The organism is Kitasatospora sp. NPDC101235, from assembly GCF_044767505.1.
Taxonomy (GTDB): domain Bacteria; phylum Actinomycetota; class Actinomycetes; order Streptomycetales; family Streptomycetaceae; genus Kitasatospora.
On record NZ_JBIWNZ010000031.1, the window covers coordinates 1 to 101346 of the forward strand.

Here is a 101346-nt window from a genome sequence, read left to right on the forward strand (position 1 = left end):
CCCGCGGAGCGGGTCCCTACGGGCCTTCGGCCCTCCGTTCGCGCCTGACCTTCGGTCAGGCGGCGGCCCCGCTCCGCGTGTCCGCACCCGGGCTTCGCCCGGGTGGGCCCGGCGCTTCGCGTCCGGGCCGGCATCACTCCGCTTCGCTCCATGATGCCGAGTGGCTGAGCTGGTATCACCTCTATCAGCTGGGAGAATGGCTGATCTCAAGACGGGCTGACTGGGAGAAGGGTGGCGCTGAGAGGGCGCGTGCGGGTCGGCTTCACTCCCGCCAGATTGGTCTAGTCCATAGTCTAGACCACCGTTTCGGCCTCTTGGCGGGTCGGTGTGCGCTACCCTGACAGGGTGAGCAGCGGCCCGCAGTGTATCAGTTTCAAAGTGTCAGGTGATCCTGCCTGGATCAGGATCCGGACCCGCGCTTTTCGGGTGTTTGCCGGAATCCTTGACCGGGGGCTGATGTTCTGCCGGATAGTCGCTTCAATCGGGCTTGCATTCCGGTCGCCTCGATTCTTGGTCCGGTCCGTCGAATGTATCAGTAGGGCACTGTCAGCATTTCCCGCGCGGTCCCTGGTGCGGGCCCGGGAATGGGTGAGGGGAGACGCGTCTTCGTGAACGTCGTAAAGCCGGGCCTGATGGCCTCTCGGGCAGCCACCGGCATCTCGCTGCGCGGGCACCAAGAGGAGGCCCTGGAGGCCATCGTGCGGGGCCTGACGCCCCGTCCGGGACACCCGGCCCCGGGCGGGCTGCGGGTGACGGTGCAGATGGCCACCGGCTCCGGCAAGAGCTACGTCGGGGCCGCTGCCGGGCAGAAGCTGGTGCCTCGCGGCGTGGTGCTGGTCGTGGTGCCGACGCTGAACCTGCTGGTGCAGATGGTCGGCTCGTGGCGGGCCGCCGGCCGGGCCGGGGACATGCATGCCGTCTGCTCCCTGGTCAACTCGGAGCTGCCGTACGGGGTGATGGCGACCACCAGCCCGCTGATGATCGGCATGTGGCTGTCCCACGCGGCCAAGCACCGCCGGCCCACCACCATCTTCGCCACCTACACCTCGGTCGGGGCCGTGGCGGACGCCTACGGGTACTGGGCCGCGCGCGAAGGCGAGCTGCTGCCCCCGCTGGGCCTGATGGTCTGTGATGAGGCGCACCGCTCCTCCGGCAGTGTCGAGAAGACCTGGACCGTGGTCCACGACCAGGGCGCCATCCCCGCGGACCGCCGGCTCTACATGACGGCGACCCCGCGGATCTGGGCGCCGCCCAGGCGTCCCGTCAAGGGCCGCGAGGGCGCCCACCAGCCGCTGCCGGAGGAGTTGGCGGTGTCCATGGACGACCAGCGGGTTTTCGGCCCGCACGTGTACTCCCTGGGCCTGGCGGAGGCGATCGACCGCAAGCTGCTCGCCCCGTTCGAGATCGTCGTCCTGGAGCTGCGCGACCCGCTCGGCGACCGGGCCGCGGCGGAGGCGCAGGGTGTGCCGTGGGGGCCGGGTGTCGGAGAGGCGCAGGACGGGAGCGAGGACGAGGTGCCGGCCGCTCGCATCGCGGCCATCCAGGCCGGGCTGGCCAAGACCGTGGTCGAGCGCGACCTCCGACGCTGCATCACGTTCCACAACCGCACGATCGAGGCCCGCTATTTCTCCGAGACGCTGAATCAGACGGTCGAGAAGCTGCACTTCGAGAACCCACAGAAATACCCGCCGGAGTTCTGGGCGCAGTGGCTCTCCGGTGAGCACGAGATCGACTATCGCAAGGAGCTGATCGAGGACTTCGGGCGGAGCGAGGAAGACGACGGACTCAGGCACCGGGTTTTCAGTAACTGCAAAGTCCTGGGTGAGGGTGTCGATATGCCAAATGCAGATTCGGTCATGCTCCAGGGCCGGGGCAGCATGGTGGATATCGTCCAGGCCATCGGCCGGGCCCTGCGCATGCAGCCCGGAGAGGGGAAAACCGCCAGCCTGATCGTACCGGTTTTCCTCAAGCCCGGAGAGGAGCCCGGGGACATCCTGGAGTCCGATTCCTACGGCCCTCTGGTCAAGATCCTTACCGCGCTGCGCAGCCACGACGCCAAGGTCGTGGAGGCACTCGCGGTGCCTCAGAAGTCCGGCAAGCGGACCAAGGGGCGCAGCGCTGAGGCGGCTGTCGGTCCTGGTGAGAGCGGTGTTGGTGCGGGTGGGGCGGGGGCGTTCACGCTGCCGGTGCGGTTCCAGACGCCGGTGGATGAGAACGTGCTGGCGCTGTTCATCTCTTCGCGGGTGCTGGTCGGTGAGACGCAGCTCTGGCGTGAGGGGATTGGTCACGCGCGGCGGTGGTTCGAGGAGACCGGCGGCCTTGACGTTCCTTATTCGGCGCTTGTCGGGGAGAACGGGAATTACCCGCTCGGAAAGTGGCTGTCGGACCGGCGCGGCGAGAATGCAGACGGTGAACTGGCGTCATACCGGGTGGAGATGCTGGACGCGCTCGGGATGATCTGGTCCGTGTCGGATGCGCGGTTCGAGGCCGGGTTGGACTGGGCTCGGGTGTGGGCGAAGGGCCACGGCGGTTCGCTGGCGGCGCCGGCGCGGGCGTCGGTCGGCGGGTACGCGATCGGCACCTGGTTGTCGGAGCTGCGGGCGTCGGCGCAGGTGCCGGCGGGCGAGCAGGGGGCGCTGTCGCCGGAGCGGCGGCGGGCGCTGGAGGAGATCGACCCGTGGTGGTGCCCGGTATGGCCGATCACCTGGCAGCGCGCCTACGCCACCGCCCGACAGTGGTGGCTGGAGTCCGACGGACGGGTCGACTGGACCGTACTGCCGCTGGACACGGTGTACGAAGGCGAGCAGCTCGGCCGCTGGGCGCAGGCTCAGCGGGCCGGCTGGCCGGGCCTGGAGGAGGACCAGCGGGACCTGCTGTCGGCGATCGGCATCGAGGAGGACCAGGAGCTGGTGGCCGCCAAGGCCGCGGCCGAGGCGAAGCCGAAGGTCTCTCGGACCGACCGGTTCCAGCAGGGTCTGGCCGCCCTCGCCCAGTTCGTGGAGCGGGAGCGACATCCCCGGGTGCCCCGCCCGCACAAGGAGCCGGTGGAAGCCGTGGAGGCCGGCCCCGGGGGGAAGGAGCAGGTGGTGGTGTCGCACTTCGCGCTGGGCACGTGGCTCAACAACCAGAAGGCCCGCCGGGCAAAGCTGACGCCGGGTCAGCTCGCGCAGCTCGCCGAGCACGGCGTGGAGTGGGCGTAACGGGCCGACCGGTCCGAGGTCGGTGTCGGTGGTCGGCGCTACGCTGCAGGCGCCCCGAGAAGGCGAGGAAGGCCGTCACCTTGCGGGTGGCGGCCTTCCGCCGCTGTGGGGGCCCGGTCAGCTCGGTCGACGGGGCGAGGGTTCTGTGCGACGGGCTGGGGGGTGCTGTCCGTCTGCTTGCGGGCCTGCGCGGCGGGGGCGCTCGGCCCCCGCTGGGGTGGTCCCAGTCGCTGTGCCCACTTGCGTCCGGCTCATCCGGGCATGGGGAAGACCACGCCTTGTCATGTTCGGTTTCAACTTCTGTGGGGTGGGGGACACCAGCGCACGCAAGAGTCCGTTCCTGACGTTCCATCACCCGACAGCCAGGGAGACCCCGCGTGACGCGCTTCCGCGCTCTGCTCGTGCTGCCCGCAGCCGCTCTCACCGTCGCCACCCTCGCCACCACCGCGGTCGCCGCCCCGCCGCCGCCCCCGCCGCTGGCGACCGTCCGGCAGGAACTCGCCGCCCTCACCGTCGCCGCCCCGCACGACATGACCGGCTACTCCAGGGCCGCCTTCTCGATCTGGGCCACGCAGCCCGACCACTGCACCACCCGCCAGGACGTCCTCGCCCGCGACGGCCAGAACGTCGTGGAACAGGCCAACGGCTGCCAGCCCGCCTCCGGCTCCTGGTACTCCGCCTACGACGACACCACCGTCACCGTCGTCGCCCAGGCCACCATCGACCACATGGTCCCGCTCGCCAACGCCTGGCGCTCCGGCGCCGACCAGTGGACCGACGCCCAACGCAAAGCCTTCGGCAACGACCTGAACAACCCCCAGCTGCTGATCGCCTCCTCATCCTCCAACAGCAGCAAGGGCGACAGCGGCCCCGACCAGTGGAAGCCCAAGAACACCGCCTTCTGGTGCACCTACGCCAAGGACTACACCCACGTCAAGTACGCGTGGGCGCTCACCACCACGACCGCGGAGAAGAACGCCCTCAGCACCATGCTCGACACCTGCGCATAGCAACAACCAGCCGGCCTGCCCCGCGCGCGGGGCGGCGGCCTTCGGGTTCTCGCCTGGGCGGCCGATGTGTACGTTCGGCCGCCCAGGCGGGCGGTGCCGTGCGTACCCGGTGCCGGGTACCGGCAGGGCCCTTGCAGACGAATCCGGGAGGTGACGGGGTCACCGCCGGGCCGACGCGCCTCCAAGGGAGAGGCCGAGCATGAGGGCCCCCTCGACGGCGACCAGGATGCGCCACAGCTGCTCGCGCTCCTCCTCCGAGCCGGAGTCGGCGTGCTTGATCTTCTGCAGGTTGTTCCGTGCGATGACGATGACACGCGCGACCATCTCGTGAACCACGCTGCCGGTCTGCTGAACGCTGCCTACCACGGTCGGCTCCGGGCGCGGGCCGCCTCCGTAAACGAAGCAGAGGGCTTCGGCAAGCTTGGTCGGCTTCAGAACCCCGTCTTCGGTGTGGGTGAGGCCGGAGAGGTCGTCGAAGTTCGCTTGGGCCCATTCCAGAGACTTCTTCTGCGGGAACGCCTCCCGCAGGATGCGGTCGATCAGCTCGATGAGCGAGTTCGCTGCCTGGGAGACGCCGTCCTCGGAGTGCTGGAGCGCGTGCCGCGCCCCCCCTGATCTTCTTGACCAGGGGGGAGTTGGCGCGCTCGACCCGTTTGGCAGTCCCGTCCGAGATGAGGGCCCGGACCGTCTTCGTGAACTCCGGGGCTTTCTGGGGCTCCCAGGTCGCCAGATCGTCCGTCGTCGCGGAGGTCTTTTGCATGGGAAGCGCGGCCAGGACCTTCTCGCCAAAGAGCGCGTCGACCTGGACCACGAACCGCACAGCGTTGAGCAGCACTGACAGCGGCCACGTGGAATTCCCTGCGGGCGGCCAGCTACTGGGGAGACAACTGGCCGCCAATAGTCACCTAGTGTTACCACTACGCCGCTGCGTCTGACTGCAACCGTTGAGCCTGCTTCGTGATGAGCGTGCAGAAATCCTGGTGCGCGGAGTCATCGCAACCGCCATAATCCACAGATCGGCCCATACGGTATGAAGTAGAGCGAGTAGTGATGAACCACCGCGACAATGCGAACGGGGCGGAGCCATGTGCACTGCTGATCACCGGCACTGTCGGGGCCGGCAAGACCTCGGTCGCCGACCTGATTGGTGACCTTCTGTTTGGCGCTGGTGTGCCGCACGCGGTCATGGACCTGGACCGCCTCTGCCAGGCCTGGCCCGCCCCCAATGACGACCCGTTCAACTTCCGCCTGTTGCTGCGCAACCTACGCGGCCTGGCCGCCAACTGCCTCGACGCGGGTGCGCGGCGGCTCGTGCTGGCCGGGGTCGCCGAGAACGCGGTCGAACGTGACAACTACCAGGCCGCGATCGGCGTGCCGCTCCAGGTCTGCCGTCTGACCGCAGACCTTCCTGTCGTGCACGCCCGGCTCCGGCGCCGCCATGAGGCCGACAACGACCCCGAGTCCCTGCCCTGGCACTTGGAACGGGCCGGCCAACTCCACCAGATCCTCGACCAGGCAGCCATCGCAGACTTCACGATCGACACCACGGAACTGCAGCCCCCGGCCGTCGCCGCCAGTGTCCTCAAGGCCGCCGGATGGACCTGACCCGACACCCGACGAAACCGCCTCGGCCAACCCCGCCATGCCGCCGCGACAAGTGACCACGTGGTCCTCCAGGCTCCCCATCGGATCGTACGGTCGTCACGGAACGTACGCATAACAACTGGCCGTACGTGGGGAATGCAAGCTGGCCGCTGACACAGCACCTCGGCATTCTGCGGGGTGGCGGCCTTCAGCTGGGCCTTGGACATCAGCCCCAGAGCGTCGCTCCACGCCATCGCGAATGGCATGGCCGCCCGGATGAGCCGCCGGACGGTGAGCCCCACGACGGCGCCGTCGTGCTTCACCGCAACCAGCATCGCGCGGTACCGGGCCGCGCCCAGCAGTCGCAGCACGAACGCTTTGTACGTGCCTCTCGTGGCCCTGCGCTGTACCTCCGCGAGGAACTCCTCAAGATTCCCCTCGGTGACGTACCGCGCCAGAATCTCTAGATCCTCCTCGGGTACCCGCGAGAAGAAGTCCTCCAGCCGCTCAGGCCACAGCCGGGGGTCCCGGGCATCGGTCATCGCGATGCACAGCGACACGACCAGGTCGATGCCAATAATCTCCGCTTCGCCTATCCGCAGGGTCGACAACACCGCCGGGTCCAGCGACCGCAGGAAGGCAGCGATCTTCGACTGGCGAAGATCAACAGATGTGGTCTTGCTCAACCCTGAACCTGCCTCGCTTGACCAGTGAGCTAATAGCACTGTCACGCTACAGGGGAGGTCGGACAACGTCGTTGGCATTTATTGGCGGAGCCCGATCCCGTTCCCGTCCAGCGGCTGTCACCGTCACCCGGGGCGGCGGGCGAGAGTCCGGAGCCGGACGTGAACCACAGCAGGGTCGGCGCCGGTGAGCGCCGCCACCTCCGCCTCCGGCATCCCCAGCACCAGGTGGAGCAGCAGCACGTCCTGCTCGGGTGCGGCGAGGTGGGCGACGGGGCGTAGCGGTCCGGGGCCGGCGAGGAGGTGGACGCGTCGGCGGAGGGCGTCCCAGGCGAAGGCTGCGGGGTTGGTGCTGATGGCGTGGGCCCATTCGTCGGCGAGGTAGTCGCGGGTGGCGCGGAGGGCGAGGTGGGTGTCGGTGGGGGTGAGGAGGAGGTCGGCGTAGTCGCGGTAGCGGTGGTGGTTGCGGCTGTAGAGGGCGTCGAGGTCGAGGGTGTGGTGGGTGAGGGAGGTGATGGGGTGCGAGAGGTCGGGGGGTGAAGCGGGCATGGTCTCTCCCTCCGGTTGCGGGGCGGGGGTGCCGGGGCGGGCTCAGCCGAAGACGTGCAGGCTCGAACGGGAGGCCCCGTGCTCAGGGGTCCAGTAGGGGTCCCGGGCGACCTGGGCGTGCTCCCAGAGGGGGCGCACCATGTCCGCGTCGGCGTTGAGGGCGTCGACGACCTGGCCGATGACGGGCCAGTCGGGCAGGGAGGTGGCCGACGTCTCCTCGCCGAGGAGGCCGGTGACGTCTCGCGGGCTGAGGGGGCCGTCGACCCGTTCGCAGACCAGGGCCGGGGGCGGGCTGAAGGCGGCGAGGTGCAGGCCGCGCAGGGCCGAGCGCAGGGTGGCGAGCGCTTCGGCGAACAGTTCGCTGTCGTTGCGGCGGATGGCGGGGGGCCGCGGGCGGGCTCCGTGGGCGGTCTGCCAGAGGATGCGAAGGTCGTCGGGGTTCGCGCCGCAGGCCTCGGTGATCGCGCGGGTGATGGGCCAGGATGGCATCTTGTGCCCCGACAGGACCCGGCAGACGAACGAGGGGGAGACCCCGGCCGCTTGCGACAGGGCCCTGATGGTCGTGCCGGAGCTGCGCTGGAGGTGGGACAGGGCGCGGGAGAGCCGGGCGGCGTCGCGATGGCCCGGTGGTGCGTCGCCCTCTGCGGTGTCGTCGGACGCCTCGGCCGCGCCGACCTCCTGGGCCTGGCTCTCGACGGCCGCGGGGTGGGCGAGGGCGGGGGCCAGGGCGGCGTCGGCCGCGAGCCGGAAGGCCGGGCCGGCGCTGGCGGCGCGGCGCCCGCGGTTGCGGCGGCGGCGGCTCAGGTACTCCTCGTTGTAGCGGCGCCCGACGTACTTCGCGCTGAGGCGCAGCCGCTCCCCGATCGTGTCCCAGTCGTGGCCCTGGGCGCGGGCCTGCTGGACCAGGTGGGCCTTGATGTCTTCCAGGTCCTGTTCGACGAGCATGACCTGTTCGAGGGCCCGCAGGGGCTGGAGCATCCGGGTCAGGCGGTTGATCTCCACGCCCCGTTCGGCGACGGAGCGGGACACTGCCGCCGCCTCGGCATCGCGCGCGCGCACGAGCTTGCCCAGCTTCTCGCCCTTGAGCTGGGTGCTCGTGGCGCCCTTCGTCCGGCAGGCGGGGCAGTACTTCGGGATCCGGCCGCGGTCGCAGGGGCGCTGGAAGGGACTCCTACAGCGGCGACAGGTCAGGGTGGTGGTCTTCATCGTGGTGGTTCTCCTCGCCCGGCTGCGCGTGGGTTGTGACGCGGTGTGCGGGTAGCTGAACGGTCGTGGGTCCGCCGGTGGTGCGGGGAAACGCTCCGCCGGCACGCTGTCGGAACGGCGGGGCGGGCCTGCGCGCGGTAGGGAACCGGCGCGCAGGCCCGGTCGTTCACCGGCGGGTGACGGTGCTCAGCCGCAGGTACGAGCCGTTCAACGCGGACAACAGGACGACCACGGCGGCACCGGAGAGCGTGATGCCGGGCACCGGGGCGAACAGCAGCGGCACGGCGAGCGCCGTCCCCACTCCGGCGCCCCGGACGTTCACCACCAGGTCAATGGCCCACCGGCGGCTCGTGGTTTGGGGACCCGTCGGGCGCGGGATGTTACGGTCGAAGTCACCGTCCGGCAGCGCGTGCGCGTTGCCGGAACTGCTGCGGAGCGTGGACATGTGTCCTCCTCAGAACGACGTGGCAGGGGGTAGCGGAGCCCCGGCACGAGTTTTCGACGACCGGTTGCCGGGGCCCGCAGACCAGCGACAGTAGCTGCCGGTACACGCAGAGTGGTAGCTGCACAGCCCTTAAATGCGATTCGCAGTCATATCGGTTAACCTGCACGGCTGGGCAGTTCTGGTGTTCGACAAGTAGCGGTCAAGTTCGGTCAAAACCAGCAACTTGCCGCCTCGTCCCGATCGGCCGACGCACCCCCACCCGGGAAGCCCCAACCCCCGCCGTCACAGGTTCCTCAGGTGTTCCGGGAAGACCGTTCGAACCCGGCGACGGTGCGCCCGGCCAGGACCTCGCCGGACAGTCCGGCCTCCCTGCCGGCCCCGGCGTTGAAGTCGACCCTGCTGTTCGCGGTACGAAACCGGACGACGCCAGCGGGCCGCGTCGTAAGGAGCCGCGTACCCGGCCCGGCCACCCAGCCGCCGGCAGTGCGCTGACGACAGTGGCCAGGGCAGCCCCATCGACACTGGGGCCCGCCTGCTTCGATGTCGCCTGCCCGCTGGCCCGACCGGTTCCGGCCCGCGGCCTACTCCTCGTCGCCGGTAACAACCTGCGCAGCCAGCTCGGCCGCCCATGCCCGGGCCCGCCGCTCCTGCTCCCACGGGGCGAGGTCGTCCATCCGGCCCCTCAGCCGCACCGGGCGGCCCGTCAGGCAGTCGGCCCGGTCGGCCCCCGCTCGCATCCCTGCGGCCTGGTGGCCGACCAGAACGGTGTGCGCGAGCCGCTGGACCCGGCGCCGCTGGCGCAGTTCTTCGACCTCGGCGGTGATGCTCCACAACGCCCGCAGGTCCTCCAGCCCCGGATCGGTGGCGGCGAGCCCCGGGCGGGTCCGCTCCAGCAGGCCGGTGATCGTCGCGTCGTCGGTGCCGGCCAGCAGCGCGCCGACGGCCGGCAGGGGGACGTCCAGGAGCGCGGAGCCGTCGGCGGGCTCGTCCAGGTGCTCCGTCGTGGCGGTGGCCAGCAGCGCGGCAGCCACCAGCAGCGCGGCCCGGCTCACCGTGCCCGCCGGGTCGGGCCCGAGGTCGACCTGCGCCCACTCACGGGGACGACGGTCCCGGTGCCAGCGCACCAGCCGGTCGCTCCACACCACGCACCCCACCCACACGGAGGAGAACGCGACGGTCATGAACACCTCCGGGTCGCCCGTCGGCGTCGCCACCCGCAGGTGCCCGGCCGGCACGCTCACGGTCAGCGCCCCGTCCAGCCGGACCCGGTAGGCGCCGGGCAGGCCCGACGCGACGTCCCGCCGCTCGTGGTCCGGCTCCCACACGGGAGTGTCCACCAGCCCAGCCCGCCCCTGATGCTCGCCACCGGTGATCCGCACCACCTCATCCCGCCCCCACGCGCCGCGCTCCGCCGCCAGCGCGAGCGAGACCGCCTCAACAGCACCGACCAGCTCCTCCACGCCCTCGTCACCGCGCACCCGCCCACGCAGCCCCTCGGCCAAGTGCCACATCAGCCGGCCGAGCTGTACCCCGGCACGGCCATCCTGGCCAAGCACGTCGAGCGCCACCGCCACCACATCGACCACCGCCGCACGAGCATCCGCCGCGGCGATCTCCAACGCCCGCTCGTACTCCCAACCCCGCTGCTCCACAGCTCCTCCATCCCCTCAGTCTGCGGATCGTCGCACACCATCCCCGGACCGGCCCTGGCCGGACAACGACGGCGGCGGGAACCCCGACGCGTACTGTCTCGCTCGATCTGCGGGACGACAACCGGTGAAGGCGGGGTCCTCGGGCCGCCCCGGACGGGCCGGGGCGGCACGGTGGCGGTGGGTCAGCCCTGCGCGGCGATGATCTTGTCAGCGATCTTGTCGTTTCGTTCGCGGTGCAAAGCGGAGAGGACGGGGTTGGTCTCCACCCGGCGCCAGCGCGCCCCGTCATAGCCGGGGTGCTCGTCCCACTGCTGGGCCGTCGACACCAGCTGCCCCCAGGCGCGTCGGATGGCATGCAGGTTCTCCAGCCCGGTGAACTCGTCGTCGTCCGGCGTTGGGGTTCGGGCGTCCCGCATCTTGATGTGCGAGTTGGCAGCGTCCACCACGTCGTCAACGAGGGCGTGCAGGGCGAAGGCAAGGCGGTTCGCCGGGGTGCCGTCGGGGGCGTCCCGCAGCTCGACGCCAAGGACGGCCTTCAGCCAGCCCGACAGCTCGGCGACGTCGGCATGGGTGAGGTCGGTGGCGTACCGCTCGCCGGCGGGCGCGGTGGTGTCAGTCACGGTTATCCCCTCGATGTCGGGCGGCCGGTCGGACGGGTCGTCACGCCCGGTTTGTCGCCTCGGATATGAGGAGTCTTATCCGAGGTGACAGGCGCCACATGCCGGTTTCCGAGATTTTTTGCCGACTCCTCCCGACGCCCGGACCAGAAGCAGGGGAAGCTCCCCAGAGTCGGAGGGAAACGACGTTGATGATCGACACCAGGCCGTGCGAGGAATCCCCGATGGGCACCCCCATCGCGGCCTGCACCACGACGGGTCCTCGGACCGGCGCCCGGGCTGCACGCCGCCGACCTGTTCGTCCTGGCCGAGCAGCCGGTGCCTGACGATCTGACGCCCGTCACCCGCAATCCGAAGTGGTCGGTCAGCCACGTCGTCTACAACACGATGGTCATGCCCGCCCGGAACCGGCGCCCGCTGCCGGACGCGATCCGGGCGCAGCCCCTGGTCCAGCGGGAGGGGCGGGGCGGGGTCAATCGGCCGTGACGGGGGAGGGCTAAGAAGTGGCCCCGGGAGAATCAGCCACCGCCCCGCGCGCGATGCGGGCTTGGCCGTCGGGCGGCAGGACGACGAGGTACTGCCGGTCGGCGTCCTCGACGCGGGCCAGCGTGATGGAGGTGCCGGCCTTTGCGAGCGCCTCGGCGGCCGGGCCGGCCTCCTCCGTCATCTGGTCGAGCCGCGCGTAGTGCCGTGTGAGGCCCTTCGCCGGGCCGGTGATCCAGATCGCGATCCGCGCACCCCGGCGCAGCGCGGCGAGCAGGTCCGTTCGCAGCGGCCCGTCCTCGGCTTTCTGGAGGAGCAGGTCGTGCAGGCGTTCCTGCCCGCATGGCCGGGATGGCGCGGCCTCGGCCAGCGCGCGACACTTCCGGCACGAGGCCAGGCCCTGGGGCTGGAAGTGGTGCAGGAAGTGCCTGAGGTATCGGCCGCGGATCCCGCACAGGGTACGGCCGTTATCCCCGGCGTGCTCGACGCCGGGCACGCCCTCGACCTCGACCGCGGGGAACTCTGCCGGTTCACGCGCGGTGGCGAACGACCAGGTCACGCCCGAGGCGTCGATGTCTGGACTGTCGATCATGCGGGGCAGCATGCCATGCCCAGGCCGCGCGCCGCCCACCGGCGCCACCGGATCCGGCACAGCGGCGAGCCGGACGCTCACCGCTGCTCCCCGGTGACGGAGGCCTGCGCCGTCGCTTCGGCCGCCGCTCCGGCTGTGAGCGTTGAGGCGTCCTCCAACTTGGCGGGGATCGGGCGTAGCGTGGCCGGGTCGGCGATCAGCCAGGCGGCCTGGCGGTCTTCGCCCCAGCGCGTGTGGGCGATCCATGGCAGGTCGGGTGCGGGGCGGCGCTGCTCGGTGACCAGGCCGGAGCGCCACCGGCCCTCGGTGCGGATCCAGGTCAGGCGCCAGCAGCGGCCGGCGTCGTCCGCAGCGGGTGTGCTGGTCATCTCCGGCGGCACCATGACGGCGTCCTTCAGCGGGGCGGGGCCGGCCGGTTCGGGCAGCGGGCGGATCGTCGTCTCGTCGAACAGCAGCCAGGCCCACGTCTCCTCGCCGGGTCCCGGGCCGTCCGGGCCCCAGCGGACGTGGACGACCCAGCTGGTACTGCCGGGCGGGCGCCGCCACACGGTCAGCAGCGCCGGCCGCCACCCGCCGCCGCGGCGGATCTCCACCAGATGCCAGCGCCGCACGTCGTGGTGCAGCCCGGGCAGCGTCATCAGCTCCCTGGGCGCCCGCTCGGCATCACCCGGCAGCACCCCAAGACGGGCGGCGCGGGAGAACGGAACGTCGGCGGTCACAACCCCAAAGTAGATCGAACAGGTTTTCGATTCAAGTTGTCGGCCCCGCGATACTCCAGGTCAGGGGCCATCCCGCTCCAGTCCAGGACGTCACGGGTCACGATGGGATGGAGGGGCAGGCAGCAGGACCGGACCCGGAGGTGGCGATGCCGAAGGCGATCGCCAAGTTGTCGATCAGCTTCTCGCTGGTGTCGATCCCGGTGAGCGTGTACGCCGCGACCGAGCGGCACACCGTGCCACTGCACCAGGTCCACGCCGCCGACGGCGGCCGGATCCGGCAAAAACGCGTCTGCGAGCTGGACGGCGCGGAGGTGCCGTTCGACGACGTCGCCCGCGGCTACGAGGCCCCGGACGGACGCATGGTCGTCCTGACCCAGGACGACCTCGCCGACCTGCCGCTCTCCAGCACCAGAGAGATCACCGTGCTGGGCTTCCTCGACGCCAACCGCGTGGACCCGGTCAACTACGACAAGGCCTACTACCTCGGACCATCCAACCCCGCCGCCGCCCGCCCGTACGCGCTGCTGCGCCACGCAATGCTGGAGGCCGGCCAGGTCGCCGTCGCCCGCGTCGCGATCAGGACCCGGGAGAGCCTGGCCGTCCTGCGGGTACGCGAGAACGTCATCGTGCTCCAGACCCTGCTGTGGCCGAACGAAATCCGCCCCGCCGCCGGCATCGCCCCCGAAGACGTCCAGCTGCGCCCCAAGGAGGTCGCGCTGGCCCGGAACCTGATGGATGCCGTCACCGAGGACTTCCACATCGAGGCCGAACACGACCAGTACACCCACGCCCTGGAGCAAGTCGTCGAAGCCCGCCTCGCCGGGATCGAACCCCCGCACGCCCCCGAGTCGCGAGTCCTGCCGCCCGGCGGAACGGCCCTGGACCTCATGGCCGTCCTGGAACGAGCCCTCGCCAACGCCCGGGAACAGCACCCGAAATCCAGCGACGCGGTGAAGAGCACCAGCACCGCCAAGCAGGCCGGTACGAAGCCTGCGGCTCGAAAGAGCACCAGCACGGCTCCGGCCAGATCCGAGGAAGCTGCCCGCGGCAAGGGGCCTGCGGGGCGGGCATGAGCCGCGAACGGGCAGCCGTGCCGCCGACCGGGTAGAGATTGCGGGGCTGCGCGCCTCGACCAGCGTGGCGACGGCTCCGGCCTGGCCTTTGAGCGTTCGATGGCGTGCCTCCGCCGCCGCGTCGGGGAAGTCGAAGAGCGGCGCCTGTCCTACCTGGATGTTGTCGGGGATCTCCCAGTCGATCCGCTGAAGGTTCTCGATCAGCTTCCTGCGCCGGTCGAACTCGGCGGCCTCCAGCGCCCATAGGCCCTCGGTCTTGTGCTCGGCGAGCCACTCCATGAAGTGGGTGTGCTCGATGAGGCTGCGCATCTGGCCCGCCGCCTCCACGGTGAACCCGGAGTCGTAGGCGCGCATCAGCAGATCGGCCTGGCGGTTCGCGAACATCCACCACCCGAGAAGCTGGTGCGCATAGTCGGCGTCTTCCCGCAGGACCTGAGGGGAGGTCGCCGTCACCTTCTGCGCCTCGTCGATGAGGAGCTTGGTGACGATGCGGGAGCGCTTGATGCAGGCGGGGTTTTCGCCGAACTTGTATGCCACGCAGGGAGCGTAGGGCGGTCGAACTCGCCCTCACGAGGCAATTTCGACCAGCCGGCCCCGCCAGCCGCTTCCCTGCGCGGGTCGAGCCGCGGGTCCGTGTAAGCCGCTCCGTCGCGAGATGCCCGGCCTCAGACCAGTCTCCCTGTGGTCCGCCACGCCCGAACAAGCGGTCTATGTGCGTCCTGAGCTGGATGTTCTGACATCCTGTGTCGGTCCGAAGTACCAGCCAACTGGGAATCACACGGAGCTTTCATGGCACACGTGCATGTCCTTCTGAACCAGAAGGGCGGCGTCGGAAAGTCGACGCTGACCGTCAACCTCGCCGCGGTCACCGCCGAGGTCATTGGCCGCAGGGCCGGCGAACAGCCCCCGGTTCTCGCCGTCTCCGTCGACCCGCAGGGTTCGACCGCGTGGTGGTCCAACCGCGTCGGCGACGAACTCCCCTTTCTCTTCACCCAGGCGCACAATGACCTCGGATCGCTGCGCAAGCTGCGCGCCGTCAAGTCGGTCCGGCACATCTTCGTCGACACCCCGGGCTGGCTCGACCTGTCCGACGACGACACCACCGCCGACCCGCTCGGCGACGGCAAGGCCGCGGACATCCTCCGCGCCGTGCTGGACAACGCCGACAGCGTGATCCTGCCGATCGAGCCGGAACCCTTGGGATTCAAGCCGACCGTCCGCACGGTCCGCCAGATCGTCGAGCCCCGCGGCCTGCCCTACACCGTCGTCGTCAACAACTGGGACCCGCGCGACGGAGACGTCGACCTGCGGCAGACCCAGGAATTCGTCGAGAAGAACGGCTTCCCCCTGGCGAAGACCGTAGTCCGGCACTACAAGGTCCACTCCCGCGCGGCCGCAGAAGGCCTGGTCGTCACCCAGTACAAACCCAACCGGGCCTCCTTCGAGGCCCGCGAGGACTTCTTCAAGCTGGCCCTTGAGCTCAACCTGAACGGAACCTCCCGATGAGTCGCCGCGTCAACCTCGCTGACATGCTCGACGGCGAGCCGCTCGACGAACCCACCCATGCCGCTCCGCGCCCGCCAATCGTCGGGATCGGGGAGATTGCTCCTAACCCGGGCAACCCCCGCGGGCAGATCGACGAAACGGACCAGGAGTTCCTTGACCTCGCCGGGAGCATCGAGACCGTAGGCGTCATCACGCCTCTCACGCTGTGCAGCGCATCGGCGTTCCTCAAGCACAACCCGGAGTACGCGCCGCAGGTCGGCAACCGTCTGTACGTCGTCGTTGCCGGTCACCGACGCCTCGCCGCAGCCATGCGCGCCGGGCTGAGGGAAGTCCCGGCCTACGTGAACGACGAGGCCGCGCCCGACCCGCTGGTGTGGGCCGTCGCCGAGAACCTGCTGCGGGTCGGGCTGGACCCGATCCAGGAAGCCGAGGCGCTGCGCGTCCTCACCGACCCGCCGCCGAGGGGCCGCGGCATGGCCCAGACCAAGGTCGCCAAGGGCATCGGGAAGACTCAGGGGTTCGTCTCTCAGCGCATCGCCCTCCTGAACCTTGTCCCTGAGCTTCGGGCGAAGGTTGCATCTGGCGAGCTTGGACTGAAGGCGGCTCGCGCATTCGTGGCGCTGCCGAAGGACGACCAACCGGCCGCGTACTCGGCCAGTCTGGGCCCCGTCGAGGATCGTCCCGTCAGCGAGGCATCGCAGGGCAGGTCGGCGGAGCCCAAGCAGCCTGCTCCCCAGCCGCGGTCCGCTGAGCCTGCTGCGGCAGCCCGTCTGCCGCAGCCTTCCACGAAGGCCACCACCGCTTCACCGGCCGAGGACTATTACCCGGTAATGGATAAGGAGGCTCCCGCGACCGCCGGCACGGGGCAGCAGGTCTCCGCACCTGCCGCCGCCGTGGCGTCGGCGACCCTGCCCGAGCCTCGGGAGCCCCTCGCCTCTCCTGCTCCGCTCGATGTCGACTGGCATGACGTCACGGCCTTCGCGGCCGCAATCACTGCGGTCCTCCACAAGCGAGAGGCCTACGCTCTCGCGGAGGCTCTCATCGAGAACCTGCGGGACTGATTCCCGCTTCACGCCTCTCCCTTATTACCGGGTAATAGGTGGCGGTGGGTCCGTCCGAACTGGGACGGACCCACCGCCACTTTCGTGTTTGCTCTCGCCGAGACCAGGAGGGCCGCGCGGGGGCTTCCGCTCTGGGCCGACCACAACTACTCACTGGCGCGGCGCAGCACGGGCCGCGCACGGTCTCGACGGCGACCCGCTGCTCGGCTCCGCTATTACCGGGTAATAGCGGACTGCTGCGCCTTCACGCCACCAACCCGGTCGGAACGCTCGGGTTTGCCGTCCAGGTCGAACCCGACAGCGTGGCTGGCGGGGCTGTCGGGGGTGGGGACGATCACGGTCCGGGTCACGTGTTCCTCCGTCAGGGCTGGGCTGCAGGGTCGGGCGAGTTCTCGGCGGGGTGCGGGATGGCGGGGGGGCGGCCTGTCAGTGCCCGGCTACAGCAGGCCGGCGGGTGGCCGGGTGGCGGGGCGCTACGGTAAGCAGCGTCAGTGCCCGGTCAGGCCGCGGTGCCGGCGGGGTCGGTGTCGGCTGGCTCTCCGCGCAGGGCCGTGGCGAGGATCGCGGCGTGGTCGAACGCCAGCTGCTCCGGGAGGGAGTCGAACGGCCACCAGCGGGCGGTGCGGGCGTCGTCCCCGGCGGTGATCGGGGTGTCGGCCGGGACGACGGCGAGGTAGGCGACGGTGACGTACCGGCCGCGGGGGTCGCGGCCGGGGGTGTCCCAGGCGCCGAGTTGGAGCAGGTCCGCGGTGTCCACGCGGACGCCGGTTTCCTCGGCCAGTTCCCGGGCTGCCGCCTGGCGGCTCGTCTCGCCGGGGTCGACGTGGCCGCCGGGCAGCGCCCAGGCGCCCTCGAAGGGCGGCCAGCCCCGCTCGATCAGCAGGACGCGGCCGTCCGGCGTGGTGGCGACTACGTCGGCGGTGTAGCGAACGGATTCGACTGCTTCTTTGGCCATCTCGGCTCTCCTGGGTGGGTGTGTGTGGTGGGTTCGGCCGGGCGGCCGGGCCGCGCACCGGAGCGCCCTGCCCTCCGGCTGGTTGCCGGGGGCGGGGCGTGGGGCCGGTGTGCAGCGTCAGCGTCCGGAGCGGCTGACCGCCGGGTAGAGGCGCACTTCGTCGAAGCCCTCGGCGGTCAGGCCGGGGAGGGCTTCGACGGCGAGCTGGTGCTGCCAGCGCAGGACGTCGTCCGGCACGCGCCGGTTGGCCGGCCTTTCCGAGTTGCGGCGCAGGCAGACGTCGGGCAGCACAAAGCTCTTTAGGTCCACACCGGACCGTTCCAGCTGGTGCATGCCCGGAAGCTAGCAGAAACGCCCTCTGACCTGCACAAACGTCGGATCTAGTTCAGTCAATACGCCGCCGCGCCACAGCCGGCCTTCGAGTACCAGGTCGTGGATCGCCACCGCCTCGGCGGTGGCTTCCTGGTCCCCGGCGTCGCCTCCGGTCACCAGGGCCCGCAGGTCGTCGAGCGAGACAACCTGGCTGGACGGGATGGCGCGGGTGTAGGTGGTCTTGCCGGAGCCGGCCGGGCCGATCAGCACCGCCAAGGTCCCCCGTTCGATCGAGGCGTGAGCGGCGATCATCGCGTGGTCGTCAGGGGTGAGGGTCTGTCGCCAATCACTCAAGATGAGCGCTCCTTCGGGATCGGGGATCGGATGAGCGGTCAGGCAGCAGCGGACAGAAGCGCCGCTGCGGAGACGGAGAGGACAGCGACGAGCGCGCAGCGGGCCGACCACTGGAGCAGGCGCATCTTGCGCTCGCAGATCACGCTGAGCGCGTGCAACCGGACGGCCAGGTGGTCGTCGACGGCCAGGGCCTCGCGGATCTCGTCCGCCTCGCAGCGAGCCCATCGGGAGAACCCGTTGGACCTGGCGGAGTCCAGGCGCGGCATGACGACCAGGACCGAGAGCAGTGCCGAGACGGCGGCGGCCGCGATGCCAGCCGCCGCAAGGGCGAGCGCGGACGCGGGTGCCTTGCCGAGCGAGGCCACCCCGGCGATCAGCACGCCGCCGGTCAGGGCGAGCAGCAGGGACGCCTTGTTGTCCGTCCTCGCCACGTCCGCGCTCACGGCGGCCAGTTCGCGGTCGAGCGCACGGTCGAGAGCGCTCATCGGCACGTTCGTGGAGTCCATCGTGGGATTCCCCTCCTGGTGGTCAGCGGTGAGCGCTCGGGTGCACCGCTCGTCCAGAACGGTGAGCGGTGCACCCGAGCGGGGTGGAGCGGGTGGAGCGGTCAGGCCAGCTGCTCGGCGGCGCGGGGGCGGCGTCCGGTGAGCGCTTCGGGACGGCGGGACCAGCGCACGTAGTCGACGGAGCTCGCGGCATAGGTGTTGTTGAGGAGGCTGCCGGAGTCGTCGATGCAGTCCCGGAGGCGGTCCAGGCGGTCCCAGGCCAGCCGCAGCTGGTCGATCAGCCAGTCCCGGTCCTCACCGGTGAGCGTCTGGCCGGCGGCAACGGCGTCCAGGCGGCCGGAGTCCTGGATGCCCGCCGCGAGGAAGAAGTCGACCCGCACGGCTTCCTCGGCGGTGAACTCCTCGCCGATCCGCCGGGCCTCGTCCGCGTGCGGGTCGGCGGCGTAGGCGGCGGAGCTGCGCCGGTCGAGCGCGATGCGGGCCAGCTCCCAGTCGGTGGCCTCGGGCAGGGCGCTGTCCTTGCGGAAGGTGCGCTCGGGTCGGGCGAAGGGCTCGTAGGCGGTGCGGGTGGGCGGGGTGGTGTCGGTGGTCACGAAGTCCTCCTGTGGTCGGCTCCGGCCGGGCGGCCGGCGCCGCGCGCCACGACGCCCGCCGCCGCGGCCTGGCTGGCCGGGACGGCGGGCGCGGTGGTGGGCAGCGTCAGCGCCCGGCCGTCAGCAGGTTCCAGAGGAGGAGCGCGGTGATGCCGACAACAATCAGCAGCATCTGCGGGGAGATGCTGCGGGAGTTCTCCAGCCGCTGGATCTCGGCCCACAGGGCGTCGGCCTTGGCCTGGAGGCCGATACGGGACGGGCTGCCCGGGTCCAGGCCTGCGATGGTGGCGGACAGGGCGTGCAGCTTCTCGTAGGCGGCGGCGAGCTGTGCTTCTCGGGATATCGCCCAGGACAACGCGGGCTCCTTCGGTCGGTCGTGGCTCGGCGGGTACTGGCGGTGGTGCGGGCCGGGGCGGGGGCCGGGTGGGCCGCCGCCCCGGGGGCGGGTCAGTGCTGGTCGTCGGGTCGGCTGGTGCGGCGCCCGTCCCGGTCGACGACCAGGACCGACTCGATGCGCGGCTCGGGCACGGTGACCTCGACGGTCACCGGCGTCGGCTCGGGCGCGGCCACCGTGACGACTGGCGCGGCCGGGTTGGCCGGCTGGACGTTGTTGATGACGGTGGTGGTGATCCACGACCCGGTCAGGGTCAGGGCGACCAGCGCGCCCCAAAGCAAGACGACCAGGCCGGCGGCGACCGGCCGCCCGGCACCCGGGGTGCCCTCCCAGACCATCGCGACCGTCACCGCACCCCACACCAGCGCGCCGAGCTGCGCCCCGGCGGAACCCCTGGTGCGCCGCGTCCGCCGCAGGATCAGCAGGCCTGTGGCGGCCCACGTGCCGTAGAGGGCGCCGGGCCCGGCGGGCAGGCCGGCGCCGCGCTCGGTGAGGCAGTGGCGGATCGGGTCGTTGACGGTGTGCCAGACCTGGGCGGCGGGGTGGGCGACGTGGGCCGGGTCGAGCAGCCAGCGCAGCGCGGCGAGGACGTAGGGGCCGAGCGCGAGGGCCAGGATGACGAGGGTGGCCAGGACGCCGAGCGCGGCCAGGCCGAGCGCGAAGTCACCGAGAGCGGCGCGGCCGGGCAGGATGCGGCGCGGTCGGCGGTGCGGCTCGGGGCGGGGCGGCTGGGGGCGGTGCCAGATGACGTCCGGGTGCTCGTCCTGCTCGGGCGGTGCGAGCGGGGGCAGGGCGCCGAGCGTGGGGAAGACCAGGTCCTCGTCGTCGGGGTTGTCGCGCTCAGGCTGGTCGGGGGTGTGCTGGGACACGGCGGTGGCTCCTCGGCGGTCGGCTCGGGGCGGGGGCGGGCAGGTGGAGGTCGAGGGCCAGTGCGTTCGGGTCGGGTTCGGGCGCGGTGGTGTGCAGGACCAGGGCGCCGTCCCAGGTGAGGGAGCGCACCGGCCAGGCGGCGCGGCGGTTCCAGGCCGGGACGCCGGAGACGAGCAGCAAGTGGTCGGGCAGGTCGGTGATGCGGGCGGTGAGGTCGCCGACGGTGAGGCGGGCGGCGCTGTAGGGGGTGCCGGTGATCCGCCAGGCCGCACTGCAGTCGATGAACGGCTGGCGGGCGGCGGCCTTGAGGGTCTCGGTGATGGCGGTGACCGCGGCGGCGCCGATCTCCTCGGGGCTGGCCGGGTCGGCGGCGACGGTGACGGTGACGGTGGTGTTCACGACGTCCTCCAGGCGGATCGCGGTGTCGGCCGGTCGGCCGGGGGCGAGACCGGTCGGCCGGTCAGATCCGCTGGAAGCGCTGGGAGTCGGCGTCCCAGCGGGCGCCGGTGACCAGGCGGTTGAGATCCTCAACGGCGTGGGGGTCCTCGGCGGGGCAGGGCGTCAGGCCCAGGCCGGGGACGTCGCGCACGCACCAGCCCCACTCACGGCACTCGGCCGTGCCGGGCCACTGGCCGGTCCAGGTGCTGCGGCAGCGTTCGTCGTCCTCGTCGTGGTCGCACATCAGGTGCTGGCGGCCGGTCTGGGCGCAGAGCGCGATGTCGCAGCCGTCCTGGTGGAGTTCGCCGGGGGCTGCCTGGCAGTCCGGGCAGAGAGCCGGCGCCGCGGGGTCGGGCGGGTTGGTGGTCACTGGGGTGTTTCCCTTCGGGTTAATGCGGGACCGCCCGCCCCGGCCTGGGTGGCGGGGCGGGCGGGGGGCCGGGGGCGAGGCTGGCCGACCGGTCAGTTCTGGGTGTCGGTCAGCGCGTGGATGCCGGGGACGGCGCGGGCGCCTCGGTGGAGCTGGGTGACGGTGCCGGCGAGGTAGTGGTCGCGCAGGTCGAGCGGCCACAGGTTCAGGCGGAGGTCGCTGACGGCGACGACGGTCTCGACGGCGGCGGGGCGGCCGGTGGTGACCAGGCGGTGCAGCTGCTCGGCGAGCGGCTCGTGGCGCAGGAGGTGTTCGGCTTCGTCGATGAGCAGGCGGATGCGCGGTGCGGTCGGGGTGGGCTGGTGGGCGCGCTGGCGGGCGTCTCGCAGGGTCGCGTTGCGCTGGTCGACGATGGCGAGGGCGTGGGTGAGCATCTGCTCGGCTCCGTCGGGGGTGGTGTGGCGGTCGGCGGCGGTCAGTTCGCTGCGGGGGGTGATGGCCCAGGTGGTGGTGGCCGGGTCGGTGGCGGCCTGGGCGATCAGCTGCTGGAGGGTGTGGGACTTGCCGGAGCCGGTGGGACCGACGATCAGGTGCGTGGACATGGTGTGGTTCCTCTCGGTGGGTGTGGTGACCGCCGGGGCAGTCGGGTGGGGTTGGGTGCGGGAAGCGGTCCGCCCGCCCGGCCATGGGTGGCGGGGCGGGAGGCGGCGGGTCAGTGGCTGTCGGCGGGCTCCGGCGCGCTGCCCTGGTCGGCGGTCTTGTGGAGCGGCAGGCCGTACTCGCCGGCGCCGCGGCGTACCAGCGTCTTGTCGCGGGCGAGATCGGAGCAGGCGTTGAAGACGGTCTTGCGGGCGACGCCGGCAATCGTGGTGATCGCCTCGACGCTGAGGTAGATCACCTCCTCGTTCAGGGGGTCGCGGTGGTCGTCGAGGATGCCGAGGATCTTCTCCTTGGCGGTGGGCTCCTTGGTCAGGACGGCCGGTGCCGGGCCGGGCTCCCACGATCCGGCGCCGTCCCCGCCACCGGTGGCGGTGGCGGTGGGGTCGATGGGGGCGGCGGCGATCAGGTCCCGGTCCTCCCAGCCCGGGAAGTCGTGGGGGATCGCGATGTTCGCCGGGTCGAAGAGGCCGGCGGCGGATTCGAGGATCCAGGCGCGCATCATCTCGGCGCGCTCGTCCGGGCCGACGACGTAGCCGACGCCGAACGTGCGGCGCGGGTCGTCCTCGGGGATGGTCGGGTCGTAGATGAGCGAGTCGTCGCCGCCCCGCCAGTACGGGGGGATCTGGGAGGGATCGATGCCGTCGAAGGAATCGGGCAGGTCGAGGCGGTTCTTCTGCGCCCCGTCGGAGCGCAGGAGGATGAGCGCGCCGCCGTAGAAGACGTTGTCGCGGATGCTGGTGTCGGAGCCCATCTTGTCGAGGTTGAGGATCTGTCCGCACAGCACGAGGGCCATGCCGAGCGAGCGGCCCTGCTCGGCGAGGGCGGCGACGATCATCGACGCTTCGTCCTGGTAGGGGGACTTGTCGCCGAGCAGCTGGGCGAACTCGTCCAGGACGACCGCGATGTACGGCATCTCGTCCGTGGCGACGAAGTTCTTCATCCGCAGTGCCTGGGACTGGGCGATGCGGTGCTGGAGGATCGCGTAGGCCAGGCGCAGGGCGCCCATCGCGCCTTCGCGGCCGCAGCCGGCGAAGGCCGCCATGTCCTCCACGTCCGGGTTCGAGCTGCCCTTGGGGTCGGCGTAGATGATCGCGACCTTGTTGACGTGGTAGGAGAGGCACACCAGCTGGAGGACGCCGCCCTTGCCGGAGCCGGTGACACCGGCGACCAGCACGTGCCGGGCGCCGCCCTTGGGGTCGTACAGCTGCACGCGCGAGGGCCGCCCGGAGATGCCGGTGCCGAGCTCGACGAAGCCGTTCTTGTTCGCGAGCAGCGCCTCGGCGTTCGGCAGGGGCCGGCCGTCCTCCAGCGGCGAGCGCAGCATCTTGCGGACCTTCGCGCGGCGCGGGTCCTGCGTCGGCTCGAAGCTCACGAGCAGGGACGTGGTCCGCAGCGCGCCGGCGAGCTGGTAGGTGTCGGGGACGGTGACGGTGTCGGTGTCCTCGTCGGCGACGACCCACGCGGCGACGCCGCCGGTGGCCGGGTCGTCGACCAGGCCTTCCAGGTGCGTGCCGGGCACGCAACCACCCTTGCGGGCCACGCGCTGCAGCCACAGCGTCTCCAGCTCACCGTGCTGCGCCTGGTCGGCGGGCGGGGGGACGAGGTCGACGTGGATGAGCTTGGAACTGGTGTGGGGGCCTTCCTTGATGCTCACCCAGGCGGCGGGGATGCGGTAGACGCCGGAGACGGTGTCGGGGGTGACGTTGACCGGCCGGCCGGGGGCGGCTTCGACGATGCCTTCCCACGCGGTGGGGCCGTGGGCGGTGAGGGAGAGGTGCTCACCGGTGTGGGCGCCGTACTCGCCGGAGATGTGGGCGTGCCACAGGCCCAGCACCTTGTCGACCGGGCCGGGCTCGGACGGATCCGCCGCCGGCTGCTGCGCGGGGGCGGTCTTGCGGCGGGGGCGGCGGCTGCTCGCGAGGACCCGGCGCAGGGAGAAGCCGACGAACGCGATGCTGCCCCACCACACCACGGAGACCAGGCCGGAGACGGACGGCATCTCCATCCAGCCGGCGGCCAGGGCGTCGATGCCGGGCAGGCCGCTGACCGTGGCGGTCGCGGCCGCCGTCGCCGTGGCGACGGCGGCCACGAACATCGGCCGGCGGTGGGCGCGCACGATGTCGCCGCCCGGGACAGCGTCCAGGGTCCGGTCGGCAATCAGGCCCGCGTAGTTCGCCCCGGCCACCAAGACCGGCGCGGCGAGGAACGTGCACATCGTGGTCGCCGCCTGAGGTTCCAGCAGGGGCATCACCGCGGCGGTGACCACCGGGGCGGCGACCTCACAGGCGGCAAACGCCTTCTCGACGGACGGGCTGCGCACCGCCTCCGCGGCGGCGGACGGGGTGGCGTGGTCGGTGGTCACGGAAGTTCTCTCCTATTCCTGGGTGTACCAGCTGGCCTTGGCCATGGGGGCGGGGGACTTGTCGACGGCCTGCTGGATGCCGTCGTGCAGGCGCACCGCCTCCTGGTCGGCGGCGGTCGCGGAGCGGGAGGCCTCCTCGGCGGCGGTCGAGTAGGCGAGGGCGGTGGTGGACAGGCCCTGCATGATCCGCGACACCTCGCGGGTCTCGGCGATCGTGGCGGAGTCGACCTTGAGGGCGGCGATCTGTTCGGCGATCCGGCCGGTGTCCTTCGCCTCGGCGTTGAGCGTGCGGGCGAGTTTCTTGTGCGCTTCGGTCGCCTGCCGGACCTCCTTGGCCAGGGCCCGGATCTGCTTGCGCAGTTCGCGGTAGGTCAACGTGCTGGCCATGTCAGCTCCCCTGCTTGTCCTGGTAGAACTCCCGCTCCGCGGGACTGGTCAACGGGCTGTCGACGACGGCCTTGTAGATGACGCCGTGCCGGGTGGCCGCGTTGGCGGCCAGGACCTTCACGGCCTCGGTGCCGCGGCCGGCGTTCTTCTCGATCTGCTCGGCCTTGGCCCGCAGCGTCTGCGCCTTCTCGGCCAGGCGCTGCACGATGGTCACCAGCCGGGCGCCGCCCTTGACGTCCCGGGCCTCCTCAGCGAGGCGCTGGGCGCGGGTCGCGTGGTCGACGGCCGTGGCCCGGGTGTCCTTGCTGCCCTCGGCGACACTGGCCAGCACCTCGCCCTTCGCGGCCAGACGGCGCTCGAACTGCTTGAGCGTGCGGACCTCACCGCGGCTCATGCTGTGCTTGACGCCGTCGGCGGAGAAGGCGATCGCGTCCCGGCCGACGGCCAGGACGTTCGCGGGCTCGGCCTCGGCCGGCGCCGCGGGTGTCTCGGCCGGTGCCGCCTGGGCGGGAATCGTGGGCGGATCGGTCGGACGCGGCGGGTGGTCCGGGCGCGGTGGCACCTCGGCGGCGGGCTTCTTCGCCAGGTCGGCGGTGGACCCGCTGACCGGGACCATCCCGGCAGGCTTGGGGTCGTTCATCGTTGTCCTTGTCGTCCTTCCGTCCCGCTGGGCGGGACCGTTCACAGGGTTGGGGGCCGTCTTCGCGGCGTCGGCCGCTCGTTCCGGGGCGGCCGCGTCGGTGCGGAACTTGGCCGTCTTGCGTCCGGGTCGGCTGACGTACGCCACCGGGCCGGGGTGCCCCGGCTCGCCGACGTTCACGACGCCGAGCCCGGGGCCGGAGAACTTGGTGTCCAGGCCCTTCGCGTCGGCCGCCTTCGCCAGGCTGCTGGTCTTCAGGCCCGGGAACTTGCTGTCCGCCCCCTTCGCGGCGGCCGCCGTCGCCGACGCCCCGGGCGTGCGGGCGCCAGGCCGGCGGCTACCGGGCGACGCCGGGTCGGTGGCCTTCACCAGGCTGCTGGCCTTCGCACCGAGGAACTTGCTGTCCGCCCCCTTCGCCCCAGCCGCCTTCACCTCGGCCCGGCCGCCGGAGCCCGACGGGCCGCCCCGTCCCGGGCCCCGGCCCCCGCCCGTCGGCCCGTCCCCCGGCTTGCCCGCCCCGGCCTTCGCCTCGCCGGTACCGGGGTCCTCGTCGCCGCCCGCCTTCGCAGGGCCCTCGGGCTTCAGCGTCTTCACGTCGGCGCTCGCACCGTCGTCCTGGCCGGCCTTCGGCGACTCACCGTCGGCGCTCTTGCCGTCCGACGCCCCGGCAGCCTTCCCACCGCCGTGGCCCTTGTCGTCCTTGCCGGTCTTCGACCCGGTGTCGCTCTTCGAGGCCTTGGTGTCGGCGGACTTGGTGTCGTTGCTGTCCCGGCTGTCCTTGCCGGTCTTCGACGCCGTGTCCGTCTTCGACGCCTTGGTGTCGGCGGACTTGGTGTCGTTGCTGTCCCGGCTGTCCTTGCCCGTCTTCGACGCCGTGTCGGCCTTGGAGGCCTTGCTGGCCGCGGACTTCGCGTCCGTGCTGTCGGCCTTGCGGACGTCCCGGTTGTCCTTGCCCTGGTGCTGGTGCTGATGGGTCTTGTTGTTCAGGTCGGCGACCTTGGCGTCGCGCTGCGAGCGGTGCTGCGCCGTGTTCTCGTGCTTGGCGCTGCGGTCGGACTTGTTGGCGTTGGTGGTGTTCGTCGAGTTGCCGGAGACCCGGGTCTCCTTGACCTCGTGGTTGCGCTTAATGGTGGTGGCGGTACCGGTGCGACCCAGGCGCTGGGCGAGGGCGCGCACCAGGGCGCCGAGCGGGCCGTCACCGTCGGACTTGCTGTCCGACTTGCCGTCGGACTTACCGGAGCCGTTCTTGCCGTCGGACTCGCCGGTCTCGACGCCGCCGGTGCCGGGGTCGTCCTTGGGGTCGAGGTCCGCGGTCGTGCCGAGCACCGAACGGGCGGGCTGGACGGGGGTGAGGAAGTGGGCCAGGCCGCCCGCCCCGGCGCCCGCGCCAGGCTCCGGGGCGTGGCCGGCAGGCGCCGGTCCAGTGGTGGCGGGAGCGGTGCCCGGGGTCGGGGACGCGGGGGCGGCGAGCGCCGCCTCGGTGGAGGTGGCGGCGGGCGGGGGCGCCTCGGGCGGGTGCTCGGGCCGGGGCGGGATGGCCGCCGGGGCGGGTGTCACCATCACCTTTCTCCTTACTCTGGGTGACTTCCTTTCCTTTCCTTTCCCGCCGGAAAACGCCCTTCCCGAGGCCGTAGCCTGGGCCCGGGAACGCGGGAAAGCCGTTCCCGGGTCGGGAAAGGAAAGGAAAGGAAGTCACGGACGGTTACTTACGGGCGAAGTGCTTCTTCAGCCAGCCACCCGCCACCAGGACGCCGGCACCCCCGAGGACGGCCAGGCCGACACCGGAGTTGGGGGCGTCATCGCCCCCGGCGGCGGCCACCTTCTGGGAGGTGTTGACCATGCCCGGGGAGTCGACCGCCGGGTACGCCTTCGCGCAGTCGGCGACGGCACCGTAGGCGCCGGAGGCCTTGGCGACACACGCCTGGACCGCCTCACGGCGCGCCTTCTGCGCGTCGCTCTCCACCCCCGTGGTCTTGGCCGTCTCGGCCGCCAGCGAGGCCTCCTGCTTCTGCCGCTCCAGGTCGAGCTTCGACTGGTCCAGGGCGATCTGCGCCTTGCGGACCTCGGCGTCGGCCTCGGCGGAGGCGTACTGCGACCAGGCGACCATCCCGGTAGCGACCAGGACGACCGCCCCGCAGGCCACACCGGCCTTCGCGCGGGGGGACAGGCGGGCGTTCGGGGCGTAGGCGCCGTGCAAAGGGGGCGTCTGCTTCCAGGACGGGATGCTGCTGATGTCGTAGGCGGGGTCGTTGTAGACCGAATCACGCTCGGCCATGGGGTGCTCCTTCTCTGTTCGGTGGTGCTCGGCGCGCCGGGGCCGGACGCCTTCGCCAGCCGCCGGAAGCCCTACAAGGGCCCGGCGGCCAGCCGAGAGGCCCGGATCTCGGTGGGTGGGACGGTCGGTCAGCGACGGCGCAAGCGCGGGTGGCACCACCGGCAGGCGGGACCGTGGTCACGCTCGCGGGCGTGGACCAGGAACAGCGGGGTGGTCACCGCCAAGGCGACGACCAGGACGACCAGCACGAGGCCGATCAGGAACAGCAGGACGTTCATCGAAGGACTCCTCACTTGTGGGGCGCAGCAGCGGCGGACAGCCGTCTGGCCTGCGGTGGCGGAAGATTCGCGGTGATCCGGGCCGTTGCTGGGGTCCCGGGTCGCTACGGTGGTGCTCGGCGCTTCGGCGCCTTCGGCGGTCACCAGGACGTTGTGAGCGTCCTGGTGACCACCGGAGAGGCCGTGCACTGGTGCGGCCGGCCGCCGGTCAGGGCTGGTAGCCCTGGGCGAGCAGCTCGGCGGCCTCCGTGCGGTACTCGGAGGCCGTGGCCGAGGAGGTGACCTCGAGCGCGGCCTGGATGTCCGAGAGCAGCAGCTGCTCGGCAATCTGGTCGGGGGTGGCGAGAATCATCCGGGCGACCTTGCGCACCGCCCGCTCGCGCGGCTTCAACTTCGCGGTGTCCTCCATTTCGACCGCGCGCTTCTCGATTTCGGCAGCAGCCAGGCGCGTTTCGGCAGCGGCCTTGTCGGCTTCGGCGGCGGCCAGGCGGGCCCGCTCGGCGTTGGCCAGAGCGGTCTGCTCGCGCTCGCGGTCCTCGGCCGCGAGGCGGTTCTTTTCGGTGGCGGCCTTCCGCGTTTCGGCGGCGGCGAGCTCCGTTTTGGCGGCGGCCTCGTCGGCTTCGGCAGTGGCCTTGCGGGCGATCGCGATGGTCTGCGTGTCGATCGCCGCCGCCTCGGCCGCGGCGGCCTTGTCGGCCTCCTCGATCGCGCGCCGCTTGTCGGCGGCCTGCTGTTCGAGCTCGGCGGCCTCCAGGTCGATCTCGGCCTTCGCCCGGCGCTCCTCGGCCTTCTGGCGCTCCGCGGTGGCGGTGCGGGCGCGGGCCTCGGCCATCACCGCCGTCTCCAGCGCCTGCTCCTCCAGCGCGGCGGCCCGCTCGGCAGCGGTGACCCGGGCCTTCGCGTGCGCCCGGGCCTGCCCCGTCTCGCCCTCGACCTCGGCCTTCACCTTCTCCAGGTCGCCGTCCGCGCGCAGCGCCTCGGCCTTGGCCTTGGCCTCCGCCTTCTTGCGGCGGGTCTCGGCCTCCAGGCTGCGGCGCTCGGCCTCCTCCTGGCGGGCCTGGGCCGCGCGTTCCTGCTCGTCGGGCATGGCGAGGGCTTGGGCGACGGTGTAGCCGTAGGGGGCCATCGTCATCGGCAGCAGCTCGTCCTCGCTGGCCTTGGACAGGTCACCGTCGTGCTTGCGCTTGAGCCAAAGCTCGTAGGCGAGGAGCTCCTGCTCGCGGCGGATCATCTCCAGGTAGGAGGTGACGCCGGTCAGCCGCATCGTCCGGTAGAACTTCGGGGTCTTCACCGGAGACAGCACCCACCGGTGCAGCGGCACCCGGTCGCTGGCGGTGCCGGCCTCCAGCCGGGCCTTGTGGATGATCAGGCGGCGGCCGGCCTCGACGCCGATGACGAACAGGAACGGCATCGCGCCGTGTGCCACCGCCCGCACCGGATCGGCGTGGATTGAGCCCTGTGAGCTGGCGTTGAACCAGATCGTCGCGCCGGTCATGGTGTGCGCGGCCAGGCGCAGCACGTGCCACGGGGTGCCCTTGCGGACCAGGTACAGGTCCAGGGCCAGGAACGCCACGATCGAGGCGTCGACGCCGACCGGGAACCACGGTGCCAGGTCCTTGCTGAAGCCCCAGGAGTTGAGGGCGACGTTGGAGAGCGTGGAGTAGGACATGGCGAAGCCGATGACGCCCACGAGGATGCCGCCGATCGCCGCGGCGGCCGACAGGGCGATCATGAGCGGGTTGTAGCGGGGCGTCTCCGAAACGGCCGGGGCCGTCGGCGAAACGAACTCGGCTGCTGCCGAAACCGGGGTCGGCAACGGCGAAACGGGGCCCGGCGCGGGGCGCGCAGGGCGGGGCGGAGCCGCCGTCGGCGGCATGTCGGTGATCGTCACAGGGGCCTCCGGAAGGCTCGGTTCAGGTGGTACCGAAACGGCGGCCGCTGCGCCCGAAACGCTGCCGGGTGCTTCCGAAACGGCCGCCGCTGGGGGCGAAGAAGAGGCGGCCGGGCCCGAAATGCGGCCTCGGTCAGCTGCGGGTGCCGGCCTTCCCGGCGTCGGTGGTCCCGGCCGGGATCGCCCGGCACTCGCCGGCGTGCTCGTTGGCCCCACCGGCGGCCGTCCTCCATCCGGAAGGACCGGTGGCCTCGTCGCCACACGTCAGGCACGCGTAGCCGTAGGAGGGACGGCGGTCGTAGCTGTCCTCGTCCGGCACGGCCATCAGCGCGACCAGACCGCCGCCCAGAGTGCGGAAGGCCAGCACCGCGTGCTCGGGCAGGGCCGGATCGGCCGGACGGCCCGCCCGCGCCTGCTCCAGCTCGGCGCGCAGTTCGGCGATCGTGCGGTCGCGCGCGGCGAGCTGCGCGCTCGCCTCCTTCATCAGGAGCCGGGTCACGGCCTCGCTGGCCTTCGCCTCGGCGACGAGAGTCCGTTCGGGCTTGGCCAGCGCGGTCTTGAGGTCGGCGCGCACCGTGAGCAGTTCCAGGTCGCGGATCCGCTGCTCCTCCAGGGCCTCCTCCAGGCGGTGGGCGGTCTCGGCCTGGGCGGTCTCGGCCTGGACGGCGCGCTGACGCAGTGCGGCAATCCGGGCGGTCGTAGTGATGGTCAACACGGGGACTCCTACGCATATAGGGGGGAGAGGTGGGCGGTGCGTCGGGCACCGTCGAACGTCGCCGCGCCTCGCACCCGGTGGTCCGGGGGCGGGGCGCGGCGGCGAACGACAACCGACCGACGGTCAGTTCGGTCCTCAGTCCTCCAGGTCGGTGGGGTACTCGCCGTGCCGGGCGGCGTCGGCCAGTGACTGGTGGTCGGCTGCCTGGGCCTGCAACCCCGTGCGGGCCGGGCCGGTGGCCGTCTCGGCGGCGCGCGCGTACGCCGCCGCTTCCTCCTGATGCATGCGCACCGCGTCGGGTCGCCTCATATCTGCCTCTCCTTCGGCTGGCGGGGCCGGTGCGTCGGGCACCGTCGAACACCGCCGCGCCCCGCACCCGGTGGTCCAGGGCGGGGCGCTGCGGCGAACGACAGCAACCGGCTGTCAGGCCAGGGAGGCCAGGCGCCGCAGCGCCTCGACCTGGTCCGGGTGGGCGGCCTCGTGCAGGACGTGCCGCTGCTCCAGGAGCGCACCGCCGCTGGCCGGCTGCTCCAGGACCGGGTCGGCCCAGGCAGCGACGCTGCGGGCGTCGAGCCCGTCCATAAAGGCGGCGTACTCGGCCTGGTCGGCCTCCTCGTACGCGGCGGTCATCGCGGCCAGCTCGGCCTGCCTGCGCTCGTACTCCTCGGTCGTCATCACCGTGTTCTCCTTCTCTCCTGGCTGGTGATCGGGCTACTGCTGCTGACCGGCCCTCTCGGCCTGGGCCCGCTGGTACATCTCACGGGCCCGCCGCAGCAGCTCGTCCATCTGCGCGCGGGTCCTCGGGGCTGCTCACCGGCCGCCCCCGGCGGGGGTGGGGGAGGGCGGGGCCGGCGGGGTGGGCGGCTTGGGGGTGCCGCCGCCGGCGTAGGAGCGGCAGGGGCGGGTGGTGGTCACTGGGTGCCTCCCTGGGTGGCGGCCTGCTGCTGGCGGAGCTGTTCGGCGAGCTGGCGCTCGGCGGTAGCCTGCGCTTCGAGGCGGGCCATCTGTTCCTGGACCTGGCGTTCCAGCTGCGCGGCGTGGTCGTCCATCGCGGTCAGCCGGCCAGGGGGAGGGTGTGAAGGGCGGCCACCGCGGAGGCGGCGGTCGGGAGCGGCCGGGGCTGGGCGGGGACGGTGGCGGCCTGGTCGGCGAGCGTCTCCAGGAGGTCGGGCGCCTCGGTGTGCGGGCGGGCCTGGGGGAGCCCGGCCGGCCACTCGCGGGAGCGGACGGCGCGGACTCGGCGGACGGCGCGGTCCAGCAGGACGAGCAGTCCGTCGAGGCCGCGGTGGTCGGTGGGGTAGTGGCCGGCGGCGACGGCCTCCCACACGTCCTGGGTGACGTCCTCGTCGAGCTGAGTGGCGTCCGGGCCGATCTCGGCGAGGCGCGCGGTGGCGGCGGCGAGGAGGCGGCCGGAGTAGCGGTGGTAGAGGTCGTCGAGGTCGATCTGGGGGATGATGGGGGACACGGTCGTAGTCCTCTCTCCTGTAGCGGGGTTGGTGGTGCGACCGGCGACGGCCCCCGGGGATTGCGCCCCCGGAGGCCGTCATTTGCGTTCTGGCTGCCGTACGGGCGGCCACGGCCGTCGCCGTCCCGGTGGTCCGGGTCGGCGACGGCCGTGGTTGTCCGTGCTGCTGCTGGTAGGTCAGGCGGGACGATGCCAGGACCAGGTCTCTTCCGGTCCGGGAGCGACGCCGAGGTACTGCCCGATGAGGTATCCGGGGACGACGGCCGCGCACTCGTGCCACGACGGCCGGCCGCGCTCCGACGGGACGCGGGCCACGCCATGCTCCGCGCCGTCACGGGTACGGGCCAGGTAGGCGACCAGGTGGATGCGCATCAGGCCGCCGTGCGCTGCGGGCTGCGGTGCTTGGCGGCGTGGTGGCGCGGGCGGGGGAGCGGCGGCTGGTGGCCGGTGCTGTCCGCCGTGGCGAGGGCGAGCTCGGCGACGTCGACCAGGTCGGCGGCGGTGTCGAGCCGGCCCACGACGATCACCTCCGGCTGGTAGTGGAGGCGGTTCACCAGCAGGTTCGCGTTGCGGTCCAGGAGGTCCAGGAGCTCGGCGAAGGTGAGGGGGTGGGTGGCGGTGATCTCGGCGGCGTGCAGCCACAGGTCACCGCACAAATCCTCGACCGTGTCCGTGCTGGTGTCCAGGTCGGCCTCGTCCAGCCGTTCCCGCACGAGGTCGCGCAGGCCGGGCGCGTACCAGGTGAAAGCCTCGGCGAGCAGCGTGGTCAGGTTCTCGGGCAACGTGGTCTCCTCGGGGTGATCTCGCTGGGCGGGTGCTGTACAGGGCAAGGCGACGGCCGCCGCCCACCCCGGCAGGTCGGGGGTGGGCGGCGGCCGTGGTGGTTCGTGCTGGCGCGGTGTCAGGCGGCGGGGTGCAGCGTTTTCGTCGGGGCCTCGATGCCGCGGATCGGGCCCTGGACGTCGCCGGGCGTGTCGATCAGCGCGATCCGGCGCTGGGCGTCGGCGATGAACACGGGCAGGAGCCGGGCGGCCCACTGCTCGGCGCGCTCGGCGGCGGTCGGCGCCGGGGCGGCCGGGCGAGGCTGCGCAATCTGGACAATTGCCGGAGCCTGCGGAGCCTTCACCTTCTTCAACACCCGGGTCGGCCGGCGGGAAGCGGTCTCCGCAACAGCGTCGGCCCAGTCCTGCTGCTGCTCAGCAATCGTCACGTCAATGACGACCAACCGGTTGGAACCGATACAGCGGCGCGCGCCGGGGGTGCCGGCCATCTGGGTGTGGTGCGGGACGAGCTTGGGCTGCTCACCCTGCGCGCCAGTGATGGGGCACCAGGTCTGGCAGTCCGGGCAGGCCAGGTGCTCGGTGCCGGGGAGCAGGTCGTAGTGCGTGGGCGGCAGGGTCGAGACGACCAGCGCCGGGCGAGAGCTCACGTTCTTCGTGCGGGTGCGACGGTTGCGCTTCTGAGCGATCGGGGCCTGGATCGAGGTGGTCATCAGGAGCTCCTCGGTGCGGAGAGAAAAGGGCTGGCGTCGTGGTGCGATCTCCGCCCTCCAGGCCGTCCGGGGGATCCCGGCGCCCTGACGAGCGGGCAGCGCACCAGCGCTGCGACGTACGGAGTGGGTACCGCCGGGGGATTTGGTGGAGCTATCAACCCCGGCGTGGTGCCCAATCTGTGGTGCGCGTGGCTACACCACGGCGAGCTATCACCCCTCACGGAGCGTTATAGCTATCGCTATTGCCAAGTAGAGCGGACGGGCGGCATGATGTCAATACCGATAGCTCTAACCCGCCGACAGCGTTGTGTTGGACCGTCAACGCCTGATAGAGCTATCGCTAGACTTGACCCGTCCAGCCTTAGAAAGGGGTGAGCGCCGTGGCCGCCTCGTATCGCGAGATCGCCGCCGACCTGCGTCAGAAGATCGCCGAGGGCCAGTACCGGCCCGGCGACAAGCTCCCGATGCTGACAGAACTCCAGGAGCAGTACGGCGCGGGCTATCAAACAGTCCGCAGCGCCATCGCACTGCTGGAGCAGGAGGGCCTGGTCATCGCGGTTCGCCGACGCGGAACGATCGTCCGCGAGCGTCCCGAGAAGCTCCGCGTTACCCGCTCCCGCGAGGTCTTCCGCGACGAGATCGGCTACTACTTCGATCCCACCGCCCAGCCCTGGAAGGCTCTGCAAACTCCCACAGTCCGCTGGGGTGTGGTTCCTATCGACCTGGCCGCGCTGATGGGCTTGGAGCCCGGATCCGAGGTCTTGGTACGCGACCGGGTGATGGGCGACCCGGAAACCGGTGCGCCCAAGCAACTCGCGACCAGCTACCTGCCGGCGGACCTGGCACGCGGCACTCGTCTCGCTGACTCCGACACCGGACCAGGCGGGATCTACGACAGGCTTGAGGAGATGGGCCACGATCCCTTGGAGTGGAGCGAGAGTGTCTCCGCCCGCATGCCGTCGCCCGAGGAAGCTGAAGCTCTTCGCCTGCCGACCGATGTTGGCGTCCCGCTCCTGCGCGTGCTGCGGGTCACCACCTCGCCGACCGGACAGGTCCTCGAAGTCAACGACACGCGTATGAGCAGCGAACTCTTCGAGGTCGGCTACACAATCAGCCGACACCCGAGTGCTCGCCTCCCACATGAGGTTGGCCGCGCCAAAGACGACCACTGATGCACACCTCCGATTCCTTCAGATCACCCAGCTGCTGCGAGGTCCATCACAGCGGCTGGAGACCTGACGAAGAATCACAGGCGTGTCATCAGCTCCATCAACACGTTCATACACACGTATTCACATCTGTGTACACACGGGTTTTGGCTGGTCAGCCCTAGGCTGCCGGGCATGGTGACATTGGAGGGTGGGGGCATGGCCAAGGGACGTGCGGGGTGGCGGCCTGACCTGCTGCGCGCGCAGCGGGAGGCGCACGGGCTGACATTGGAGAAGGCGGGGGAGAGGCTGCGCCAGGTCGCCGAGGAAGCGAGGCTCAGGGGCATCCCGGCCGCGAACCCGCAGACGTTGTGGCAGCACGAGCAGGGTGAGGTCTACCCCGGACCGCACTACCGTCGGGCGTACTGCCTTCTCTACAGGGCAACGGATCCTGAGCTTGGGTTCCGAGCCGCCCTGCCAGGTGAGGAGACAAAGTTCCGTCTGACGCCAGCCAGCGACGATCACAACGGAACGCACGTGCTCGCTGTCGAGCGGGCGATCCACCAGATCGCCCCCGGCAACGACGAGGCCGACCACATGAGCGTGCAGCAACGGATCCTGGACGCCTGGAAGCGCCGGCACACCGGCGGCGATCCGCATCGGCCGGTCGTGGTCCTGGTCGGCGGCTACGCCGGGTCCGGGAAGACAGAGTTCGCTCGATTCCTTGCCCAGCTGACCGGCTGGCCGCTGCTGGACAAGGACCCGCTGACCCGGCCGCTGGTGGAACGGCTGCTCGTGGCACTCGGCGGTGACCCGAACGACCGGCACACTGACCTGTACCGCGAGCAGGTGCGCAACGTGGAGTACGACTGCCTGATGCAGGCGGCCTGGGCCAACATCAACTGCCGAATCTCCACCGTGATGACCGCGCCTTTCATCGCCGAAATGGCCAACGAGGACTGGATGCAGCGGCTCACGAACCGCTGTGCATCGCTCGGTGTCGATGTCGCGCCGATCTGGGTCCAGTGCGACCCGGAGTCGATGCGCGAGTACGTCACCTTCCGCTCCGCGGCGCGGGACGCCTGGAAGCTTCAGCGCTGGGACGAGTACCTCAAGACCATCGACGTCGATCTGCGACCGGCAGTGCCGCACCTGGTAGTCGACAACCGGCTCGGCGCCGCGATCTCGCTCGCCGACCAGGCCCGCCAGGCGATCCGGGAGGTCTACGCATGAGCAGGACGTCCGCCATGCGCGGCGTGATCCTCTACGGGCCGCCGGCTGCTGGGAAGGACACCGTCACCCGCGCCCTTGCCGATCTCGACACCGAGTTCTCCTTGTTCTCGCGGGTGAAGGTCGGGCCCGGCCGGTCCGCCGGCTATCGCATGGGCACGCCCGAGCAACTGGAGAAGCTTCGGACTTCGGGCGCGGTCGTGTACGAGAACTTGCGGTACGAGAGCACGTACGTAACGGACCGGCCAGGCCTGGACACTGCGTTCACGGCTGGGGTTCCGGTGATGCACCTGGGCCAGGTCGACGGAGTGCGGGCCGTGCTCAACGGCTACCCGGCGCAGTGGCTGACCGTCCTGCTGTGGTGCCCTCGGGAGGTGTCCGAGGCCCGGTCTATCGGCCGGGGCGACGCGGACACTTCGGCGCGGCTGGCCGCATGGGACGCGACCCGGGCCGACCTCGACGCCAACCCGGACTTCCAGTTCGATCTGACCATCCACACGGATGCGGTCACGCCCGCGGCTGCAGCCGCGCAAATCCGGCAGACGCTCACCACGCCGCACGACGACGGCGAGCTGGTGATGGTGGACTTCGACGACACGCTGATCGACCGGCTCGCAGCGGTGACGACCTGGGTGACCGGGTACTGCGCAGGTCACGGCCTGAATCCGGAGGTCGAACAGCGGATGCTCGATGCCATGCGCATCCGGGCGGACCTGGACGTCATCGAGGGCCTGTGTGCAGAGCTCGGCCTGCCGGAGTCGGCCGACGAGCTCTGGGCGCGGTACGAGCCGGAGCTCGCCATGTCGGTCAAGCCGTTCCCCGGTGTGGTGGATGCGCTGGCCGCCGTACGGGAGTCCGGCCGCCATGTCGTCGTCGTCACCAACGGCGGCGGGCAGATCCAGCGAGCCAAGCTGAAGGCCTCCGGTATCGGTGACCTGGTCGACGCCGTGTGTATCTCCGAGGAAGTCGGTACCCGAAAGCCGGATTACCGGATCTTCGAGGTGGCGGCCGCCAGCGTCGGCCGGGACCTTGCCCAGGGCGGGTGGATGATCGGCGATAACGCCAGCCTGGACGTCGTCGGCGGCCGGGAGGCTGGGCTGCGCACTGTCTGGATCTCTCACGGCCGCCCCTGGCCGGACGGCGCGGAACCGGATCACATCGCGACGACCGCCGTGGAGGCCCTCGCTCTCGTTCGTGGCGGTGACCGGTGATGCTGGATCAGCCGGTTCTCGGAGTGCTGCACCCGGGAAGCATGGGCGCGGCAGTCGCGGCCTGCGCGGTTTCGGCCGGGGCCCGGGTGCTGTGGTGCCCGTCCGGGCGGAGCGCCGCGACCGTACTGCGTGCCGAGCAGGCTGGGCTGGAGCCGGTGGCCGACCTTGGCGCGCTGCTGGAGCGGGCCGAGTTCGTGCTGAGCCTGTGCCCTCCGGCCGGTGCTGAGGACGTCGCCAGGGAGGCCGCCGAGTTTGGGTTCGACGGCGTGTACGTCGAGGGCAACGCGATCAGCCCGGAACGGATCGAGCGGATCGCCAGCCTCGTGGGGCGTAGCGCTCGCGCGGTCGTCGACGGCGCGGTGATTGGATCGCCGCCGGTCGGCAGCAAGACCACCCGGTTGTTCCTGTCCGGCCCGGTTGACGCAACCAGTCTGGTCGCCAGAGTCTTCGCCGGCACCTCGGTGTCGACGCCCGTCCTGGGCGAGGAGATCGGTCAAGCCAGCGGGCTCAAGGTGGCCTATACGACGTACCAGAAGGCAAGCAGGGTGCTGGCCGCGCTCGCATACGGCTTGGCGCAGCACCATGGCGTCGACCAGGCGCTGCTGGACGTCGCCGGCGCGCGGCAGGGCAGCTACCTGGTCGAGACCGACTACATCGCCAAGACCGCTTCGAGGGCGTGGAGGTGGGCGCCCGAGCTGGAGGAGGCCGCCGACACGCTGCGTGCCGCAGGCCTCCCGGACGAGGTCATGCGCGCGGTTGCTGGCACGCTCCGGTATTGGACGGACGCGAAAGACAGCTGCGGGATCTCGGTGGAGGACGCCCTGGAGATGCTGAGGCGGTCCATCTGATGGAGGGTTTGTCCGGCCGTCGGATCGTTGGGGTGTCAGATCGACACGGTGAGCTCGCGGCTACGCTCGGCGTTATCCACAGGGGTACGCTTTGCCATGCAGTGATCAAAAAGCTTTGCCGTCCGAGCCTTGGACAAGCTCGGACGGCATCAGAGTGGATCGGCGCCCCTGGCCGGGGGCCCGTCCCGGTCAACCATGCAAAGGGTGGTGACGCAGTGAAGGGTACCCGTACCCAGCTCCAGGCACACACGCGGCACCCCGCCGTGGAGGCGACCGGTTCGAGGTCGCTCCGGCGGGGTGCCGTCGTTATAAGCGGATACACCTCTCCCCCGAAGGGGGTCGGTGTGGTGACTTAGACCATCGGGGGCGCCGGCCTTTGGCGAGGCCAGCAACCCCAGGGCCGCTGCAGTGGGTGGTGCCACCACAAGCGGTCTTACGTGATCCGTCCGATTTGGCGATCAGACGAGGGCCCGGAACGGGTCTCGGCTTGGCGGCCGGGGCCCGGGAAGGGCGCAGTGCGGTTCTCCCAGAACCCAGACCCCCGAGGGGGTCCGTCGCCGACCCGTTGGTGCGGGGCGGCTACTCACCCGACCCGCGCGAGCGGGCCGGTCCTTTGCCCATCTGTACGCACAGAAGGAGGCCCTGCCATTTTGCAGCAGGCCACGACCCTGTTCCAGTCCCGCCGTGTCCCGGTCGGCGGGGCCGTCACCAGGGGTTTCAGCTCGTGTGGTGTCCCCGGAGAGAGGGGAGAACTCTCCTCCCCCGTTCCTGCCTTGGGTTCTGTCCAGGGACCGGTTAGCGGACTGGTTGTCGGATCCGCCGCGCACGCTGTCGACAATGTGACGCACATCACTCCTCTGGGTGAGGCGCTGAGTGTCACACGGTCGGGTTCGGACCGTGCGGTTCTAGCCGCTCCGGCCGTTCCTGGCCAGCGGCACAAGCCGGTCGACGTCGCGCCAGCGGGCAGCATGACGGTGCCGAAGTCCGTCCAGCGGTTCGTCCCGTGCGTGCCGATGCTGCCCCGGCTGCTGGTGCCGGCGGCGGAGCAGTGGGTGACAACTACCCGCGGTCGGGTCGCGCTGGACCCGTACAGCTGGATGCAGGCGGTGCACTGGGTGGTCGCCTCGGGCTGCTACCGGCCGTCCCGCTCGCACGGTCCGCGGGAGATGGGCCGCACCGCGATCCGGACCGCGCAACTGCTCATGGAGCTGTCGCCGTGTCGTCCGGGTGTGGACTACCTGGCGCGGCGCCTGGGCGTGACCGAGCGGACCGCGCAGTACCAGTTGGACATGCTGCGCGAGGCCGGCCTGCTCGCCTACATGGCGAAGGGCACCCGGGTCCGCGGCGAGAAGGCGAAGGCCTCCGAGTTCGTTCGGGTGATCCCGGCCGAGTTCGACGTCGCCCTGGGCGTGCGGACCGTGGGGGAGAGCACCGGGCGCCGGGTGGTCGGGATCGCGGAGGCCGGGCGGGCGGCGATGACGCTGCTCGGCAAGCGGGCCTCGCGAAAGGTCCGGGCGGCGCGGTCGAAGACGTCAGCAAAGGCCTCGGTGACGACCACTCAGGCCGCTTCGGCGGGTGTCTCGTCCCAGGCGTCACAGGCTGCTGACGGCACCTCAGCGGCCGACAGCCGTTGCACCCCAATGGGGGGTGGTTGCTGTACTGCTCTTGCTGACGGTTGTACTCACCTCCCCTCTGAGACAGACGTCGCGAGCGGGAAGCCGAAGTCCACCACCGCGAAGAAGTCCACGAAGAGCTGGGGCAAGCACACCGTCAACCGGGTCGGCCGCCGCTACCAGCTGGCCGCCGAGCTGGTCCGCCAGGTGCCGTGGCTGCGCCGTGCTCTGGTGCCCCGGATCGCCTGGGTCGTGCAGGAAGTCGCGGATGCGGGCTGGACGGCGGAGGAGGTCATCGCCTGGCTCTCCACCCTGGAGGAGCCGAAGCGCGGCACCTACCGGCCCTCCGGCCTGCTCGCCCACCGGCTGCGCGGCATGACCCAGATGCCCGGCTGGCGCACCCCCAAGGAGCGCGCCGCCCAGGTCGAGCAATGGCGCGAGTCCCGCTCCGCCGAGCGCGCCCGCCACAACCGCACCAGCTCGGAGTGGACGTTCACCGACTGGCAGGACCCGGCCACCCGCGCCGCCGCCCACCTGGTCGACGACGCCTTCGCCCAGGTGCGGCAGGCCGGCGGCCCCGGCCCCCAGGAGCTGGCCCTGTTCGCCCAGGACCAGGACGGGCTGACCGACCTGCACCAGCTCACCCGCGAAGACGTCCTCGAGCTGCGCACCCTCGGCCAGAAGGACCCGGAGATGGTCCTGATGGCGATCCGGGACTGCGGCGAGGACTACGCCCGCCAGCTCTACACCCACGGCCTGGTCGACCAGGTCCTGCGCCTGCGGCACACCGGCCGCATGGTCATCCACCAGCCCTGGAGGTCCGCGTGACCGAGACGTCCACCAGCGGTGTCGACCTCGCCCGCGTCGCCCTCAAGGCCGCCCGCGAAGCCGCCCGCACCCGCGGCGCCGACGCCCCCGGCGGCCGCAGCTCCACCACCCGCCCAACCCGCCGCACCATGGTCCGCACCGGCGGCCGCGACCCGATCGGGCTCGGCGCCGCCCTGGCCGGCCTGGTCGCCGAACGGGCCTGGGACACCCAGACCGCTGGCGGCAACGTCCTCGACCAGTGGGCCGAGATCGCCCCCGAGCTCGTCGGCAAGGTCCAGCCCATCCACTTCGACGCGCGCACCGGCCGGCTCGACCTCCAGCCCGCCTCCCCGGCCTACGCCACCCAGCTGCGCCTGCTCGGCCGCCAACTCGTCGCCCGGATCAACGGCAAGATGGGCCGGACCGTCGTACGGGACCTGCGGGTCCTGGCGCCCCGCGCCATCGCCGCCACCGGCTCCGACCGGCGGACCGAGCACCACCAGGCCGTCGAGCAGCCCGAGGCCCCGGTCCGTACCCGCGACGACGCGAGCGCCGGCTACCACCGCGCGCTCGCCGAGATCCGCCGCACGACCACCGCCATCGACCCGGCCATCGCCGCCGCCATCGGCCGCCAGGAGCAGGCCGTCCTCAACCACCGCGAGCCCTGGGATCAGTTCGCCCAGGGCCTCGCCGAGAAGGCCGACCAGGAGGAAGCCGCCGCCCGTACCGCGGCCGCCACTAGCAGCCAGACCCTCGCCGAACGCCGCGCCCGCCACGACAAAGCACTTCGCGTCGGCGCTGTCCCGCTGCGCCCGACCCGCCCGCCGATGACCCTCTCCGGTGCCGCGTGACCAGGACTGCTCCACCACCCGCCCGCCGACCGCTACCGTCGATCCTGCGGTCCGCCGTTTCGGCGGCCGCCACCATGAAGGAGGCCCAGGTGACCACCCAGCCCGACCACCAGAGCCCGGCCCCGGCCAGGCCGGCCACCCTGCACGAGCTGCGCACCGCGCTGTCCCGCTACGGCCTGCCCGGCGACCGCGAGCAGTTCGAGCAGGCCTTGGCCGCCGCCCTCGACGCCTCCCCGATCGGCGACTTCGCCGCCGTCGCCGAAGTCGCCGCCACCTACCGCCACCGCCTGGCCCTGCGCACCGACGAGCACGCGATGGCCTCCCTCGCCGCACTTATCGGCGGCCAGCAGTGGACCCCAGCCAACGAGGCCTTCGCCCGGGTGCGCGCCGCTGGCGGCGACCGGTGACCGACCAGCCTGCCGAACGCGAACCGCTGCACGTCTTCCTCTCCGACGCCGCCGAGCACGCCCTGGCCGCGCTGCGCCCCGGCGAGCTGGACGCCGTCGAGAAACTCGTTGAGCGCCTCGCGATCCACCCGCGGCTCGGCATCCCGGTGCCCGGCGGCACCGACCCCGAGGTCGACGACTACACCGCCCGCACCGACCCGGCCTCCGACTCCGGCAACCGCATCAGCGTCGTGTACAGATTCCACCCCGGCATGTCGGCGATCTTCGTGACCTGGGTGATCGCCTTCCGTGTCCAGTCCGGGCGTGTTGCGAGTGGCCGCCTGCTGAGGCCGGGAACCTCGGGCCGGAATCCGCCTCTTGCGCTGAGTCGGCAGCCCCTCAGAGCCCGGCTGGGTGGCTGGAGAGCCAGGAGGAGTGCCGGTCGCGAAGCCGGTCCCGCTCTTCGGGCGTGGGGAGGAGAACGTCCGCACCGCCGTCATAGGGGTGGTAGATGCGCTCCATTCGGGCGTTGGCGATGAGGACGCCAGCCGTCTTGTAGTCCGCAACCTCACGTAGCAGGGGGTCGATGCATCCGTGCTGCCAAGGCCGGCGGATGGCGAAGAGGTGAGTGTAGGTCCGAAACTCCGGGTTCGGATCGTCTTCCGTCAGCAAGGTCTGCCAGTAGTCCGCGTCCGGCTGGTGTTTAGGAACGTCGGGCTCCGCTGTCCAGGCCGGTGTGATCACATAGACGTCCGCGCCGGTGAACAGCTCGTCCAGGACAGTGTTGTGGCGTTCCAGGATGATGGCGTACTCGGTCTCGCTATCGGCGTACCGCTTCGAGCCCGGCAGGCTGTGGAATCGGACCCATACATCTCGATACCTCTCGCGGAGCATGTGGCCGATGGGAGGACACTCCGGCCAGTGCTGCTGCCACATTTCTGTCAACGCCATCTGTCCGCTCCCAGACACCTGCGGCACTCGTCCTGTCCCTTCGCCCAGCTGTGGATCAGCAGGCATGATGCCCGCGGTCGACCGCCGAGGAAAACGATTTCCTACTGCTGCTGGGCGGCTTCGCCGAGCATGCTGTCCTGGGACGGACGCTGGGCTTCGACGAGGAGCACGGTCATGCCCGTGTCCGTCCAGGTCTCGTACTCCCCGCCTGCGGCCCAGAGGGCTGCCTGCCCCTGGGTGAGGGGCGCGGGCTCGCCGTCCGTGCCGCTTACCCAGCCCTGGCCGTCCGTGACGATGAGGATCTGCGGCGCGGGCGCGACATGCCGATCGAGCCGTCAACCGTCGCTCACGCTCTTCCAGATCACCCCAACCGATGGGCGACTGAACCGCGGACCCGCTGCCCGGTCGGTCCAGAACAACTGCCATTCGTCCACCACAAGCACGCTCCGCGACTGCAACACGACCTGCTGTAACACGGGGAACGTACACGGAAATCGCCGGGCCCTGACACCGGATCAGCACCACCCCGAAGATGGCCGGGTACCTCATGCCCACCGCCATACCCGGCCCGGGCCGAGCGTCTCGTGGCGGGACCGCGTGCGAGACTGCCGCACCACCACAGGCGCGGCGTGTTAAGGAGATGACCATGACCACCAGCGGCACGACTGTTAACACCCAGCAGACGGCTCTCGACGGGCCGATCAGGGAGTACATCTGCGAGCTCCTGCGCGCAAACCTGGCAGCCGAGGAGGCGCGCGAGGAAGAGATCCGGCGCCTCGAAGAAACCGGACACCGGATCGTGAACGGCGGTCAGACCGGAATGGACTCGTGGGAGATCACAGACTGGCGCTCAGGTGCCCTGATTGAGGCCGGCACAAATGGCCTCGATGGTTACGATGCTGCGGCGGCCCGCCTAGACCCCACGGGCATGTGGTTCCACATCGACCACGTTGGCGAGGGCATTGACGAGCTCCCGGTGAACTCCCCCGGCCTGCCCGACTCCTTGGCCGAAGCGCTGCGCGAATGGCTCTTGCTGCTTTCGACACCGGACAAGGACGTTGCGGCCGTCACGGGATGGAGTGTGGAAGAGATTCAGCGACACCGAGTCGATATCTGACACCCGCCGGGCCGCCGCTGCCGATCGCCAGCAAGGGGCATGGCAGAGAAGCCAACCGGCGTCGGCCCGCCTCCCTCACCGGCGAACACCGGAACCGCTTAGCTCGGCGGGCCGGCCCCAGCGTCAACCGGGCACTCGGTGTCTCCCCGCTTTCGAGTGGATCGCGGCCCCGAAACATGCCCAACCGCGTAGTCCGCCGCGACTATGACCCGAGTGAAGATCCCGTACCTGTCTCTGCGCGTCACCGCGGGCGTCCTCGGCGCCCTGCTCCTCACCGGCTGCGGCACCCGGACGCCGCCCTCCCAGGAGGCCCGGCTCACGAAGGCGTCCGGCGTCGCCAACATCTCGGTCGTCATGCCGGAGGGCCTCTGGAAAGACACCAAGCCGTGGAGGGACCTGGACAAGGCCCCGGTCGACCACCTCGACGGCGACCGGGGCGCCCGCGGCCTCGTCCGGGTCAACCTGACCGGCACCCAGGTAGTGACCTACATGAAGGAGCTCGACTACAACGCGCACCCCGGGCCGGGAGACAGCCGGACGAACAAGCAGTCCTCCGCCCGGGTCTACGACGCGATCGGCGGCGCGCTGGACACCATCAAGCCCGCCCGCACGGCCGGAGACCCCGCCCCCGAGGTACTGATCGACGACACCCTGGCCACCGCCGCGCCGTAACCGAGCCACCACGGGAGCAGGCCACCGACCGGCCCCGCCATCGAGGCCTGCGCCGTCACGCCACGACAACCGGTCACGCGCGGGGCGGCCACGGACTCGGCAGCACCGCCGAAGCCGCCGACCGTCGCCGACCCCGGAGCCAACGGTCGACCTGCGCGGGCCGGGGGAACGGGTTCGCGCCGGTATGAACGGGCGTCAACAGCCCACCACTCGAAACCGCACCTTCGTGTGGATCGCCGCGCCGTGTCGTGCCCGGCCGGGCCGCAGCCCGCGACCATGACCCGCGTGAAGACCATCCACCGCGCCCTACGCGCCGCCGCCCCGCTGCTCAGCACCGTGCTTCTGGCCGGTTGTGGAGCCGCGACCCAGTCCCCGCCGTCCCACGACGCCGCGTTGAGCAAGGCGGCGGGGATCGGCACGATGTCGATCATCTGTACTGCCGACATGTGGGACCGGACCCGGCCGGAGAACCTGGGCAAGGTGGACAAGCCGCCAGCGGAAGGAGAACGCGGGACTCGGGGGCTGGTGAAGGTCACGCTGACCGGTTCCCAGCTGGTCGATTACCTGAAGGAACTGGACTGGAACGGCCACCCCGGCTGGGGCCTCGGGGATACGGTGGACCACGAGCACCACGACGAGCAGATCGCCCGCCGGATGTACGACGCCCTCGCCCCCGCGGTCACCAACGCCAAGAACGCACGCTCCGCCACCGACCCGGCACCCGAGGTGCTGGTCGACGACACCCTGGCCACCACCGCACCGTAGGAGTTGTGTGGCGGGGTGGTTCGTCAACGCCGCCAGGCCGAGCTCGCGGCCCGCGTTGGCTGGGTGGGGCCGCCTCGAGGCAGCCCCACCCGCAGCCTCCGGTTCGACCCGGACCACGAGCCGCTCGTACTGCTCGCGGGGCGGGGATCGGTACGCCCGGCGACCGCCCCCAGGCCACGAGCTGACAGCCACCGAAGCGACCCGCCCGCAGTCCCACGCCCGCTACCGTCAACCATGCGGCCCACCACCACAGCGACCGCCACCAAGAAGGAGGCCCAGGTGACCACCCAGCCCGACCACCAGGACACGGCCACGCCGAGGCCGGCCACCCTGCACGAGCTGCGCACCGCCCTGTCCCGCTACGGCCTGCCCGGCGACCGCGAGCAGTTCGAGCAGGCCTTGGCCGCCGCCATGGCCAACGCCGTCACGCAGCCGCCCGCGCAGTAGATGACGTCCGCGAGGCCACCCAGCTCACCGACCCGTTCCCGCTCGATCTGGACCCCGCGGTGCTGCGCCGTAGTCCCAGGCACTGATGAGCTTCACGTACATGTGCCGTGCCCCTGGGATCACTTCACATGTACGTGAAGGCAGGTTGCACTGCCCGGCGGGGATGGACTCATGGTTCATTTTGGTGATCCTGGTGTCCCCCAAGATGGACCATGAGTCCATCCCCGCCCCTTCGCTCTTCCCCACCTCCGCAACGCCCGCCGCCTGCCCTGCCGACCAGGCCGGGCACGGGCGGCAACTGCGGAACCGATGCGGACCGCGGCCATGCGGGTGGCTGGGCGCGGCGTGCTCCGCCCCCGCACCCGTGGCCAGCGCCAAGGGCTGCGCTGGACCAGCCCCTGCCGCCTGCCCTGCGCCGCCGGGTCCGCCGTCAGGGCCGTGGCCGGCCCCGTCGTCGGCCCGTCACCGCACCGGCCCGGGCCGTGGACGGCCCTTGGCCTGGGCAGTTGCCATCGTGGAAGTGGCCGGTGCCTGCGCTGGGCAGGGCCGCCTGCCGATCGGGCCTGCGCCGAGTACTGCGGCCTGCCTGGTCACCGAACGGTTACCGACGTCACCACCCACCTGACGACGACCGTTGTTGCCCACCTTCACAACCTGGGAGCGCTGGCCGAGACCACACTGCAGCCCGCACTTGCCGCTGGGGCGCAGCGCCAGCAGCGGCAAGGCACGGGCACCAGCCACCTGAACCCGTAAGGGCCGCCAAGGCCCGGGTCCGGCGGCAGCCGGACTTCCATGACTGGCGCAGTGACCCTGACCAGCCCTGACCAGCAGGCCGGCCTTGGTGCCACGCCCGGGCGGCGGCAGCGGCAGGGGAAGCCAGCCCGCCGGAGGCGACCTCTGGTAGAGGGACTGGGCCCTTTTTATGTAAGAGGGCAATCGGGCGATCATGCCTCTGACCTGCAAGCTTGGAAAATCAAAGGTATAGCTACTCCGACACTTGGGGTGATCTGGGGTCACTGAACGCCGACATTCAGGCCAAATGTTTCGCGCCATTGCGAAACATTTGGTCGACGTGGTGCGACACCGCTGGGACGTCCGCGTGATCATCCGACCTGGCCAGGTGATCTGCCTCGTCGAAAGCTCGGCCATCGCCGCGACACGTGTTTCGCACTCACGCGCAAGATTCTTCGCACTGCTGCGAAGAACGTGTAGCGTGACGTCGACACGAGCAAAGGATCACGGTCTTGGCACAGGCAGAGCGCGACAGCACCCGCAGGCAGGCACCGCAGCGCACCCGCCAGCCGAGACTCCAGCCCGCCGGCCCCCAGCACCAGCGCGACCTCGCTGCCGAGATCGTCCGCGGCTACGCCGGACACCTCCCCGACGGCATCTACGAAGCCCGCACCCGCTTCTACCGCCGCGCGCCCCACGAAGTCCTCGGCTCCGACGGCTACGCCCTCCTCAGCCGCTACTTCGCCCGCTACGTCCTCCCCCAGGCGCTTATGTCCGGCGAGATGACCAGGCTTCAGTGCGCAGTGCTGTCGAACATCGTCGGCCGGGCCGAACGCGGCGTCTGCCACGCCATCCAGCGCGAGATCGCCGACGAGATCGGCACCAGCCGCTCCAGCGTCAGCCCCGCCCTCAAGCACCTGGCCGCCCGCAACTACATCCGCAGCATCGGCCGGGGAATTTGGCAGCTCAACCCCCTCATCGCGTACAAAGGCAACGGGGACGAGCAGCAGACGTTCCTCGCCGAACTCCGGGCACTCGCCCTCGAGAACGGATTCCCTGACATCATCGGGCTGGAAGCCCTCCAGACCGGGGACAAGGAGTCGACAGCATGCTGATGGTCACCGACCTGTTCGGGATGCTGCGGCGCCTCGAACTCACCCCCACCGCCACGAACGTCCTCTCCGTCATGGTCGAACGGCAGAACCCCGGCGGCGTCGTCCCGATCACCCAGCAGGACATCGCCGAGGAACTGCAGATCCTCCCCTCGGTCGTCAGCCGCGGAATGACCCTCCTCGTCGAGCGCGGCCTCGTCCTGCGCAAGGGCTACCGCTACCGCCTCCACCCCGCCATCGCCGGCTACAACTCCGAACTCGAGATGCAGGCCGCCATGGCTCGGGCCGCCCGCGAAGGCGTCCCCCCCATCCTCATCCCCGACTACCAGGCCGCCCCGCCCAAGGCCGGCCGCTCCCGGCTTCGCGCGGTCGGCTGACCGCCTGGGCGCTCTGTCGGTCCCCGGGGCTACGGTGCCCGGTAGATAGCCGGACGGTAGAGCACGTGGGGGCTGGGTGCGGTCAGCAACGGAGTTCGTCTACCTGATCACCACCGCGAGCAGCCGGACGGCGAAGATTGGACGCAGCACCGATCCAGAGAGTCGGCTAGCGGCTCTCCAGGCCGGATCGCCTGTAGCACTGCTGCTTGCCGCGACGTTCCCTGGCGGGCCCCGGTTGGAGCGGTACCTCCACAAGGAGTTCGGCAGCTACAGGATCCACGGGGAGTGGTTTGACTTCGGCGAGCGGGACCCCGTCACCGAAGTCACCGTGGCGGTCGAAGCGTACGAACCCGAGCCAGGGCATGAGGACCGAGCAGGACGATACCGGGATGCCGGACCCCCACTCCACACGCTGGCTCTCACCGGCGGTGAGTGGGCCACGATCGACTGGATCCGCGAGCACGGTGGAGCGCAGGCGCCCGTCCGGGTAGCACCCGACATCGTGGCGCCTGAAATCCTCGTCAGCACCACGACCGTCAAGGTCGCCCTCGCTCGTCTCGTCGGGCTCAACATTCTCCTCAAGACGAGCCCACGTAGCGGTACATACCAGCTCAATCCCCGCCGGTTCTGGGAGGGCAGCAGCGCTGCCCAGTCCGCCGCGTGTCGTCAGGTGAACGCGCCGCCCATCGCCCCGGACGAAAAGGCCCGCACGGTGACCGCGCGGCAGCAGTAGGCATCGAGGCCGCCCAGGACAGACTCCGCGCGCATGGCCAGTACCTTCCAAACCACAGCGGCCACGGCCTCGTCGATGTCGGTCCGCTGTTGTGCGGACAGCAGGCTTCACCAGGTGGCCGACGGCGAGGTCGGCGGCGTTGGTTTTCCGTTGCGGACGGGCGCTTCGGCACCGGTCCTGTGGCGGGTCAGTCCTGATCCAGAAAGCGCCCGACACCCTTGCCCGCCATGCGGGATGACGGCGCGTCAAAGCCACCATCCCGGCACCGGCGCGTCCTCACGACCCCGCGCTGGTCCGGGCTGTGCTTCCCGTGCCCGGTCCTCGGCGCTGCTGGCCTCCCACCGGCCGGGTCTCCGGGGAACGTTCCCCCCTGATCCTCGAGGACCCGGCCGAGTTGTGTCCGGCCGCGAGCGCGGGCCTCCGACCGTGCGGATCGCCGCCGCCGGGCGACGGCGGGCAGGACCGGCTATAGCCGGCCTTCTATGGGCGGACCGAAAGGAGCTGCGGCACGCGGCTGGCCTTGCCGAGCCAGTCGGCGACGTCTCGGTCGATGAAGCCAACCAGGTCCAGGACCTCCTGGTGGGCCTGGGCGAGAGTGAGACGGCGGATCCCGCCGCCGGGCAGGCCCTGACCGGGCAGCGGGACGCCGTCGATGAGCGGCTCGTGATGGGCGGCACGGTTGCGAAGCGCCCGCATACGGCTGGCGGTCTCGTGGACGGTCGCCCGCTTGCCGTTGCTGTGAGGGAACGCCCTGTAGAGGGCCTTGCGCCACAGGGTGGAGTCGTAGTCCACCCTCTTCTTCATCGGCCCCTCGCCCCGGGTCCCACCGCGGTCGAGCAGGTTGATCCAGCAGCCGAGCATGGTGTTCGCCACGACCTTGCCCGCCGGGACATTGGCCACGGTCTTGTCCAACGGTCGGCCGGTGGCGGGATCCTTGGCCAGGGAGATGCCGTTCCACGCGGAGCGGATGTCCTTCACGGTGCGGTCGTCGAACAGCTCCGCCTTGGTGTACCACTGCGGCCCGTACGCCGCAGCGAGCTGGTCGCTCATCGCATTGCGCAGGACGACCTCGGCGAGCGCGATAGTCTCCGCGCACGCACCGGTGACCTGGATATTCCACAGGTACAGCGCCATGGCCTGCTGCTTCGTGGAGGTCTGGGCGAGGTACGGGGCGAGCCGGGGGCCGGAGACAAGCTCCGTCAGCGGGCCGAGCTGCTGCGGTGTCGGTTGAACATGCACCCGCTTTTGCTATCATGAATGCAGATTCCCCGGTACAGCCTCTGACTTCGGTTAAGCGACCGGGGTAAGACTTTTGATTCGCAGGCCCCAACCGGTTACCGGCTGGGGCCTGCGGCGTTTCCCCCTCTTCCCGCTCGCGCAGGGGGCGGGCCCGGAGCCAGGGGGCTGGTATCGGACCGGGCCACCAGGGGAGGACACTGATACCGGTCCCGCCCGTACGAGACTTCCGGAGGAACGGTGAGCGCAGCACCCGTGCACGGCCACCACGACGGCCAGCAGCCCATCCCGCGCACCCAGGACGGCGTCGCCGCCGCGCTCCCGCCCGCGCAGCGCATGGAGTTCTACCGGGAGATGGGCGAGGCCGACGTCGAGACGATCGGTGGAGTGCTGAAGCGGTGGTGGCTGCGCGCCGAGCTCTACCGCGATCCGGAGGGCGACCGCATCCACGCCGCCATCCAGGCCGGCACCGCCCCGGGCACCTCCGCCTCCGCGGTCCTGCGCCGGCTCGGGGCCCTGTGAGCGACTACAGCGAGTTTCCGGACGATGACGATCCGGTCGCCATATCTCCGGCCGTTGAGGATCTCCTTGGCGACCCGGGCACGCCAGCCGAGGTCTTCTCGGCCGTCGTCGCCTTCCTCGTCGACTTGCGCGAGGACCCCTTCCCTCACCTGAGCATGCCCGTCCCCGGACGACCCGGCATGCACTCCGCACCGCTGCGTCGGGACCTCGGGCTGGTGGAGTACGCGGTGAATGAGGAGAAGGATCCGCCGCGGATCTACGTCTCCCGGGTTCTGCGGGCGGACTGATCCGTCGGTGGTCCCGCCGTGCGCTCGGACTGCTCCCGGTCCCTCGCGAGTTGCGGAGCCGGAGGTGGTGTCAGGGCGGTGATCGTGTGTTCCAGGGCGGTCGACCAGGCTTTGAACTGGTGGGTCTGGCCGTAGAGGAGCCGGGTGTCGCCGCTCCACCGCAGGACCGGTTCAAGGGCGGCCCTGGCCAGGGGAAGGACGGTGGCCGGGTCGGGGTGCTCGCAGTGGTACAGCTTCCGCAAGGCCGTGACGGTGCGCTCGGCGATGAGCTGGGCGAGGGCACGACGCTGTTTGTCGTCCCTGGGGTTGTTGCCGGGTGAGCCGAGGATGACGCGGATGCGTACCCGGCTGGCGGTGGTGAGTTCCGCGGCGAGGACGGCGAGGCTGGCCAGCGCCTCGTCCCGGGCGACGATCAGCCGGGCGGAAGCCAGGTCCTCCGGTGCCGTCTTCGAGCTGGCGCGGGCCATCGGCACCATCGCGTTGAACGAGTGCCGGGCCTCGGCCCGAAGTCGGGCCTCGGTTCTCACCCAAGCCGCAGTGAGCCTCTCGTCGTCCAACGTCTCCAGCAGGTGCCGCAGCGCCTTGAGTGGATCGGTCGTGCCCTTCGTGGTGATCACGCGTCCCCTCCCCTGGTAGGGACTGATTCCCCGTTGGAGACGGCGCACACGCGCAGGCGGACCGCCAGGAGGCGGACTCAGGGGCGGCCGCGGAGTTGAGTGACAGCCAGGGGCTGTAACCCGTGGCGGGGAGTGTTGTCCGGATGTTCTGGTTCCGGCGGCAGGGCGAGCGTGATTTCGCGAGTGGGCGAGACGCGGGCGGGCGGCGGCGCCACGGCCGATGGCCCGGCCGATCCTCCTGATCTCCGACCAGGTGAAGCCCCGGCGGCGGCAGCGGTCGCGCTGACCGGGCTTCACAGGCCGGATGTCGTCCTCGCCGGCGGCCGTCATCCCGGGGAACAGCGGGTTGTTCAGCGCGCGCCGTGCAAGAGCTCCTGCCGACTGGTGACGAGGGTGCGCCAGCGGGAGCGGACGGCTTCGGGGCCGTCGAGCCAGCGGGCGGGGGAGGGGAAGTGGAGGTCCCGGCCGGCCATGAAGTGGGCGATGTCGGTGTAGTAGGCGTAGTCGTGGCCGCGGGTGAGTTGGTCGAGGTCGCGGATCGCGGTGTCGAGTGCGTTGTTGTTGTTGAGGGCGGCGTGGTGGAAGCAGAGGGCGAGGGTGAGGGTGGTGCGGGCGGCCCTCACGCCGGAGGCCCTGACCTCCGCGTCGAGGACGGCGGCGCGCTCGAGGAGTTCGTTGCCGGGGGTGCCGGCGTCGCGGACGAGGGCGGCGATGCGGGTGGTGAGGGTGGTGGCGCGCAGGTCGAGGCCGGCCAGGAGCTGGGCGGCGAGGTCGAGCTCGTCGGCGGCCGCGGCGGGGTCGGTGAAGGCGCGGGCGAAGGCGAGCTGGGCCTGGCTGGTGGCGCGTTCGCCGGCGACGGCGTGCTGTTCGGCGTCGGCGCGGGCGGCCGCGTAGTGGGCGTCGGCCTGGTCCATCTGGGCGTGGACCCAGGCGAGGTCGCCGAGGACGCGGTGCTGGCGTCCGGCCCAGCCGAGGGTGAGGGCGGTGGCGTGGGCGGTGGGGAAGTCGCCGTCGAGGCGGGCGAGGTGGGCCAGGCCCCGGCGGGCTGCGGGGGCGAGGCGGGTGGTGCCGGCGGCGACCTGCTGCATGCCCTGGCGGGATGCGGTGCTGCGGCCGAGGTCGCGGTGGGCCTTGGCCCGGTAGTAGAGGGCCATGTGGGTCAGGTCCTCGGGCAGCAGGCGGCTGTCGATGACGCGGGTGAGGCGGTCGGCGGTGTGGGTGCGGTGCTCGCGTTGGCGGGCGGCGAGCGCGCTGAGCGTCTCGACCAGGGCGTCGGCCGGGGTGTCCAGCTTGGCGGCGCCGGTCGGCCCGCCCGCGGCGGCCTGGGCGGCCGGGACGTCGGGGGCGGGCGGGGCGAGTGGTTCCCAGACGGAGTCGGAGACGTAGGTCCAGGCGGCGTCGGCGAGCCAGCCGAGGTTGAGGTGGTGGTCGCGGGCCAGGCGCAGTCCCTGGCGCAGGCAGCCGATCAGCAGCGTGCGGTTACTTGTGTCGGAGGCGGTCCACTGGTTGCCGAGGGCGGTGTTGGCGCGGTCGGCGGCGCGCTGCCAGTCCTGGTCGGACCAGCGGTCGTCGGTGCGGTCGTCGGCGCCGCGCAGGGTGGAGCGGACCAGGGCGTGGAGGTGGTAGGGCCACAGCGCCGCCTGGTCCTCGTGCACGAGGGGCCGTTCGACCAGGCGTAGGGCGGGTGCGTCGTGGTTCATGCCGGCCGCGGCGGTGGCGAGCGGGATGTCGAAGGCGTCGAGCAGGGCGGCGGCGCGCAGCACGTGGCGTTCGTCGCCGGTGAGGTCTTGGAGGGTGCGGGCGATGAGGGCGGGGAAGTCGGCCTCGAAGTCGTCGGCGATCGGGGTGCGGGTGCGGCGGATCTCCACGTAGCGCAGCGCGGCGAGGTCGAGGTAGAGCGGCAGGCCGTGCGAGCGGCGGGCGATGACGGCCCGGATGTCGGTGGGGATGAGGGGCTGGCCGTTCGGGGTGGTGAGGCGGTGGGCGAGGTAGTCCTCGCAGTCCTCGGGGGAGAAGTCGCCGATCAGCAGCTGCCGTGGGTCGGCCTGCCCGGCCGTGCTGGTGCGGGCGGCGGGCACGAGCGGGCTGGAGGCGGGTGCGAGGCCGGGCCAGGCGGTGGGGCCGGTGTAGTCGAGCTGGCCCTGCAGCGCTGGGTCGGCCCACTGCAGGCGGGAGCGGCCGGTGATGACGAAGAACGCGCTCGGCATGAGCCACACGACGCGCTGGACCAGGCGCTCGAGGTCGCGGTGGGTGCGGTCGCCGGTGTCCTCGAAGCCGTCCAGCAGCACCACCGGCACCGCCGCCTTCTTCACGGGCAGGCGGGCGATCTCCCACGCCAGCAGGTGCGGGTAGAAGGACAGGGTCTCCAGGTCGGGCTCGGCCTCCAGCAGGTCCGCAAGGCGTGCGCAGCCGGCGAGCGCGCGGGCCTTCTCGTGGCGCTGGCGCAGGGCGGTGACCAGGGCGGCGGCGACCTGTCCGGCGGCGGAGCCGGCCATGCCGGGCAGCGCGAGCTGCTGGGCGGCCTCGCCGACGGCGTTCTTGATCTGGCCGGGCAGGGCCTCGCCCGCCATGGCCACCAGGCCGCGGCGGCGCAGGTACTCCTCCAGCGGCTCGCCCGGATGCGTGGCGTCCCAGTAGCGGCGCAGAGCGATGTCGAAGGCGGGCAGGCCGCGGCCGACGTGGCGGGCGAGCGCCAGGCGCAGGGTGAGGACGAGCTGTTCGAAGTCGGTGCCGGCGGAGCGTGCCAGGTCGATGCGCACCGGCAGGAGGCGGGGGCTGTCGGGCCACGTGGGCGCACCCCACTGGGCGGGGCGCTGGCCCGCGTCGGCGATCGCGGACTCCACCTTGCGGGAGAGCGTGGTCTTGCCGATGCCGCCGACCCCGTGGAAGACGATGACGTTGTGCCGGGGGGCTTCCAGGTCCTGGGCGTCGAAGCCCGGGTCGGTCACGTGGGCCAGGTGCGCGGTGAGCGCGGCCGCGACGGCACTCCACTGCGCCTCGCGGTTGGTGAACGCCTCCTGCGCACCCAGCCGCTCGTTCGAGCCGAACAGCGCCCGCAGATCCCTCGCCACCGATGACTCCCCCTCCGCACCGATCTGACCAGGCATCAACCTACGCCCTCGGCGGCCCGTGGCCGGCGGATTCGGCCGGGGACCATAGGCTCCGACCTGTCAGTCCACCCTGGCCTGCGCATATTCGAGAACGAGGCGGTTTCCCCATGCACGACCCCGAACTCCCCGACCACATCCCGGCCAGCACCGGCTCCGACGCGCCGGACAACCAGGGGAACGACGGCGCCCTCAACCGGATCGGGGAGAAGATCGAGGAAGTCGCAGCCTGGTGCACCGAGCAGATCCACGTCGAACGCCGCCGCCCGGCGTCTGACCTGGACCGCGTCGAGCAGCTGCTGGCCGAGCACGCCGCCATCCTCAAGACGTTGCGGGACCTGCCGGAGGCAAGCGCGCAGGAGCTGGAGCGGATCGAGGCTTTCTACGACGCCAGGCTCAGCGAGATCGCGGGTTCGTAGGAGCGGGTCGGGAGCGCGGTGGGTGGAGCGAAAGCGAGCCGGCCGGGTTGGAGCGCGGGCGGCAGCAGCGGCCAGGCCAGCCGGGTGATCGCGTCGACCTCCCGCCGGTACTGCGGCAGCGCCGCGCGCAGGTCGCGCTGGCGGGTGAGGAACTGGCGGGCCTCCTGCTCGGTGTAGGGCCGCATCTGTCCCGCCCGGGTGGTGAGCGCGGCGCTAGCCGGTCCGGTCCACCGGCCGCCCCGGCCAAGCGTGTTGCGGAAGACGGCGGTGCCGTCGCGCCGCACCACGCTGATGTGGTTCACCAGGTGCTGTTCCTCGATGGCCTGGACGCACTCCAGCAGTGCGGTCAGGCACCTGTCGTGCCCGGAGGCGGTGGTGAACCGGCCGGGGCGGGTGCCGCCCCGGCTGACCTCGGCGTAGCGCAGGGCGGTGCCCTGGCGGCTGTCGGGCGCGCGCACGTCCAGGACCAGCAGCTCGATCCGGTACCCGGCCCGGCGCCAGTCGGCGGCGTCGGCGAGGAAGGCGGTCGCGCTGCCGGGGGCGATCTCGATCACGGCGTCCGCGCGCCGCTCCCGCACCAGCGCCTCGGCCCGGGCCTGCCATGCCTTGTAGTCGGCACGGATCCGGGCGGAGGCGGTGCGCGGGTGCTCGCGCAGCAGCCGGAAGTAGTCGGGGTGGGCCGTCTTGAACATCCCGCCGGAGATCCACACCGGCCGTCGCTCCCGCAGGGCCCGGCGCACCATCGCGCTCGCCCGGGTCTTGCCCGCGCCGGGTGCCCCCATCACGTACACGACGACGGGGTGCTCCTGCGCGACGATCGGCCCGAGGCCGGGGACGACCAGGTTCTGGAAGGTCCACTCGTGCTCGTCGGCGGACAGCCGGTGGTAGTCGACACCGGGCGGTTCCGCGATTGGCTGGGCGATGCGCCGCACTGGTTCGGCCAGCGCGGCGGCCCGCTCCGCGTCCCGCGCCACGGCCAGTACGCGGTCTGCGGGCAGCCGGGTCTCAGCCCGTACGAGTTCTCGTCCGGCGCGGGCCAGCGACCGGCGGAAGGATCCGGTCTCGACGGCGCTCCACCATCTGGCCCGCTCGGCTTCCACCGTCCGCGCCGCGCCAGGCGGGCGCACCCACGCACCGTCGACGAGCTCGTTGCTGTAGAGGAACTGCATCCCGCGCCGCACCACCGTGATGCGGTCCACCAGTCGTTCGGTCTCCAGCACGTCCAGGGTGTGGCTCAGCTGATGGGCGCAGGTGTCGTGGTTGTCCCACGACACGTAGCGTCCGGCCCCGTCACCGTTGCCGAGGTAGCGGTCCAGCACGCCGAGCTGACTCCACGCCAGGGCCGTGGCCAGCACGACGACCTCCACACGGTGCCCGCGGTCCCGGTACGCCTGGGCGTCGGCGCGTGCCTGCTGCGGGTCGGCCAGGGCGCTCTCGACCACGGCGTCCAGACGCCGGTCGCGGACATGCGCCTCGACACCGGCCTGCCAGCCCCGCACATCGGGGCGGACCTTCACCCCGGCGGTGCGCACGTCGTCGGCCAGCAGGTCGGCGTAGTCGGGGTGGACGTGCTTGTACAGGTCGCTGCCGACGCGCACCGCGCCCCCGCGTCTGGACAGGGAGGCGTGCACGAGGTCGGCGATCTCGGTCTTCCCGGATCCTGGCGGGCCGCCCACGACGACCACGACCGGCTGGTCCTGCGGGACAGCGCGGGCGGTCCACGCGGGCAGGATCAACCCCTCCAGCGCCTCACGGTGCTCGGCCTCCGGCAGCGGCACCGGCACCACGTCCCCCTCGTTCAACACCCCTCCGACCAATGAAACAACAAGTTGTTTATTCGTTGAATCAACGTTAGCATGCCTCCATGACAGTCGAATCGACTCCCTCCGCCCAGCGGTACGCGACCGCGCACGAGCGCCTGGCCGACCTGAAGACCCGCCCGGACTTGCAGGAGGAGCAGCCGGTCTGGGCGCCCGCAAAGCGACTGTGGGAGAGCGCTCAGGTCCTGAGCAGGGTGATGGACGCGAGCACCCGCCCCAACGGGCAGGACGACGGCGTTGACGACGACGAGCTGGCCGCAGCCCTCGCCGTGTTCGAGGAGCTCCGCTTCCAGCTGGACCACCTCGAGTGCCAGGTGATCATCGAAGCCCGCCGCCGCGGCCTCGACTGGCGCCAGATCGCCGACGAACAGGGCCTCAAGACACCGCAGGCCGCCTCCCAGCGCTACCAGCGCCTGATGACCCGCCTCGAAGAAATCCGCCAGGGCGTGCGCTAACAGCCCCTCCCACCAGCGAAGGAGAGCGCCATGACGGACACCCCCGACGCGATCGAGACACTGCTCGGCGCCGGCCCGCGCCGCGCCGTTCCGCTGCCCGACCCGGCCGAACGCGAGCGGCTGCGCACCGAGTACGGGCTGACCAAAGCCGAGACCGCGAAGGCGCTCGGCGTCAGCGCCGGCACCTTCACCGCCTACGAGTCGGGCCGCCGCGACCCGCAGGGCGAGGCCCGTACCGCGTACGCGCGCCTGCTGGAGGGCATCGCCGCCCAGCTCGGCCCCACGGCCGTCCAGCAGGAGCAGCCGCCAGCCCCCACCACCCCCGCGCAGGCGCCCGCCACACCCAGTGAGGTGGTGCTGGAGCTGGACCGCACGGCCAACGGCGAGCTGGTCGCCGAGCAGCCCGCCCCGTGCGTGCGGTGCGGGCGGCCGACGCCCTACCGCTCCCAGGGCCGTCCGGTGCACATGGGCGGCTGGTGCGCGCCTGCCTCGGCCGGGCAGACGGCGGCCGCCGTCCCGGCCGCGGAGCAGCCCGACCCGGCCGCGTTCGTCGAGCCTGCCGTCCCGGTCGCTTCGGTCGCTGCGCCCAGTCAGGCCGCCCCCACCACCGGTGCGGTGGCTGCGCCGCGTCGGGCCGGGTCGTCGCGCCCGGCGGCGTCGTCGCGGGCCCGGAAGGCCCCGGTGAAGACGACGCCGGCCAAGGCCGAGGGCCCGGCCGACTGGGAGACCGCAGCGGCCGCGCGATTCCCGGCCGGCCCGCTCGCGGTGCTGGACGTCGCCCCGACCGGCCGGGCCCTGGTCGCCTACCTCGCCGACGGCACCCAGGCGCCGACCGCGCCGACCGGGCGCACGCTCGCCGACGTCGTGGAGTGGGCACTGGAGGTGAAGCTCGGCTCGCCCCGGCTCCACCGGCACGGCAAGGACGGCGACGCCCTGGTCGTCCTCACCGATGCCGCGCTCGCCGAGCTGGGCCTGCCGCCGATGGGCCGCGACGAGAAGAAGGACTTCGTCCAGCGCCTGGGCCAGCTGCCGAAGACCCACAAGGCCGTGAAGCAGGTCGAGAAGGCCGGCTGGCTGCTCACCCAGCGCGGCCTCGGGCCGTGGGCCCGGGTCTACCGCACCCCCGAGGACGGCAAGCGCCAGTGCGTCCAGCTGTGCATCCCGGGCTGGGGCGCGCTCGCCACCGGCGGCTGGTCCATCCCGGACGGCCTCGCCGCCCCCGATCTGGCCCGCTTGCTCGGCGCCTACGCCAAGCGCGTCCTCACCCCGCGCGGCTCCACCGCCGTCTCCGGCCTCGAGCTCGTCACCGCGCTGCGCCCGCCGACCCGCGCCGTGCGCACCGATGCCGGCTGGACGTCCGGGGCGGTGGAGGGCTCCCGCCCGAAGGACGCCTTCGACCCGGCACCGCCGGAGGTCCTGGACGTCCACCCGCTCGCCCAGGGCCGGGAGCCGGGCGGCGAGCTGGTGACCGAAGCCTGGGACTGGCACCGCGAGCTCACCGACACCGAGAAGCGCTCCGCCTGGGCGGTGGGTCTGGACGTCAACATGGCCTTCCTCGCCGCCGCCGGCCGCCTCACCCTGCCGCTGGGCCCGCCCGTGCACGTGGTCAACCCCGTCTTCGACCCGAAGATCCCCGGCTCGTGGCTGGCCGACTTGTCCGGCCTCGACACGAACCCGCTGCTCCCCAGCCCGTTCACCGCAGACGGCGAGCGTCCGACCGGCCCCGCCTGGTACTCCACGGTGAAGCTCGCCTACGCCATGGAACTCGGCGCCCGGGTACAGCCCACCGAGGCGTACCTGCGCTACGAGCACGGCCCCTACCTCGACCCGTGGCACAAGCACCTGCGCGCCGCGTACCTGGACACCATGGCCGCCCTCGGCGTCCCACTCACCCTCGCAGACCACGACCCGCTCGCCTTCCTCGACGCCATGGCCGCCCTCAAGCAGGGCGACCCGGCCGAGCTCGCGGTCCTCACCGCGATCAAGCAGACCGCCAAGGGCACCATCGGCAAGATGCGCGAACGCCCCCGCGGCCACGGCTACAAGCCCGGCGAACGCTGGGCCGCCCTGGAACGCCCGACCTGGGACCCGCTCATGCGCGCCCTGGTCATCGACACCGCCACCGTCAACCTCCACCGCAAGCTCCGCAAGATGGCCGGCGACACCGGCCTACACTGCTTCGCGGTGCTCTCCGACTGCGCCGTCTTCGCCTCACCCGGCCCCGGCGCCCTGGACATCCTCACCAAGCCGGACGGCACCCTCACCACCTCGCTGCGCCTCGGCGTCAGCCCCGGGATGGTCAAGTTCGAGGGCTCCCGGCCGATGACCGAGATCGCCGAGCTCATCGCCGACGACACGAACCCGGCCCGGCACATCAAGACCGGCGGCATCGTCTCCGCCGACGAGTAGTCACCCTTCGGCCCGCCGACACCGACCGGCGGGCCGCCCACCAGGACCGCCAGTAGTGGCCGCCGCTCTCGGCGGCCGGGAAGGAGACAGTGTGAGCCGGGAGATCGACGAGGGCCTGGAGCGGGCCGAGCGCACCAAGCCGATCCCGCAGTCCGTCCCCGCCCGGATGCGCTTCCTGCTCAAGGGCGCCAAGGGCTCCACCAAGAAGCTCGCCCAGGACCTCGGCGTCTCCCAGCGCACCGTGCAGCGCTGGCTCAAGGGCCAGGGCATTCCGAAGCCGGCCGCCGCCAAGGCCATCGAGCAGAAGGTCCGCGCCAGCTGGCAGCCGCGGGTGAAGCAGCGGGTGCGCCGCGACGCCGAGAAGAACGGCTTCATGCTCCACATCCAGGCGACCTTCGGCTACAGCGCGGCCGGCGGCTCCACCGACGACCCGCGCTCCCGCACGATCACCCAGAAGATGCCCGGCTCGGTTGCCCGCCGCCTGTACGCCGCCCGCGACGCCGGAGCCAGCCAGGCCGAGCAGGAACGGATCCTCGCCGAGGGCCTGCGCGAGCACTACTTCAAGGACAACGGACACCGCGCCGCCGGCCTCGACGTCGAGCTGAACGACATCGCGTGGATGGACGTGGAGGGGATCTGACCCCTGCCAGCGGCGCCTGTGTCGCCGAAATATGGCCAGCTCCCGGCCGCCGAAAGCAGCCGGGACCCGCTCAATAATTCCCCCGGGGTGAATCAGGAAGCCGGATGACAAAAACCGTGGCGTCCGGGTATCGGCGGCAATTGCCCGCTTCACCGGGCGCCCTCATCTACTGGGTCTGAAGCACGATGTGCCCGGCACCACGTGGTGCCGGGCACATCGTCCGCGCCAGTAAGAAACGGCCGAGTCGGTTGAACGGGCCGACTTTTGCTACTTAGCTGAATATTTCATTCCGACCGCTGAGCTCCGTCGAAGAAGGTGTCCCAGTCCGGCTCTGAGTAGCCCTCGGTAGCTTCATCTTCGAATGGCGTGTCGTCGGCCATCGAGTTCCCCATTCGTCCAGTTGATGCATTCAGGACGCTCGCCGGTTCCGGCTCGGCAGTATTTCTCGATGGCGGCGCGGAAGTGGTATGGGGAGCGAGGCGTTCGGACGGGCCATGCGGAGGGTGCAGGCCCGTGGTCGCCTGAGCCTGATAGGACGCGGCCCCGGCAGGGACTCTGAGTAGTCGTTGCCGGGACCGCTGATAGGTCGTCTTAGCACTTGTGCGAGGTGCTAGCGGATACTGTCCCAGTCGATTTCGGGCTCGTCGACCATGTCGATGATCGGTGCGCGGTCATCGCGTTGTCCGCTCATGGCCCCACCGATCCAGCTGAGGCATTCCGGGCGGTCTCCGGTGCCAATTTGACTGTATTCTTCGACGGCCTGGCGTACCTGTGCGACCGGGAGGGTGCTGGCGGGGTCATGAAATAGTGGATAGCCGGGATCCGAAACGACCTGGGGGTCAAAATCTGGCGGCTCGGGGTTGTCAGACACCCATGTCCTGTCATATACGTCTCGCCTTTGGGGGTGATCGCCATTGAAGAACCAGATTAGACCGCCATAGCCGGAGGATACGTTGGTGGAGACCATCAGGCAGTTATTGGGCGAGCTGTGATCGTCGTACGGCTTTTCAGAAAAAGAGAACAGGGCAATTTCGCCTGGCCTCCAATCTGGACCCCCGCTTCCTTTTTCTGCGAGAATTTCAAAAGCCTCCGAGATTATCCGGGCTTTCTCCTCCGGGGTCTCGCCGTGGCGCCATTTGCCGTCAATGTGAACGTTGAGAAGCACTGCCTGTCACCTATCCGATTGGAGCCGCAGCCTTGCCTACTAGGGGGATCGGATTCTTAGCTAGAACACCGAACTCATCCTTATACCAAACAATCAGCGTATAACCCTTCAGCAGAATCTTCGGCACTGCCGCTGAACAGGAGAACGGGCCAAGGGAGCCTTCGTCCCTGACTGTCCAGGTGAACGACTTCGTGTCACGAGCCGGATTGAACGGGGCATTCTTGCCGCGTCGTTCCTGCTTTGTGATCCATTCCGCGAGCTTCTGCGCGTTGGTGCCGTTGGCGTACCACTGGTCGAAGGCCTTCTGGCTCGCCCGCACGGCGGTCTGCTGGTCGGCCCAGACGCTCGCCACACCGTCCTTCGTGACCTTGTCAATGAGCCTCTGGCCGGAGATGTTGACGTGGTGGCTCAGGGTGTGGGCCTCGCTGGTGCCCTCGTCGGCCACGAAGCCCCGCCGGTGCACGGCGCGGTGGGGGAGGGCTGTCTGAAACACGATGTGCCCGGCACCACGTGATGCCGGGCACATCGTTGAATCAGTAAGAAACAGCTGAAGTCAGCGAAGGTGCCGACTTTTGTTATTTAGCTGAATATTTCACTCCGACCGTGGAGCTCCACTGAAGAAGGTGTCCCAATCGGGCTCCGAGTAGCCCTCATCAACTTCATCTTCGAATGGCGGGCGATCGTATCGTCGGCCGCTGACTTCCCCGGTCGTCCAGCCTATGCATTCGGGACGCTCGCCGGTTCCGGAGCGGCAGTACTCCTCGATGGCGGCGCGGACCTGCGGAAGTGGAATAGCGCTAGCACGGTCGTAGAACCTCGGATAGTAGGTTTCCGAGACGAGCCGGGAGTCGATCTCGGGCGGGCTGGGGTTATCAGAGATCCATGCATATTCGTAGATCCCGCCCTGCCGAGGTGGCCGCCCGTCCGAGCACCAGGTAAGGGCGCCGTATCCGCTCAGTTCGTTAGCGGCGACAAACAGGTACGTGCTGGGGTGTCTTTCTGTGGGCTCTGTGTAGCAGAACAGGGCCTGGTCTCCTGCAACGTATTCTCCGTCACGAAGTTCCTTCACGCTGATAGAGTGGAGAGCTTTCGAGATCAGGCGATTGGTTTCCTCCCAGTCTGAGGGGTACATCACGTCCCCATCGAACGACAGGTGCAGAATCATTCCTTCTTTGGCCTTTCCCTCAGTCCCTGGAGAAGCTTTTTGTCCAGCTCGCCTGTATTTTTGTTGAACCAGCGGACCAGCATATGCTGGTCATTGTAGAGGATGTCGGGTACTGAGTCCAGGCAGGAGAATGCGGGGCCGCAAAATCCCTTCTCATTATTGATCACGACTTCTGTGTACATTATCGAATCGCGCTGCATGACCCAGGCCAGCTTTGTTTCGACGTGATCGGCGGTCGGATATATGTCAGCTGCGTCGCTGACCTTGGGAGCAGTTGAGTCTGGCCGTCGAAGCCAACTGCTGATTTCTTGGACCATGGCCGCGGTTTTGGCATCGCCATTGGTGCCGCTCTGGACCGGGCCGCCCCATTCCACGAGCTCGTCTCCCTCGCGCAGAAGCACCTGGCCCTTAGTCGGCCCCTTGTCACCCGGCCGCCTGCCGAGGCTCTGGAGGATTTGCCAGATTCGCGCCGGGCACAGGCTGCTGTTGTGGACCAGTACAGGGCTGTCGCCTGCGAGGACGAAGTAGGTGTGGAGGCCGTCGACCGTGAGGTTGTAGGCCGGTTCGAGGCCAGTCCAATGCCTGACAGAGGCGACCTGGACAGTGGCGCCGTTGTCGGTGCGGAGGGTGTCGCCTGGGCGGATGGCCGCAGCGTCCGTCCAGGTGCCAGCGGACTCAACCCAGAACGGGTGGTGGTCGGTAGCGGTGACTGCGCCCTGCGTCCCGTCGGTCTTTCGGACCGTGAGCTCGGTGAAGTTGCGATCGTCGGGAGTGCGGATGGCGGCGGTAACCACACGGGGTCCGCTGGTTCCGCGGACGGGGTCGGCCGCGAGTACCAGGTCGCCGATGCGCAGGGTTTCGATGGGTCGGGCCGTGCCGTCGCCCATGAGTACCCTGGTGCCGGCCAGGAAACTGTTGCCAGTCGGGCACATTCCACGGGCACCCGCCGCGATTGTGGCATCGCCCTGCAGCTGGGAAACCAGTGAGCGTTCGACGTTCCTGTCCTGGCGCAGCGCCTCGAGTGCCGCGTCGGTTCCGACGCCGTCCTTGAGCGAGTTGCGGAACTTGGCGATGGCGTCGGCGGTGGCGGTCAGCTTGGCGAGGGCTGCGGTGTTGTAGCCGTCGAGCGTGGCCTGTACGGCGAGTTTGGCGTCTTCGATGCCGATGCCGGTTGTGAGTGCGTAGCGGAACGCGACGACGGCTTTGACGCTTTTGGCCAGGGCGGGGATGAAGGGGGCGACGTTGGCTGCGGCCATGCCGCAGGAGGCGTTGATGCCGGGGTCGTTATAGCACTTGACGAAGTCGCCGATCGTCATGTCGTACAGGATTTGGCCGGTGTCCACCTTCGGCTTGTACTTCTTGAGGTACTCGCCGTAGGTCACGTCGACGGTCTGCGTGTACTGGGCGTCCACCGGGGAACTGTTGATGAGGACGGTGTTCCACGTGGTGTATTTGCCGCGGCAGGCGGCGATCGTGAGGTTCGGTTCGGGGCAGGTCTTCAGGATGTAGTCGGTGGTGCCGGTGGCTTTGATCGTGAGGGTGACGGTGCAGACCGGCTTTCCTGACGCGTCGTTGTGCCAGACCGTGGTGTCCAGGGGCTTCATCACGTGGCCGTAGGCCGACAGGATCATGTCGCCGGCTTCGCAGCGGGAGAGGTTGTCCTTGACGATCTCCGTGTTCGGGTCGCCTTGAGGGAGGGCGTCGATGAAGGAGATCCGGCCCTCGTCGTCGACGAAGGCGGTCGCGTTCTGCAGTTTCCCGTCGGTGCTGTCGTCCTGCTGTTTGGTGAAGACGGCGGCCATGGCCTCGTCGGCTGCCTTCTTCGCCTCGTCGCGGCTCTTGGCAGCCGCCGCGGCGGAGGCCTTTGCCTGGTCGGAGGCGGTTTTGGCGTCGGCGGCGTACTTGCTTGCCTGGTTGGCGTAGCCGGTGGCCATGGCCGCCGAGGTGGAGGCGCTGCGGGCGGCGGCGTTGGCGGTGGCCGCGGAGGCCTGGGCCTGCTTGGCGTAGCCGGCGGCCTGCTGGGCGCTCGCCTGGGCGGATTGTGCGGACTGGGCGGCCTGGTTGGCGAAGCCCTGGGCCTGCTGGGCGGACTGGCCGGCCTGGTTGGCGTAGCCGGCGGCCTCGTTGGCGGCGCCGCGGGCGGTGGCGTAGGACTGGGCGGCCTGGGCGGCGTACTGGCGCGCCTGGGCGACGGAGCCGTCGATGGTGGCGAGGTAGGACGCGATGGTGGCCACGTGGGCGGCGGTCATCGCGTCGCGCTGCTGGGCCTTGGGCAGGCCGGTCTGCAGGAACGGCACGAGGCGGTCGGCGGGGCCGGACAGGACGGCCTGAGCGGCCGCCTTGACCTCGGGGCCACCAGTGTCAAGGGCCTGGGCGACCAGAACGCGGTTGTCGTCGTTGCGGGCCCTGTACTGGCCGGTGGCAAGGAAGGCACGGACATCGTCGATCGTGCCGTCCAGGGCCTTGCTGGCGGCTTCCTTCACACCGGGTCCGCCGACGTCCATGATCTGCGCGAGCTGGACGCGGTCGTCGTGGTCCTTGCCCGGGTACTGACCGGTGGCGAGGAACGCCCGCACCTGGTCGGCGGTGCCGACGGAGGCGGTCTCGGCCGCGAGACGTTTCTCCAGCTTGCCGGAGGACTTGGCGATCGCCATCACGCTGGTGCGGTCGTCGTAGTCGCGGGCGGTCGTCAGGCCGCTGCTCAGGAACGCCTGGACGGCGCTGTCGTCGCCCTCCAGCGCGCTCTGGGCGGCGGCCTTGGTCCACGGGCCGGCGGTGTCCAGGAGCCGGAAGGCGGCCTGGCGGCCCTTGAGTACGGCCGTCTTCGGGTCGGCGTCGGACGCGGTGGCGTCCTTGATGAGCTGCTCGGTGTCGGCGGCGAACTGGGTGGCCTTGCCGGACTCCCAGGCGGCGGCCTTCGTCTTCTGGTCGGCCTCGCGGTAGGCCTCGTCGGCGGCGGCCATCTCGGTGGCCTGCTGGGCGGTGAGCCGCTCCGCGTCCGAGGCGCGGGCGATGTCGGCGACCTTGTGGGCCTGGGCGGCGGAGTTCGCCGCGGAGTTGGCGCTCGTGTTGGCAGCGTCGGCGGCGGTTTGTGCGATGTTGGCCGCAGAGTTCGCGTCGCCAGCGTGTTTGGCGGCTTCCTCGGCCGCTGTGGCCGCGGCTTCGGCGTGTGAGGCGGCGTCGTTGGCGGCGCGCTGGGCCTCACCGGCCGCGGTGGCGGCCTGGTTGGCGATCGTGCGAGTGGCGTTGGCGGCGCGCGTCGCCTCCGCTGCTGCGGCCTTCGCACGGGAGGCGGCGCTGCGGGCCCGGGCGGCGTCAGCGCCCGCCACGCCGGAGTAGTCGGCGGCTTCGGCGGCGGCGTCGGCGGCCTTGCCGGCGTTGCCGCCTGCGGCGGCGGCTGCCAGGGCGGCGAGTCCGGCCTGGGACGCGGACCGTCCGGCCCATGCGGCGGCCTCACCCGCGGTTTGGGCGTCGACCGCCGCCTTGCGCGCGGTGACGGCGGCCGCGCGGGCCGTGTCGGCCAGGCCGGCGTTGCCCGCGGCGTCGCCGGCGGCGGCCAGCGCGCGGGCGGCGGCGTTGCCGGCCTTCGTGGCGGCTGAAGCCGCGTTCGTTGCGGCGTTGGCGGCCTGGCGGGAGGCCTCGTTGGCGGACTTGGCTGCCTTCGAGGCGGTCTGGGCGGCATCGGCGGCCCGGGTCGCGGCGTCCGCGGCGCGGCTGGCGGCGTTGGACGCCTTGCCGGCGGAGCCCTGGGCGGCCTTGGTCTCGTTGGCGGCCCGTTCGGAGGCCTCCTTGGCGAGCTGGGTCGCGTCCAGGGCCTTGCCGGCCGCGTCCAGCGCGGTCTGGGCCTGCTGGCCGGCCTGGGCGGAGGAGTTATTCGTCAGGTCGGCCAGCTGGGCGACCGTCAGGGTTTCCTGGTCGTGGGCGGCGGCGGTCTGATAGCCGTACTGCAGGAACTGCCGCACGTCGTCCATGCCGCCGTCCAGCGCGGCGCTGGCGGCTTTCTTCACCTCCGGTCCGCCGGAGTCCATCAGCTGCGCGAGGTGGACCCGGTCGTCGTCATTGCGTGCCCTGAACTGGCCTTCGTTCAGGAACTTGTTGACGTCCGTCATGGTGCCGTCGAGCGCCTTGCTGGCGGCTTCCTTAACACCGGGGCCGCCGGTGTCCATGATTCGTGCTAGCTGCACGCGTTGGTCGTCGTTGAAGTTCCTCTGGGCGCCCTTGTCGAGGAATGCCTTCAGGTCGGCGGCCGAGCCCTTGAGCGCGGCCGTTCCCGCTTCGCGCACCCCGGGGCCGGACTTCGCGATGAGTTCCTCGATCTGCGTGCGCAGGTCCTGGTCGGCCGCTGCGGCCTGGCCGCTCGTCAGGAAGGTCTTCAGGTCATCGGCGGAGCCGGTCAGTGCCGTCTCGGCGGCGTGGCGTACGGCCGGTCCGCCGGCCTGCCAGGCGGCGACCGCCTTCACCCGGTCCGGGTCCGCGGCGGTGGCGGGCGCTGTGTCCGCCGCCACCGCGGGAATTGTGAGCAGCCCGGTGATCAGGCTGCCGGCCACGAACCCGGCGGCAAGCCGTGATCGGGCCCGTGATGTCAGTGACATCCTCATGTGAACTTCGTCATCTCATTTCTGTTTCGGGCACCGAAGTGCCGCCCGGCCAGCTGCGGTTCGCGGCGAGGGGTCGGGGGTCAGACGGAAGAAATAGGCTTGACGAGGGTGTGTCGCGATGCGCCACATCCGCGAGCACCACAGCAGTACGGGGCCTACTGCGCCCGCCTTACTCGGTGGAGGCCTTCGCTGAATGCGAACGGCCTCGGCGGTCGAGTCAGTGCAGCCGTCTCGAGTGATTTGTCGTCAGTGCCGAGGCCAAGTGACCCGTTGCGAGCACCGCGCCGAGCATTCGGCCAGGGTCACGCCGGGCAGGCCGGTGGTGGGTCTGGCGGGACATCGTGCGGGCCGGGTCAGCTGGTGGTGGTGGCGGTGATGGCCTTGACTCCGGTGGCGCCGCCGGGGACCTCGCCCCACGGGGTCCACCTGCCGGCGTTGTAGTCGGCGTCGCGGTTGCGGACCTTGCCGTTCTCGTCGGTGGCGATGACGTGGACCACGTTGCCTTCGGCGATGCTGGTGACGGCCGTCAGCCGGTCGTCGCTGATCTTGGTCCAGGCCGGATCCCACCGGCCGGCGGCGTAGTCGACCTGGGTGCTGTAGAGGGAGCCGTTGGAGTCGATCATCTGCAGGTCGAGGACGTTGCCGCGGGCGGCGGCGGTGATGGCCTTGACATCAGTGGCGTTGCCGGGGACCTCGCCCCACGGGGTCCATTTGCCGGCGTTGTAGTCGGCGTCGCGGTTGCGGACCTTGCCGTTCTCGTCGATGGCGATGACGTGGACCACGTTGTTTTCGGCGATGCTGGTGATGATGGCCCTCAGCCGGTCGTCGCTGATCTTGGTCCAGGCCGGATCCCACCGGCCGGCGGCGTAGTCGGCCTGGGTGCTGTAGAGGGAGCCGTCGGAGCCGATCATCTGCAGGTCGAGGACGTTGCCGCGGGCGGTGGCGGTGATGTCCTTGACTCCGGTGGCGTTGCCGGGGACCTCGCCCCATGGGGTCCAGCTGCCACCGACCTTGCCGTCACACGTGTACACGTGGCCGTCGGAACCGATGACGAAGACGTGCACGGTGTCACCGATAGCCACCGAGTCCACGGCGGCGAGGGTGCCACTTGGGAGGGGCTGCCAGCTGCCGAGCCAGCTGCCGGCCTTGTAGTCGGCGACGGTCTCCCACAGCTTGCGGTCCGAGCCGATGACCTGCACATGCATGCCGGGCTTGATCTCCGCCGTGCTGGCCCGCAGGTCCCTCACCCAGTCGGTGAGGTCGTCGACGCGGGTGCTGGTGGCGCTGGTGCGGGTCTCGGTGGCGGGTGTGCCGAGGCAGCCGCCCTGCCAGGAGCGGGAGGCCACGGCGGCGATCTCGGTGGCGCCGTTCTTATCGCGCAGCAGCGGGGCGCCAGCGTCGCCTTGGCAGATAGGGGCTTGGCCGACGGCTGGGGTGGTGTCGATGGTGGTAGTGGTGAGAGTGCTGACGGTGTGGGTGGTGGTGTGTGCCTTGAGCGGCGCCCACTCGGTGGCAGTGCGGCCGTAGCCGGCCGCGCGCAGGTTCTCGGTGGCGGCCGGCGCGGTGGCGCCGACGCTGGCGGGGGTGATGTCGTTGACCGGGGTGGCGAGACGGGCCATGACCAGGTCGCGGTCCGTGCGAGGGGCCAGTTCGGCGATGCCGACGGTGCGGCCGCCGATGGTGGCGGTGCTCTTGGCAGCGGGCGCGCCGGCGGCGGGCTTGTCGCCGAAGCAGGACGCGGCGGTGAGCACCCAGTTGCGGTCGACCAGGGTTGCCGTGCAGGCCTTCGCGTTCGGGTTTCGGCCGGGCTGGTCCACGGTCACCGTGCCGACGGCCGGGAAGTCGCCGGAGGGGGAGGGGGCGGCTGGCCCGTCGGTGGCGGTGAGCTCAAGCAGGGTGGTGGCGTTGCGGGAGGACCCGGCCTCGCCGACTGCCCGCCAGTCGTTCTTGGGAATGTCGATTGTGGTGGCGTTGCCGTCGGTGCTGACAGTGGCCTTGATGGCGTGCTCGGTGCCCCGGATGAGGTAGACCTTCGGGATCTCCAGGGCGAGATAGCCGGTCGGCCCGGTGACCTTGAAGCAAACCTCTTCCTGTTCAACCTGGCGGCTGAACAGGTGTATCAGGCCTACGGCCGAGGCGCACTCCGCGAGGGTGATGTGTCCGTCGCCGGTCTTCAGGGTGATGTGCTGGTCGGCGAGGACCTTCGCCGCGTCCGGGTACGCGAAGCCCTCCACCGCGGACGGCGGCGCGGTGTCGACGGCCGCCGCCGGCATAGGAGCGGCCATCACGGGTATCGCCAGAGCCGCGCCAAGCGGCCAGGCCAGTCTGCGAGCAGTACGCATAGGAACTCCAGAAAGCGAGATGCACCCGGGAGTATCCAGCACCCCCGAGCTGGCAAAGTTAGAACCAAGCGGACGCTATAGGTCAGAAAACCAGCACGTCAACGCATGCGGCCGCTACCAGCTGACCTCTGACCGAAGGTCAAGCGCCGCACAGAAAAACGGGACTGAGTACCCTGTAGTCGATCATTTAGAATATGGACATTAAGGATGAATTGGGGTGGGAGGGAGCTGTGCCAGGCCATCACGGTTTGGCAAACGCGCGAACTCGTCGACCAGCGCCTCGCCCAGCAGCAGACCGCGCCCCTGCCCGCCCCGGCCGCGCCCGCTGCGCAGCAACCGCCCGTCGAGGTTCCCGTCCCGGCCGACCCGATGCACCGACGCCGGCCCCCAGCGACGTGCACATCGCCCTCGACGCGGGACGGTTCGGCGACTGGTGGGCGCTGGCCAGCTGGACGGTCAACCCGGACGTCTACCTCGTGACGGGCGAGGGCCATCAGGTCGGCTGGGTCGAGCGCGGCCTTGCCGGCCTCGGCGACCGGTGGGTGGTGGTGTACGAGAACTACTTCATCGGCGACATCAGCACGCGGGAGGCGATGCTCCACGACACCCCCGAGCAGGCCGCCCGCACCATTCAGCTCGCCTACCTCCACAACCTCTGATGGCCCCGGACCAGGGCCAGAGACCCCTCAGACGCCGCAGACGGCCAGCGCCGCTCCGGGCCGTTCCCTGCCCGCCTGCGCCTGTCAGTGGCGACGGGCAGAGTGTTTCGCCGACGACGCCGACCCGGCCCGGCACATGAAGGCCGGCGGCCAGGTGTCCGGCCGCCTCCCTGCGCGGCCCGCCGACACCGACCGGCGGGCCGCCCACCAGGACCGCCAGTAGTGGCCGCCGCTCTCGGCGGCCGGGAAGGAGACAGTGTGAGCCGGGAGATCGACGAGGGCCTGGAGCGGGCCGAGCGCACCAAGCCGATCCCGCAGTCCGTCCCCGCCCGGATGCGCTTCCTGCTCAAGGGCGCCAAGGGCTCCACCAAGAAGCTCGCCCAGGACCTCGGCGTCTCCCAGCGCACCGTGCAGCGCTGGCTCAAGGGCCAGGGCATTCCGAAGCCGGCCGCCGCCAAGGCCATCGAGCAGAAGGTCCGCGCCACCTGGCAGCCGCGGGTGAAGCAGCGGGTACGCCGCGACGCCGAGAAGAACGGCTTCATGCTCCACATCCAGGCGACCTTCGGCTACAGCGCGGCCGGCGGCTCCACCGACGACCCCCGCCAGCGCACGATCACCCAGAAGATGCCCGGCTCAGTGGCCCAGCAGCTCTACGCCGCCCGCGACGCCGGAGCCAGCCAGGCCGAGCAGGAACGGATCCTCGCCGAGGGCCTGCGCGAGCACTACTTCAAGGACAACGGACACCGCGCCGCCGGCCTCGACGTCGAGCTGAACGACATTGCCTGGATGGACGTGGAAGGTATCTGACCCCTCCACCGGCACCTGTGTCGCCGAAATATGGCCAGCCCCGGCCGCCTGAAAAGGCGGCTGGGGTTTTTTATGAACCGCTTGACCGAATTCCCCAAAATGCAGCGGAGGAAATGAACGAGCAGCACATCCCGGCCCCCGGCGACGGCGGGCAGCCGTTCCAGCTCCCCGTACACCGCGACCAGGACGATGCCCTGGTGGTCCCGGCGGACGCCGCCTGCCGCGCGGTATCGCCGTGGTCTGGGACGAGTGGGCGCGGCGCGGCGTGTCCGGCATGGACCCGGTGACCACTGGCGGGCTGTGCGGGGTGCTGACCGACCTCGCCGACCAGTTGGACGTGCAGTGCATCGCCAAGGCCGGCCAGGACTGACGCCAGGGCAAACAGCCAGTCACTCGTCCGAGGGCCCATCCCCACGCCGGGGTGGGCCCTTTCGCATGCCCGACGAAGGAGAGCACGTTGCCGGGGCTGCACTACGTCCCCGCCGCCGCCCGCACCCTGCGCTGTCTGGAGAAGGGCCGGCGCGCTGACGCGGTGAAGCTGCGTCGGGTGCGTCGCGCGCTGGGCCAGCTCGCCGCCGACCCGCGCCACCCTCTCGAAGAACTTTTTCGACGCCCTGTGGGAGCGCCCTGAGTGGCGCAAGCAGTGGGCCCTGCGCAGCCGTAACGGGTGACTTCCAGGGCGAGCGGTGTCGGTGGCCCGGCCTACTGCCCGGCCGCTGTGAGGCTTCAGCGGATCAGCCGGTGCAGCACCGGGACGCTGACTCCGGTGCCGCTCAGCCCGGCGAGGATGGCACCGGCCGCAGGGCTACCGCTGAGGAAGGCGAGCCCTCCGGTGATCAGGCCGATGACGGCCGCAGTGAGGAGGATGAGGGCGGCGTACGCGGTCAGGAGCGGGGCGGTCTCGGGCTGCGTCTGAGAGGTGTGCTCGGGCATCGTCATGGTCTCCTCCATAGTGTCCGGCCGGGGGTGTGCCGGGTGACAGGGAAGATCGTGCGGTTGATCTGGATAGTCCGAAAGCGGAAAGGGGCATCACCGCAGGTAAGGTTCGGACAACAGCGGGTTGTCCCAGGACATGCAAGGCAAAAGGGGAGCCTGCGAGGGGGACGGGGGCGAGGAATGCGAGGCCGGGGCGGAAGGCCGTGGGGGCCGGTGCGGGCCGAGACACCCGAGGCCGAGGCACTGGCGCTGTTCCTGCGGGCTCAGGTCGACGCCAGCGGGCTGACGATGACCGCGGTCGCGGAGAAGATCAGGTACTCCAGGTCACAGGTCGGGCTCTACCTGTCCGGCCGGGTGCCGGAGCAGTCCTTCGTGGCCGAGCTGATCAGGGCTACGGTGATCGAGCCGGTGCTACGCGAGAGGCGTCAGGCCGAAGCCGCCCGGTTAGTGCACGCGGCCAGCAATCCACGCTCCGCCCGTGCTGCCGCCCGTGAGGGCGGTCACGGGCTTGGCGCCGAGCTGGAGCAGGCCCGCGCCCGGCAGATGGAGACCTACGAGCGGCTGACCAGGGCCCTGGAGCAGCAGGCTGAGATCCAGGAGGCCGCCCGGAACTCCGCGCAGCTGGTGATGGTGCTGCTGACCATGATCAGCGCCCTGGAGGAGCGGGTGGGCAGTTTGTCCGCCGAACGCGACCGGCTCCTCGGCCAGCCCGATTACCTGCAGGCGCCGGGCGATGTCCGGCAGCAGCTCGGCCGCGCACTGGATCAGGAGCGTCGGGCCAGGGAAGAACTGGCACGTGCCCGGGAGAAGCAGCGCCACGCCGAAGATCTTGCCAACCGCGTTCAGCAACGTGTCCTGGAGCTGACCGACGAACTGGAGCGGCTCCGGGCCCTCGCCCGTGGTGGTCCGGCTGGCGAACCACCGTCCGAATCCGGCGTACGCAGGGGCACGGATCCGGGCGAGCGCAGTACCGCGGACCCGGTGGGCGACGACATTGATCAGGCTCTCGCCCGCGCCGCCGCCGTCAACGACGACCGGACCCTCCAGCGCATTGCTGGAGAGCTCCAGGGCCCGCCCGGGTGGGAACCATCCAGCGGTTCGGGCCCTGTCATCGAACCGTCCGGGGTTGTCCGGGACGGCCAGGACAACCCCGCGACCGTCGAGTTTTTCGCCACGCTTTGGGGGGAGTCCCGCAGCGCTTGCGGGACCGGCGACTACCGGAAAGCCGTCCGTCTGCTCGCGGAGTTGGTCCAGAGGTGCGATCGGGTCCTGGGCGGCGATCACCCTGACACCCTTGAGGCCCGGCATCAGCATGCCTGCAACGTCGGTGAGTCGGGTGACCGGGCCGGGGCGGTGCTTCTGTTCGCTGCCCTGGTCGTGGACCGTGTACGGGTCCTGGGCGGCGATCACCCTGACACCCTCACGACCCGGCATCAGCATGCCTATAACGTCGGTGAGTCGGGTGACCGGGCCGGGGCGGTGCTTCTGTTCGCTGCCCTGGTCGTGGACCGTGTACGGGTCCTGGGCGGCGATCACCCTGACACCCTCACGACCCGGCATCAGCATGCCTATAACGTCGGTGAGTCGGGTGACCGGGCCGGGGCGGTGCTTCTGTTCGCTGCCCTGGTCGTGGACCGTGCACGGGTCCTGGGCAGCGATCACCCCTATGTCCTTATCAACCGGCACCAGCACGCGTACAACGTCGGACAAGAGGGAGACCGGGTGGGCGCCGCCCGACTCTATGCCGAAATTGCGCAGGACGAAGCCCGACTAGGGGGCCCCGTCCACCCTCACGCTCTCCTGGCCCGCTCCCAACAGGCCTACAACCTCGGACGGGCGGGGTCCTGGGCCGACGCTGCCCAGATCTATGCCAGGCTCGCCGCGGACTGCGCGCGGGTCTTGGGCCCCGACCACCCCGACACCCTTGTCAACCGCTATCAGCACGCCTTCAACCTCGGTAAGTCCGGCAGCGCCGCCGAAGCCGCAAGGCTTCTGCAAGGGGTTCTGCACGACCAGACCCGGGTTCTCGGACCGAACCACCCCAACACCGTCGCCACCGGCCGGTGGCATGACCACTTCGCAGGATGAAGGCGCCTGTCTTCGGCTGTCCGCGCGGGAACCGGCACGTCGGTCGTGCAACGGCGCCACAAGGGCGGATCGGATCTCCTTGAGTACCTGGCACTCATGACCGGTGAACGGCTTCGGTGCGGGTTCGGGCACGCGCGTGGGCGGGCCGCCGTCGGGCATCGGGGATCCGGCCGCAGGTCTATGGCCGACGTCGGCGGGAGCGTGCGGCCTGCTGCATCTCGGCCTCAGCGAGGTGCCGGCGGCCGGCGGCGAGGTTTTGGCGGACCTGTTCCTCGACGGTGGTGAACGCCTGGTAGTAGGTGCGGTCGTAGGCTTCGATCAGTTGGTAGGTCCACATGCCCGGGATGACGTCGCGGCCCAGGAGCTCCCGCTCGACCAGGCCGGCCTGCTCCTCGTGCCCGGCCTGGCGCAGCATCCGCGCCGCCTCGGCGAGCATTCGGTCGGCGCCGCCGGTCATGTGGTGCACCGCGTACAGGTGACCGCGGGCCCGCTCGGTGTACTCCAACGCCTTCGTCAGCATCCCCAGCGCCTCGACCGTCGCGTCGTCCACCCTGGGCGGTCGGCGGTGCGCTCCGTCCGGCCCTTCGGTCCTGACGTCATCTGCCACCGATGCCTCCCGACGTACTGCGCGACCCCTTCACCGTCGTCCGGCCCGGGAGCAGACGCATGCGCAGGAGGCCGACCGGCGGTCAGGCCGTCGGCTGCTGGGAGGTCTCCGGGAGGGCGGCCTGCTTGAGCTTCATCTCGGCCTCGTGCCGGTTGCCCGCCTTCGCCCAGTGCTCGTGCGAGTACAGCTCGGAGCCGACCGCGGCGAACGCGGCCCGCTGCTCCGCGGTCGGGTCGGCGGCCCAGTCGGCCTCGGCGGTGTACCAGCGGCGCTGGAGTTCGAGCAGGTCAGCGGGGAAATCGGTGTCGGACACCGACCCATCGTAGGTCGCACGCCCGTGCGGCCGACGCCACGGCACCCCCGAGGGCGGGGCGCCGCGGCCGGGGAGCTGCCGGCCGGAACGGCCCACAGACCGGTTGGGGGCGGCTACTGTGGGAGCGCGGGTATCCGACCGGACATCCTGCGGCCCGGTGTGGAGGGAGGCGGACCGTTGAGCGCGCAGCCGATCGCGTACGCGGACGTGAACCACGAGGCCGCGCTGAAGTACGCCGTCCAGCTCATCGACCACCGGTGGGCCCAGGTCATCGAGGGGCGGATCGTCCTGGTGTCACCCACATGGGACCACGAGAACGTCGCCGCCAAGACCCGCCGCCAGCTCGACCGCCGCGTCGACGAACTCGGCTGCATCAGCGGCTCCGGCAACCTCGACCTGCCCGGCTCATCCAACTGGTACATGCCCGACCTTGCCGTCATCCCCGAAGACCTCGCCAAAGGCGCCGGCGCCCTCACCCCCGACCAGACCCTCCTGGTCGTCGAGATCACCTCCGAATCCAACGGCGACACCGACCACGTCACCAAACGCAAGCGCTACGCCCAGTACGGCGCCCCGCTCTACCTGCTCGCCGACCGGCAGAACCGCACCTGCACCCTGTTCTCCGAGCCCCACGACCTCGGCTACGCCGTAGTGGACGGCCCGCACCCCTTCGGCACCCCGATCGACCTGCCCGAGCCGTTCAACCTCGTCCTGGACACCACGGCGTTCTGACCACCGCCGTCCCAGCCATGTCCCCCGCTATGTCCGTTTCGCTAGGAAATCGCGGCTCGTTGCCCCAGGTGACCGTGTTCCGCGTCGGACCTGTGGTCCGTCAGAACCGCTCGGTCGCTCGCGTGCGGCCGACGACGTCCTCGATCGCCTCGGCCGTCGCTGCCAGGTCCAGCAGCCGGTACGCCGTCGACCGCGAGACGTCGAGTTCCCCGGCCGCGTACGCACCCCACGACGGATAGCCCAAGGCGATCCACACCCGGCCGTGGTGCGCCGCGCGTACCCGCTCGGCCAGTACCAGGACGGCGGTGCGCACCTGCTCCACCGACTCGCGCAGCGCACCGGTCAGCCGCCGCGCCTCGGCCTCACCGACCAGGCCGCCCGGCTCCTGGTTCCGCCGCTTGCCCACACTCTCCCCCTGCCCGCGAGCAGCCGCCCGAACCCGGCGCCGGCCTGTGTCATGCCTGTAGGGGCTGTAGGGGTTGTGTTATTGACTGGCCCTTTTCCCAGGTGGGAGCGCTTCAGAGACAGGCTGTGAGGTCTGTGTTCGGGCCGGCGGTCCGGCTGGCCGTCACGGCGGCGTCCATCGTGGCGGCTAGTACTCCAGTGTGACTTTGTGATCGGCTCTGAGCGGCTGACGGGCCCGCTTGCCATCGGCGTCAACCGCGACTGTGTCCAGCTTCCTCCGCCTGCTCTCGCGCTGCCATCACGTCTTCGCCGTGTTCGAAGGCCCAGGTGCCGAACGCTTCGAGCGGCTCCAGCAGTGTCCGCCCCAACCGGGTGAGGGAGTACTCCACGCGCGGCGGCGACTCGGCGTACGCGCGGCGCTCCACCAACCCGTTGAACTGGAGCCGACGCAGCGTCTCCGTAAGGACTTTGGGACTGATCCCGCCGATCCGCTCGCGCAGCTCACCGGGCCGCGCGGGGCCCCCGCGTAGCGTCCACATCACCACGGCGTTCCAGGTGTTGGCGAGCAGATCGAAAGCGAGCCGGGCACGACAGTCGGCGACAAATCCCTGATCAGTGGTCACTTACCAGATGGTGCCCGAGCAGCTTCCTAGTGTCGTCCCGAATCCGACGACAGGGATCACTACGAGAGGCTGGACTGATGAGGATCGGTATTGCCGGTACGGGCAACATGGCGCGGGTGCTGGGTACACGATGGTCGCGTGCCGGCCACGACGTACTGGTGGGCGGGCGGGACGCCGGCCGCGCCGCGGCTCTGGCGGACCAGATCGGCGCACAGGCGGGGACTCTGCGGGACGCGGCCCGGCACGGCCGGGACGCGATGCTGCTGGCCGTGCCGTACTCAGCGGCGATCGGCGTAGTGTCCGGCCTGGCCGACACCGTGCGAGGCCGAACGCTGATTGACTGCAGCAACCCGATGGCGCTGGGCTTCGTCCTTGAGACCTGGGGCGGCCCCTCGGCGGCCGAGCGCATCGCGGCCGCAGCACCCGGCGCGTCCGTGGTCAAGGCATTCAATCTCTGTCACGAGAGCGTGTGGCGTTTGACCCCGCCGGTCTTCGGCGGACGCCCCCTCGCGGTGCCAATCTGCGGTGACGATGCACCGGCTCTCGAAGCGGTTCGGTTCCTTGTCCGCGACCTCGGCTGCGTGCCGGTCAACGGAGGAGGGCTCGACCGGGCGGGCCTACTGGAGGCGACGGCCGCACTTTTGATCGGCCTGTGGGTGGGTGAAGGTGCGGACGCTCAGGCGATCGCGCCGCCGCTGGAGTACGCGGGGGGTTGACCTCTCCTGATCCGCGCTCCTGCGTCGGACCGACGCGGGAACTGGCGCGGCCGCTGCGTGATCATCGGGGGTTGTGTGGACTCCTGAAGATCGTGCGGTGGCCGCGGGTCACGGCATAGACGCGGCCCGGTGGCGGGCGATGTTCGACCAGGCCATGGCCCGGATCGCGGGCCGGTTCCGGCGGGTGGAGCCTCGTTCCACCGCCCGTGCCTTCGTGCTCGGGCTTCTGTCCAGCGTCGAACGGAAGAACTGCTGGCGGCTGGCCGAGCAGGCCGGTCACGTCCGTCCCGGCCCGATGCGGCGACTGCTGCGAAGCGCACGCTGGGACGCCGACGCGGTCCGCGACGAAGTACGCGCCTACGTCTTCGAGCACCTCGGCACTGACGACGGTGTCCTCGTTGTCGACGAGACAGGCTTCCTGAAGAAGGGCCGCAGTTCGGCAGGCGTACAGCGGCAGTACACCGGCACCGCCGGGCGCATCGAGAACAGCCAGGTCGGCGTCTTCCTCGCCTACGCCTCCAGCAAGGGGCGAGCGTTGATCGACCGTCGGCTCTACCTGCCTGACGACGCATGGTGTCGGGACGCCGAGCGCCGCACCCAGGCGGGGGTTCCCGACCACGTAGAGTTCGCGACCAAGCCCACGCTGGCCGGGCAGATGATCGCTGCGGCACTGGACGCCGGGATCAGCGCCTCCTGGGTGAACCGGCGACGAGGCCTACGGCCAGGACCCCGGCCTGCGCGCTCTGTTGGAAGCGCGCCGGATCGGCTACGTCCTGGCCGTCGCCCGCAGCACCCGGGTACGGATCAACCAGGGGCGTACCGCCGCCCGCGCGGATGCCGTCGCCGACCGCCTGCCTGCCTCGGCCTGGCACCGGCAGACTGCCGGAGCCGGGTCGATCGGCACCCTGCATGACGACGCCCTGGCGCTGGTTGCCGCGCACGACGGCCTGGTCTACAACGTCGGCGACCGCTTCAGGAACCCGCACCACGGCCCGCGGATGCGGGAGCTGACCGGCCTGGACGAAGCCGTGCGCGACCACGTTCTCCGGGCCCCCGGCGTGATGCTGGAAGTCGAGCGGATCGCGGAGTCGGCCAAGGCCGTCGTCTACGGCTACGCCAACCGCTGCCGGCGCCTGGTCCACGTCACCGTCGCCTGCCGCGGCGGCCGGCACCGCTCGGTGGCCATCGCGGAGAGCGTGGCCGAGTACCTGCGCATCGACGAGACCAACGTCGAAGTCGAGCACCACCACATCGACCGGCCGATCGTCCAGAAGTAGCCGATCCGGCATCACCACGGCCAGGAACCTTGCTTCCTGGCAAACCAGTAAACAAGAAGCCTTGCTCCCCTTGACGGATAAGGGGAAGCGTCGATACCCGAGGAGAACACCATGGGCTTCTTCAGCCGCAACTCCGGCTCCAACGCGTCCGACTCGACCAGCGTCTACCGCTCCGAGGTCGATGTCACCACGGCCGACGGCCAGTCGGTCACCTACACCGCGACCGGCGCCGGCCCGGCCGGCGTCCCCGCCGACCAGGTGACCGCCGGAGCCGTCGCCGCGGTGCGCGCCGCCGACCCGACCGCCACCGTCACGGCCGCGCGCTCCCGCACCGTCAAGTAACAGACCGCGCCCCCGACAGCGCTCATCACGAACGGCGGGCCGCTCCCAGTGTCGATGGGAGCGGCCCGCCGCCGTCCATCATCCACCACCTGCGGGGAACACGACGATGGCCGGGCCCGCGGAATCGGTCCCGGCCATCGTCGTGCCAGGGGGTCAGCTGTCGGTGGTGGCGGCGGCCAGGCCTCCGGGGCCGAGCGGTCGGCGGGCGCCGGCCGGGGGCCGCTGCGCCGGATCGGTCGGCGGTGCGGGTTCCAGGAACGGTGCCCGCTCCACGGCCGTCAGCCTGGCCTCGGGGGACGGCTGGACCGGCAGATCGGCGGGGGACTCGGAGAAGGGGCGCCACAGGGGGCGCCGGTCGGAGGTCATGAGCGCCAGTCTGGCAGCGGGGCAGGGCGGGTGGTCACCGGTACTCCCAGACGTCGCGGCACCCGGTAGCCGGACGCCGACCGGTGAGTTTCCGCCCACCAGGCGAAACCCGGCGTCGGTCCGCGCCGGGAGGCGGGAGACTGTTGCGATGTCAGGATTCACGCGGGACACGAAGTACTACGGCGACCGGCTGGTGTACGAGCCGCTGGAGAGCAAATGGGGCCGCTACCACGCCACGCACTGCGGCTGCGGCGGCGACTGGCTTGAAGCCCACGCCATCCCGGCTGGCTTCACTGTCCTGCCTCGGGGCCGGAGCGGCTACTACGGCCTGGTGGGCCCCGGGCTGACGGAGGGCGTGGACGAGTCGGCGCTGACGACGAACGCCCTGTGGGAGGCGGTCACGGGTCAGCCCGGTGCCCAGAGCTGGTACGAGACCGTGCACGTCACGTGCCGCAGCGAGGAGTCCGAGGCCAAGCGCAAGGCGGAGAACGACGCCTACTACGCCGAGCGGCGCGCCCGCGCGGCGGCGGCGAAGACCGACAAGGCCACCGCCGCCCAGATCAAGTACCTGGTCAGCCTCGCCGAGCAGGTCGGCAAGGAGACGTTCAACGTGCAGTACGCCAAGGCCGTCAAGGGCACCACCATCAAGGTCAGGGGCCCGCGGGAGAAGGTGGAGACCGCAGCCAAGCGGCTGACCAAGGCGACAGCGCGCAAGCTGATCTCTGCCCTGGTTGAGCCCGCATAACTACACCCGAGGCGGCCGGCGGGTTTCCCCGGCGGCCGGTGAGCGTTGTCCTGGGTGGGTACGGTCCCACTGGACGAGCGCGTGGACGGGGCAGGGCATGGACGAGGGCGGGTACCGGGTCGAGCGGATCGGCCTCCTGATCGCCGCTCGCCGCCGCGAGCTGGGACTGTCGGAAGAGGACGTCGCCCGGAAGCTGGCGGACACCGGCCGCTGCTGCCCGACCCGTACCGACGTCTGGCGCTGGGAAGTGGAGTACCAGGGACGCGCCCCTGGCCCGCTCTACCTGCCGCTGCTCGCCGCCGTGCTGGACCTGGACGAGAGCCGGCTGCGCCGGGCCCGCGCCGCGTCAAAAGCGGCCCGGGCCGCCGCGCTGGCGGTGCCCGCACCCCGTACGGCGGCCGAGGTGATCGCCGACGCTCTGCCACCGGACACCGAGCTGTCGCCGTGCGGCACGAGCGCCGGCCGCACAGTCGGCGCGGCGGACGCCGAGGCACTGCTACGCCGGGTCCACGGCCTGCGCCTGGCCGACGACCTGCTCGCCGGACGCGACCTGGTGACGCAGGTGTCCGCCGAGCTGGACGCCGCCATCCTGCTGCACAACAACGGCTGCCACACCGAAGCCGTCGGCCGCCGGCTGCTGACCGCCGTCGGCGAGCTGGCGCAGCTCGCCGGATGGGCGGCCACGGACTCCGGCGGCCGGGTCGATCCGGTGCCGCTGTTCCGCAAGGGCGTGGCGGCCGCCCGCCAGGCCCACGACGGCGCGCTCGCCGCCCACCTCCTCGGATCCTGGGCCTACTGGGAGTCCAACCGCGGCCGCCTCGGTCGCGCGCTGGAGCTCCTTGGCGCGGCCGGGCAGCAGGCCACCACCGGCGACTGCCTGCGCGCCCGCTCCCTCACCTCCGCCCGTACCGCCTGGGTCGCCGCCCTCTGCGGCGACCAGCGCACCGCGCTCGGCGCCATCTCCACCACCCTCGACCAGGTCGACCAGGCCGACGCCGAACTCCCGGCCAGCACCGACCCGCGCCTGTGGCTGTACTGGGTCACCCGCGCCGAACACGACGTCATGGCCGCCCGCGTCTACACCACCCTGCACCGCCCACTGCGCGCCGTCCCCCTGCTGCGCACCGTCCTCGCCGACTACAACAGCGCCCACGCCCGCGAGTACGCCCTCTACTCCTCCTGGCTCGTGACGGCGCTGCTCGACGGCGGCGAACCCGAAGAGGCCGCCGCCGTCGCCGACACGATGTTCGCCGCCGCGGCCGCCATCCCCTCCTCCCGCGCCGCCGACCGCACCCGCACCGCCGTCACCGCCCTGCGCCACCACCAGGACGACATCCCCGAAGTCGCCGAGGTCCTCGCCCGCTGGTCCGCCTGACCCGGGATTGGCAGACGGATTGGCAGACGCACGGGCACTCTCGCCCCGGCCCGGCGCTGCGTAGCGTCGTGACCGTGCCGCCCCACTCCCAGCTTCCCGGTGCCGGGAAACGGACGCGGCGGCCGACTGCGGCGGTCCCCATGGCAATCCCCCCGGACACGGCGGACCGCCGCTCACCCCGTCCCCCGCCCAGCCGGAGCACGCGATGACGACACCCCCTCCCCGCCACCCGCACCCCCAGGCCGCGCCCCTACGCGCCCCGGCCAACACCACCCGCCACCACCCGGAGCCCACCGGCACCGCCACCGCCCGCACGCCGCGCGACGACCACCGCACCCAGAACGACCGCCGCGCGCGCCGCGCCCTCCCGTGGCCGTGCGCCACCGACCGGAGCGCCGCATGAGGCCCCCGACCGCCCCGGCCGGAACCTCGGGGCCCGCCGCCCCCGGCCGCGCCGCCCACCGCGCCCCGGTCCTACGCCAACTCGCCGACGGGCGCCGCCGGCGCCGCCAGCACCGGGGCGATGCCCGGTGACGACCAGGACCCGGGACAACCTCACCTCCCCGGACTTCGTTCCGCGCGCCGACCGACACCCCGGGCTGCGCATCGGCACCTACCGCGTCGACAGCGCCGGCACCCGCTACGACCGGATCCCGCTCATCGAGGTGGACGTCGTCCCCGGCGACCCCGGCGCCTACCACCCAGACAAGGGCTGGCCGCTCTGCACGTGCGCACGCTGCCGCACGGAGGAGACCTGACCCGACGACACCACAGGCCCGAGGGCCGGGACGCCACCCGCGCCCCGGCCCTCGTTGAGGCAGCGGACGAGTCCAGGCAGCCGGCCAGCCGGATCGTTGGCGTAGGCGATGGTGTAGGCGTAGCCGTCAGGAGCGGGCCGCACCCGGCCGTGTGGCCTGCTCGTTGAACGCGGCAGCGAACGGAGGGGAAGAACGCCGATAGCCGATCTTGAAGACCTCAGCCACTGGAGCAGCTGGTACTCCGAGCCGAATTCATGACACTCCCCCTGCGGAAGCAACGTGCGTTGGCGAGCGCGTGCGGTTTCGTCTGGCTGGTGGTTGTGGCCTGAACTGGCCACGGCCCGTGGGGGGAGGTGGTAGTACGGGACGGGGTCCGCACTGAGGGGCAGTGTCGGCGAGATAGGGGGTAGCCGAGATGTCCTCGCGCTTACGGGCGTTCGCCCGGCTGATCACGGTGGTCGCGATCGTCACGGTCTATGTCGCGCTGCACCTGGCGACCAGTGCGGGCCTGGATCTGCAGGCCTGCGACCGCTTCCGTGACGCCCCCGTTCGGGCTGCCGCGTTCACCGCCGCGCTGGACCGGTATGCCGCCGGGGAGGCGTCCGCGCGAGCCGAGATCGGCGCGGGCGACACGTGGTTCAAGGAAAATGCCCCGTTGGGAGCGAGCCGCTCCGCGGTCTCCTCCGCCACCACGGGCATCGAGGAGGGCCAGGTCTCCCTCGCCCGCGAGCAGGTCGCCGGGCTGGCGGCGGATGTCCGACGGGACCAGGCGCAGCTCGACCGTGAACTCGGCTCGTCGCGCGCGGTAGCGCTGTACTGGGCGGTGCCCGCCGTGGTGCTGCTCGGGCCCGTGCTGTGGCTGCGGCGTCGGCGCAGGTCGGGTGCCGCGGAGATTATCAGCGTGGTCAGCCGGTTCGCCCCGCCCCAACCGTGGTGGCGGCGGCCGGTGTTCCTGCTGGCCAGCGGTGCCGGATGTGTGCTGTTCGCGGCGGGCGCCGTCGCCGTCAGCGCGGCACAGCGGCGGGGCCATGAGATGCCGCCGATGCGCTTCATGCTGACGCTGGTCGGCGGCCTCGCCGCGATCGGTGCCGCGGTGCTGAGCCTGCGCTACACCCGCCCGCGCTCGGCGCGCGGCGCGGCCCAGGCGCTGCTGGCCGACGGCCGCCAACCCGTGCTTTACCTGCGCAGCTTCGCCGACGACGACCTCGCGGCCCAAGTCGACGACTCGGCGGCGTTCGTCAGCATCCACTCACGGGAGGAGCAGCTCGCGGTGGCGTTGGGCGCCGTCGGACCCGTGATCACGGTGGGTAGGCCGGGAGAGCGGCTGCCGCGGCTGGGGGCGGCGCGGTTCTACCTGCCGCTCGACGACTGGCAGCCGGCGGTGCTGCGGCTGATGGAGCTGTCCCAACTCATCGTGCTGCGCCTGGGGGCGGGCGAGGGGCTGTGGTGGGAGGTCCAGCAGGTCCGTGCCACCCAGCCCGCGCGCAAGCTCGTCCTGCTGGTGCCGGGCGGGGTGCCGGAACTGGCCGAGCGGCTGGACGAGCACCTGCCGACCCCGTCCCGGCTGGCCGAGGTGAGTGGGGGCGATCCCTGGACCGGCGCCGTCATCACCTTCGGCCCCGAGTGGGCGCCCCACGTGCGCCCGGTGGGGCCCGTGCCCCGTACCAAGCTCCCGCGGGGCGCGCTGGTGCGCCGCGGGGCCCGCAGCGTGAAGGCGGGCTGGAGGGCGGTGGCCTTGTTCACGCCCACGCTGGCCGTGTTCACGCCCACGCACCACCTGGCCCGCGCCATCAAGGACGCCCTGGCGTCCGTGGGGGTCCGTAAACGGATGATGAGCTGGCGGGCCACTTTCGCCGCGCAGAGGTCGCTGTGGCAGGGATTCGCCTTGGTCACGGTCCTGGCCCTGCTGGGCTGGCTCGTGGGCCGGGTGCTGCAACTCCTCGGCATCGGTTAGTGCCGTTCCGTTACGACCGTCCCGCATGACATCCCGAGAAATCGGGGACACAACAGGGCAGCGGTCAATCGCATCCCGGCCCATGCAATGCGCTGCGGGTCGTGGATCTCTGGGGGAGGATCATGGACGGTCCACAGCAAGGCATGCCGACGAACGCGAGCCCGCTCGCCGCGCAGCGGCCGAGGACGGTGACCGGGGCGGCCACCGTCGCGACGGCACTGATCGTGTTGGCGTGCGTGCGTGAGGTGTTGGTCACGGTAGGCAACTGGCGCATCTACTTTCTCGTCCACGACTACCTGGAAGGGCAGGCGACGGACGCGGACGTGCTGGCCGCCGACTCCGATGTCCTTGCGAAGCTGGGGTCGTTCTGGGTGTCGGTACTGGTAGGGGGTGCGGCTGGCATCGCGTTTCTGGTCTGGCTGTGGCGGGCCCGGATCAACTCCGAGCTGATGAGCGGTGCCGCCGCGCACCGCCGGGCTCGGGGTTGGGTGGTGGGCGGCTGGACGGTCCCGGTAGCCAACTTGTGGATCCCGTACCAGGTTGTGTCGGACATCTGGCGGGCCAGCGCCCCCCGGCGGTCCGCCTCAGTCACCCTGGTCAACGCCTGGTGGGCGCCGTTTGCGGTCGCCGCCGTCATCGTCAGGCCGATGCAGTGGCGCACGGCCGAGCAGTTCGACAGCGAGCACGATGTGCTGACCAACGCGAACCTGTCCACCCTCCTCACAGCGCTCGAGGTGGTGGCCGGCCTGCTCATCGTCCTCATCATCAGGCGCGTCACCGCGTGGCAGACCTACAGGAACGTCGGGAATCCGGTGTGAGACCCCGCAACGACCAAGCGGAGATGCCAACGTGGCCGAAATCAGTGACTCGCTGTGGAACGAGAACATCGACGCGGAGAACTTCCGCGACACGGCCGCGACGTATCACGCCGCCGTCTTCGAGCAGTACAAGCTGTGCGTGGAGATGGCCGACCGGGTCAGCGCCCGGCGCAACCTTGCCAACACCTTCTTCCTGACCCTCCACAGCACTCTCCTCGTCTTCCTCAGCACCTGGCTGTCCCAGGAGCACCACCGCGGGACTCCGGTCGTACTCGCACTCGCGGCCCTGCTGGTCCTGCTGGGCATGTGCGGCACCTGGTGGATCACCGTCCGTTCCTACCAGCAGCTGAACAAAGGCAAATTCGAGGTGATCGGGCTGTTCGAGGAGCGGCTGCCGGCCCGCGCCTTCGTGGCCGCCGAATGGCGTGCTCTTGGCGAGGGGCGGGACTGGCGCGTCTATCTCCCGCTCAATCGTGTCGAACGCTGGATCCCTCTCTTCTTCGCCGTGGCCTACCTTCTGGGCTTCGCCGCCGTCGCGCTGTGACGGCGGCGTCCATCGTGGCGGCCAGGGCGGGCAACTCGCGTTCCAGGTCGCCGAGCACCGTGTGGGGCATCGCCGCGGCCAGCGCGCAGACCGCGACCAGTGCGATCCGCTCGCCCATCGCCAGCTCCGGGAGCGCGTGGGCGTACGGGCTGCCGGTGACGATGTCGGCGGCCAGGTCGTACGCCAGCTCCTCGTCCAGCTGCCCGTCGCCGCCCGGGACCACCTCCCGGCCGGCGGCCCGCTCGACGGCGTCGGCGGCCCGCTCCAACACCCGGCGATGCCGCTCCTGCGCCTGCCGGGCCGCCAGCTCACGCTCCCACCCGGCCGCCACACGGCCCACCTCGCCCGCCTCGGCGAGCAACACGTTCACCGCGTGCTGCCGCTCCCGCTGCTCCTGCTCCTCGCTGTCCCCCGTGTCCTTGACACGGGGGACGGTGATCGGATCCGTCATGACGGGTGAACCGGCCCGGCCCGACCCCGGTCACGGGCAGACTGTGATCATGACTCCCGCCCGCCGCCCCCTGTGGCAGCCCTCCGCCGACCCGGCCACCGACACACCCCCGGCCGAACCACAGCGGCTGCTGCCGGCCGAGCGCCTGCCGCTCCCGGAAACCCTCCCCACCACGCCCCACCCGGATCAGCCCCGAGCCGAAGGCGGGCGCCGACCGCTCGGCCCAGGCGGCCTCACCTACACCGAAACCGAGTAGAACCGGCCGCACAGACACACCCCCGAGCGCTGCGCCTGCGCAACCGCCGCCCGCTGTCCTCGCCCACGCCGTTGCGCATGCGCAAGCCGTCCCTGCGCATGCGCAACGACCGGCCGCACGCCACCGGCGCCACCGCGCTGTCCGGGCGGCCGGATACCCTCCCGATCATGGAGACCGGAAACGACGCGCGACGAATCAAGGTGACGTCGGGTATCGACGTGCGACGAATTGAGACACAGTCGCAGGCACAGGGCTGCGTCGAGTGCGGCGCCGAGCTGCGCGCCTCCGGCCCGGGCCGGCGCCCGGTCTACTGTGACCGGGCCTGTTCCTCGAAGGCCTACCGGCGCCGACGGGCCGAGCACCAGCAAGACGCCGTTGCCGACGCCCTTGTTTCCTCGCGCGTCGAAATCCCGGCCACCGGCGAAGCCGGCCACCGCGAGCTCCTGGAACTCGCCGCCGCCGTGCAGCGCAGCACCGCCCGCTTCCTGGAGAACCTGGAACAGGCCCGCCGCGGCGAAGGCGACGACCCGCGCTGCAACCAGGCCCTCGCCCTCCTGGAGGCCAACCTCACCGGCGCCACACAGCGGATCATGCGCCAAGCCCACGTGCTGCGCTACGAGACGACCGCCGCCCGGCTCCGCACCGAACAGGCCCACGCCCAGGCGCCCACCCCCGAGCCCGCCGCCCCCCTTGATTCCCCGCGCGTCGAAACCGCCGGCCCGGCCGCCGGTATCGGCCGGGGCGCCGCAGCGGACGATGAGACCGGCGCGGTCGCCAGTACACCCGCTGCCCGCTCCATCGTTTCCTCGCGCGTCGAATCGAGCCGCGCCGGCACGGCCGCTGCCCGCTCCACCGTTTCCCCGCGCGTCGAAACGGACCAGGCCGCGCCGGCCGCAGAACAGAGTTCCGCTCCGGCCGACGGGCGCCACCTCGCAGCGTCCGTCGCGCAGCAGCCGCAACCGGTCGACACCCTGCCGCAGGAACTGCTCCTGGCTCTGGCCTCCGAGCGCACCTCCTCCTCGCCGCTCGCCCGCGGCCTGGGCGCCCCGACCGACACCTGGAGCATCGACGGGAGCGACCTGGTGGTGGAGGGCTGGAACAGCACTTCAGACCTGTTCGCCGTCCGCGACCCGAACCGCCGACTGCTCGGCTGGGCCGAGGCGCTCGGCGACGGCTGGGGCACCTACATCCAGGGCCGCCTGATCATCGACGCCACCGACGGCGACCCCTGGCTCTCCACGGACGCGCCCCACGCCGTCGCCCTGCTCCGCGCCGCCTGCAACCAGCAGCTGACCTGACCCGCACCGCCAGCAGCCAGGGCCTTTTCCGCAGCTTAAGGCCAGTTTCCGGCGCATCTCACCGGCCCGACATACCTCTGTGCGCCTGGTCCTGGTGGTGGGGATGTGATGGGTGGCGGGTGGGCGCGTCGGTCCGGGCAGGGCCGCTCACCGGCGCTGGCCTCCCCTTTGCGTCCGGCTGGTGCCGGCCGCGCGTGGTGATGTGGGACGGGCGGCCCGGCGCTGACTCACGCGGCGAAAGTCTGCGAGCCCGCCGCAGTGGCTGGCCTGGCCATCACGAGTGTGACGGCGCTTCATGGCGAGCTGGTTCAGTCTGGCGGTATCCGGAGGGCGAGAAGTGCCGTGTCGTCGGTGCTGCCGGATGGCACGATCCGAAGAATCTGATCGCAGAACTCCTCCAGTGGGTATCCCGCCACGTGGGCGGCGTGACGGCGCAGCCTTTCCAGTCCCGCCCCGAGATCGGTACCCGGGATTTCCACGAGGCCGTCCGTGAACAGCAGCAGCGTTGAGCCGGCCGGTAGGTCCTCTGTGCCGTCATGACGCTCGGGATCCCCGCCCGCTCCAAGGACGAGCCCTTGGCCGGCCTCCAGGTAACGCGCCCCGCCGCCGGACGGCGTTGCGGCCGCGGGAAGCAGCAGCGGTGGCGGATGCCCGGCACTTGTCCATCGCAGCCGCCACGGCCCGGCGGCCAAGGGCTTCTCGACGTAGGCGAGGATCACGGTTGCCATGGGAACATCCGTCAGGCTCGCCATCGCGTCATCGAGTCGCGCCATGACAGAGGCTGGCGCCTCGTGCCGATCCCAGGCCAGAGCGCGAAGGAAGTTACGCAGCTGGGCCATCCAGGCCGCCGCCTGGAGATCGTGTCCAATCACGTCGCCGATCACCAGCGCCGTCGCGCCGTCGCTGAGCCGGAACGCGTCGTACCAGTCACCCCCGACCCGCGAACCGGCAGGGGCGGGCTGATAACGGGCAGCCAGCCGCATGTCCGGGTCGCGCGGCAGCTCAGTGAGCAGATTGTGCTGCATAGCAGTCGCGATATCGCGCTGCTCGCCGAACAAGCGGGCGTTGTCGATGGCCACGCCGGCCCGGTGACCGATGTCGGCGAGCAGGGCCAGCTCGCCTTCGGTGAAGGGCCGGCCCGCACCGGTGCGCACGGCCGTGATCGCCCCGGTGGTCTCGCGGCTGCTGGTCAGTGGCACGACAGCCGCCGAGGTCGCGCCCAGGGCGCGCAGGAAGCCCGTCTGGACGGCAGCGAGCGGGGCATCGGGCGGTTCGGCCATCTCCCGCACACCGAGCACAACAGGCTCTGCGCCGTGCAGCACCCGCACCAGCGCCGAACGCGACAGGGCCGTCGGCGGCGGCAGCGGACCCCGCCACGCCTCCAGAGCGAAATCCCGCCCCGCCAGGCCGAGGACGGCAACCCGGCGGATGTCGCCCTCAGGGGTCCGCAGATCCACGGCCACCCAGTCCGCGAGCTCGGGGATGAGCAGCGGGCCGAGCCGATCCACCGCCTCCTCGACGTCGAGGGTCTCGGACAGCACCTCGGTGATCGCGCCGACCAGGGTCAGCCGCTCGGTCAGGCCCTCCAGAAGGCTCACCCGGGCAGCCTCCCGCGTAATGGGCGCACTGCTCCCCGCGACATCGGCGAACAACACGGCCAAACCCACCGTCCGGCCCCCACTCATGATGGGTGCCGCCGACCAGCGCACCGGCAGAGCCCTGCCGTCGCCGGCCAGAAAAGCGTCGCTCTCACCCCAGGCCGGCCGCCCCTGCGCGGCGACCGCCAACAGCCGACACCGGGAGCGCGGAACCGGAGCACCGCCGGGATCCCGATGCAGCAACTCGTGCGCATCCGCCCCCACCATCATCGCCGCCGCCCGGCCCAGCAGTCCCTCGGCCCACGGATTGACGGCCACAATCCGTCCCCCTGCGTCCAGCAGGAGCACCCCGGCCGCCAACCCGGCGAACGCCGAGCCCAGCAACTGCTGCTCGTCTTCCGGACCACCGCCGTCGAGCATCACCGCGCTACCGTCTGCCGGTCTACAGGCGCTGCTCGGGACTGGAGGTGGCCGGCGCCCCAAGGCCGCCGGTCACCAGCGCGTACGCATGCGCCAGCTCCACCAGGGCCCGGTGGTGCTGTCCGGTGTACTCGCCCAGCGCCCGGGTCTCCACGCTGATCGCCTTCAGCAACTCTGTCCGCGCTTCCGCCTCCGGCGAGACTTCCGAGGCCGGAGACTCGTTCGACGCCATCACAACTCCCTCGCGCAGTCCGTCGGCGGCTGACACAACAGCTGCCCCAACGACTCCATACTGCAACCGTGCACGCCCTGCCGCCGGGAGCAGAGGCTGCAGAGGTAGCCCTCCCATGTCCGAGGGCGCACTGCTGCCAGACCTGGACCAGTGAGCGGACCCTGCCAGGAGGCCGAGTAGTGGTCCCTACGCAGGGCCTGCCAGGCCCGGGCGGCGCACACGTGACAGGTACGACGCCCACAGGACCCAGCGACGCCGGGGACTGGGCCACGATGTCGACCGAAGGCCTGCCCGGTGACATCGCGGCGAGGATCCGGGCTGCCCGGGATGCAGGGGTCGACGAGCACCACCTCGTCAGACACCAGCAGAGCCACCCCATCCCCATTTCATGAATTCCAACTGCAATACTGAAACCGGTGCAGGTCACAGCCGTGCAGCGCCGCTGCTGCTGCACTACGGGGCACTGGCAGCAGCAGCAGGACAAGGGGGTGCAGCAGGCCTGCTACCCGCCGCCTGAGGTTTCGCCCCGCGCCCGGCGGCGAGGCGAAACCCGGCCGGGGCGTCGGCCTTGATGGCTACGATCCCGGGATGGACAGCGCCCCGCCGACCGCCGCCACCGACCAGCCGGCCGACGACGCGCAACCGGCCCCGCGGTGCGCCCGGTCCGGCTGCGCGAACCCGGCGCTCAAGGGCTCCACCGGGCGGCCGCGCACCTACTGCTCGCGCTCGTGCCGCAGCAAGGTCGACCGTGCCAAGGCCAAGGCCCGCGAAGAAGCAGCACAAGTAGCAGCGAGCGCCGCTGCACCAGACGCTGCTGCACCGCCCAGTGCAGCAGCCGGCCCCGCTGCTGCACCGGCCGACGCGGCACCCGCTGCGCTCGCTGCGCCTGCTGCACCGGCGGCCGCCGCCGGGGCCGACGACGTCGTGGCCGCCCGCTGGGGAGAAGACGGCCAGCACCTCCTCGGGATCGCTGACGCGCTGCGCCGCCGACTGAGCCGCTTCCTGGAGGAGACCGCGGCCGGCGATCCGGCCGACGCGTTCGCGGAACTGGCGAAGGTGCTGCCCGTCTACGGCACCCGCGCCTACATGGCCGCGCAGGAGATCCGGGACAAGGCCCGCTGGCCGGACCTGAGCGAGCACGAGCGCCTGGTCGCCCGCTCGCGCGAGCGGCTCGACCGCTGGGGCCTCGACGGCCTGGACGACGACGGCCCGGGCGACGCCGATGGCCCCGGCGCCGGGGAGACTAACGCCTCGCGGGGCGAAACCCCGGGCGACGACGGCCCGGCCGAGCAGCCAACCGCCCCCCGCGCCCGAGCCCGACGCCGTTCCCGGGCAGGACGCCGGGCAGACGCCGGCCTGGCGGTCCGCGGCCGAGGCCGCCGAGCAGGCCCGCCGGGAGGCCTGCACCGACCCCGAGCGCCGCTTCGACTTCCCCGACCTCCTGGACGACCTGGAGCCCACCTTCGGCCCCGGCTGGGAACTCGGCTCCTGGCTCACCCCCGACGCCCAAGGCGTTCTCCAGCTGCGCCACGACAGCACGCCGATCGGCTGGACCGCGCCGCTGCCCGAAGGGCCGTGGGGCCAGGCCGGATGGATCGCCGTCCTCTACCAGCCGCCCGGCGCCAGGCTTCTCGTCGACACCTTCTCCCGCCCCAAGACCCACCCCACCGCGGACCTCGCGCTGGACGCCATCCTGCGCGCACACCAGAGCGCCCGGCCGGCGCCGGGCCGCACCATGGCGACGGGGGCCGCCACCCACGGGTGGCGGCCCCCGTCGCCGTCGCGTTCAGGTGCTGCGGCGGGGCAGAGGAATCTGCCCCGCCGGGTGGGAGGTCAGCCGAAGCGGGTGTTGCTGGCCCATGCCGCGGTGCCGTCGGCCTTGTAGAGGACCAGGTTGCCGTCATTCTGGAACACGAAGCACGAGTTGGGGCCGGCCCACCAGGTGCCGGTGGACCACAGGGCGGCGCCGTTGGTGTCGTAGATGACGAAGTTCCCGTCCCACTGCATCTTCGCCTTCGCGCCTGGGTGGTTGTACGTGCCGCTGGCCCAGATCGGCTCGCGCCTCTCCCTGTTGTACAGCACGAGGTTGCCGTCGCTCTGCATGGCGAGTTCGTATATGTAGCTGAAGCTGCACCAGGCCGCGCCCGGCTCGATGGTGTCGCCGGCCAACGTGAAGACGCCATTGTCGGCGTCCGCGTTGTGGATACAGGCGGGCATTGCGAGGGCGGGGCTGGCGGGCGCGCTGGAGCCCGCCGTGGCGGGGGTGAGGTCGGACGGGCCATGGGCTTGGGCCGCCGTCGGAGCGAAGGCCGCCAGCGCGACCGCTGCGGCCGCGATCGCGGTCCCCTTGGCGAACCTGGTCGTGAACCTGGTCATTTCACCATCCTGACTGTGTCTGAACATGATGTGCTCACAGTTGCTCCCTTTCGGTGTTCGCCGTCAGCTTTGCCGGCCGGTTCGTCCCAGCTGCAACGGTGGGACGGCGATCTGGGACGCGGGAACGCTTCTACCCTGTTTGAGCTGGGAAGACGTAACCTTCCTGGGACGCGCAGGCAGGGGCTCGGGATGGCGCGGCCGGCGGCGCCGGCGACTTCGGGGGAACCGGCCACAACTCCGATCGCCCTGGCTATCGGGCCAGTTCCGAAAGTCCTGCGCATATCCCCTCCGCGGGCGATGGATCGCTTTGCGCGGAGCCTCTGTATCGAATTTTCTCAACCGCGACGACAGTAGCCACCCAAATAGGCCCAGATCCACCCCCTTGGCGTCGAGTTCGCTTTGAATGCTAAATGACTATTGTCGATTGGCCTGTAAATTGGCGGGCCACGGCTTGAAGTTGCGGCAGCGTGACTGAAATCACTCAAAAGAGATCGCATATGGTCTGCAATTGTCGGATATATCGTTTTACAGGTGCACTGTCGCCAGCAGGACGACGACCCGCTGTGCCCGCCGCTGGATCCGTACCTGCGCGGCCTGGGCCGCTACGACCTGATTCGCAACGCCGGAACGCTGCTCGGTTCCGGCTGGGACCTGGTCGGCTGGAGCCGGGCCCCGTCTGTTCTACGTCCGCAAGGACGGCCGGGCGCTCGGCTGGATTGAGCGCGGCGTCGGCCGCATCGACGGCTGGGCCGTCCTGGTCGAGGGCGCCTTCCTCGTCGACTCCACGGCCCCCGGCCACCCGCTCGCCCACAACACCGCCCACCCGGCGCTGCACCACGACGACAACGCGCTGCACCACGACGACAACGCGGTGCAGCACGACGACAACGTGATGCAGCACGACGACAAGCTGGTGCAGCATCAGGACAAGGGGGCGCAGTGCCCCCTTGTCCTGATGCTGCTGCTGGAGGTTGTCCGGGGCGGGCCGGCCTGCCCGGCCTGGTTGTCCCCGAGGTGCAGCAGGTTGTCCCGGCCGGATGCCGCCGCGCCCTCGGCGGTGCAGCATGCAGCAGGGCGCGCAGCGGGTTGTGCTGCACCGTCCAGAGCCCTGGTGCAGCACAGCGCAGGCCGGCGTCACCGCCGAACTGCTGCACCTGCCGCTCCCGGCCCGGCCGCGGACGGGCATCAAGGAATCGCCTGGAAACCTTGGTGACCCCTCCTCATACCTTGAGGCCACAGCCGCCAAGCCGTCCGGGTGCCCGGCGCCCTGGCGGCCAGACCTGGGAGCGGCATCAAGGTGAGCCGTGCTCCGGCGGTCACCCGGGGCATCAAGGTGTCGGACGGTCCACCAAGGTTCCCGCTCGATACCTTGATGCCCGCCCGCGGCCGGGCCCAGAAACCTTGGCGGGCCATCAAGGTAGCGGCGTTCTCGCAGGTCAAAGCATTGGTGGCGTACTGGTGCCGGTCACCAAGTTCCGCGGCCACCGCCGGGTCACCAGGGGGGGCGGGGCCGCCGTGGTGGTGCCGGGCGATCGCCTCCAGCAGCGCCTGCCACGCGCCCCACAGCCGCCCCTGCTCGGCGGCCAGGGCGTCGGCCGCCCACACCGGCAGCGGCCTCCCCAGCGCCACCGCGGCCAGCGACTCCTCCAGCTCACCGCCAGCCCGCTTCCAGTCCTCCAACCGCTTGACCAGACCCCGCACCAGGACATCGACGGCCCGACCGGGGTCCAGCCCTTCCTGGCGGGCCTCCTGCGCGGCCTCCCCGAGGACGTCCTCGTCCAAGCCCTCGAACACCTCCTCCCACCGCGCGGCCACCAGCCGCCGATGGCCCGCCAGCACGCCCTGCAGATCGGCGTCGACCGACTCCCGGGACCAGGGCAGCGGGGACCGCGGCGCCCGTACACCCGCGGCGGCCAGGACCCGGTCGGTGCCCGGCCCCAGCCCGAGACCGCGCCGCGCCGCGGGACGACGAAGTGCAGCTCACCCCCGCTCCAACGCCGCCGTCCCCGGATTCGTCACCCCGGCCGCCAAACCGGCGGCGCAGGCCGACCGACCGTGCCGCGCCGATCGCATGTAGGTACCACCGCAGGCGCCACCGTAGACGCCACCGCAGGCAGCACCGCAGCCACCACCGCAGGTACCCCGCCGCCTCCGCCCGTCGCCGAGCGTTTCCGCAGCTCAGAAGCGGTTTTCGGGCTGCCGGAAAATCCGAGAACCCCCTCTGTCTGTCCCTCTGCCCTGGTTGCTAGTGGTGTGGTGGTGCGGTTTGGGTGACGGTCCGGACGGCAGGGCTTGTCACCCTGCCGGGAGCTGGTGGTGTGGCGAGCGTCCGGCAGCGCCGGCCACCACGCCCGGCGAGCGGGCCGACGCCCACCGCCGTTGAACGGCCGGTGAGCAACCCGTTCATCCTCGGCCCCGGCGTGGCCCACGCTCCCGGCCCGCAGCAGCCGTCCCCGGGCCACCAGCAGCCACCCCCAAACCAACCCGGCCGCCGTCCCGGCCCCGCGCCCCGCAAACCGTCATGACGGACCGCCAGCGCCATGACCCGCGCTGCGCCGCGCCTACACCGACCGCCCACCGTCCCGACCGCCTAACGACCCGGCCGCCCGCCCGGCCGCGCACCGTCACGGCGCCGACGACCGCCAGGGCCGACCAGCCGACCACGTGAGGACGGGCGTGCCCGAGGCCCGCCCCGGGTAGTGTCCGACCGGGACCGCCGCCTGCCCGGACCTGGTCGTCCAGAGGCCGGTGAGAATCGCCCCGCGACACCTTGTCCCGGGCCTCGACGGAGGCCGCAGCACGCTTCCGGTGCCGCTTCCAATACCGCTTCCGGTCACCCCGCGCCTTGATGCCGTATCAGCACAGGTCAGACCCCTTGTCCCACCTGCCCCAGAACGCCGACAACCCCTCTGTCGCCTAGCGCGGCTCCATCGAGGTCTCGCTCCGGCCACTCCATCCCTTCGCCCAACCCCCGGGCCCCCCGGCCCCCCAGGGGAGGGTGCCCGGGGCTCGCGCCGCAGCCGGGCAACCGGGCGCTCCGGTGGGCGCGGGCGGCCGGGCCGGCGGACCGGTGCGGCGGTGGCCGGGCGGCCGGTGCCGCAGACGGGCTCGGGCGGCGGCTGGCGGGCGTGGCCGACTTGTCGGTCGTGTGCGGTATGCAGAGCAGTCAGCCACCGCACCACAGCCGACGACCAGGGGGAGCACCGTGAGCCACCGCCAGCCCGCCCCGGACACACCCGACCACCCCGACAGCCAGGCACCGGCCGCTGCGCCTGGCAAGCGCGTTCGCAAGGCGTCCAGGGCCAATCCGGGCGGCTCCAGCAACGACCTGCGGGCCGACGTCCTGTGCGCGGTCGCCGTGCTGAAGATCGTCACCCCGCACCAGCTCTGGCGCCTGGTCCGCCCAAAGGCGTTGGAGAACAAGTTCGCCCGCGCCGCGCTGAACGACCTTGCCCGGCAGAAGGTGACCGTCAAGCACGGCACCGGCCGGGACGGCCGGGACATCTGGGGGATGACGACCGCCGGCCGCGACGCCGCCCGCGCGCTGTTCCCCGACGGCCGGGACATGGGCGGCATCGCCCGCAAGGCCGGCACCAGCTCCGCCGCCGGCCACGCCCTGGCCGTCTCCGACACCATCATCAGCTTCGTGCGCGGCGGCACCGGCCAGGGCGTCGACCCCAAGGGCATCCACGGCGACCGCACTGACATTCCCCTCGTAGCGTGGAGTCGTGACCAGAGGGGAAGTTGAGGGTCATGGCGGGGAAGAGGCGCTCGTACGACGCGGAGTTCCGCGCGGGTGCGGTGCGGATCGTGACGGAGACCGGGAAGTCGGCCGCGGAGGTCGCGCGGGACCTGGGCGTGCACGAAAGCACGCTGCAGAACTGGGTCCACCGCGCCCGGACCCGGGCGGACGCGCAGGCGGCGGGAGGCTTGAGCGAGTCCGAGCGCGACGAGCTGCGCCGACTGCGGGATGAGAACGCCCGGCAGCGCAAGGAGATCGCCGAGCTCGGGATGGAGCGCGATGTCCTCAAGCGATCGGTGGTCCTGTGGGTGAAGGAGGCGATGAAGTGACGGTTGCGGGCTTCATCGCCGACCAGAGGACCGAGCACGGCGTCCCGCACACGACCGCCTGCCGGGCCCTTGGAGTGTCCGAGTCCTGGTTCTACAAGTGGCGCCGGCGTCCGGCCGAGCCGACGGCCCGCGAGGTCCGGCGGGCTGAACTGACCGAGCGGATACGGCACTTCTTCGCCGCGTCCGGCAGCACCTACGGCTCGCCCAGGATCACCCTGGACCTGTGGGCCGAGGGCTGGCAGGTCTCGGAGAACACCGTTGCCAAGATCATGGCCGAGCTCGGGCTCCAGGGCCGCAAGCCCCCGCGCCGACGCCGGTCACTGACCCGCCAGGGCAGACGCAAAGCGGCCCGCGACCTGGTCAGTCGCCACTTCGACGCGGTGGCGCCGAACGTGCTGTGGGTGGGCGACATGACCGAGATCGACACCGGCGAGGGCAAGCTCTACCTGGCCACGGTGATCGACCTGTTCTCGCGCCGCCTCCTCGGCTACGCGATGGGTGCCCACCACGACGCCGCCTTGGTCGGCGCCTCGCTCACGATGGCAGCGGCCACCCGTGGTGGCCGGGTGGACGGCGTGATCTTCCACTCGGATCGCGGCAGCGAGTACAGCAGCCGGGCCTACAACGAGCTGTGCGACCGTCTCGGCGTGGTCCAGTCGATGGGCCGGGTCGGGTCGGCGCTGGACAACGCCGCCGCCGAGAGCTTCCACTCCACGATCAAGGTCGAGTACATCCACCGGCACCGCTTCGCCACCCGCGCAGAGGCCCGCTTGAAGATCGCGACGTGGATCACCGACTTCTACAACACCCGTCGCCGACACAGCGCGGCCGGCGGACTACCGCCCGCAGGGTTCGAACGGATCATCGGCAAGGCGCGAGCCGAGGCTCATCAGGAGGCCCAGGCCGCATAACGAAGGACTCCACGGTTACAGGGGATTGACAGCACCGCCCCCGGCGTCGGACCGGGCTTCGGCCGGATCGAGCAGTGGGCCACCGAGATCGAACATCTCACCCCGCACAAGCCCACCGTCCGCACCGACGCCGTCCTCCAGGCCCCCGACCACGGCGTCCCGGTGCTCCTGGTCGAAGTCGACCTCGACAACGAGTCCAACCCGATCGTCGCCCGCAAGCTCGACCACTACCGCGGCTTCTTCGAGCACTACCGCGTGCTGCCCTGCCCGTACCCACGCGGCAGCAACGGTGCCATCGGCTGGGGCAACCGACCCCAAGAACGCGAAACCCACTGGCGTCGCACCTACCCGGCCACCGGCCGCCCCGGCTACCCGCCCGTGGCCATCGTCCTTGGCCACCTCGGCCCCCGTGCCCTGCGCCAGCGCGTCCAAGCCCTCACCGACCTCACCCGCCGCCACTGGCAAGGCGAACACCTCGGCGACGGCTACTACGACCGCAGCGAAGCGATCCCGATCCTGTTCACCAGCCTGGAGATGCTGATCGAACGCGGACCGCTCTCCCCGATCTGGCGCCGCGCCGGCCGCGAAGGCCCCCTCCAGCCCATCCACGCCGCCCTCGACGACCACGACGGACCCCAGGCGTACGCCGAGCACCGCGAAGCCCAGCGCGCCCAGCAGCAGGCCGACCAGGAAGCCGCCGACCGCCGCCGCCAACAGCGCGAACTCCTCGCCACCGCCTGCCCCGACTGCCACCGCACCGCCGACAAGTACAAGATCCCCCGCTACGCCTCCGACGGCGAGAAGCTCTGCCACTTCTGCCAGCAGAAGGCCGACCAGGCCGCGCAGACCGAAGCGGCCCAGCAGATCACCGCCGCCGCCGAGGCCCACAGCGCGCGCGTCCAGATCGCCGAGAACGCCTCATTCCTCCGCACGGTATTCGGTCCACGCAAGCTGAAAGAAGCCAAGGAAAAGAAGCGCTGAGAAATGCCGGAAAATGCGGTGACTGAGAGCGCGTTGATTCCCAATGTCAGCAGCCGCCGCACTTTCGTATCTGGTTTCGTATCTGGGTGCGCACCAGGTTTCGTTTCTGGTTTCGACTAGAGAACCACCTTCAGGGCCGACCACAGGTAATCCCGCAGCTCAAGCCCGGTCAGTTCACCCGGCCCGATGCCGACTTACCTCTGTGCGCCCCCTGCCCTGCCGATGGAGTGGTGGTGTGGGGTGGGGAGCGGGTGCGTACGTCGGCCCCAACGACGCTGCGCTGTGCCTGTTCCTCCGGGCCGGGCGGCCGGGGCGGGGCGGCCGGTGGGTGTCCGGGGAAGTCGGGCGCCGCCCGCCCCGCTCGTCCAGGTACGCGTTCGGCTGCTCGGTCGGGCACCCGCTTGGGTACGCGTTCGGCCGCTCGTTCAGCCTCACGACCCCGCACCGAGCCAGCATCAGCGCAGCAGGTCAGCGCGACAACGCGCCGTTCTCACCGGCCCGACTTACCTGTCCTGCGCCCTGCCTGGTGGTGTGTGGTGCGGTGTGGTGGGTGGGTGGGTGGGCGCCGGCTGGCCGGGTGGGGCGCTGCGCTGTGCCTCTCCTCTCGCGTCCGGCTGGTGCCGGCCGCGCGTGGTGGCGGGGAGGGGCCGGGGCGGCCGGTGCGGGCCGTCCCCGGTCAGCTATGGGGTGGCGGTGGGGGTGAGGAACGTACCCGTGCCGCGGCCGCCGCGCTGCGCGGCCCCGAGCAAGCGGCGACGGTGCGGCCCTGGGTGCGCCGTCGCCGGTTCTGACGGGTTGCTGGGTCGCGCTGTCCGGTGTCCTGCGAGCCGGTGGACCCGCCCGTGCGGCTGCTGCTTGGTCGCTCGCCGGTTCTCCTGCTTCAGTCGCGGACTCATCGACTGGCGCCTAGGAGACCGCTGAAGATCTTGCTCTGGCCGTCCGACTCACCCCAGATTGCCGGTAAATGTCAATCGCCATTAAGCGGGGCAAGGCGGGCGCATTTTCAAGATCTTCAGGACACTTCTAGACGAGTGGATCCGATGTGTGTGATCACGCCTCACGGCTTTACTCGCCAATGCGTAGGGTGGTGATCTTCGAGGCCCCATCCCGACCTTGCAGGAGTGACGCCCGTGCTTCTCGTGTCCGACCCCATCTTCGGCGAAGTGGAGCTCACTGGGTCAGCGACGGAACTGGCCCGCTTGGCAGGCGCAGTGGCCCAGGGCGAGGGATTCGTCAGCTCCGTGTCTGCGACTGTGCCGGACGGCGAGACCCTGGTGGGGGTCGAAGTCAGGGAGGCTCCCGGACCTGGGGTGTTGATTCATCTCGACTCCCAGCGTCAGATCCTTGTGATCAGCGGTGACCCCGTCGCGAGGGCTCTCTTCGCGGACAATCTCGATGCCATGACCACCGCCATGGCTGCCGAGGACGGCGGCGGCCACCGCCATATCGACCACTTTCCCGGGCATCCTTACCTCGTTGAGGGATCTATGCCCTTGGTGGTCGGTATCCCTGGTGGAGGTCCGCTTACTCGATGAGCAGGACTGCGATCAGTGGTCGTAGGCGATCAGCGAGCGGGTGACTGGTGCGCCGATGGCGTTGTTGTGCCAGATGCCGGCGGCCATCGCCAGGACGCGCTGGGCGACCCGGATCGCGACGCCCTCGAAGGTCCGCCCGCCGTGTTGTTCCAGGTTGAGCTGCCCTTTGAGGGTGTCGTTGACCGACTCGATCAGCTGGCGGACCTTCTTGAGTATCGGCTCGCCGTGGCGCTTCCTCTCGCGCTTGAGCGAGGGCCGCAGCAACTCGACGCCGAGCTCGGCGAGTTCCCTCTCGAACGCTTTGGACGCGAAGCCCTTGTCCGAGACGAGCAGGATGCCCGTCCGGCGGGCGACCAGGTCGGAGTCGACTTCGAGCATCGCGGCCAGGACCTCGCGCTCGCCGATCTTCGGGTTGGCCAGGGCCCACATGATCGGCATGCCCGTCGGCGTGCAGACCAGGTACAGGCGCAGACCCCAGAAGAACCGGGAGTGGGAGGCGCAGTAGCCGTAGCCGGCCCAGCCCGCCAGGTTGGAGCGCTTGACGGTCGGGCGCGACATGCCGCACGGCACCGGCGTGGAGTCGGTGATCCACACGGGGGCCGTCCAGAAGTCACTGTCCGTGGCCAGCTCCCTGATCATGCGCTTGACCAGCGGCAGCGCCGCGCGGAGCCGCTTGTTATAGCCGGCGCGCTGGGGCAGGTACGGGAACATGTCGCACAGGTGCTTGCGCGCGTAGCGCAACCAGCGGGCCTCGGAGTGGTAACCGAGCAGTGCCTGCGCCACCGCGAGGCAGACGAGTTCGGAGTCGTTGAGCAGAGGTGGACGGCCCAGCCATCGTGTTCCTCCGATCTCGTCGTCGATCTTCACGTACAGTGCGGTCAAGAGGGTGTCCAGGTCGGTCGTCACAAACTGATCTTGGATGCCCTCGCCTTTTTCGCGGCGGAACTTCGGAGCTACTCGTCTAGTATCGTGGGCGCCGGCAGGCCGGTGCCCGGGGAGGACCGGACGCCGTGGCCTGCTTGGCAGTCAACCATCAAGGGGGAGTTTTTGATGATCCGTCGCTATGCCACTATCGCCGCAGCCACGGTGCTGGCCACCATCGCAACGTGCACCGCGGCGTTCGCGGGCACCGTTCCCAACACGCCGTGACCTGAGCATCTGCGGGCCGGTTCCTTCACGGGGGCCGGCCCGCAGTGCTGTGCGCGTGCTCAGGAGGTGAGCGAGCTGCGCGGCTCCGCGAGCGTGGAACAGATCACCAAGCGGACTCCCCGCCGCCGGCGCTGACGGGCAGTGGCCCAACCAGGATCATCCCGTGGCGGCAGCCGGGCTCGCGTCAAGCCCCACGCTATGGCCTCAAGAGCTTTTTCTTGGTGTACCGGCAGCGGACTGGGCGGCCATCAGGCCAGGCTTTACGACGTTCACGAAAACGTGTCACCCCTCACCCCTCACCCATCCCCGCGCCCACACCAGGGACCATACGGGAAATGCTGACAGTGCCCTACTGATACATTCGACGGACCGGCTCAGAAATCCAGCCGAGCGGAATACAAGCCCGATTGAAGCGGTCATCCGACAGCACATTAGTCCCCGGCCGTAATTCCGGTGAATACGCGAAATGAGCGGGTCGGGACCCCGCTTCCGGCGGGATCACCTGACGCTCCAGGATTGATACATCTGGGACCGTTGCTCGCTCTGCCAGGGTAGCGCACCCTGCCCCGCCGAGAGGTCGAAACAGCGGCCTGGACTAAGGTCTAGACCAACCTGGCAGGAATGAAGCCGACCCGCACGCCCCCCAACCCCGACCCTTCCCCCAGTCAGCCCGTTTTGAGATCAGCCATTTCCCAGCCTAGCGAGGTGATATCAGCTCAGCCACCCGGCATCATGGAGCGAAGCGGAGTGATGCCGGCCCAGACGCGAAGCGTCGGGCCCACCCGGGCGAAGCCCGGGTGCGGACACGCGGAGCGGGTCCGCCGCCGGACCGAAGGTCAGGCGCGAACGGAGGGCCGAAGGCCCGTAGGGACCCGCTCCGCGGG

Annotated in this window: 106 protein-coding genes and 1 pseudogene; 53 read left to right on the forward strand and 54 right to left on the reverse strand. The window is 71.0% G+C overall.

Annotated features, from left to right (window positions below; all coding sequences use genetic code 11):
- Nucleotides 1-632 precede the first annotated feature (632 nt).
- Nucleotides 633-3200, forward strand: coding sequence for a Helicase associated domain protein (locus ACIRRH_RS35515; protein ID WP_403076028.1), 2568 nt, complete (start codon nucleotides 633-635; stop codon nucleotides 3198-3200).
- A gap of 377 nt (nucleotides 3201-3577) precedes the next feature.
- Nucleotides 3578-4210, forward strand: a complete 633-nt coding sequence (locus tag ACIRRH_RS35520) for an HNH endonuclease family protein (protein WP_403075785.1) — start codon at nucleotides 3578-3580, stop codon at nucleotides 4208-4210.
- A 159-nt stretch (nucleotides 4211-4369) separates the two neighbouring features.
- Here the strand turns inward: ACIRRH_RS35520 and ACIRRH_RS35525 are convergent, their stop codons facing one another.
- On the reverse strand, nucleotides 4370-4576 hold the full coding sequence (locus tag ACIRRH_RS35525) for a hypothetical protein (protein ID WP_403075788.1): 207 nt from the start codon (nucleotides 4574-4576) through the stop codon (nucleotides 4370-4372).
- A 684-nt stretch (nucleotides 4577-5260) separates the two neighbouring features.
- On the opposite strand from ACIRRH_RS35525, the gene ACIRRH_RS35530 reads away from it, so the two are divergent.
- Nucleotides 5261-5815: a hypothetical protein gene (locus ACIRRH_RS35530; protein ID WP_403075789.1), complete on the forward strand. Its 555-nt coding sequence runs from the start codon at nucleotides 5261-5263 to the stop codon at nucleotides 5813-5815.
- A gap of 788 nt (nucleotides 5816-6603) precedes the next feature.
- Here ACIRRH_RS35530 and ACIRRH_RS35535 read toward each other — a convergent pair.
- From ACIRRH_RS35535 to ACIRRH_RS35555, 5 genes are all read right to left on the reverse strand, one after another.
- Nucleotides 6604-7026: a hypothetical protein gene (locus tag ACIRRH_RS35535; protein WP_403075791.1), complete on the reverse strand. Its 423-nt coding sequence runs from the start codon at nucleotides 7024-7026 to the stop codon at nucleotides 6604-6606.
- Between the two features lie 42 nt (nucleotides 7027-7068).
- Nucleotides 7069-8232, reverse strand: a complete 1164-nt coding sequence (locus tag ACIRRH_RS35540) for a helix-turn-helix domain-containing protein (protein WP_403075793.1) — start codon at nucleotides 8230-8232, stop codon at nucleotides 7069-7071.
- Nucleotides 8233-8398: 166 nt separating this feature from the next.
- Nucleotides 8399-8677, reverse strand: coding sequence for a hypothetical protein (locus ACIRRH_RS35545; protein ID WP_403075796.1), 279 nt, complete (start codon nucleotides 8675-8677; stop codon nucleotides 8399-8401).
- Between the two features lie 581 nt (nucleotides 8678-9258).
- Complete coding sequence (locus ACIRRH_RS35550) at nucleotides 9259-10329, reverse strand: hypothetical protein (RefSeq protein ID WP_403075799.1); 1071 nt, start codon at nucleotides 10327-10329, stop codon at nucleotides 9259-9261.
- A 182-nt stretch (nucleotides 10330-10511) separates the two neighbouring features.
- Nucleotides 10512-10949, reverse strand: a complete 438-nt coding sequence (locus tag ACIRRH_RS35555) for a hypothetical protein (protein ID WP_403075801.1) — start codon at nucleotides 10947-10949, stop codon at nucleotides 10512-10514.
- A 315-nt stretch (nucleotides 10950-11264) separates the two neighbouring features.
- On the opposite strand from ACIRRH_RS35555, the gene ACIRRH_RS35560 reads away from it, so the two are divergent.
- Nucleotides 11265-11432, forward strand: coding sequence for a hypothetical protein (locus tag ACIRRH_RS35560; RefSeq protein WP_403075803.1), 168 nt, complete (start codon nucleotides 11265-11267; stop codon nucleotides 11430-11432).
- Nucleotides 11433-11442: 10 nt separating this feature from the next.
- Here ACIRRH_RS35560 and ACIRRH_RS35565 read toward each other — a convergent pair whose 3' ends face one another.
- The gene (locus tag ACIRRH_RS35565; RefSeq protein ID WP_403075806.1) at nucleotides 11443-12102 is read right to left on the reverse strand and encodes a hypothetical protein; all 660 of its coding nucleotides are present in this window, start codon (nucleotides 12100-12102) and stop codon (nucleotides 11443-11445) included.
- Nucleotides 12099-12740, reverse strand: coding sequence for a hypothetical protein (locus tag ACIRRH_RS35570; RefSeq protein WP_403075808.1), 642 nt, complete (start codon nucleotides 12738-12740; stop codon nucleotides 12099-12101). Before ACIRRH_RS35570 ends, ACIRRH_RS35565 begins: the two co-directional genes overlap by 4 nt.
- Before the next feature lie 146 nt (nucleotides 12741-12886).
- Between ACIRRH_RS35570 and ACIRRH_RS35575 the strand changes: the two genes are divergently transcribed.
- The 3 genes from ACIRRH_RS35575 (at nucleotide 12887) to ACIRRH_RS35585 (ending at nucleotide 16380) form a co-directional block, all read left to right on the forward strand.
- Nucleotides 12887-13813: a Ku protein gene (locus tag ACIRRH_RS35575; protein WP_403075810.1), complete on the forward strand. Its 927-nt coding sequence runs from the start codon at nucleotides 12887-12889 to the stop codon at nucleotides 13811-13813.
- A 789-nt stretch (nucleotides 13814-14602) separates the two neighbouring features.
- Nucleotides 14603-15319, forward strand: coding sequence for an AAA family ATPase (locus tag ACIRRH_RS35580; protein WP_403075812.1), 717 nt, complete (start codon nucleotides 14603-14605; stop codon nucleotides 15317-15319).
- Nucleotides 15320-15342: 23 nt separating this feature from the next.
- Nucleotides 15343-16380 carry a ParB/RepB/Spo0J family partition protein gene (locus ACIRRH_RS35585; protein ID WP_403075814.1) on the forward strand — a complete coding sequence of 346 codons (1038 nt, stop codon included), beginning with the start codon at nucleotides 15343-15345 and terminating at the stop codon, nucleotides 16378-16380.
- A 499-nt stretch (nucleotides 16381-16879) separates the two neighbouring features.
- Here the strand turns inward: ACIRRH_RS35585 and ACIRRH_RS35590 are convergent, their stop codons facing one another.
- From ACIRRH_RS35590 to ACIRRH_RS35705, 24 genes are all read right to left on the reverse strand, one after another.
- Entirely contained in the window at nucleotides 16880-17335 is a 456-nt protein-coding gene (locus ACIRRH_RS35590; RefSeq protein ID WP_403075817.1) for an NUDIX domain-containing protein, read from the reverse strand.
- A 117-nt stretch (nucleotides 17336-17452) separates the two neighbouring features.
- Nucleotides 17453-17668, reverse strand: coding sequence for a hypothetical protein (locus tag ACIRRH_RS35595; RefSeq protein ID WP_403075819.1), 216 nt, complete (start codon nucleotides 17666-17668; stop codon nucleotides 17453-17455).
- 9 nt (nucleotides 17669-17677) lie between these two features.
- Nucleotides 17678-18001: an AAA family ATPase gene (locus ACIRRH_RS35600; RefSeq protein ID WP_403075822.1), complete on the reverse strand. Its 324-nt coding sequence runs from the start codon at nucleotides 17999-18001 to the stop codon at nucleotides 17678-17680.
- A gap of 38 nt (nucleotides 18002-18039) precedes the next feature.
- A complete protein-coding gene (locus tag ACIRRH_RS35605; RefSeq protein WP_403075824.1) occupies nucleotides 18040-18507 on the reverse strand; it encodes a Pycsar system effector family protein in 468 nt (155 codons plus the stop codon).
- Between the two features lie 101 nt (nucleotides 18508-18608).
- Nucleotides 18609-19100, reverse strand: coding sequence for a hypothetical protein (locus ACIRRH_RS35610; protein WP_403075827.1), 492 nt, complete (start codon nucleotides 19098-19100; stop codon nucleotides 18609-18611).
- 106 nt (nucleotides 19101-19206) lie between these two features.
- Complete coding sequence (locus ACIRRH_RS35615) at nucleotides 19207-19455, reverse strand: hypothetical protein (protein WP_403075829.1); 249 nt, start codon at nucleotides 19453-19455, stop codon at nucleotides 19207-19209.
- A gap of 92 nt (nucleotides 19456-19547) precedes the next feature.
- The gene (locus ACIRRH_RS35620) at nucleotides 19548-20363 is read right to left on the reverse strand and encodes a hypothetical protein (protein ID WP_403075832.1); all 816 of its coding nucleotides are present in this window, start codon (nucleotides 20361-20363) and stop codon (nucleotides 19548-19550) included.
- The gene (locus ACIRRH_RS35625; RefSeq protein WP_403075835.1) at nucleotides 20335-20763 is read right to left on the reverse strand and encodes a hypothetical protein; all 429 of its coding nucleotides are present in this window, start codon (nucleotides 20761-20763) and stop codon (nucleotides 20335-20337) included. The genes ACIRRH_RS35620 and ACIRRH_RS35625 overlap by 29 nt, the downstream gene beginning before the upstream one ends.
- A 61-nt stretch (nucleotides 20764-20824) precedes the next feature.
- Entirely contained in the window at nucleotides 20825-21172 is a 348-nt protein-coding gene (locus ACIRRH_RS35630) for a hypothetical protein (RefSeq protein WP_403075836.1), read from the reverse strand.
- A 92-nt stretch (nucleotides 21173-21264) separates the two neighbouring features.
- On the reverse strand, nucleotides 21265-21774 hold the full coding sequence (locus ACIRRH_RS35635; protein WP_403075839.1) for an ATP-binding protein: 510 nt from the start codon (nucleotides 21772-21774) through the stop codon (nucleotides 21265-21267).
- 110 nt (nucleotides 21775-21884) lie between these two features.
- Nucleotides 21885-24194, reverse strand: coding sequence for a hypothetical protein (locus tag ACIRRH_RS35640; protein WP_403075841.1), 2310 nt, complete (start codon nucleotides 24192-24194; stop codon nucleotides 21885-21887).
- A 12-nt stretch (nucleotides 24195-24206) separates the two neighbouring features.
- A complete protein-coding gene (locus ACIRRH_RS35645; protein ID WP_403075844.1) occupies nucleotides 24207-24581 on the reverse strand; it encodes a hypothetical protein in 375 nt (124 codons plus the stop codon).
- 1 nt (nucleotide 24582) lies between these two features.
- Nucleotides 24583-26781 (reverse strand): hypothetical protein, encoded by a 2199-nt coding sequence (locus tag ACIRRH_RS35650; RefSeq protein WP_403075847.1) that lies wholly within the window; start codon nucleotides 26779-26781, stop codon nucleotides 24583-24585.
- A gap of 142 nt (nucleotides 26782-26923) precedes the next feature.
- Nucleotides 26924-27496 carry a hypothetical protein gene (locus ACIRRH_RS35655; RefSeq protein WP_403075849.1) on the reverse strand — a complete coding sequence of 191 codons (573 nt, stop codon included), beginning with the start codon at nucleotides 27494-27496 and terminating at the stop codon, nucleotides 26924-26926.
- Nucleotides 27497-27624: 128 nt separating this feature from the next.
- The gene (locus ACIRRH_RS35660) at nucleotides 27625-27774 is read right to left on the reverse strand and encodes a hypothetical protein (protein WP_403075851.1); all 150 of its coding nucleotides are present in this window, start codon (nucleotides 27772-27774) and stop codon (nucleotides 27625-27627) included.
- 208 nt (nucleotides 27775-27982) lie between these two features.
- The gene (locus ACIRRH_RS35665; RefSeq protein ID WP_403075854.1) at nucleotides 27983-29506 is read right to left on the reverse strand and encodes a DUF2637 domain-containing protein; all 1524 of its coding nucleotides are present in this window, start codon (nucleotides 29504-29506) and stop codon (nucleotides 27983-27985) included.
- A 292-nt stretch (nucleotides 29507-29798) separates the two neighbouring features.
- Complete coding sequence (locus ACIRRH_RS35670; RefSeq protein WP_403075856.1) at nucleotides 29799-30377, reverse strand: hypothetical protein; 579 nt, start codon at nucleotides 30375-30377, stop codon at nucleotides 29799-29801.
- A 138-nt stretch (nucleotides 30378-30515) separates the two neighbouring features.
- Complete coding sequence (locus tag ACIRRH_RS35675; protein WP_403075857.1) at nucleotides 30516-30689, reverse strand: hypothetical protein; 174 nt, start codon at nucleotides 30687-30689, stop codon at nucleotides 30516-30518.
- A gap of 114 nt (nucleotides 30690-30803) precedes the next feature.
- Nucleotides 30804-31055, reverse strand: a complete 252-nt coding sequence (locus ACIRRH_RS35680) for a hypothetical protein (RefSeq protein WP_403075860.1) — start codon at nucleotides 31053-31055, stop codon at nucleotides 30804-30806.
- A gap of 236 nt (nucleotides 31056-31291) precedes the next feature.
- Nucleotides 31292-31429, reverse strand: coding sequence for a hypothetical protein (locus tag ACIRRH_RS35685; RefSeq protein ID WP_403075862.1), 138 nt, complete (start codon nucleotides 31427-31429; stop codon nucleotides 31292-31294).
- 5 nt (nucleotides 31430-31434) lie between these two features.
- Nucleotides 31435-31845 carry a hypothetical protein gene (locus ACIRRH_RS35690; RefSeq protein ID WP_403075864.1) on the reverse strand — a complete coding sequence of 137 codons (411 nt, stop codon included), beginning with the start codon at nucleotides 31843-31845 and terminating at the stop codon, nucleotides 31435-31437.
- A gap of 177 nt (nucleotides 31846-32022) precedes the next feature.
- Nucleotides 32023-32217, reverse strand: coding sequence for a hypothetical protein (locus ACIRRH_RS35695; RefSeq protein ID WP_403075866.1), 195 nt, complete (start codon nucleotides 32215-32217; stop codon nucleotides 32023-32025).
- The gene (locus tag ACIRRH_RS35700; RefSeq protein ID WP_403075868.1) at nucleotides 32217-32627 is read right to left on the reverse strand and encodes a hypothetical protein; all 411 of its coding nucleotides are present in this window, start codon (nucleotides 32625-32627) and stop codon (nucleotides 32217-32219) included. The genes ACIRRH_RS35695 and ACIRRH_RS35700 overlap by 1 nt, the downstream gene beginning before the upstream one ends.
- 119 nt (nucleotides 32628-32746) lie before the next feature.
- Nucleotides 32747-33337 carry a hypothetical protein gene (locus ACIRRH_RS35705; protein ID WP_403075871.1) on the reverse strand — a complete coding sequence of 197 codons (591 nt, stop codon included), beginning with the start codon at nucleotides 33335-33337 and terminating at the stop codon, nucleotides 32747-32749.
- A 380-nt stretch (nucleotides 33338-33717) separates the two neighbouring features.
- On the opposite strand from ACIRRH_RS35705, the gene ACIRRH_RS35710 reads away from it, so the two are divergent.
- From ACIRRH_RS35710 to ACIRRH_RS35740, 7 genes are all read left to right on the forward strand, one after another.
- The gene (locus ACIRRH_RS35710) at nucleotides 33718-34509 is read left to right on the forward strand and encodes a GntR family transcriptional regulator (RefSeq protein ID WP_403075873.1); all 792 of its coding nucleotides are present in this window, start codon (nucleotides 33718-33720) and stop codon (nucleotides 34507-34509) included.
- A gap of 195 nt (nucleotides 34510-34704) precedes the next feature.
- Nucleotides 34705-35718 (forward strand): AAA family ATPase, encoded by a 1014-nt coding sequence (locus ACIRRH_RS35715; RefSeq protein ID WP_403076030.1) that lies wholly within the window; start codon nucleotides 34705-34707, stop codon nucleotides 35716-35718.
- The gene (locus tag ACIRRH_RS35720) at nucleotides 35715-36926 is read left to right on the forward strand and encodes an HAD hydrolase-like protein (protein ID WP_403075875.1); all 1212 of its coding nucleotides are present in this window, start codon (nucleotides 35715-35717) and stop codon (nucleotides 36924-36926) included. Before ACIRRH_RS35715 ends, ACIRRH_RS35720 begins: the two co-directional genes overlap by 4 nt.
- Nucleotides 36926-37774, forward strand: a complete 849-nt coding sequence (locus ACIRRH_RS35725) for a DUF1932 domain-containing protein (RefSeq protein WP_403075878.1) — start codon at nucleotides 36926-36928, stop codon at nucleotides 37772-37774. The genes ACIRRH_RS35720 and ACIRRH_RS35725 overlap by 1 nt, the downstream gene beginning before the upstream one ends.
- Before the next feature lie 968 nt (nucleotides 37775-38742).
- Nucleotides 38743-40215: a transcriptional regulator gene (locus tag ACIRRH_RS35730; RefSeq protein ID WP_403075881.1), complete on the forward strand. Its 1473-nt coding sequence runs from the start codon at nucleotides 38743-38745 to the stop codon at nucleotides 40213-40215.
- On the forward strand, nucleotides 40212-41045 hold the full coding sequence (locus tag ACIRRH_RS35735) for a DciA family protein (protein ID WP_403075884.1): 834 nt from the start codon (nucleotides 40212-40214) through the stop codon (nucleotides 41043-41045). Before ACIRRH_RS35730 ends, ACIRRH_RS35735 begins: the two co-directional genes overlap by 4 nt.
- 89 nt (nucleotides 41046-41134) lie before the next feature.
- Nucleotides 41135-41452: a hypothetical protein gene (locus ACIRRH_RS35740; RefSeq protein WP_403075887.1), complete on the forward strand. Its 318-nt coding sequence runs from the start codon at nucleotides 41135-41137 to the stop codon at nucleotides 41450-41452.
- Nucleotides 41453-41830: 378 nt separating this feature from the next.
- On the opposite strand, the gene ACIRRH_RS35745 is transcribed toward ACIRRH_RS35740, so the two are convergent.
- On the reverse strand, nucleotides 41831-42382 hold the full coding sequence (locus tag ACIRRH_RS35745; protein ID WP_403075889.1) for a hypothetical protein: 552 nt from the start codon (nucleotides 42380-42382) through the stop codon (nucleotides 41831-41833).
- A gap of 646 nt (nucleotides 42383-43028) precedes the next feature.
- Here ACIRRH_RS35745 and ACIRRH_RS35750 point away from each other — a divergent pair.
- From ACIRRH_RS35750 to ACIRRH_RS35780, 7 genes are all read left to right on the forward strand, one after another.
- Nucleotides 43029-43499 (forward strand): hypothetical protein, encoded by a 471-nt coding sequence (locus ACIRRH_RS35750; RefSeq protein WP_403075892.1) that lies wholly within the window; start codon nucleotides 43029-43031, stop codon nucleotides 43497-43499.
- Between the two features lie 213 nt (nucleotides 43500-43712).
- Nucleotides 43713-44171, forward strand: a complete 459-nt coding sequence (locus ACIRRH_RS35755; protein WP_403075895.1) for a hypothetical protein — start codon at nucleotides 43713-43715, stop codon at nucleotides 44169-44171.
- A gap of 285 nt (nucleotides 44172-44456) precedes the next feature.
- Nucleotides 44457-44936, forward strand: a complete 480-nt coding sequence (locus tag ACIRRH_RS35760; RefSeq protein ID WP_403075896.1) for a hypothetical protein — start codon at nucleotides 44457-44459, stop codon at nucleotides 44934-44936.
- Between the two features lie 234 nt (nucleotides 44937-45170).
- Nucleotides 45171-45383: a hypothetical protein gene (locus tag ACIRRH_RS35765; protein ID WP_403075898.1), complete on the forward strand. Its 213-nt coding sequence runs from the start codon at nucleotides 45171-45173 to the stop codon at nucleotides 45381-45383.
- A gap of 1244 nt (nucleotides 45384-46627) precedes the next feature.
- Nucleotides 46628-47230, forward strand: coding sequence for a replication/maintenance protein RepL (locus ACIRRH_RS35770; protein ID WP_403075901.1), 603 nt, complete (start codon nucleotides 46628-46630; stop codon nucleotides 47228-47230).
- Complete coding sequence (locus tag ACIRRH_RS35775) at nucleotides 47224-47604, forward strand: helix-turn-helix domain-containing protein (RefSeq protein ID WP_403075903.1); 381 nt, start codon at nucleotides 47224-47226, stop codon at nucleotides 47602-47604. The genes ACIRRH_RS35770 and ACIRRH_RS35775 overlap by 7 nt, the downstream gene beginning before the upstream one ends.
- Nucleotides 47605-47680: 76 nt before the next feature.
- Nucleotides 47681-48337 (forward strand): GIY-YIG nuclease family protein, encoded by a 657-nt coding sequence (locus ACIRRH_RS35780; protein WP_403075905.1) that lies wholly within the window; start codon nucleotides 47681-47683, stop codon nucleotides 48335-48337.
- Nucleotides 48338-48817: 480 nt separating this feature from the next.
- Here ACIRRH_RS35780 and ACIRRH_RS35785 read toward each other — a convergent pair whose 3' ends face one another.
- Complete coding sequence (locus ACIRRH_RS35785) at nucleotides 48818-49576, reverse strand: Abi family protein (protein WP_403075908.1); 759 nt, start codon at nucleotides 49574-49576, stop codon at nucleotides 48818-48820.
- Between the two features lie 237 nt (nucleotides 49577-49813).
- Between ACIRRH_RS35785 and ACIRRH_RS35790 the strand changes: the two genes are divergently transcribed.
- Nucleotides 49814-50095 carry a hypothetical protein gene (locus ACIRRH_RS35790; protein WP_403075911.1) on the forward strand — a complete coding sequence of 94 codons (282 nt, stop codon included), beginning with the start codon at nucleotides 49814-49816 and terminating at the stop codon, nucleotides 50093-50095.
- Complete coding sequence (locus ACIRRH_RS35795; protein ID WP_403075914.1) at nucleotides 50092-50382, forward strand: hypothetical protein; 291 nt, start codon at nucleotides 50092-50094, stop codon at nucleotides 50380-50382. The genes ACIRRH_RS35790 and ACIRRH_RS35795 overlap by 4 nt, the downstream gene beginning before the upstream one ends.
- On the opposite strand, the gene ACIRRH_RS35800 is transcribed toward ACIRRH_RS35795, so the two are convergent.
- Together ACIRRH_RS35800 and ACIRRH_RS35805 are read right to left on the reverse strand one after the other, a co-directional pair.
- Complete coding sequence (locus ACIRRH_RS35800) at nucleotides 50352-50999, reverse strand: hypothetical protein (RefSeq protein ID WP_403075917.1); 648 nt, start codon at nucleotides 50997-50999, stop codon at nucleotides 50352-50354. The genes ACIRRH_RS35795 and ACIRRH_RS35800 overlap by 31 nt on opposite strands.
- A 350-nt stretch (nucleotides 51000-51349) precedes the next feature.
- The gene (locus ACIRRH_RS35805; protein WP_403075920.1) at nucleotides 51350-54070 is read right to left on the reverse strand and encodes an ATP/GTP-binding protein; all 2721 of its coding nucleotides are present in this window, start codon (nucleotides 54068-54070) and stop codon (nucleotides 51350-51352) included.
- Nucleotides 54071-54216: 146 nt separating this feature from the next.
- Between ACIRRH_RS35805 and ACIRRH_RS35810 the strand changes: the two genes are divergently transcribed.
- Nucleotides 54217-54525, forward strand: coding sequence for a hypothetical protein (locus tag ACIRRH_RS35810; RefSeq protein WP_403075922.1), 309 nt, complete (start codon nucleotides 54217-54219; stop codon nucleotides 54523-54525).
- Here ACIRRH_RS35810 and ACIRRH_RS35815 read toward each other — a convergent pair.
- The gene (locus ACIRRH_RS35815; RefSeq protein ID WP_403075925.1) at nucleotides 54489-56327 is read right to left on the reverse strand and encodes a zeta toxin family protein; all 1839 of its coding nucleotides are present in this window, start codon (nucleotides 56325-56327) and stop codon (nucleotides 54489-54491) included. The two genes, ACIRRH_RS35810 and ACIRRH_RS35815, sit on opposite strands and share 37 nt — an antisense overlap.
- 62 nt (nucleotides 56328-56389) lie before the next feature.
- On the opposite strand from ACIRRH_RS35815, the gene ACIRRH_RS35820 reads away from it, so the two are divergent.
- The 3 genes from ACIRRH_RS35820 to tpg (ACIRRH_RS35830) all read left to right on the forward strand — a co-directional run bounded on the left by ACIRRH_RS35820 (nucleotide 56390) and on the right by tpg (ACIRRH_RS35830) (nucleotide 59849).
- Nucleotides 56390-56800, forward strand: coding sequence for a hypothetical protein (locus tag ACIRRH_RS35820; protein WP_403075927.1), 411 nt, complete (start codon nucleotides 56390-56392; stop codon nucleotides 56798-56800).
- Between the two features lie 30 nt (nucleotides 56801-56830).
- Nucleotides 56831-59209, forward strand: a complete 2379-nt coding sequence (gene tap, locus ACIRRH_RS35825; RefSeq protein ID WP_403075930.1) for a telomere-associated protein Tap — start codon at nucleotides 56831-56833, stop codon at nucleotides 59207-59209.
- Nucleotides 59210-59300: 91 nt separating this feature from the next.
- Entirely contained in the window at nucleotides 59301-59849 is a 549-nt protein-coding gene (tpg, locus tag ACIRRH_RS35830) for a telomere-protecting terminal protein Tpg (RefSeq protein ID WP_403075932.1), read from the forward strand.
- A gap of 610 nt (nucleotides 59850-60459) precedes the next feature.
- Here the strand turns inward: tpg (ACIRRH_RS35830) and ACIRRH_RS35835 are convergent.
- The 5 genes from ACIRRH_RS35835 to ACIRRH_RS35855 all read right to left on the reverse strand — a co-directional run bounded on the left by ACIRRH_RS35835 (nucleotide 60460) and on the right by ACIRRH_RS35855 (nucleotide 69062).
- Nucleotides 60460-61014, reverse strand: coding sequence for an Imm1 family immunity protein (locus ACIRRH_RS35835; protein WP_403075934.1), 555 nt, complete (start codon nucleotides 61012-61014; stop codon nucleotides 60460-60462).
- Between the two features lie 10 nt (nucleotides 61015-61024).
- Nucleotides 61025-61459 carry an RNase A-like domain-containing protein gene (locus tag ACIRRH_RS35840; protein WP_403075937.1) on the reverse strand — a complete coding sequence of 145 codons (435 nt, stop codon included), beginning with the start codon at nucleotides 61457-61459 and terminating at the stop codon, nucleotides 61025-61027.
- Nucleotides 61460-61606: 147 nt separating this feature from the next.
- Nucleotides 61607-62179: an Imm1 family immunity protein gene (locus ACIRRH_RS35845; protein ID WP_403075939.1), complete on the reverse strand. Its 573-nt coding sequence runs from the start codon at nucleotides 62177-62179 to the stop codon at nucleotides 61607-61609.
- Nucleotides 62176-66777, reverse strand: coding sequence for a polymorphic toxin-type HINT domain-containing protein (locus ACIRRH_RS35850; RefSeq protein ID WP_403075942.1), 4602 nt, complete (start codon nucleotides 66775-66777; stop codon nucleotides 62176-62178). The genes ACIRRH_RS35845 and ACIRRH_RS35850 overlap by 4 nt, the downstream gene beginning before the upstream one ends.
- Before the next feature lie 353 nt (nucleotides 66778-67130).
- On the reverse strand, nucleotides 67131-69062 hold the full coding sequence (locus ACIRRH_RS35855; RefSeq protein ID WP_403075943.1) for a trypsin-like serine protease: 1932 nt from the start codon (nucleotides 69060-69062) through the stop codon (nucleotides 67131-67133).
- A 452-nt stretch (nucleotides 69063-69514) separates the two neighbouring features.
- On the opposite strand from ACIRRH_RS35855, the gene ACIRRH_RS35860 reads away from it, so the two are divergent.
- The 3 genes from ACIRRH_RS35860 (at nucleotide 69515) to ACIRRH_RS35870 (ending at nucleotide 70955) form a co-directional block, all read left to right on the forward strand.
- Nucleotides 69515-69778 (forward strand): hypothetical protein, encoded by a 264-nt coding sequence (locus ACIRRH_RS35860; RefSeq protein WP_403075945.1) that lies wholly within the window; start codon nucleotides 69515-69517, stop codon nucleotides 69776-69778.
- Between the two features lie 258 nt (nucleotides 69779-70036).
- The gene (gene tpg / locus ACIRRH_RS35865) at nucleotides 70037-70585 is read left to right on the forward strand and encodes a telomere-protecting terminal protein Tpg (RefSeq protein WP_403075948.1); all 549 of its coding nucleotides are present in this window, start codon (nucleotides 70037-70039) and stop codon (nucleotides 70583-70585) included.
- Nucleotides 70586-70820: 235 nt separating this feature from the next.
- A complete protein-coding gene (locus tag ACIRRH_RS35870) occupies nucleotides 70821-70955 on the forward strand; it encodes a hypothetical protein (protein WP_403075951.1) in 135 nt (44 codons plus the stop codon).
- A 356-nt stretch (nucleotides 70956-71311) separates the two neighbouring features.
- Here the strand turns inward: ACIRRH_RS35870 and ACIRRH_RS35875 are convergent, their stop codons facing one another.
- Nucleotides 71312-71524, reverse strand: a complete 213-nt coding sequence (locus tag ACIRRH_RS35875; protein ID WP_403075952.1) for a hypothetical protein — start codon at nucleotides 71522-71524, stop codon at nucleotides 71312-71314.
- 210 nt (nucleotides 71525-71734) lie between these two features.
- Between ACIRRH_RS35875 and ACIRRH_RS35880 the strand changes: the two genes are divergently transcribed.
- Complete coding sequence (locus ACIRRH_RS35880; protein ID WP_403075954.1) at nucleotides 71735-73609, forward strand: tetratricopeptide repeat protein; 1875 nt, start codon at nucleotides 71735-71737, stop codon at nucleotides 73607-73609.
- A gap of 178 nt (nucleotides 73610-73787) precedes the next feature.
- Here ACIRRH_RS35880 and ACIRRH_RS35885 read toward each other — a convergent pair whose 3' ends face one another.
- Together ACIRRH_RS35885 and ACIRRH_RS35890 are read right to left on the reverse strand one after the other, a co-directional pair.
- Nucleotides 73788-74216 (reverse strand): hypothetical protein, encoded by a 429-nt coding sequence (locus ACIRRH_RS35885; RefSeq protein ID WP_403075956.1) that lies wholly within the window; start codon nucleotides 74214-74216, stop codon nucleotides 73788-73790.
- Nucleotides 74217-74298: 82 nt separating this feature from the next.
- Complete coding sequence (locus ACIRRH_RS35890; RefSeq protein ID WP_403075958.1) at nucleotides 74299-74529, reverse strand: hypothetical protein; 231 nt, start codon at nucleotides 74527-74529, stop codon at nucleotides 74299-74301.
- A gap of 177 nt (nucleotides 74530-74706) precedes the next feature.
- Here ACIRRH_RS35890 and ACIRRH_RS35895 point away from each other — a divergent pair, with 177 nt between their 5' ends.
- Complete coding sequence (locus ACIRRH_RS35895) at nucleotides 74707-75261, forward strand: Uma2 family endonuclease (RefSeq protein WP_403075959.1); 555 nt, start codon at nucleotides 74707-74709, stop codon at nucleotides 75259-75261.
- A 100-nt stretch (nucleotides 75262-75361) separates the two neighbouring features.
- Here ACIRRH_RS35895 and ACIRRH_RS35900 read toward each other — a convergent pair whose 3' ends face one another.
- Together ACIRRH_RS35900 and ACIRRH_RS35905 are read right to left on the reverse strand one after the other, a co-directional pair.
- On the reverse strand, nucleotides 75362-75667 hold the full coding sequence (locus ACIRRH_RS35900) for a hypothetical protein (protein WP_403075962.1): 306 nt from the start codon (nucleotides 75665-75667) through the stop codon (nucleotides 75362-75364).
- A 250-nt stretch (nucleotides 75668-75917) separates the two neighbouring features.
- On the reverse strand, nucleotides 75918-76289 hold the full coding sequence (locus tag ACIRRH_RS35905; RefSeq protein ID WP_403075964.1) for a winged helix-turn-helix transcriptional regulator: 372 nt from the start codon (nucleotides 76287-76289) through the stop codon (nucleotides 75918-75920).
- A gap of 77 nt (nucleotides 76290-76366) precedes the next feature.
- On the opposite strand from ACIRRH_RS35905, the gene ACIRRH_RS35910 reads away from it, so the two are divergent.
- From ACIRRH_RS35910 to ACIRRH_RS35925, 4 genes and pseudogenes are all read left to right on the forward strand, one after another.
- Nucleotides 76367-77005, forward strand: a complete 639-nt coding sequence (locus ACIRRH_RS35910) for an NADPH-dependent F420 reductase (RefSeq protein ID WP_403075965.1) — start codon at nucleotides 76367-76369, stop codon at nucleotides 77003-77005.
- A 154-nt stretch (nucleotides 77006-77159) separates the two neighbouring features.
- Nucleotides 77160-77645: pseudogene (locus ACIRRH_RS35915) on the forward strand (IS701 family transposase); the annotation flags it as partial.
- Between the two features lie 106 nt (nucleotides 77646-77751).
- A complete protein-coding gene (locus ACIRRH_RS35920; protein WP_403075967.1) occupies nucleotides 77752-78282 on the forward strand; it encodes a hypothetical protein in 531 nt (176 codons plus the stop codon).
- 111 nt (nucleotides 78283-78393) lie between these two features.
- Nucleotides 78394-78624 carry a hypothetical protein gene (locus ACIRRH_RS35925; RefSeq protein ID WP_403075970.1) on the forward strand — a complete coding sequence of 77 codons (231 nt, stop codon included), beginning with the start codon at nucleotides 78394-78396 and terminating at the stop codon, nucleotides 78622-78624.
- 153 nt (nucleotides 78625-78777) lie between these two features.
- On the opposite strand, the gene ACIRRH_RS35930 is transcribed toward ACIRRH_RS35925, so the two are convergent.
- Complete coding sequence (locus ACIRRH_RS35930) at nucleotides 78778-78990, reverse strand: hypothetical protein (RefSeq protein WP_403075972.1); 213 nt, start codon at nucleotides 78988-78990, stop codon at nucleotides 78778-78780.
- Nucleotides 78991-79138: 148 nt separating this feature from the next.
- On the opposite strand from ACIRRH_RS35930, the gene ACIRRH_RS35935 reads away from it, so the two are divergent.
- The 7 genes from ACIRRH_RS35935 to ACIRRH_RS35965 all read left to right on the forward strand — a co-directional run bounded on the left by ACIRRH_RS35935 (nucleotide 79139) and on the right by ACIRRH_RS35965 (nucleotide 85184).
- Nucleotides 79139-79735: a hypothetical protein gene (locus ACIRRH_RS35935; protein ID WP_403075975.1), complete on the forward strand. Its 597-nt coding sequence runs from the start codon at nucleotides 79139-79141 to the stop codon at nucleotides 79733-79735.
- Between the two features lie 97 nt (nucleotides 79736-79832).
- Nucleotides 79833-81110 carry a transcriptional regulator gene (locus ACIRRH_RS35940; protein ID WP_403075977.1) on the forward strand — a complete coding sequence of 426 codons (1278 nt, stop codon included), beginning with the start codon at nucleotides 79833-79835 and terminating at the stop codon, nucleotides 81108-81110.
- A gap of 205 nt (nucleotides 81111-81315) precedes the next feature.
- Nucleotides 81316-81513, forward strand: coding sequence for a hypothetical protein (locus ACIRRH_RS35945; RefSeq protein ID WP_403075980.1), 198 nt, complete (start codon nucleotides 81316-81318; stop codon nucleotides 81511-81513).
- Nucleotides 81514-81640: 127 nt separating this feature from the next.
- Nucleotides 81641-81868 carry a hypothetical protein gene (locus ACIRRH_RS35950; RefSeq protein ID WP_403075983.1) on the forward strand — a complete coding sequence of 76 codons (228 nt, stop codon included), beginning with the start codon at nucleotides 81641-81643 and terminating at the stop codon, nucleotides 81866-81868.
- 415 nt (nucleotides 81869-82283) lie between these two features.
- Nucleotides 82284-83822 carry a transferase gene (locus tag ACIRRH_RS35955; protein WP_403075986.1) on the forward strand — a complete coding sequence of 513 codons (1539 nt, stop codon included), beginning with the start codon at nucleotides 82284-82286 and terminating at the stop codon, nucleotides 83820-83822.
- A 101-nt stretch (nucleotides 83823-83923) separates the two neighbouring features.
- Nucleotides 83924-84640 (forward strand): DUF4328 domain-containing protein, encoded by a 717-nt coding sequence (locus tag ACIRRH_RS35960; RefSeq protein WP_403075987.1) that lies wholly within the window; start codon nucleotides 83924-83926, stop codon nucleotides 84638-84640.
- 31 nt (nucleotides 84641-84671) lie between these two features.
- Nucleotides 84672-85184 carry a hypothetical protein gene (locus tag ACIRRH_RS35965; protein ID WP_403075989.1) on the forward strand — a complete coding sequence of 171 codons (513 nt, stop codon included), beginning with the start codon at nucleotides 84672-84674 and terminating at the stop codon, nucleotides 85182-85184.
- On the opposite strand, the gene ACIRRH_RS35970 is transcribed toward ACIRRH_RS35965, so the two are convergent.
- Entirely contained in the window at nucleotides 85108-85635 is a 528-nt protein-coding gene (locus ACIRRH_RS35970; RefSeq protein WP_403075992.1) for a hypothetical protein, read from the reverse strand. The two genes, ACIRRH_RS35965 and ACIRRH_RS35970, sit on opposite strands and share 77 nt — an antisense overlap.
- Nucleotides 85636-85684: 49 nt before the next feature.
- Between ACIRRH_RS35970 and ACIRRH_RS35975 the strand changes: the two genes are divergently transcribed.
- On the forward strand, nucleotides 85685-85891 hold the full coding sequence (locus ACIRRH_RS35975) for a hypothetical protein (RefSeq protein ID WP_403075994.1): 207 nt from the start codon (nucleotides 85685-85687) through the stop codon (nucleotides 85889-85891).
- A 77-nt stretch (nucleotides 85892-85968) separates the two neighbouring features.
- Nucleotides 85969-87189, forward strand: a complete 1221-nt coding sequence (locus tag ACIRRH_RS35980; RefSeq protein ID WP_403075997.1) for a hypothetical protein — start codon at nucleotides 85969-85971, stop codon at nucleotides 87187-87189.
- A 308-nt stretch (nucleotides 87190-87497) separates the two neighbouring features.
- On the opposite strand, the gene ACIRRH_RS35985 is transcribed toward ACIRRH_RS35980, so the two are convergent.
- Both ACIRRH_RS35985 and ACIRRH_RS35990 read right to left on the reverse strand, forming a co-directional pair.
- Nucleotides 87498-89207, reverse strand: coding sequence for a SpoIIE family protein phosphatase (locus tag ACIRRH_RS35985; protein WP_403076031.1), 1710 nt, complete (start codon nucleotides 89205-89207; stop codon nucleotides 87498-87500).
- Between the two features lie 22 nt (nucleotides 89208-89229).
- Nucleotides 89230-89439 carry a hypothetical protein gene (locus ACIRRH_RS35990; RefSeq protein WP_403076000.1) on the reverse strand — a complete coding sequence of 70 codons (210 nt, stop codon included), beginning with the start codon at nucleotides 89437-89439 and terminating at the stop codon, nucleotides 89230-89232.
- A gap of 1222 nt (nucleotides 89440-90661) precedes the next feature.
- On the opposite strand from ACIRRH_RS35990, the gene ACIRRH_RS35995 reads away from it, so the two are divergent.
- Nucleotides 90662-91324, forward strand: a complete 663-nt coding sequence (locus ACIRRH_RS35995; protein ID WP_403076003.1) for a hypothetical protein — start codon at nucleotides 90662-90664, stop codon at nucleotides 91322-91324.
- Here ACIRRH_RS35995 and ACIRRH_RS36000 read toward each other — a convergent pair.
- Complete coding sequence (locus ACIRRH_RS36000; RefSeq protein ID WP_403076005.1) at nucleotides 91273-91815, reverse strand: hypothetical protein; 543 nt, start codon at nucleotides 91813-91815, stop codon at nucleotides 91273-91275. The two genes, ACIRRH_RS35995 and ACIRRH_RS36000, sit on opposite strands and share 52 nt — an antisense overlap.
- Nucleotides 91816-92346: 531 nt before the next feature.
- Here ACIRRH_RS36000 and ACIRRH_RS36005 point away from each other — a divergent pair.
- Nucleotides 92347-92535 (forward strand): hypothetical protein, encoded by a 189-nt coding sequence (locus ACIRRH_RS36005; protein ID WP_403076008.1) that lies wholly within the window; start codon nucleotides 92347-92349, stop codon nucleotides 92533-92535.
- Between the two features lie 465 nt (nucleotides 92536-93000).
- Here ACIRRH_RS36005 and ACIRRH_RS36010 read toward each other — a convergent pair whose 3' ends face one another.
- Nucleotides 93001-93597, reverse strand: a complete 597-nt coding sequence (locus tag ACIRRH_RS36010) for a hypothetical protein (RefSeq protein ID WP_403076011.1) — start codon at nucleotides 93595-93597, stop codon at nucleotides 93001-93003.
- Between the two features lie 1423 nt (nucleotides 93598-95020).
- Between ACIRRH_RS36010 and ACIRRH_RS36015 the strand changes: the two genes are divergently transcribed.
- The 5 genes from ACIRRH_RS36015 (at nucleotide 95021) to ACIRRH_RS36035 (ending at nucleotide 99313) form a co-directional block, all read left to right on the forward strand.
- Complete coding sequence (locus tag ACIRRH_RS36015) at nucleotides 95021-95563, forward strand: hypothetical protein (RefSeq protein WP_403076014.1); 543 nt, start codon at nucleotides 95021-95023, stop codon at nucleotides 95561-95563.
- 5 nt (nucleotides 95564-95568) lie between these two features.
- Nucleotides 95569-95886, forward strand: coding sequence for a transposase (locus ACIRRH_RS36020; protein WP_403076015.1), 318 nt, complete (start codon nucleotides 95569-95571; stop codon nucleotides 95884-95886).
- On the forward strand, nucleotides 95883-96797 hold the full coding sequence (locus ACIRRH_RS36025; RefSeq protein ID WP_403076018.1) for an IS3 family transposase: 915 nt from the start codon (nucleotides 95883-95885) through the stop codon (nucleotides 96795-96797). The genes ACIRRH_RS36020 and ACIRRH_RS36025 overlap by 4 nt, the downstream gene beginning before the upstream one ends.
- Before the next feature lie 66 nt (nucleotides 96798-96863).
- Nucleotides 96864-97778: a replication-relaxation family protein gene (locus ACIRRH_RS36030; protein ID WP_403076033.1), complete on the forward strand. Its 915-nt coding sequence runs from the start codon at nucleotides 96864-96866 to the stop codon at nucleotides 97776-97778.
- A gap of 1130 nt (nucleotides 97779-98908) precedes the next feature.
- On the forward strand, nucleotides 98909-99313 hold the full coding sequence (locus ACIRRH_RS36035; protein ID WP_403076021.1) for a hypothetical protein: 405 nt from the start codon (nucleotides 98909-98911) through the stop codon (nucleotides 99311-99313).
- A gap of 12 nt (nucleotides 99314-99325) precedes the next feature.
- Here the strand turns inward: ACIRRH_RS36035 and ACIRRH_RS36040 are convergent, their stop codons facing one another.
- Nucleotides 99326-100219: an IS982 family transposase gene (locus tag ACIRRH_RS36040; protein ID WP_403076024.1), complete on the reverse strand. Its 894-nt coding sequence runs from the start codon at nucleotides 100217-100219 to the stop codon at nucleotides 99326-99328.
- Nucleotides 100220-100228: 9 nt separating this feature from the next.
- Between ACIRRH_RS36040 and ACIRRH_RS36045 the strand changes: the two genes are divergently transcribed.
- A complete protein-coding gene (locus ACIRRH_RS36045; protein WP_403076027.1) occupies nucleotides 100229-100462 on the forward strand; it encodes a hypothetical protein in 234 nt (77 codons plus the stop codon).
- Nucleotides 100463-101346: the final 884 nt, after the last annotated feature.

Excerpts from the sequence above, each read along its gene's own strand:
- ACIRRH_RS35515 (WP_403076028.1), top strand. The coding sequence starts at position 633 with ATGGCCTCTCGGGCAGCCACCGGCATCTCGCTGCGCGGGCACCAAGAG.
- ACIRRH_RS35530 (WP_403075789.1), top strand. The coding sequence starts at position 5,261 with ATGAACCACCGCGACAATGCGAACGGGGCGGAGCCATGTGCACTGCTG.
- ACIRRH_RS35535 (WP_403075791.1), bottom strand. The coding sequence starts at position 7,026 with ATGCCCGCTTCACCCCCCGACCTCTCGCACCCCATCACCTCCCTCACC.
- ACIRRH_RS35540 (WP_403075793.1), bottom strand. The coding sequence starts at position 8,232 with ATGAAGACCACCACCCTGACCTGTCGCCGCTGTAGGAGTCCCTTCCAG.
- ACIRRH_RS35545 (WP_403075796.1), bottom strand. The coding sequence starts at position 8,677 with ATGTCCACGCTCCGCAGCAGTTCCGGCAACGCGCACGCGCTGCCGGAC.
- ACIRRH_RS35575 (WP_403075810.1), top strand. The coding sequence starts at position 12,887 with ATGCCGAAGGCGATCGCCAAGTTGTCGATCAGCTTCTCGCTGGTGTCG.
- ACIRRH_RS35580 (WP_403075812.1), top strand. The coding sequence starts at position 14,603 with ATGGCACACGTGCATGTCCTTCTGAACCAGAAGGGCGGCGTCGGAAAG.
- ACIRRH_RS35585 (WP_403075814.1), top strand. The coding sequence starts at position 15,343 with ATGCTCGACGGCGAGCCGCTCGACGAACCCACCCATGCCGCTCCGCGC.
- ACIRRH_RS35590 (WP_403075817.1), bottom strand. The coding sequence starts at position 17,335 with ATGGCCAAAGAAGCAGTCGAATCCGTTCGCTACACCGCCGACGTAGTC.
- ACIRRH_RS35595 (WP_403075819.1), bottom strand. The coding sequence starts at position 17,668 with ATGCACCAGCTGGAACGGTCCGGTGTGGACCTAAAGAGCTTTGTGCTG.
- ACIRRH_RS35605 (WP_403075824.1), bottom strand. The coding sequence starts at position 18,507 with ATGGACTCCACGAACGTGCCGATGAGCGCTCTCGACCGTGCGCTCGAC.
- ACIRRH_RS35635 (WP_403075839.1), bottom strand. The coding sequence starts at position 21,774 with ATGTCCACGCACCTGATCGTCGGTCCCACCGGCTCCGGCAAGTCCCAC.
- ACIRRH_RS35645 (WP_403075844.1), bottom strand. The coding sequence starts at position 24,581 with ATGGCCAGCACGTTGACCTACCGCGAACTGCGCAAGCAGATCCGGGCC.
- ACIRRH_RS35650 (WP_403075847.1), bottom strand. The coding sequence starts at position 26,781 with ATGGTGACACCCGCCCCGGCGGCCATCCCGCCCCGGCCCGAGCACCCG.
- ACIRRH_RS35655 (WP_403075849.1), bottom strand. The coding sequence starts at position 27,496 with ATGGCCGAGCGTGATTCGGTCTACAACGACCCCGCCTACGACATCAGC.
- ACIRRH_RS35660 (WP_403075851.1), bottom strand. The coding sequence starts at position 27,774 with ATGAACGTCCTGCTGTTCCTGATCGGCCTCGTGCTGGTCGTCCTGGTC.
- ACIRRH_RS35665 (WP_403075854.1), bottom strand. The coding sequence starts at position 29,506 with ATGATCGCCCTGTCGGCCGCCGCGGCGATCGGCGGCATCCTCGTGGGC.
- ACIRRH_RS35675 (WP_403075857.1), bottom strand. The coding sequence starts at position 30,689 with ATGAGGCGACCCGACGCGGTGCGCATGCATCAGGAGGAAGCGGCGGCG.
- ACIRRH_RS35680 (WP_403075860.1), bottom strand. The coding sequence starts at position 31,055 with ATGACGACCGAGGAGTACGAGCGCAGGCAGGCCGAGCTGGCCGCGATG.
- ACIRRH_RS35685 (WP_403075862.1), bottom strand. The coding sequence starts at position 31,429 with ATGGACGACCACGCCGCGCAGCTGGAACGCCAGGTCCAGGAACAGATG.
- ACIRRH_RS35695 (WP_403075866.1), bottom strand. The coding sequence starts at position 32,217 with ATGCGCATCCACCTGGTCGCCTACCTGGCCCGTACCCGTGACGGCGCG.
- ACIRRH_RS35705 (WP_403075871.1), bottom strand. The coding sequence starts at position 33,337 with ATGACCACCTCGATCCAGGCCCCGATCGCTCAGAAGCGCAACCGTCGC.
- ACIRRH_RS35715 (WP_403076030.1), top strand. The coding sequence starts at position 34,705 with ATGGCCAAGGGACGTGCGGGGTGGCGGCCTGACCTGCTGCGCGCGCAG.
- ACIRRH_RS35720 (WP_403075875.1), top strand. The coding sequence starts at position 35,715 with ATGAGCAGGACGTCCGCCATGCGCGGCGTGATCCTCTACGGGCCGCCG.
- ACIRRH_RS35725 (WP_403075878.1), top strand. The coding sequence starts at position 36,926 with ATGCTGGATCAGCCGGTTCTCGGAGTGCTGCACCCGGGAAGCATGGGC.
- ACIRRH_RS35730 (WP_403075881.1), top strand. The coding sequence starts at position 38,743 with ATGACGGTGCCGAAGTCCGTCCAGCGGTTCGTCCCGTGCGTGCCGATG.
- ACIRRH_RS35745 (WP_403075889.1), bottom strand. The coding sequence starts at position 42,382 with ATGGCGTTGACAGAAATGTGGCAGCAGCACTGGCCGGAGTGTCCTCCC.
- ACIRRH_RS35750 (WP_403075892.1), top strand. The coding sequence starts at position 43,029 with ATGACCACCAGCGGCACGACTGTTAACACCCAGCAGACGGCTCTCGAC.
- ACIRRH_RS35765 (WP_403075898.1), top strand. The coding sequence starts at position 45,171 with ATGCGGCCCACCACCACAGCGACCGCCACCAAGAAGGAGGCCCAGGTG.
- ACIRRH_RS35775 (WP_403075903.1), top strand. The coding sequence starts at position 47,224 with ATGCTGATGGTCACCGACCTGTTCGGGATGCTGCGGCGCCTCGAACTC.
- ACIRRH_RS35810 (WP_403075922.1), top strand. The coding sequence starts at position 54,217 with ATGCACGACCCCGAACTCCCCGACCACATCCCGGCCAGCACCGGCTCC.
- ACIRRH_RS35820 (WP_403075927.1), top strand. The coding sequence starts at position 56,390 with ATGACAGTCGAATCGACTCCCTCCGCCCAGCGGTACGCGACCGCGCAC.
- tap (WP_403075930.1), top strand. The coding sequence starts at position 56,831 with ATGACGGACACCCCCGACGCGATCGAGACACTGCTCGGCGCCGGCCCG.
- ACIRRH_RS35845 (WP_403075939.1), bottom strand. The coding sequence starts at position 62,179 with ATGATTCTGCACCTGTCGTTCGATGGGGACGTGATGTACCCCTCAGAC.
- ACIRRH_RS35850 (WP_403075942.1), bottom strand. The coding sequence starts at position 66,777 with ATGAGGATGTCACTGACATCACGGGCCCGATCACGGCTTGCCGCCGGG.
- ACIRRH_RS35855 (WP_403075943.1), bottom strand. The coding sequence starts at position 69,062 with ATGGCCGCTCCTATGCCGGCGGCGGCCGTCGACACCGCGCCGCCGTCC.
- ACIRRH_RS35875 (WP_403075952.1), bottom strand. The coding sequence starts at position 71,524 with ATGACGATGCCCGAGCACACCTCTCAGACGCAGCCCGAGACCGCCCCG.
- ACIRRH_RS35910 (WP_403075965.1), top strand. The coding sequence starts at position 76,367 with ATGAGGATCGGTATTGCCGGTACGGGCAACATGGCGCGGGTGCTGGGT.
- ACIRRH_RS35925 (WP_403075970.1), top strand. The coding sequence starts at position 78,394 with ATGGGCTTCTTCAGCCGCAACTCCGGCTCCAACGCGTCCGACTCGACC.
- ACIRRH_RS35930 (WP_403075972.1), bottom strand. The coding sequence starts at position 78,990 with ATGACCTCCGACCGGCGCCCCCTGTGGCGCCCCTTCTCCGAGTCCCCC.
- ACIRRH_RS35935 (WP_403075975.1), top strand. The coding sequence starts at position 79,139 with ATGTCAGGATTCACGCGGGACACGAAGTACTACGGCGACCGGCTGGTG.
- ACIRRH_RS35940 (WP_403075977.1), top strand. The coding sequence starts at position 79,833 with ATGGACGAGGGCGGGTACCGGGTCGAGCGGATCGGCCTCCTGATCGCC.
- ACIRRH_RS35945 (WP_403075980.1), top strand. The coding sequence starts at position 81,316 with ATGACGACACCCCCTCCCCGCCACCCGCACCCCCAGGCCGCGCCCCTA.
- ACIRRH_RS35955 (WP_403075986.1), top strand. The coding sequence starts at position 82,284 with ATGTCCTCGCGCTTACGGGCGTTCGCCCGGCTGATCACGGTGGTCGCG.
- ACIRRH_RS35970 (WP_403075992.1), bottom strand. The coding sequence starts at position 85,635 with ATGACGGATCCGATCACCGTCCCCCGTGTCAAGGACACGGGGGACAGC.
- ACIRRH_RS35975 (WP_403075994.1), top strand. The coding sequence starts at position 85,685 with ATGACTCCCGCCCGCCGCCCCCTGTGGCAGCCCTCCGCCGACCCGGCC.
- ACIRRH_RS35980 (WP_403075997.1), top strand. The coding sequence starts at position 85,969 with ATGCGCAAGCCGTCCCTGCGCATGCGCAACGACCGGCCGCACGCCACC.
- ACIRRH_RS35985 (WP_403076031.1), bottom strand. The coding sequence starts at position 89,207 with ATGCTCGACGGCGGTGGTCCGGAAGACGAGCAGCAGTTGCTGGGCTCG.
- ACIRRH_RS35990 (WP_403076000.1), bottom strand. The coding sequence starts at position 89,439 with ATGGCGTCGAACGAGTCTCCGGCCTCGGAAGTCTCGCCGGAGGCGGAA.
- ACIRRH_RS35995 (WP_403076003.1), top strand. The coding sequence starts at position 90,662 with ATGGCCCCGGCGCCGGGGAGACTAACGCCTCGCGGGGCGAAACCCCGG.
- ACIRRH_RS36000 (WP_403076005.1), bottom strand. The coding sequence starts at position 91,815 with ATGACCAGGTTCACGACCAGGTTCGCCAAGGGGACCGCGATCGCGGCC.
- ACIRRH_RS36020 (WP_403076015.1), top strand. The coding sequence starts at position 95,569 with ATGGCGGGGAAGAGGCGCTCGTACGACGCGGAGTTCCGCGCGGGTGCG.